The organism is Campylobacter sp. RKI_CA19_01116, assembly GCF_025771405.1.
Taxonomy (GTDB): Bacteria; Campylobacterota; Campylobacteria; order Campylobacterales; family Campylobacteraceae; genus Campylobacter_D.
The window spans coordinates 1-115,343 of sequence record NZ_JAKMQF010000002.1 but is presented as its reverse complement, the minus strand read 5'-3'; the positions used below and the strand labels follow the sequence as shown (position 1 = coordinate 115,343).

119 protein-coding genes (1 of these 119 running past the window's edge) are annotated in these 115,343 nt (G+C 30.7%); 22 read left to right on the top strand and 97 right to left on the bottom strand.

The genetic code is table 11. The features are described from left to right. Together flhB and L8U41_RS02005 are read right to left on the bottom strand one after the other, a co-directional pair. Positions 1 to 571, bottom strand: the 5' portion of a protein-coding gene (gene flhB, locus L8U41_RS02010; RefSeq protein WP_263727667.1) for a flagellar biosynthesis protein FlhB. It extends 506 nt beyond the left edge of the window; only the first 571 of its 1,077 coding nucleotides appear in the window; it begins with the start codon at positions 569 to 571; the stop codon falls past the left edge of the window. A 172-nt stretch (positions 572 to 743) separates the two neighbouring features. Next, entirely contained in the window at positions 744 to 1,340 is a 597-nt protein-coding gene (locus L8U41_RS02005) for a peroxiredoxin (protein ID WP_263708424.1), read from the bottom strand. Between the two features lie 183 nt (positions 1,341 to 1,523). On the opposite strand from L8U41_RS02005, the gene L8U41_RS02000 reads away from it, so the two are divergent. From L8U41_RS02000 to L8U41_RS01975, 6 genes are all read left to right on the top strand, one after another. Further along, positions 1,524 to 1,808, top strand: a complete 285-nt coding sequence (locus L8U41_RS02000; RefSeq protein ID WP_173786825.1) for a DUF362 domain-containing protein — start codon at positions 1,524 to 1,526, stop codon at positions 1,806 to 1,808. Between the two features lie 140 nt (positions 1,809 to 1,948). After that, complete coding sequence (gene ndk / locus L8U41_RS01995) at positions 1,949 to 2,362, top strand: nucleoside-diphosphate kinase (RefSeq protein ID WP_173786824.1); 414 nt, start codon at positions 1,949 to 1,951, stop codon at positions 2,360 to 2,362. Next, positions 2,362 to 2,715 carry a hypothetical protein gene (locus L8U41_RS01990; protein WP_173786823.1) on the top strand — a complete coding sequence of 118 codons (354 nt, stop codon included), beginning with the start codon at positions 2,362 to 2,364 and terminating at the stop codon, positions 2,713 to 2,715. Before ndk ends, L8U41_RS01990 begins: the two co-directional genes overlap by 1 nt. 14 nt (positions 2,716 to 2,729) lie before the next feature. Next, entirely contained in the window at positions 2,730 to 2,876 is a 147-nt protein-coding gene (gene rpmF, locus L8U41_RS01985; protein ID WP_012662034.1) for a 50S ribosomal protein L32, read from the top strand. A gap of 5 nt (positions 2,877 to 2,881) precedes the next feature. Further along, entirely contained in the window at positions 2,882 to 3,871 is a 990-nt protein-coding gene (plsX, locus tag L8U41_RS01980) for a phosphate acyltransferase PlsX (RefSeq protein WP_263727666.1), read from the top strand. Beyond that, entirely contained in the window at positions 3,858 to 4,841 is a 984-nt protein-coding gene (locus L8U41_RS01975) for a beta-ketoacyl-ACP synthase III (protein WP_263727665.1), read from the top strand. The genes plsX and L8U41_RS01975 overlap by 14 nt, the downstream gene beginning before the upstream one ends. A gap of 8 nt (positions 4,842 to 4,849) precedes the next feature. Here the strand turns inward: L8U41_RS01975 and motB are convergent, their stop codons facing one another. Genes motB through polA form a run of 3 tightly spaced genes read right to left on the bottom strand, consistent with a single transcriptional unit; the run spans position 4,850 to position 9,026 of the window. Next, a complete protein-coding gene (gene motB, locus L8U41_RS01970; protein WP_263727664.1) occupies positions 4,850 to 5,590 on the bottom strand; it encodes a flagellar motor protein MotB in 741 nt (246 codons plus the stop codon). 10 nt (positions 5,591 to 5,600) lie between these two features. Then, positions 5,601 to 6,374 (bottom strand): flagellar motor stator protein MotA, encoded by a 774-nt coding sequence (motA, locus tag L8U41_RS01965; RefSeq protein ID WP_039619177.1) that lies wholly within the window; start codon positions 6,372 to 6,374, stop codon positions 5,601 to 5,603. 12 nt (positions 6,375 to 6,386) lie between these two features. After that, on the bottom strand, positions 6,387 to 9,026 hold the full coding sequence (gene polA / locus L8U41_RS01960) for a DNA polymerase I (protein ID WP_263727663.1): 2,640 nt from the start codon (positions 9,024 to 9,026) through the stop codon (positions 6,387 to 6,389). Between the two features lie 132 nt (positions 9,027 to 9,158). Here polA and L8U41_RS01955 point away from each other — a divergent pair, with 132 nt between their 5' ends. Then, positions 9,159 to 10,511: an MFS transporter gene (locus L8U41_RS01955; RefSeq protein ID WP_243705651.1), complete on the top strand. Its 1,353-nt coding sequence runs from the start codon at positions 9,159 to 9,161 to the stop codon at positions 10,509 to 10,511. Beyond that, positions 10,511 to 11,515: a nucleoside hydrolase gene (locus tag L8U41_RS01950; RefSeq protein WP_263727751.1), complete on the top strand. Its 1,005-nt coding sequence runs from the start codon at positions 10,511 to 10,513 to the stop codon at positions 11,513 to 11,515. The genes L8U41_RS01955 and L8U41_RS01950 overlap by 1 nt, the downstream gene beginning before the upstream one ends. Here L8U41_RS01950 and L8U41_RS01945 read toward each other — a convergent pair. Continuing rightward, positions 11,471 to 11,914: a YqaA family protein gene (locus L8U41_RS01945; protein ID WP_263727662.1), complete on the bottom strand. Its 444-nt coding sequence runs from the start codon at positions 11,912 to 11,914 to the stop codon at positions 11,471 to 11,473. The two genes, L8U41_RS01950 and L8U41_RS01945, sit on opposite strands and share 45 nt — an antisense overlap. A gap of 275 nt (positions 11,915 to 12,189) precedes the next feature. Between L8U41_RS01945 and trpB the strand changes: the two genes are divergently transcribed. After that, positions 12,190 to 13,365 (top strand): tryptophan synthase subunit beta, encoded by a 1,176-nt coding sequence (gene trpB, locus L8U41_RS01940; RefSeq protein ID WP_263727661.1) that lies wholly within the window; start codon positions 12,190 to 12,192, stop codon positions 13,363 to 13,365. Positions 13,366 to 13,383: 18 nt separating this feature from the next. On the opposite strand, the gene uvrA is transcribed toward trpB, so the two are convergent. The 28 genes from uvrA to L8U41_RS01800 all read right to left on the bottom strand — a co-directional run bounded on the left by uvrA (position 13,384) and on the right by L8U41_RS01800 (position 42,550). Continuing rightward, entirely contained in the window at positions 13,384 to 16,209 is a 2,826-nt protein-coding gene (gene uvrA, locus L8U41_RS01935) for an excinuclease ABC subunit UvrA (protein ID WP_263727660.1), read from the bottom strand. Positions 16,210 to 16,230: 21 nt separating this feature from the next. After that, positions 16,231 to 17,307: a phosphoserine transaminase gene (serC, locus tag L8U41_RS01930; protein WP_263727659.1), complete on the bottom strand. Its 1,077-nt coding sequence runs from the start codon at positions 17,305 to 17,307 to the stop codon at positions 16,231 to 16,233. Between the two features lie 12 nt (positions 17,308 to 17,319). Then, positions 17,320 to 18,483, bottom strand: a complete 1,164-nt coding sequence (gene xseA / locus L8U41_RS01925; protein ID WP_263727658.1) for an exodeoxyribonuclease VII large subunit — start codon at positions 18,481 to 18,483, stop codon at positions 17,320 to 17,322. After that, complete coding sequence (gene ubiE / locus L8U41_RS01920; protein ID WP_263727657.1) at positions 18,480 to 19,181, bottom strand: bifunctional demethylmenaquinone methyltransferase/2-methoxy-6-polyprenyl-1,4-benzoquinol methylase UbiE; 702 nt, start codon at positions 19,179 to 19,181, stop codon at positions 18,480 to 18,482. The genes xseA and ubiE overlap by 4 nt, the downstream gene beginning before the upstream one ends. Positions 19,182 to 19,188: 7 nt before the next feature. Further along, positions 19,189 to 20,373, bottom strand: a complete 1,185-nt coding sequence (locus L8U41_RS01915) for a hypothetical protein (protein WP_263727656.1) — start codon at positions 20,371 to 20,373, stop codon at positions 19,189 to 19,191. Between the two features lies 1 nt (position 20,374). After that, positions 20,375 to 20,785 carry a peroxide-responsive transcriptional repressor PerR gene (gene perR, locus L8U41_RS01910; RefSeq protein WP_263663926.1) on the bottom strand — a complete coding sequence of 137 codons (411 nt, stop codon included), beginning with the start codon at positions 20,783 to 20,785 and terminating at the stop codon, positions 20,375 to 20,377. 83 nt (positions 20,786 to 20,868) lie between these two features. Next, positions 20,869 to 22,698 (bottom strand): 1-deoxy-D-xylulose-5-phosphate synthase, encoded by a 1,830-nt coding sequence (gene dxs / locus L8U41_RS01905; RefSeq protein WP_263727655.1) that lies wholly within the window; start codon positions 22,696 to 22,698, stop codon positions 20,869 to 20,871. Beyond that, positions 22,695 to 23,513, bottom strand: coding sequence for a flagellar assembly protein FliH (gene fliH / locus L8U41_RS01900; protein WP_263727654.1), 819 nt, complete (start codon positions 23,511 to 23,513; stop codon positions 22,695 to 22,697). The genes dxs and fliH overlap by 4 nt, the downstream gene beginning before the upstream one ends. Before the next feature lie 4 nt (positions 23,514 to 23,517). Beyond that, positions 23,518 to 24,546, bottom strand: coding sequence for a flagellar motor switch protein FliG (fliG, locus tag L8U41_RS01895; RefSeq protein WP_012662055.1), 1,029 nt, complete (start codon positions 24,544 to 24,546; stop codon positions 23,518 to 23,520). Continuing rightward, positions 24,546 to 26,231: a flagellar basal-body MS-ring/collar protein FliF gene (fliF, locus tag L8U41_RS01890; protein ID WP_257396547.1), complete on the bottom strand. Its 1,686-nt coding sequence runs from the start codon at positions 26,229 to 26,231 to the stop codon at positions 24,546 to 24,548. The genes fliG and fliF overlap by 1 nt, the downstream gene beginning before the upstream one ends. A 14-nt stretch (positions 26,232 to 26,245) precedes the next feature. Then, positions 26,246 to 27,337, bottom strand: coding sequence for a histidinol-phosphate transaminase (hisC, locus tag L8U41_RS01885; protein ID WP_263727653.1), 1,092 nt, complete (start codon positions 27,335 to 27,337; stop codon positions 26,246 to 26,248). Beyond that, positions 27,327 to 28,400 carry a prephenate dehydratase gene (gene pheA / locus L8U41_RS01880; protein ID WP_070255253.1) on the bottom strand — a complete coding sequence of 358 codons (1,074 nt, stop codon included), beginning with the start codon at positions 28,398 to 28,400 and terminating at the stop codon, positions 27,327 to 27,329. Before pheA ends, hisC begins: the two co-directional genes overlap by 11 nt. Then, on the bottom strand, positions 28,397 to 29,158 hold the full coding sequence (locus L8U41_RS01875) for an HAD-IIA family hydrolase (RefSeq protein WP_214126660.1): 762 nt from the start codon (positions 29,156 to 29,158) through the stop codon (positions 28,397 to 28,399). The genes pheA and L8U41_RS01875 overlap by 4 nt, the downstream gene beginning before the upstream one ends. Position 29,159: 1 nt before the next feature. Further along, positions 29,160 to 30,365, bottom strand: coding sequence for a diaminopimelate decarboxylase (gene lysA / locus L8U41_RS01870; RefSeq protein ID WP_263727652.1), 1,206 nt, complete (start codon positions 30,363 to 30,365; stop codon positions 29,160 to 29,162). Positions 30,366 to 30,382: 17 nt separating this feature from the next. Beyond that, on the bottom strand, positions 30,383 to 31,444 hold the full coding sequence (locus L8U41_RS01865) for an LptF/LptG family permease (protein ID WP_263702333.1): 1,062 nt from the start codon (positions 31,442 to 31,444) through the stop codon (positions 30,383 to 30,385). 3 nt (positions 31,445 to 31,447) lie between these two features. Continuing rightward, positions 31,448 to 31,987 carry an aminoacyl-tRNA hydrolase gene (gene pth, locus L8U41_RS01860; RefSeq protein WP_263663917.1) on the bottom strand — a complete coding sequence of 180 codons (540 nt, stop codon included), beginning with the start codon at positions 31,985 to 31,987 and terminating at the stop codon, positions 31,448 to 31,450. Position 31,988: 1 nt separating this feature from the next. Next, positions 31,989 to 32,525 carry a 50S ribosomal protein L25/general stress protein Ctc gene (locus L8U41_RS01855; RefSeq protein ID WP_133319540.1) on the bottom strand — a complete coding sequence of 179 codons (537 nt, stop codon included), beginning with the start codon at positions 32,523 to 32,525 and terminating at the stop codon, positions 31,989 to 31,991. Between the two features lie 46 nt (positions 32,526 to 32,571). Beyond that, positions 32,572 to 33,543: a transaldolase gene (locus tag L8U41_RS01850; protein WP_263727651.1), complete on the bottom strand. Its 972-nt coding sequence runs from the start codon at positions 33,541 to 33,543 to the stop codon at positions 32,572 to 32,574. Continuing rightward, positions 33,540 to 34,166 carry a phosphoserine phosphatase SerB gene (gene serB, locus L8U41_RS01845; protein WP_263706718.1) on the bottom strand — a complete coding sequence of 209 codons (627 nt, stop codon included), beginning with the start codon at positions 34,164 to 34,166 and terminating at the stop codon, positions 33,540 to 33,542. Before serB ends, L8U41_RS01850 begins: the two co-directional genes overlap by 4 nt. Continuing rightward, entirely contained in the window at positions 34,166 to 34,684 is a 519-nt protein-coding gene (locus tag L8U41_RS01840) for a chemotaxis protein CheW (protein ID WP_039668837.1), read from the bottom strand. The genes serB and L8U41_RS01840 overlap by 1 nt, the downstream gene beginning before the upstream one ends. A 4-nt stretch (positions 34,685 to 34,688) precedes the next feature. After that, positions 34,689 to 36,995: a chemotaxis protein CheW gene (locus tag L8U41_RS01835; RefSeq protein ID WP_263663914.1), complete on the bottom strand. Its 2,307-nt coding sequence runs from the start codon at positions 36,993 to 36,995 to the stop codon at positions 34,689 to 34,691. Positions 36,996 to 36,997: 2 nt separating this feature from the next. Further along, positions 36,998 to 37,951, bottom strand: a complete 954-nt coding sequence (locus tag L8U41_RS01830; RefSeq protein ID WP_263663913.1) for a chemotaxis protein — start codon at positions 37,949 to 37,951, stop codon at positions 36,998 to 37,000. Further along, complete coding sequence (locus L8U41_RS01825) at positions 37,951 to 38,679, bottom strand: UDP-2,3-diacylglucosamine diphosphatase (protein ID WP_412175018.1); 729 nt, start codon at positions 38,677 to 38,679, stop codon at positions 37,951 to 37,953. The genes L8U41_RS01830 and L8U41_RS01825 overlap by 1 nt, the downstream gene beginning before the upstream one ends. 3 nt (positions 38,680 to 38,682) lie before the next feature. Then, a complete protein-coding gene (gene greA / locus L8U41_RS01820; protein ID WP_039619215.1) occupies positions 38,683 to 39,168 on the bottom strand; it encodes a transcription elongation factor GreA in 486 nt (161 codons plus the stop codon). Between the two features lie 9 nt (positions 39,169 to 39,177). Next, the gene (gene lpxB / locus L8U41_RS01815; protein WP_263727650.1) at positions 39,178 to 40,275 is read right to left on the bottom strand and encodes a lipid-A-disaccharide synthase; all 1,098 of its coding nucleotides are present in this window, start codon (positions 40,273 to 40,275) and stop codon (positions 39,178 to 39,180) included. Between the two features lie 77 nt (positions 40,276 to 40,352). Then, positions 40,353 to 40,925: a cytolethal distending toxin subunit A gene (locus L8U41_RS01810; RefSeq protein ID WP_263727649.1), complete on the bottom strand. Its 573-nt coding sequence runs from the start codon at positions 40,923 to 40,925 to the stop codon at positions 40,353 to 40,355. 9 nt (positions 40,926 to 40,934) lie between these two features. Then, positions 40,935 to 41,738 (bottom strand): cytolethal distending toxin subunit B family protein, encoded by an 804-nt coding sequence (locus L8U41_RS01805; protein WP_263663909.1) that lies wholly within the window; start codon positions 41,736 to 41,738, stop codon positions 40,935 to 40,937. Positions 41,739 to 41,740: 2 nt separating this feature from the next. Further along, positions 41,741 to 42,550 (bottom strand): RICIN domain-containing protein, encoded by an 810-nt coding sequence (locus L8U41_RS01800; RefSeq protein ID WP_263727648.1) that lies wholly within the window; start codon positions 42,548 to 42,550, stop codon positions 41,741 to 41,743. Between the two features lie 137 nt (positions 42,551 to 42,687). Between L8U41_RS01800 and surE the strand changes: the two genes are divergently transcribed. From surE to blaOXA, 4 genes are read left to right on the top strand one after another with little or no spacing between them, the layout of a single operon-like run. Beyond that, positions 42,688 to 43,461, top strand: a complete 774-nt coding sequence (gene surE, locus L8U41_RS01795; protein WP_263727647.1) for a 5'/3'-nucleotidase SurE — start codon at positions 42,688 to 42,690, stop codon at positions 43,459 to 43,461. Further along, positions 43,454 to 44,107, top strand: a complete 654-nt coding sequence (locus L8U41_RS01790) for a ThiF family adenylyltransferase (RefSeq protein WP_263706727.1) — start codon at positions 43,454 to 43,456, stop codon at positions 44,105 to 44,107. The genes surE and L8U41_RS01790 overlap by 8 nt, the downstream gene beginning before the upstream one ends. Continuing rightward, positions 44,091 to 44,540, top strand: coding sequence for a GNAT family N-acetyltransferase (locus L8U41_RS01785; RefSeq protein WP_263727646.1), 450 nt, complete (start codon positions 44,091 to 44,093; stop codon positions 44,538 to 44,540). The genes L8U41_RS01790 and L8U41_RS01785 overlap by 17 nt, the downstream gene beginning before the upstream one ends. Beyond that, positions 44,537 to 45,304 carry an OXA-493 family class D beta-lactamase gene (gene blaOXA, locus L8U41_RS01780; protein WP_263727645.1) on the top strand — a complete coding sequence of 256 codons (768 nt, stop codon included), beginning with the start codon at positions 44,537 to 44,539 and terminating at the stop codon, positions 45,302 to 45,304. Before L8U41_RS01785 ends, blaOXA begins: the two co-directional genes overlap by 4 nt. On the opposite strand, the gene bioC is transcribed toward blaOXA, so the two are convergent. Genes bioC through L8U41_RS01760 form a run of 4 tightly spaced genes read right to left on the bottom strand, consistent with a single transcriptional unit; the run spans position 45,278 to position 48,262 of the window. After that, positions 45,278 to 45,976, bottom strand: coding sequence for a malonyl-ACP O-methyltransferase BioC (gene bioC, locus L8U41_RS01775; protein ID WP_263727644.1), 699 nt, complete (start codon positions 45,974 to 45,976; stop codon positions 45,278 to 45,280). The two genes, blaOXA and bioC, sit on opposite strands and share 27 nt — an antisense overlap. Beyond that, positions 45,961 to 46,587: a pimeloyl-ACP methyl esterase BioG family protein gene (locus tag L8U41_RS01770; protein WP_263727643.1), complete on the bottom strand. Its 627-nt coding sequence runs from the start codon at positions 46,585 to 46,587 to the stop codon at positions 45,961 to 45,963. Before L8U41_RS01770 ends, bioC begins: the two co-directional genes overlap by 16 nt. Further along, the gene (locus L8U41_RS01765; protein WP_263727642.1) at positions 46,584 to 47,708 is read right to left on the bottom strand and encodes an aminotransferase class I/II-fold pyridoxal phosphate-dependent enzyme; all 1,125 of its coding nucleotides are present in this window, start codon (positions 47,706 to 47,708) and stop codon (positions 46,584 to 46,586) included. The genes L8U41_RS01770 and L8U41_RS01765 overlap by 4 nt, the downstream gene beginning before the upstream one ends. After that, on the bottom strand, positions 47,708 to 48,262 hold the full coding sequence (locus tag L8U41_RS01760; protein WP_263727641.1) for a tetratricopeptide repeat protein: 555 nt from the start codon (positions 48,260 to 48,262) through the stop codon (positions 47,708 to 47,710). The genes L8U41_RS01765 and L8U41_RS01760 overlap by 1 nt, the downstream gene beginning before the upstream one ends. A 129-nt stretch (positions 48,263 to 48,391) precedes the next feature. On the opposite strand from L8U41_RS01760, the gene L8U41_RS01755 reads away from it, so the two are divergent. Then, a complete protein-coding gene (locus L8U41_RS01755; protein WP_263727749.1) occupies positions 48,392 to 49,660 on the top strand; it encodes an adenosylmethionine--8-amino-7-oxononanoate transaminase in 1,269 nt (422 codons plus the stop codon). Here the strand turns inward: L8U41_RS01755 and bioD are convergent. Genes bioD through L8U41_RS01740 form a run of 3 tightly spaced genes read right to left on the bottom strand, consistent with a single transcriptional unit; the run spans position 49,634 to position 50,875 of the window. Beyond that, positions 49,634 to 50,206, bottom strand: coding sequence for a dethiobiotin synthase (bioD, locus tag L8U41_RS01750; RefSeq protein WP_263727640.1), 573 nt, complete (start codon positions 50,204 to 50,206; stop codon positions 49,634 to 49,636). The two genes, L8U41_RS01755 and bioD, sit on opposite strands and share 27 nt — an antisense overlap. A 7-nt stretch (positions 50,207 to 50,213) precedes the next feature. After that, entirely contained in the window at positions 50,214 to 50,528 is a 315-nt protein-coding gene (locus L8U41_RS01745; RefSeq protein ID WP_039619256.1) for a DMT family transporter, read from the bottom strand. After that, complete coding sequence (locus L8U41_RS01740; protein ID WP_087699708.1) at positions 50,528 to 50,875, bottom strand: DMT family transporter; 348 nt, start codon at positions 50,873 to 50,875, stop codon at positions 50,528 to 50,530. The genes L8U41_RS01745 and L8U41_RS01740 overlap by 1 nt, the downstream gene beginning before the upstream one ends. 175 nt (positions 50,876 to 51,050) lie before the next feature. Between L8U41_RS01740 and L8U41_RS01735 the strand changes: the two genes are divergently transcribed. Further along, positions 51,051 to 52,085 carry an isoaspartyl peptidase/L-asparaginase family protein gene (locus L8U41_RS01735; RefSeq protein WP_263727639.1) on the top strand — a complete coding sequence of 345 codons (1,035 nt, stop codon included), beginning with the start codon at positions 51,051 to 51,053 and terminating at the stop codon, positions 52,083 to 52,085. Here the strand turns inward: L8U41_RS01735 and L8U41_RS01730 are convergent, their stop codons facing one another. The 11 genes from L8U41_RS01730 to L8U41_RS01680 all read right to left on the bottom strand — a co-directional run bounded on the left by L8U41_RS01730 (position 52,086) and on the right by L8U41_RS01680 (position 62,950). Continuing rightward, complete coding sequence (locus tag L8U41_RS01730) at positions 52,086 to 52,508, bottom strand: Sua5 YciO YrdC YwlC family protein (protein ID WP_263663898.1); 423 nt, start codon at positions 52,506 to 52,508, stop codon at positions 52,086 to 52,088. After that, a complete protein-coding gene (carB, locus tag L8U41_RS01725; protein ID WP_263727638.1) occupies positions 52,505 to 55,768 on the bottom strand; it encodes a carbamoyl-phosphate synthase large subunit in 3,264 nt (1,087 codons plus the stop codon). Before carB ends, L8U41_RS01730 begins: the two co-directional genes overlap by 4 nt. Positions 55,769 to 55,865: 97 nt before the next feature. Continuing rightward, complete coding sequence (locus tag L8U41_RS01720; protein ID WP_263727637.1) at positions 55,866 to 56,837, bottom strand: catalase; 972 nt, start codon at positions 56,835 to 56,837, stop codon at positions 55,866 to 55,868. An 86-nt stretch (positions 56,838 to 56,923) separates the two neighbouring features. Beyond that, positions 56,924 to 57,667: a rod shape-determining protein MreC gene (mreC, locus tag L8U41_RS01715; protein ID WP_263702313.1), complete on the bottom strand. Its 744-nt coding sequence runs from the start codon at positions 57,665 to 57,667 to the stop codon at positions 56,924 to 56,926. Then, on the bottom strand, positions 57,657 to 58,694 hold the full coding sequence (locus L8U41_RS01710; RefSeq protein WP_012662095.1) for a rod shape-determining protein: 1,038 nt from the start codon (positions 58,692 to 58,694) through the stop codon (positions 57,657 to 57,659). The genes mreC and L8U41_RS01710 overlap by 11 nt, the downstream gene beginning before the upstream one ends. A gap of 2 nt (positions 58,695 to 58,696) precedes the next feature. Next, positions 58,697 to 59,926 carry an ATP-dependent Clp protease ATP-binding subunit ClpX gene (gene clpX / locus L8U41_RS01705; protein ID WP_263727636.1) on the bottom strand — a complete coding sequence of 410 codons (1,230 nt, stop codon included), beginning with the start codon at positions 59,924 to 59,926 and terminating at the stop codon, positions 58,697 to 58,699. Further along, entirely contained in the window at positions 59,919 to 60,710 is a 792-nt protein-coding gene (gene lpxA / locus L8U41_RS01700; protein ID WP_263663942.1) for an acyl-ACP--UDP-N-acetylglucosamine O-acyltransferase, read from the bottom strand. Before lpxA ends, clpX begins: the two co-directional genes overlap by 8 nt. Then, positions 60,710 to 61,150 (bottom strand): 3-hydroxyacyl-ACP dehydratase FabZ, encoded by a 441-nt coding sequence (fabZ, locus tag L8U41_RS01695; RefSeq protein ID WP_039619275.1) that lies wholly within the window; start codon positions 61,148 to 61,150, stop codon positions 60,710 to 60,712. The genes lpxA and fabZ overlap by 1 nt, the downstream gene beginning before the upstream one ends. A 68-nt stretch (positions 61,151 to 61,218) precedes the next feature. Further along, entirely contained in the window at positions 61,219 to 62,292 is a 1,074-nt protein-coding gene (locus tag L8U41_RS01690; protein ID WP_263682465.1) for an epoxyqueuosine reductase QueH, read from the bottom strand. Further along, entirely contained in the window at positions 62,286 to 62,747 is a 462-nt protein-coding gene (gene bcp, locus L8U41_RS01685; protein ID WP_263679502.1) for a thioredoxin-dependent thiol peroxidase, read from the bottom strand. Before bcp ends, L8U41_RS01690 begins: the two co-directional genes overlap by 7 nt. Continuing rightward, positions 62,744 to 62,950: a tautomerase family protein gene (locus tag L8U41_RS01680; RefSeq protein WP_263727635.1), complete on the bottom strand. Its 207-nt coding sequence runs from the start codon at positions 62,948 to 62,950 to the stop codon at positions 62,744 to 62,746. The genes bcp and L8U41_RS01680 overlap by 4 nt, the downstream gene beginning before the upstream one ends. A 97-nt stretch (positions 62,951 to 63,047) precedes the next feature. Here L8U41_RS01680 and ilvE point away from each other — a divergent pair, with 97 nt between their 5' ends. From ilvE to L8U41_RS01660, 4 genes are read left to right on the top strand one after another with little or no spacing between them, the layout of a single operon-like run. Beyond that, positions 63,048 to 63,962: a branched-chain-amino-acid transaminase gene (gene ilvE, locus L8U41_RS01675; RefSeq protein WP_012662102.1), complete on the top strand. Its 915-nt coding sequence runs from the start codon at positions 63,048 to 63,050 to the stop codon at positions 63,960 to 63,962. Between the two features lie 12 nt (positions 63,963 to 63,974). After that, positions 63,975 to 65,045, top strand: a complete 1,071-nt coding sequence (locus tag L8U41_RS01670) for a prohibitin family protein (protein WP_263727634.1) — start codon at positions 63,975 to 63,977, stop codon at positions 65,043 to 65,045. Positions 65,046 to 65,062: 17 nt separating this feature from the next. Then, positions 65,063 to 65,599 carry a DUF2393 domain-containing protein gene (locus L8U41_RS01665; RefSeq protein ID WP_263682469.1) on the top strand — a complete coding sequence of 179 codons (537 nt, stop codon included), beginning with the start codon at positions 65,063 to 65,065 and terminating at the stop codon, positions 65,597 to 65,599. After that, on the top strand, positions 65,599 to 66,129 hold the full coding sequence (locus L8U41_RS01660) for a DUF2393 domain-containing protein (protein WP_263663889.1): 531 nt from the start codon (positions 65,599 to 65,601) through the stop codon (positions 66,127 to 66,129). The genes L8U41_RS01665 and L8U41_RS01660 overlap by 1 nt, the downstream gene beginning before the upstream one ends. A 3-nt stretch (positions 66,130 to 66,132) precedes the next feature. Here the strand turns inward: L8U41_RS01660 and purF are convergent, their stop codons facing one another. The 22 genes from purF to mqnP form a co-directional block, all read right to left on the bottom strand. After that, positions 66,133 to 67,473 (bottom strand): amidophosphoribosyltransferase, encoded by a 1,341-nt coding sequence (purF, locus tag L8U41_RS01655; protein WP_263663888.1) that lies wholly within the window; start codon positions 67,471 to 67,473, stop codon positions 66,133 to 66,135. Further along, complete coding sequence (dapB, locus tag L8U41_RS01650; RefSeq protein WP_263663887.1) at positions 67,474 to 68,202, bottom strand: 4-hydroxy-tetrahydrodipicolinate reductase; 729 nt, start codon at positions 68,200 to 68,202, stop codon at positions 67,474 to 67,476. It abuts the gene before it with no gap. Positions 68,203 to 68,272: 70 nt separating this feature from the next. After that, positions 68,273 to 68,572, bottom strand: a complete 300-nt coding sequence (locus tag L8U41_RS01645) for a PepSY-like domain-containing protein (RefSeq protein WP_070255351.1) — start codon at positions 68,570 to 68,572, stop codon at positions 68,273 to 68,275. A 64-nt stretch (positions 68,573 to 68,636) separates the two neighbouring features. Next, positions 68,637 to 69,575 (bottom strand): thioredoxin-disulfide reductase, encoded by a 939-nt coding sequence (gene trxB, locus L8U41_RS01640; RefSeq protein WP_263663941.1) that lies wholly within the window; start codon positions 69,573 to 69,575, stop codon positions 68,637 to 68,639. A gap of 118 nt (positions 69,576 to 69,693) precedes the next feature. Next, complete coding sequence (trxA, locus tag L8U41_RS01635) at positions 69,694 to 70,008, bottom strand: thioredoxin (protein WP_012662110.1); 315 nt, start codon at positions 70,006 to 70,008, stop codon at positions 69,694 to 69,696. A 51-nt stretch (positions 70,009 to 70,059) separates the two neighbouring features. After that, a complete protein-coding gene (locus L8U41_RS01630; RefSeq protein WP_220555475.1) occupies positions 70,060 to 70,398 on the bottom strand; it encodes a YraN family protein in 339 nt (112 codons plus the stop codon). After that, positions 70,399 to 71,652, bottom strand: a complete 1,254-nt coding sequence (locus L8U41_RS01625; protein ID WP_263727633.1) for a homoserine dehydrogenase — start codon at positions 71,650 to 71,652, stop codon at positions 70,399 to 70,401. It abuts the gene before it with no gap. Between the two features lies 1 nt (position 71,653). Next, positions 71,654 to 72,856 (bottom strand): LL-diaminopimelate aminotransferase, encoded by a 1,203-nt coding sequence (locus L8U41_RS01620; RefSeq protein ID WP_263663885.1) that lies wholly within the window; start codon positions 72,854 to 72,856, stop codon positions 71,654 to 71,656. Between the two features lie 12 nt (positions 72,857 to 72,868). Continuing rightward, positions 72,869 to 73,675, bottom strand: coding sequence for a hypothetical protein (locus L8U41_RS01615; RefSeq protein ID WP_263663884.1), 807 nt, complete (start codon positions 73,673 to 73,675; stop codon positions 72,869 to 72,871). Further along, on the bottom strand, positions 73,669 to 74,547 hold the full coding sequence (locus tag L8U41_RS01610; protein ID WP_263727632.1) for a hypothetical protein: 879 nt from the start codon (positions 74,545 to 74,547) through the stop codon (positions 73,669 to 73,671). The genes L8U41_RS01615 and L8U41_RS01610 overlap by 7 nt, the downstream gene beginning before the upstream one ends. After that, positions 74,540 to 75,220 carry a 23S rRNA (guanosine(2251)-2'-O)-methyltransferase RlmB gene (gene rlmB / locus L8U41_RS01605; RefSeq protein WP_263727631.1) on the bottom strand — a complete coding sequence of 227 codons (681 nt, stop codon included), beginning with the start codon at positions 75,218 to 75,220 and terminating at the stop codon, positions 74,540 to 74,542. The genes L8U41_RS01610 and rlmB overlap by 8 nt, the downstream gene beginning before the upstream one ends. A 19-nt stretch (positions 75,221 to 75,239) precedes the next feature. After that, positions 75,240 to 76,058, bottom strand: coding sequence for a 16S rRNA (cytidine(1402)-2'-O)-methyltransferase (rsmI, locus tag L8U41_RS01600; protein WP_263727630.1), 819 nt, complete (start codon positions 76,056 to 76,058; stop codon positions 75,240 to 75,242). Continuing rightward, positions 76,058 to 76,258: a 50S ribosomal protein L31 gene (rpmE, locus tag L8U41_RS01595; RefSeq protein ID WP_263682475.1), complete on the bottom strand. Its 201-nt coding sequence runs from the start codon at positions 76,256 to 76,258 to the stop codon at positions 76,058 to 76,060. Before rpmE ends, rsmI begins: the two co-directional genes overlap by 1 nt. Positions 76,259 to 76,335: 77 nt before the next feature. Then, positions 76,336 to 76,998: a 16S rRNA (uracil(1498)-N(3))-methyltransferase gene (locus L8U41_RS01590; protein ID WP_263682476.1), complete on the bottom strand. Its 663-nt coding sequence runs from the start codon at positions 76,996 to 76,998 to the stop codon at positions 76,336 to 76,338. Next, positions 76,998 to 77,408: a hypothetical protein gene (locus L8U41_RS01585; protein ID WP_263679516.1), complete on the bottom strand. Its 411-nt coding sequence runs from the start codon at positions 77,406 to 77,408 to the stop codon at positions 76,998 to 77,000. Before L8U41_RS01585 ends, L8U41_RS01590 begins: the two co-directional genes overlap by 1 nt. After that, positions 77,408 to 77,608 carry a cytochrome C gene (locus tag L8U41_RS01580; RefSeq protein WP_263682477.1) on the bottom strand — a complete coding sequence of 67 codons (201 nt, stop codon included), beginning with the start codon at positions 77,606 to 77,608 and terminating at the stop codon, positions 77,408 to 77,410. Before L8U41_RS01580 ends, L8U41_RS01585 begins: the two co-directional genes overlap by 1 nt. Further along, positions 77,608 to 78,192, bottom strand: a complete 585-nt coding sequence (locus L8U41_RS01575; protein ID WP_263682478.1) for a 6-pyruvoyl trahydropterin synthase family protein — start codon at positions 78,190 to 78,192, stop codon at positions 77,608 to 77,610. Before L8U41_RS01575 ends, L8U41_RS01580 begins: the two co-directional genes overlap by 1 nt. Then, positions 78,189 to 78,938 carry a 7-carboxy-7-deazaguanine synthase QueE gene (locus L8U41_RS01570; RefSeq protein ID WP_263727629.1) on the bottom strand — a complete coding sequence of 250 codons (750 nt, stop codon included), beginning with the start codon at positions 78,936 to 78,938 and terminating at the stop codon, positions 78,189 to 78,191. The genes L8U41_RS01575 and L8U41_RS01570 overlap by 4 nt, the downstream gene beginning before the upstream one ends. Beyond that, positions 78,938 to 79,906: a GTP 3',8-cyclase MoaA gene (gene moaA / locus L8U41_RS01565; protein ID WP_263702297.1), complete on the bottom strand. Its 969-nt coding sequence runs from the start codon at positions 79,904 to 79,906 to the stop codon at positions 78,938 to 78,940. The genes L8U41_RS01570 and moaA overlap by 1 nt, the downstream gene beginning before the upstream one ends. A gap of 9 nt (positions 79,907 to 79,915) precedes the next feature. Next, positions 79,916 to 80,437 carry a hypothetical protein gene (locus tag L8U41_RS01560; RefSeq protein WP_263679519.1) on the bottom strand — a complete coding sequence of 174 codons (522 nt, stop codon included), beginning with the start codon at positions 80,435 to 80,437 and terminating at the stop codon, positions 79,916 to 79,918. Then, positions 80,430 to 80,933 carry a hypothetical protein gene (locus L8U41_RS01555; RefSeq protein ID WP_263702296.1) on the bottom strand — a complete coding sequence of 168 codons (504 nt, stop codon included), beginning with the start codon at positions 80,931 to 80,933 and terminating at the stop codon, positions 80,430 to 80,432. Before L8U41_RS01555 ends, L8U41_RS01560 begins: the two co-directional genes overlap by 8 nt. Beyond that, positions 80,924 to 81,799, bottom strand: a complete 876-nt coding sequence (mqnP, locus tag L8U41_RS01550) for a menaquinone biosynthesis prenyltransferase MqnP (protein WP_263727628.1) — start codon at positions 81,797 to 81,799, stop codon at positions 80,924 to 80,926. Before mqnP ends, L8U41_RS01555 begins: the two co-directional genes overlap by 10 nt. Before the next feature lie 69 nt (positions 81,800 to 81,868). On the opposite strand from mqnP, the gene miaA reads away from it, so the two are divergent. After that, positions 81,869 to 82,744, top strand: a complete 876-nt coding sequence (miaA, locus tag L8U41_RS01545; protein WP_263679521.1) for a tRNA (adenosine(37)-N6)-dimethylallyltransferase MiaA — start codon at positions 81,869 to 81,871, stop codon at positions 82,742 to 82,744. Here the strand turns inward: miaA and L8U41_RS01540 are convergent. The 23 genes from L8U41_RS01540 to L8U41_RS01430 form a co-directional block, all read right to left on the bottom strand. Continuing rightward, complete coding sequence (locus L8U41_RS01540) at positions 82,735 to 85,098, bottom strand: tetratricopeptide repeat protein (protein WP_263679523.1); 2,364 nt, start codon at positions 85,096 to 85,098, stop codon at positions 82,735 to 82,737. The genes miaA and L8U41_RS01540 overlap by 10 nt on opposite strands. A 24-nt stretch (positions 85,099 to 85,122) precedes the next feature. Beyond that, entirely contained in the window at positions 85,123 to 86,520 is a 1,398-nt protein-coding gene (locus L8U41_RS01535; protein WP_263682484.1) for an NADH-quinone oxidoreductase subunit N, read from the bottom strand. Continuing rightward, positions 86,520 to 87,989, bottom strand: coding sequence for a complex I subunit 4 family protein (locus tag L8U41_RS01530; protein WP_263727627.1), 1,470 nt, complete (start codon positions 87,987 to 87,989; stop codon positions 86,520 to 86,522). Before L8U41_RS01530 ends, L8U41_RS01535 begins: the two co-directional genes overlap by 1 nt. 1 nt (position 87,990) lies before the next feature. After that, the gene (gene nuoL, locus L8U41_RS01525; protein WP_263727626.1) at positions 87,991 to 89,793 is read right to left on the bottom strand and encodes an NADH-quinone oxidoreductase subunit L; all 1,803 of its coding nucleotides are present in this window, start codon (positions 89,791 to 89,793) and stop codon (positions 87,991 to 87,993) included. Next, positions 89,781 to 90,092 (bottom strand): NADH-quinone oxidoreductase subunit NuoK, encoded by a 312-nt coding sequence (nuoK, locus tag L8U41_RS01520; RefSeq protein WP_087699810.1) that lies wholly within the window; start codon positions 90,090 to 90,092, stop codon positions 89,781 to 89,783. The genes nuoL and nuoK overlap by 13 nt, the downstream gene beginning before the upstream one ends. Further along, complete coding sequence (locus tag L8U41_RS01515) at positions 90,092 to 90,598, bottom strand: NADH-quinone oxidoreductase subunit J (protein WP_263727625.1); 507 nt, start codon at positions 90,596 to 90,598, stop codon at positions 90,092 to 90,094. The genes nuoK and L8U41_RS01515 overlap by 1 nt, the downstream gene beginning before the upstream one ends. Then, positions 90,591 to 91,223: an NADH-quinone oxidoreductase subunit NuoI gene (gene nuoI / locus L8U41_RS01510; protein ID WP_039668894.1), complete on the bottom strand. Its 633-nt coding sequence runs from the start codon at positions 91,221 to 91,223 to the stop codon at positions 90,591 to 90,593. Before nuoI ends, L8U41_RS01515 begins: the two co-directional genes overlap by 8 nt. A gap of 8 nt (positions 91,224 to 91,231) precedes the next feature. Beyond that, complete coding sequence (gene nuoH / locus L8U41_RS01505) at positions 91,232 to 92,230, bottom strand: NADH-quinone oxidoreductase subunit NuoH (RefSeq protein WP_039619340.1); 999 nt, start codon at positions 92,228 to 92,230, stop codon at positions 91,232 to 91,234. Beyond that, positions 92,227 to 94,680 (bottom strand): NADH-quinone oxidoreductase subunit G, encoded by a 2,454-nt coding sequence (locus L8U41_RS01500; RefSeq protein ID WP_263727624.1) that lies wholly within the window; start codon positions 94,678 to 94,680, stop codon positions 92,227 to 92,229. The genes nuoH and L8U41_RS01500 overlap by 4 nt, the downstream gene beginning before the upstream one ends. Continuing rightward, positions 94,677 to 95,393 (bottom strand): hypothetical protein, encoded by a 717-nt coding sequence (locus L8U41_RS01495; protein WP_263727623.1) that lies wholly within the window; start codon positions 95,391 to 95,393, stop codon positions 94,677 to 94,679. The genes L8U41_RS01500 and L8U41_RS01495 overlap by 4 nt, the downstream gene beginning before the upstream one ends. After that, positions 95,390 to 95,617 (bottom strand): NADH-ubiquinone oxidoreductase subunit E family protein, encoded by a 228-nt coding sequence (locus tag L8U41_RS01490; protein ID WP_039619346.1) that lies wholly within the window; start codon positions 95,615 to 95,617, stop codon positions 95,390 to 95,392. Before L8U41_RS01490 ends, L8U41_RS01495 begins: the two co-directional genes overlap by 4 nt. Continuing rightward, positions 95,614 to 96,840 (bottom strand): NADH dehydrogenase (quinone) subunit D, encoded by a 1,227-nt coding sequence (gene nuoD, locus L8U41_RS01485; protein ID WP_263727622.1) that lies wholly within the window; start codon positions 96,838 to 96,840, stop codon positions 95,614 to 95,616. The genes L8U41_RS01490 and nuoD overlap by 4 nt, the downstream gene beginning before the upstream one ends. A 1-nt stretch (position 96,841) precedes the next feature. Further along, on the bottom strand, positions 96,842 to 97,633 hold the full coding sequence (locus L8U41_RS01480; protein ID WP_263727621.1) for an NADH-quinone oxidoreductase subunit C: 792 nt from the start codon (positions 97,631 to 97,633) through the stop codon (positions 96,842 to 96,844). Continuing rightward, positions 97,633 to 98,112, bottom strand: coding sequence for a NuoB/complex I 20 kDa subunit family protein (locus L8U41_RS01475; protein ID WP_412175021.1), 480 nt, complete (start codon positions 98,110 to 98,112; stop codon positions 97,633 to 97,635). The genes L8U41_RS01480 and L8U41_RS01475 overlap by 1 nt, the downstream gene beginning before the upstream one ends. Then, the gene (locus tag L8U41_RS01470; protein ID WP_263679533.1) at positions 98,109 to 98,528 is read right to left on the bottom strand and encodes an NAD(P)H-quinone oxidoreductase subunit 3; all 420 of its coding nucleotides are present in this window, start codon (positions 98,526 to 98,528) and stop codon (positions 98,109 to 98,111) included. The genes L8U41_RS01475 and L8U41_RS01470 overlap by 4 nt, the downstream gene beginning before the upstream one ends. A 119-nt stretch (positions 98,529 to 98,647) precedes the next feature. After that, positions 98,648 to 99,316, bottom strand: a complete 669-nt coding sequence (locus L8U41_RS01465; protein WP_263727619.1) for an ATP-binding cassette domain-containing protein — start codon at positions 99,314 to 99,316, stop codon at positions 98,648 to 98,650. After that, a complete protein-coding gene (locus L8U41_RS01460; protein WP_263727618.1) occupies positions 99,300 to 100,073 on the bottom strand; it encodes an ATP-binding cassette domain-containing protein in 774 nt (257 codons plus the stop codon). The genes L8U41_RS01465 and L8U41_RS01460 overlap by 17 nt, the downstream gene beginning before the upstream one ends. Further along, positions 100,070 to 100,846 (bottom strand): ABC transporter permease, encoded by a 777-nt coding sequence (locus L8U41_RS01455; RefSeq protein WP_263727617.1) that lies wholly within the window; start codon positions 100,844 to 100,846, stop codon positions 100,070 to 100,072. Before L8U41_RS01455 ends, L8U41_RS01460 begins: the two co-directional genes overlap by 4 nt. Further along, on the bottom strand, positions 100,839 to 101,777 hold the full coding sequence (locus L8U41_RS01450; RefSeq protein WP_318529793.1) for an ABC transporter permease: 939 nt from the start codon (positions 101,775 to 101,777) through the stop codon (positions 100,839 to 100,841). The genes L8U41_RS01455 and L8U41_RS01450 overlap by 8 nt, the downstream gene beginning before the upstream one ends. A gap of 11 nt (positions 101,778 to 101,788) precedes the next feature. Then, positions 101,789 to 103,324: an ABC transporter substrate-binding protein gene (locus L8U41_RS01445; RefSeq protein ID WP_263727615.1), complete on the bottom strand. Its 1,536-nt coding sequence runs from the start codon at positions 103,322 to 103,324 to the stop codon at positions 101,789 to 101,791. Between the two features lie 42 nt (positions 103,325 to 103,366). Beyond that, entirely contained in the window at positions 103,367 to 105,310 is a 1,944-nt protein-coding gene (locus L8U41_RS01440; protein WP_263727614.1) for a BCCT family transporter, read from the bottom strand. 100 nt (positions 105,311 to 105,410) lie between these two features. Next, positions 105,411 to 107,639 carry a hypothetical protein gene (locus L8U41_RS01435; protein WP_263727613.1) on the bottom strand — a complete coding sequence of 743 codons (2,229 nt, stop codon included), beginning with the start codon at positions 107,637 to 107,639 and terminating at the stop codon, positions 105,411 to 105,413. After that, entirely contained in the window at positions 107,640 to 111,392 is a 3,753-nt protein-coding gene (locus tag L8U41_RS01430; protein WP_263727612.1) for an Eco57I restriction-modification methylase domain-containing protein, read from the bottom strand. 206 nt (positions 111,393 to 111,598) lie between these two features. On the opposite strand from L8U41_RS01430, the gene L8U41_RS01425 reads away from it, so the two are divergent. Both L8U41_RS01425 and L8U41_RS01420 read left to right on the top strand, forming a co-directional pair. Beyond that, a complete protein-coding gene (locus tag L8U41_RS01425; RefSeq protein ID WP_263727611.1) occupies positions 111,599 to 112,177 on the top strand; it encodes a cytochrome C in 579 nt (192 codons plus the stop codon). Between the two features lies 1 nt (position 112,178). Then, positions 112,179 to 114,698, top strand: coding sequence for a molybdopterin guanine dinucleotide-containing S/N-oxide reductase (locus L8U41_RS01420; RefSeq protein WP_263727610.1), 2,520 nt, complete (start codon positions 112,179 to 112,181; stop codon positions 114,696 to 114,698). Positions 114,699 to 115,343 lie beyond the last annotated feature (645 nt).

The following is a 115,343-nucleotide window of genomic DNA, read 5'->3' as shown; positions in this document are numbered from 1 at the left end:
GGATAATAGCTTTATCTCTAAGCCATAAAAGTTGTGGATAAATCGTATAAAGCTCCACTCTAGGAAGTTCTTTCATAAATTGTAATAAAAAAATAAAAGCTATTCCAAAAACCACTCCAACTTTAAGAGTAATTTTTAAAGCTTCAATGATTTTTTTCAAAGAAAAAAGATTTTTAAGACCATTAATAGGGTTAATTTTGTTAAAATTTGGAGTGATGGGCTTTGTGGTAAAAATAAAACCAAATTGCATTAAATTTCCAAGCACACCTGCAACCATAATCGTTAAAGTAATAGGTAAAACCATAATAAACATTTCTATCATGGTTTTTATAATAATTTTTTGCAAGATTTTTAAATCAAGTTCTATACCTATAAAGCTTTGATAAAACCTATATAAACCACTAATTCTCTCACCTATAAAAGGCAACATAAATAACACCACAACCACAGCTATAACAAGCACAGCCACAGCAGATGCATCTTGGCTTTTTGGGACATTGCCCTCTTTACGAGCATCTTCTATTTTCTTGGACGTGGGTTCTTCTGTTTTTTCTTGATCATCAGCAGCCATAAAAAACCTTTAAATTTTTAAAGCAAAATTATAGCATTTAATCCAAGTATCAACAAATTTAAACTATTTTATTTGTTAAAAATTTTGATTTTAAATTTTAAAAGTATTAAGTATAAAAATAAATGAGTAGAATAAATAAAATATTAAAAGCCTACATAAGTAGGCTTTTAGTTTATAGTTTACCTTCGTTTTTGCTTAGATAATCAGCAACACCTTTAGGGTCAGCTTTCATACCTTCATCACCTTTGTTCCAGCCAGCTGGGCAAACTTCACCATGTTCATTAGTAAATAACATAGTATCAACCATTCTAATCATCTCATCAATGTTTCTTCCAAGTGGTAAGTCATTGATCACTGCATGACGAATCGTTCCATCAGCATCAAGTAAGAAAGAACCTCTTAAAGCAACTGCCTCTTCAAATAAAACATCAAAATTTCTAGCAATTTGTTTAGTTAAATCAGCTACTAAAGGAAATTTAACTTGACCTATACCACCTTGATTTACTGGCATATTTTTCCATGCAAAGTGAGAAAATTCATTATCGCAAGATACGCCGATTACTTCAATACCTCTATCTTTAAAATCTTGATATCTTTTATCAAAAGCAATGATTTCAGATGGGCAAACAAAAGTAAAGTCTTTTGGATAGAAAAATACTACCGCGCCTTTTGATCCTATATTTTTATAAAGATTAAAATCTTCAACTATTTGGTTATTTCCTAATACAGCTGGTGCTGTAAAATCAATAGCTTTTTTAGTAACTATCATTTTTATCTCCTAATTAATAAATTTTATTTGTAACAAAATAATATCATTTGTAAATTTAAAAATTTATTAATTGTGTAAAATTATCCATAATTTAATTTTATTATCAAAATTAATAGATTTTAAGAATAAAATTAACACAATTTTGATAATCTTGCATTCAACATTAATATTAAGGAGTAAAAAATGGCAGTTAAAATTACTGATATTTGTATAGCATGTGGTTCTTGTATAGATGAATGCCCAGTAAGTGCTATCGTAGATGATGCAAATAATCCTGAGGGCGAAGACAGATATTATGTTTATGCAGATAAATGTGTTGAGTGTGTAGGACACAATGATCAACCAGCCTGTGCAAGTGCTTGCCCAACTGATGGCTGTATTGTATGGAGTGATGTAGTAGGTGGTCAACCAAGTCGTGATAACATCGGTAGTGATTTAAGAGACGGTTCAACTCCAGTATTTGCTTAATAAATTTAATGTAAGTATCTTGATTTCAAGTTACTTACAAACCCTTCAATAACTCTAAACTTTTATATAAATTTAAAGCATTTTTTGGTATAATTAGCTCTTTTATAAATATAAAACTTATTTAAATTAAGGGGACGATTTTGGAAAAAACACTTTCTATTATTAAACCTGATGCAGTAAAAAAAGGTGTTATTGGTCAAATTTTAACACGCTTTGAAAACAATGGTCTAAGAATAGCAGCAACAAAAAAAATACAGCTTTCAGAAAAAGAAGCGCAAGAATTTTATGCTGTACACAAAGACAGACCTTTTTTTAAAGATTTAGTTGAATTTATGATCAGCGGTCCGGTTGTGGTTTCTGTTTTAGAAGGCGAAAATGCAGTATTAAAAAACAGAGAATTAATGGGTGCTACAAATCCAAAAGAAGCAGCTCCTGGTACTATTAGAGCAGATTTTGCAGATAGTATTGATGCAAATGCAGTTCATGGAAGTGATAGCTTAGAAAATGCAAAAATTGAAATAGAATTTTTCTTTTCAAAAACTGAAATTTTATAATGAAAATTGCCTTTGCAAAACTTAGCTCTGTGGCTTATCCTTTTAAGCTAGATCTTGATAATATAGTTTTTGAAGGAACTATTACAAAAGTTAATCCAAAATTAGCAAAAATAAAAGCTAATTTCAAAGGATTTACTTATAGAAACTGTGATCGATGTGGCGATGAAATGGAGCTTGAAATCGATCAAAATATAGAGCTTTTTGCAAGCGATGGAATTTTTAAAGATGAAAATAATACTTTAAGTGATACTATGGAGTTTTTTGACTCTCATATAGATTTAATAGAACTTGCCACAAGTGAGTTACAATCTTATTTAAGTGATTATTTTTATTGTAATAAATGTTTAAATTAATAAAGGAGTAAAAAATGGCAGTACCTAAGAGAAGAGTGAGTAAAACTCGTGCAGCAAAACGCAGAACTCATTATAAAGTTACCTTACCTATGCCTATAAAAGACAAAGATGGTAGCTATAAAATGCCTCACCGTGTAAATCCAGTAACTAAGGAATATTAATAACGATGACAAGCATTGCTATTGATGCAATGGGTGGTGATTTTGGGGAAAAACCTATTATAGAAGGTGTGATTCAGGCTTTAAAAGAGCGTGAATTTAAAGCTATCTTGGTAGGGGATCCTCAAAAACTAAAAACCTTGATTCCTCAAGAATTAAACTCATACATAGAATACGAAGAAGCTTTTGATGTGTTTGCTATGGATGAAAATTCCACAGATGCACTAAAAAGAAAAGATAGTACTATTTACAAAGCCATTGATTTAGTAAGAAATCAAAAAGCAAAAGCTGTTGTTTCTGCTGGGCATAGTGGAGCTACTATGAGTTTAGCTACATTAAGGCTTGGAAGATTAGCAAATATTGCTAGACCTGCAATTGCTACTTTAATGCCAAATATCCATTCAAGAACACTTGTACTAGATGTTGGAGCAAATGTTGATTGTAAAAGTGAGCATTTATTTCAATTTGCTATTATGGGTGAAACCTATGCTAAAGAGATTTTAAAAATTGCCAAACCTAGAGTTGCTTTACTATCAAATGGAGAAGAAGAATGTAAGGGAAATGAGCTTACCAAAGAAACTCATCAACTCTTAAAGCAACTTCCAAATTTTGTCGGAAATGCCGAAGGTAGAGATATCTTTAATGGTACTATAGATGTATTAGTATGTGATGGATTTAATGGGAATATTTTACTTAAAACCGGCGAAGGTGTAGCAAGTGTTATCACAAAGCTTCTAAAACAAGAAATTCAAAAATCTTTTTTAGCAAAACTAGGCTATCTTTTAGCAAAACCAGCTTTTAATGAACTAAAAATTCATATTGACTATGAAGAATACGGTGGAGCTCCGCTTTTGGGTGTAAAAGAATGTGTCATTATAAGTCATGGAAAAAGTGGTCCAAAAGCTATAAAAAATGCTATTTTTCAAGCATTAAATTTCACACAATCAAATATAAATCAAACTATAGAAAAAGAACTTTCTAATTATGAAATCAACTAAAGCTTCCTTAAAAAGTATAGCTTCTTATATCCCTACAAAAACTCTGAGTAATTTTGACTTAGAAAAAATGGTTCAAACTAGTAATGAATGGATATTAAGAAGAACTGGTATAGAACAAAGACACATAGCAAATGATGATGAGAATACAAGCGATCTTGGTACTAAAGCAGCTATTAAAGCCATACAAAGAGCTAATTTAAATCCTCAAGATATAGATGCGATCATCGTAGCTACTTTAAGCCCTGATTATTTTACCATGCCATCAACTGCATGTAAAATCGCTCATAATTTGGGCTTAAAAAATATCACCGCTTTTGATATTTCTGCCGCATGCTCAGGATTTATTTATCTTTTAGAGCTTGCAAAATCTATGGTTGAAAGTGGTGCTAAAAAAAATGTATTAATCATAGGGGCTGAAAAAATTAGTTCTATTATGGATTATACTGATAGAAGCATTTGTGTGTTATTTGGTGATGGAGCTGGGGCTGGAGTTGTGTCATTAGATGATAATTTTCCTATTATAGATACTCATACTGCAAGTGATGGGGAATTTGGAGATTTATTAATGACTCAAAGAGCTCAAAAAAGTAGTATCTGCTCTCCACTTTCCATGCAAATGAAAGGAAATGAAGTATTTAAAATCGCAGTGAATACCCTAAGTAATGATGTTGTTGAAATTCTTACCAAAAATGATATAAAAAGCGAAGAAATTGATCTTTTTATACCTCATCAAGCTAATTTAAGAATTATCAAGGCCGTACAAGAAAAATTAAACTTCAAAGACGAACAATGCGTAGTTACTGTTCAAAAATATGGCAACACCTCAGCTGCTTCAATTCCTATGGCAATGAATGATGCTTACGAGCAAGGTCGTTTAAAACAAGGCTCATTAATATTGCTTGATGCTTTTGGCGGAGGCTTTACTTGGGGTTCAGCATTGCTTCGTTTTGGTGGAGAAAATAACAAATAAGTAAAAACTTATTTGTTATTAAAAGCTCCAATTTGATCTAATACTGACTTTCTAGTTTGATTATCTGAAGAATCTACGCGGATATAAAATTCAACTCTATTGTTTATTTCATCTTCTTTGTTTGCACTCAAAGGATAATTTTCACCAAAACTAACCACTATAAGTTGAGCTGGATTAATCCCTCTAGCAATCAAATAATCAGCCACAACTTGAGCTCTTTTACTTGCTAAATCAAAATTTCTTTTAGGATCTTTATCACTTGCATCAGTATAACCTCTAAGTTCTATTTGAGCTTGTTTTGGCATTCTTTTTAAAACTTCACTAATACGTTTTAGAAAATCTTGCACATCAGCTGAATCAATTTGTATACTACCCCTAGCAAATTCAACCCTTGCAGGCAAATTTAAAACGATATTATTTTCTCTTTGATCTAACGCTGCTTTTAATTTTTCTATATTTTCTTGTTGGGTGATACTTAATTTTTTAAGCTTTTCAAGCTCTTCAACATTTGCATTAGATGGTGCACTGTATTTATTATGCACTTCACTTTCTTTTTCTAAAGGATTTGAAGCAGTAAATTCAAAAATTTTAACAAATTCAGTTTTTAAAGCCTCAGTTTTAGCGGGGTTACTTTCAGAAATCGCCCAAAGAGCAATAAACAGGGCCAAAAGCAAACTTAAAAAGTCTGCATAAGGCACAGCCCATTTTTCACCTGCTGGACATTCTGGACATTTATGTTTTTTTCCCATTTTTTAACTCTTACTTATCAAATTGAGAAATTCTAGGCTCACCTTGTCCAAGGTAATTAAACAATTTAGCCTCTAAATCTCTAGGGTTAGCTCCCTCTGCAATACTTACTATAGCATGCGAGATAACTATCCTTTCTTTAATGAGCTCATGAGCATTAGCTTTGATTTTATGACCCCAAGGTCCAAATAAAGCATAAGCACCAAAAATTCCAGTTACCGTTGCAGTAAATGCTCCTGCAATACCTGCTGCCATAGCTTGAGGATCATCTAAAAGTTGCAAAGCAAGCATAAGCCCCATAACCGCACCAACAAGACCCATAGTAGGACAAGTCTCACCAAAGCGTATCCAATATTCAGCAGTTTCTTTATAGTATTCTTCCATTTCTTCTATTTGGATTTCCATACTTTCTTTAATCTCTTCTACGCTCTTACCATCAACCATCATCATCATGGTTTCTTTTAAAAACTCATTATCAATTTCATTAGTTTTTGATTCTAAAGCCAAAAGCCCATCTCTTCTTGCTATGATAGAGTATTCTACAAGCTCAGCTATCCTTTGACTTAAATTTACCCCTGCACCTTTAAAGGCAAGTTTTAATTCTTTATAAGCTGCTTTAACAAATTTTTTATGCGTTGCTGTCATCGCACAAAAAGCCGCAGTTGGAACCACGATTAAAAATGAACTTAAATGCAAAACATGTAAAGGGTTACCACCCTCTAAAATATCCCCCACAGAAATACTAACAACAGCTAATACCATCCCAAGTATGGTTGAAAGATCCATTAATTATTCTCCTTATTTTAATGCGCCCCAATTTTTGGCAATACTTGATGAAGTTTTTAATTTAACTTTTAATTTTACAATATTTTCCATAATATCACTAGCATTTTTTGCAAATTCCTCACAAAGTTCATCTTTTACTTCAAAAATAAGCTCATCATGGATTTGTAAAATCAAGCGTTTATTTTCATCTAAATCTTTTGCAATTTCTATCATTGCAAGTTTTATTATATCGGCAGCAGAACCTTGAAGTGTAGAGTTAATGCTCTCTCTTTCATACATTGCCACATGCATAGGCTTTGCATTTTCAAAGTCAAAATAACGCTTACGGCCTAGTAAAGTCTTTATAAAACCATTTTGCTTAGCTTCATTTTTTACCTTTTCAAAATAAGTTTTTATACTAGTAAAATTCTCAAAATATTTTTCAATATATTCTTTAGCTAACTTTGCTTCTATTTTTAAATTTTGACTCAAAGTCTTATAACCCATACCATAAATAAGACCAAAATTTATGCTTTTAGCAATACTTCTTGTCTCATAATCACTACGGTTAAAAATCATAATAGCAGTTTTTGCATGAATATCCTCATTGTTTGAAAACGCTTCTAATAATTTCTCATCTTCACTAAAATGCGCTAGCATTCTAAGCTCAATTTGTGAATAATCAAGCGAGATAAAACTAAATCCTTCTTTTGCTACAAAACAGGATTTATAATCTTTAGCATATTGACCATGTGCAGGGATATTTTGCAAATTTGGATCTTTTGATGAAAGGCGTCCCGTGGCTGTTCCTGTTTGTAAAAAGCTAGAATAAATTCTTGAGTTTTCATCTTTTTTAGCTAATTTTAACAAAGGTTCGCAATAAGTAGAAACTAATTTTGCAAGCTCTCTATAAGCTAAAATTTCTTTCACAATCGGATGTTCATCTAAAATAGCATTTAAAACCTTTTCATCAGTAGAATAACCTGTTTTACTTTTTTTACCACTTGGTAGCTTTAGTTTTTCAAATAAAATATCCCCTACTTGTTTAGGAGAGTTAATATTAAATTTTTCACCCGCTAAATCATATATTTTTTCACTAAGTATTTTTATATCTTGATTAAAACTTTGCATTAGGCTTTCAAGCTTTTGAGTATCAAGTATAATGCCATTATTTTCCATCATAATAAGCACTTTGATAAATTCAAACTCACTTTTTTGCGCAAGCTCAAACAAAGGCTTTTCTAAATTTTTTAAAAAATACAAATAAAATCTTAAAGTAACATAAGCATCCTCGGCTGCATATTTACAAGCTTTTTCTACATCCACTCCTGCAAAGCTTTCTCCTTTTTTTACCAAGTCTTCAAAATGCAAAGTCTCATAATCAAACAATCTTTTTGCTAAATCATCCATATTTACACGCAAACTTGGCTCTTTAAGCCATGCAAGTATCATAGTATCAGCATAGTTTTTTGGAGGAAGTAAATTAAAATTGTTTTTTATAATCTCAAAATCATATTTAAGATTATGTCCTATAACCGTGCTTTGATAGATTTTTTCTATACCCTTTTTAGCCACTTGCATAGAAATTTGCTTACAAACTCCTAAATAATCATGCGCAAGTGGCACATAAAAGGCTTCACTTTCATGAAAACAAAAACTAAACCCTACTATCTTAGCTTCTTTAGTATCTAAGCCCGTAGTTTCAGTGTCAAAAGCAACAATGCTTTGATCATCAATTTTTTCTAAAATGTCAAATAATTCTTTCTCATCTAAGATTAATCTTGCATTAAATCCTAAATTTTTATCTTTATTAGTAGGATTGGTGCGTAGTTTTTTTAACAAAGCATTTAATTCATAATGCTCCAAAATATCCATAATCTTAAGCAAGGGCTCATCTTTTGGATACTCACAATTTAAAAGCATATCTTTTACATCTAAATTTTCATACAAAGAAGCAAGTTTTTTACTCAAAAAGGCATTTTCTTTGCCCTCAAGCAACAAATTACGACTTCTTTCATTACGCACTAGTGTTAAATTTTCATAAATTCCCTCAATGCTTCCAAACTCATCAAGTAAATTTTTAGCACCCTTAGCACCAATTCCTTTTACCCCTGGGATATTATCTGAACTATCTCCACATAGAGCTAAAAAATCTCTTATCTGGCTAGGTTTTACCCCGTATTTTTCCAAACATCCTGCTTCATTATAATCATTTTTTGAAATAGGACTATAAATACTAACTTTATCATCTTTTATAAGTTGATACAAATCTTTATCTTGAGTAATAATTCTTATAAAAATATCCTTATTTTCACACTCTTTAACCAAAGATGCGATGATATCATCAGCCTCATATCCTTCGCAAGAAAAACTTGAAAAACCCATTTTTTCTATCATTTGAATGCAAATTGGAATTTGAGCTAATAAATCAGGTGGAGGTGGAGTGCGGTTGATTTTATAATTTGGATCAATTTCACTTCTAAAAGTTTTTCCTTTACTATCAAGAGCAAAAATAATCATATCACTAGGATGATCATTTTTCAAACTATAAATAAAATTAGCAAAACCGCTTATCATATTACTAGCTTCGCCTTTTGAATTTTTCAAACCCTTTAAAGCATAAAAAAGCCTAAAGAAAAAGCCAAAAGTATCAATTATGGTTAAAGTTTTCATTTTTTTCCTATATTAAAAAATAATAATAATTATCGCCCAAAATTATTTAAAAGTCGGTAAAAAGTATTAAATTTCCATTTTAAGCATTTTAGATAAAATTATCATTTTGAAATTTCAAATAAAGGTTTAATCTTGCAAACAAAATCAATCGCGGATGAAAATTTTCAAACTCCACAAGGAAAAAAGGCTTTTAAAAAGGCTGTGTTTTCATGTTGGCTAGGAACTGCCATGGAATATGCAGATTTTGCACTTTATGGCTTAGCTGCAGCTACTGTTTTTTCAGAAGTTTTCTTTCCTGAGCAAACTCCTGTTATAGCATTATTGCTTAGTTTTGTTACTTATGGTATAGGTTTTATTGCTAGACCTATTGGAGCTTTATTTTTTGGATATTTAGGAGATAAATACGGAAGAAAAAATGTATTGATGAGCACCATTGCATTAATGGGTATTTCAACTACTTTAATTGGTTTTATACCAAGTTATGCAGTAATTGGAATTTGGGCTCCTATATGTTTGGTTATTTTGCGTTTTATGCAAGGCTTTGGAGCAGGTGCTGAGCTTTCAGGTGGGACTGTCATGCTTGGAGAATATGCTCCTAGCAAACATAGAGGTTTAATCTCTTCTGTTATAGCACTTGGATCAAACAGTGGAACCTTGCTTGCGGCTTTTGTATGGCTTTTAGTTACAAGTATGGATGATGCTAGTTTTAAAGAATGGGGATGGAGAATTCCTTTTATAGGAAGTATTTTTATAGCACTTTTTGCTGTTTATATGCGTTTAAATGTAAAAGAAACTCCTGTTTTTGAAAAACAAAAAGAATTAATGCTAAAAATTCGTCATGAAAATGAAGCACATATGAAAAAAGATGAAAGAACTTTTTGGCAGAAAAGTCGTGCATTTTGGACTATGGTGGGCATAAGAATAGGAGAAAATGGGCCATCTTATCTCGCACAAGGCTTTATAGTAGGCTATGTAACTAAAATTTTACTTCTTGATAAATCAGTAGCCACAACTGCTGTTGTTATCGCTTCTTTGGTGGGATTTTTAGTTATACCTTTAGCAGGATATTTAAGTGATAAATTTGGAAGACGTATTACTTATAGAACCTTTTGCTTACTTTTAATGCTTTATGCCTTCCCTGCTTTTATGCTACTTGATAGTAAAAATGAAATTATTGTAATTTTAACTATCATCGTAGGTATGTCTTTGGCATCTTTAGGGATTTTTGGTGTGCAAGCTGCGTGGGGTGTAGAACTTTTTGGAGCAAAAAATCGTTATACCAAAATGGCGCTAGCAAAAGAATTTGGCTCTATACTTTCAGGGGGTACTGCTCCTATGATAGCTTCAGCTTTGCTTGCTTATTATGGCACTTGGTGGCCAATAGCCTTGTATTTTGTTATCACCGCAGGAATTGGTTTTATCACAACTTTCTTTGCACCAGAAACTAGAGGTAGGGATTTAAATTTAATAGAAGATGCGATATGATACGCCTTATTTTAGATACTGATATAGGTAATGGAATAGCAGGGGCTAATACCGATGATGGTTTAGCCCTTGGGCTTATTTTAGCCTCTAAAGAAATCAAACTTGAAATGATTAGCACTTTAAGTGGTAATGTACAAGCTTTAACCGCTTATAGCGTTGCTAAAGATTTATTAAATAAGCTTAATCTAGATATACCTTTGTATTTAGGTGCCCATGAGGCTTTATGTGAAGATAGTCATTTTTGGAGACAAAGGCTAGATAAAAGCGTAGAAGAGTTTAAGCTTACTCATCTTTGGGATCATATAAAACCTATAAAAATCTTAGAAAACATAAGCCCAAATGCTTGTATGAAAATGGGCGAACTTGTTATGCAAAACCCAGGTGAAATTTCAATTTGCGCTATAGGACCTTTAACAAATATAGCCATAGCTATGAAACTTTTTAAAGACTTTGATAAAAATGTAAAAGAAATTTTTATCATGGGTGGAAGTTTTGATATGCCTTATCATATCAAAGATACAAATTTTGGTTTTGATCCTGAAGCTGCTAGTATAGTTTTAAACTCAAGAGCTAAAATCACACTTGTTCCTTACAATGCAACAATGCAAACTATGCTCACACATGAAGATTTAAATACTTTAGAAAATCAAAATCCACTTTGTGATTTTTTAATACAGACTTTAAGAGTTTGGATTGATTATGCAAGCAAAACAAGAGGTACAAATGGCACATGGATACATGATGCATTAACTATTGCTTATATGCTTGATCCTAATTTAGCAAATTTTGATGAGTATTTAGTAGATGTCATTTGTGATAGTACTTTTGCTAGAGGAAGCACGATAAGGTGTTTTAAAGATGCTAAAATGCCTATGAAAAATCATGAATTAAAAAACACTATAAAAGTTTTAAAAGATATTGATAATGCTAGACTTTTAAATCTTTTAAAATCAAGACTTTTAAATGGAATTTGCTATGAAAATTACAAAAGCATAACGGCTTAATTTACCCAAGGCTATAAAAATACTTGCTTTTAAAAAAGAATACTTAGCAAATCCAAGCCCTAGCGCAAAAATATCTCCTGCTATGGGTAAAAAAGTAAAAAAAGCATACAAAGAGCCAAATTTTTTAAAGTTTGCATTGATTTTTTCTAATTTACGCAAAGAGCCTTTAAAATATTTTTCTAAAATTTGACTCTCTCCAAAATAAGCTAATGCATAAGTACTTAAACTACCCAAAGTATTTCCCAAACTTGCGACAAATAAAACCATATAAGCATTAAAATCTAATTTCACAAAAGCAAGCACAAAAGCCTCACTTGCCATAGGCAAAAGTGTGCTAGAGAGAAAACATACTATAAAAAGTCCTATATAGCTTATGTCATTATATAAAAAATCAAACATTACAAATTTTCTTAGTATTTATTTTCCAAATTATCATTTTAAAGAATTTTTAATAATAATTATCTTAGAATGTAAAGTCATTTGGCAATTTTTTAAAAGGAAAAACTATGGAAAGGAAAAAATTTTCTAAACTAAATTTAGAATACTCATTTAACAAAGCTTCTTTTTCTTGGCGTTAAGCCTACTACTACATTTTCAATCATTTTTTATTTTACATTTTTAGTTTTAGTTGATCATTTTTGATTTTATATTATTAATCATTTTAAGGAAATACTATGAAAAAATATTATGGAAAATTTGGTGGGCAATTTGTACCAAATGAAGTAAAAATAGCATTAGATGAAGTAGAAAAAGCTTTTTTAAAACTCAAAAAAGATAAAGATTTTAACACAGAATTAAAAGAACTCTTAGTTAATTATGTAGGAAGACCTACACCTTTATACCATGCTAAAAATTTAAGCAAGCTTTATAATCATGAAATTTATTTAAAAAGAGAAGACTTAACTCACACAGGAGCTCATAAGATCAACAATGCCATAGCTCAAGCCTTAATGGCAAAGAAAATGAATAAGAAAAAAATTATTGCAGAAACCGGAGCAGGACAACACGGGCTTGCAACCGCCACTGCAGCAGCACTTTTAGGACTTGAATGTGAGATATTTATGGGAGCTATTGATGTAAAAAGACAAGCCTTAAATGTCTATAAAATGGAGCTTTTAGGAGCAAAAGTTCATGCGGTAGAAAGTGGAAGTAAAACTTTAAGTGATGCGGTGGATGAGGCTTTAAATTTTTGGATTAAAAATACCAAAGAAGTATTTTATGTAGTAGGAAGTGCAGTAGGACCTTATCCTTATCCGCAAATTGTTACGCATTTTCAAAGCATTATAGGTAAAGAATGCAAAATGCAACTTAGAAAATTAAATAAAAAAGTAGATTACATTATAGCAGCAGCTGGAGGTGGTAGCAATGCTGCTGGAATTTTTCATGCATTTTTAAAAGATGAAAAAGTTAAACTCATAGGCGTTGAAGCAGCAGGTTTAGGCAAAGATACACCTTATCATGCAGCTACACTTACTAAAGGTAAAGAAGGTATTATCCATGGTATGAAAACTAAGGTTTTACAAGATGATAAAGGCAATATTGCTCATACTTTTAGCATCTCTGCTGGGCTTGATTACCCTGGCATAGGTCCTTTGCACGCATATTTACAAGAAAGTAAAAGAGCAAGTTATCATGCTATTAGCGATGATGAGTGTATTAATGCTTTAAAATTATTATGTAAAGAAGAAGGTATTATACCCGCTATTGAAAGCTCACATGCATTAGCTTATCTAGAAAAACTTTGCCCTGCTTTAAAGAAAAAAAGTGTGATAGTTGTAAATCTTTCAGGAAGAGGCGATAAAGATATGCAAAGTATTTATGAGTATAAAAAAGGTGAAATTTATGGTTGAAGGATAACTTCAACCAATTTATTTTTTTGTGCTTTTTAGCTCTAAATTTAGATAATACCCCGTATAAGAACCACTTTTTTCATGATTCTTAGCAAGCTCTTCAACGCTACCTTTAGCTATAACCTTACCACCTTTAACTCCACCCTCAGGTCCCATATCGATGATATAATCAGCATTTTTAATCACATCTAAATTATGCTCTATCACAAACACACTATTTCCAAGATCAACTAAATGTTGCAAAACTACAATAAGTTTATTAACATCTTCAAAATGAAGTCCTGTTGTAGGCTCATCTAAAATATAAAGAGTTTTTCCTGTATCGCTTCTGCTTAATTCTTTAGCTAGTTTAATACGCTGAGCCTCCCCACCACTTAAAGTAGTTGCATTTTGTCCCAAGGTAAGATAACCAAGCCCAACTTTTACCAATGTATCCAGTTTTTGTTTTATTTTTGGTACAGAAGTAAAAAACTCGCTTGCTTCAATAATACTCATATTTAAAACATCAGCTATGCTTTTACCTTTATATTTAATCTCTAAAGTTGCATCATTATATCTTTTACCATTACAAACATCACAAGTTACCATCACATCAGGCAAAAAGTGCATTTCTATTTTAATTTCACCATCTCCACTACACTTTTCACATCTTCCACCTTTAACATTAAAAGAAAAACGCCCTGCTTTATATCCTCGCATTTTAGCTTCTTTGGTAGCTGCAAAAAGATTACGAATTTCATCCATAGCACCTGTGTAAGTAGCAGGATTTGAACGTGGAGTCCTTCCTATAGGACTTTGATCAAGATAAATCACCTTATCAAGTTTTTCTAAACCTTCTATTTTAGCCCCACTTAGTTTTTTAACTTTTTTAGCGCGGTTAAGCTCTTCTTTTGCAAATGGAAGTAAAGTTTGCAAGACTAGTGAGCTTTTACCACTTCCTGAAACACCTGTAATTGCTACAAGATTGCGTAATGGAAAATCTACACTTAAATTTTGAATATTATTAATGCTCACATCTTTTAAACTAATAAAATCTTTTTGTTCTCTATTTTTTTGATGAGCAATTTGCTTTTTGCCACTCATATAAAGGGCAGTTTGGCTTTTGCTTTTTAACAATTCTTTATAAGTTCCACTAAATACAACCTCACCACCAAATTTACCAGCATTTGGACCAATATCTACGATAAAATCTGCCTCTTCTATAGTCATTTTATCATGCTCAACTACGATTAAAGTATTACCCTTTTGCTGAAGATTTCTTAAAGTTTTAATGAGTTTTGCTGTATCTCGTTCATGTAAACCAATGCTAGGCTCATCTAAAACATACATCACTCCACTTAAACCACTACCAATTTGAGATGCTATACGAATTCTTTGAGCCTCACCCCCGCTAATGGTTCTTGCATCACGCCCTAAAGATAAATACCCAAGTCCTACATCATAAAGAAAAAACAATCTTTCATTAATTTCTTTAAAAATAGGCTTAGCTATCAATCTTTCTTGTTCACTTAAATACGCAAAATTAGCTTCTTTTGAAAAAAATGCAGTGGTATTTTCTATGCTCATATCTAAAATTTCACCCAAATTTTTCTCAGCTACTTTTACAGCTAAACTTTCAGCTCTTAAACGATGACCATTGCAATCTTTGCAAGTTTTTTCACTCATATACTCGCTTAAATCTTTTTCATCTTTTAACATTTCATAGGCATATTTAACAGCACCTTCAAATTTACGACTTAAGCGATGTCTTTTCCATAAAAAGTTAATTTCCTTAGCATTACCATAAAGCACTAGACGCTTTTCTTCTTCACTTAACTCATTATATGGAATTTTTACCCTGATATCATTTTGCTCACAAAAGGCCATTAAAAACTTATAATAATAACTTTTATTAAACCCATATAAAAGCTTTATAGCTCCTGCTTCTAAGCTTAATTCTTCATTGATAAGTTTTTTCATATCTAGCGTATATCTTATACCAAGACCATCACAACTTGGACAAGCGCCTTTTGGAGAATTAAAAGAAAAACTCAAAGGTTCAAGCAAAGGAAAAGAAATTTTACAATCAAAACAAGCATTATGCTCACTATAATGAAAATGCCTAGGTATATTTAATTCTTCATTATTTAAAACTTCAATTTCCACTTCACCAAAGCTCTCGCTAAGCCCTTTTTCTATATCGCTTGCAAGTCTTGCTAGCATATCATCTTGCACTTGGAGTCTATCTATTACAAGTTTTATTGTATGTTTTTTGGTTTTAGCAAGTTCAATATCCTCATCAAGACGCGTTAAAACCCCATCAATTTGTGCTCTAACATAGCCTTTTGCGACTAAATTTTCCAAAAGATCTGCAAAAGTTCCCTTTTTTTCTTTAATCAACGGCGCATAAATGATGATTTTTGCCCCTTTTGGAAGCTTTAAGATTTCACCTACGATATCTGCTGCACTCATAGATGAAATTTTTTGACCACATTGATGACAATGTTGTGAGCCAATCCTTGCGTATAAAAGTCTTAGATAATCATAAATTTCAGTAATAGTTCCAACGGTTGATCGAGGATTTTTAGAAGTTGTTTTTTGATCAATAGCAATAGCAGGAGTTAAACCTTCTATTTTATCAACATTTGGCTTACCCACTTTATCTAAAAACTGCCTTGCATAAGCACTTAAACTTTCAATATAGCGACGTTGTCCTTCTGCATAAAGCGTACCAAAAGCTAAAGTGGATTTACCACTTCCACTAAGTCCTGTAAAAACTATGAGTTTATTTTTAGGAATTTCTAGGTTGATATTTTTAAGGTTATTCTCTTTAGCACCAATGATACTTATTTTGTCATTATTCATAAAAATCCTCTTTTTATCAAATCAAGCATGTTTTTTAGCAAAATCTTTCATAAATTCACTTAACTTTTGAACCTTTTCAATGCTGATAGAATTATAAATACTAGCGCGAATTCCACCTAAAATTTTATGCCCTTTAAGACCTATCATACCATTTTCTTCAGCTTCTTTTACAAAAACTGGCTCTAAGTTTTTATCACAAGCTATGTTAAAACTAACATTCATTAGCGATCTATCTTCTTTTTTGGCATGACCTTTATAAAAACCATTACTCTCATCAATCACATCGTATAAAATTTTAGCCTTTTGTATGTTTTGCTCATTGATTTTATCTAAGCCGCCTTGATTTAAAAGCCATTTCATTTCAAGATTAAACATATATATAGCAAAGGTTGCTGGAGTATTAAATAAAGAATTATTTTCAGCATAAACACTGTATTTTAACATACTAGGTATATTTTTGTTTTTACTACGCTCTACCATATCTTTGCGGATAAATGCACAAGCAAGCCCTGAAATTCCTGCATTTTTTTGCACTCCACCAAAAAGCATAGCAACATTAGAAAAATCTATCTTTTTAGAGAAAAAATCACTAGAAGCATCAATTATCAAAGGGCTTTTAGTTTTTGGATAGTTTTTATATTGGGTTCCATAAATGGTATTATTAGAGCATATATAAGCATAATCTGCATTATCACTAAATTCAAATTGTGGGATATGATCAAACTCACTTTCTTGGCTACTTGCTACTATTTTTGTATTTACTCCTAAAATTTCAGCCTCTTTAATAGCCTTTTTAGTCCAAACACCAGTATTAGCAAATTCACAAACTCCACCCATATATAAATTCATAGGTATCATAGCAAATTGCAAACTAGCCCCACCTTGCATTAAAAGCACTTCATAATCATCATTTACATCATAAAGTTCTTTTGCCATTTTAATAGCTTCAAAATGCACTTCTTCAAAAACCTTTCCACGATGAGAAACTTCCATAATAGAAAAGCCTTTACCATGATAATCAAACAAATGCTCCTGTGCCTCTTTTAAAACCTCATCAGGCAGATTTGAAGGACCTGCACTAAAATTCATTACTCTCATTTTGTCTCCTTTTTATAGTATTTGGGCTTCTTTACTCTCATTTATTGAGCAAAGTTTTATAATATCTCCTTTTTTTAGTTTTTCAAGAGAGATATTTTTGCCATCTTTTTGTAAATTTATCAAATTTTTACTTTTATCAAAGAAATTTTTATGCTGAGTTAAAAGCTCTTCAAAATTATTAAGTTTGTTTTCATAATTTAATAATTTTAAATTTAAAACGCTCTTTAGTTGACTTTGTAAAAAACCAAGCTTTTGTTTTCTAAGAAAAAAAGCATTTTCTAAAGATTTCGCTTTGGCTAAATTTTGTAAATGATCGATTTTATTTTGATAAAACTTAAGATGATTTAACATTTGGTTTTTAAAACGCATAGCAAGCTCATCAAGTCCTTGTTCTAAGCTGAGTTTATTTGGAAAAATCATATCAATAGCCGCACTTGGAGTTGGTGCTCTTAAATCTGCTACAAAATCACTAATAACATAATCAATCTCATGTCCAATAGCAGAAACAACAGGCGTTTTTAAAGAAAAAATACATCTTGCAAGTTCTTCATCATTAAAACAAAACAAATCTTCTCTACTTCCGCCACCTCTTGCTAAAATAATCGCATCTAAATTAAACTCATCAGCTTTTTTTAAAGCATTTATCAAAGAATTTGGAGCGCTTTGTCCTTGAGTGAGGGCATTAAAAATAGTTATTTTGCAAAGATTATATTCTTTTTGTGAAATTAACTTTAACATATCTTGCAAAGCAGCTGAAGTAAAAGAAGTGATTATGCCTATTTTTTTAGGAAATTTAACAATGCTTTTTTTAGCATTTGTATCAAACAAACCTTCTTTTTCAAGCTTTTCTTTTAGGGCTAAAAATTTAGCTTCTAAATCCCCAAGGCTTGTTTTTTGCATACTTTTAGCGATAAATTGATACCTACCACTTGCTTCATATAAACTCACATAACCTCTTAGATCAAGCATATCGCCAACTTTAGGTTTAGCTTGAACAAATTGATTAAAGCCTTTAAACATCACACAAGCTATACTTGATTTTTCATCTTTTAAGTCAAAATACCAATGTCCTGAACTATGAATGGTAATTTTAGAAATTTCTCCACTAAGCTCTATATCATCAAGATGAAATTCTAATAAACTTTTAGCTTTTAAATTAAGTTCTGAAACTTTCATTTTTTTCTTGCAATAAACATAGAACAAACACCAAAACTAAAGCTTTTATACTCTAGCATTTCAAAATACTCACTCAATTCTTTAATAAATTCTTCTTTGCTTAAAAAATCTTCTATCGAATTTGGTAAATACTCATAAGCACTATAATTTTTACTGATAAATCCACCCACTTTTGGTAAAATATTTTTTAAGTAAAAATCTCTACAAGCAGCTATAAAACCACCCTGCTCTCTTTTAGTAAATTCAAGCACAAGTAAAATCCCATCCTTTTTTAACACTCTTGCAAATTCTTTTATAGCTTCTTTCCTATCTACCACATTGCGTATGCCATAACTTATACTTATGATGTCTGCACTTTCATTTTCGAGTGGAAGTTCTTGTGCTTTTGCTTGTACAAAAGTCGCATCAGGAATTTTTTTCCTAGCCACTTCAAGCATGCCCGCACTTGGATCAACCCCTTTTATACTAATGATATTTTTATTTGCTCTTAAGGCTTGATTTTGCCATTCTACAATCATATCGCCCGTACCACAAGCTACATCGATAATATCAAGTTCATCATTGGAAAATTTAAAAACATCCAAACAAGCTTTTTTTCTCCAACTCACATCACTTCCAAAACTTAAAATTCTATTAGCCTTATCATAAGTTGGTGCTATATCATCAAACATTTTAACTATTTTTTCTTGTTTTTGCATGTTTTTCCTAACTATATATTTTTAATTTTTTGATGCTTTTTTCAATTTGTTTTATTATATTTTCATCATAAGAATTTTGATCTAAATGCTTATACTTAAAATAATTTTTCAACTTTTTAATGCTTTTTTCTTCAAACATAGTTGCAAAATAGCATAATAAAAATTTTATTTTTTCTAATTCTTCTTCAAGATTTGTTTGAGATTTTACAATTTTTTTCTTTAAAAAAACTAATTCTTTTCTTAGTTTAAAAGCTATTAAAGACTTTAAAATTTGATTTTTTCCTTGATAAAATTCATAATCATTTTTTAAAATAAAATCCATATCAAGAAAAATATCATTAATTTTTTCATCGCTTAAAATAAAAATATATTTTTCTAGTTCAAACTCATGGTATTTTTTCATATTAATTTGATTTATCAAAAATGAAAATTGTTGTTTTAGCTTATTTTGAATATTTTTTTCAAAAAGAGTATCAAAAACATCAAGACAAAAACAAATTTGCTTAAGGCTTATAAAACATTGTTCCAAGTTTTTTTCACTTGAATTTTTTAAAAAATTTAATCTGTCATTTTTTAAGTTTTTTAAAAGAACGAAAAGTAAAATTTTACCAGCTGAAAAACTTTGAATTTGATTTGGAAAATGCAAGTTAATATCTTTTTGTTTATCTAAAATTTTAATACATCTAGCACTATCAAAAACTTTAGAAAGATCCCCATATAATGCTAAATTTTTACTATAAAAATTCTCATCATCTGTAATTTCTTTATAATTTTTAAAAAAATGAGGTAAATCAAACCGCTTTGCTTCTTCAACGGTGGAAAAAATCACTTTTAAAATGACCAAATTTTTTAAATTGTTTTTAAATTTATAAAGGAAAAATTGGGTATTATCAAGCTCAAAACTAATTCTTGTTTTTTTTATTATATTGGTTATAGCATTTTTACTTTTTTGATGTTTAAATTCTTTTTTAGATATTTTATGAGTTTTTTTATCTAAAATATCATGTAATTTATAAAATGTAAATTGATAATAATCTTGATTGATTTTTTTATATTTGATATCACAAAAAGGATTTATACGTGTAAAAAATACACGTATTTTATCCTTAGAATAAGCAAGTTTTTCTTCTTTTAAAATTTTGATATAATCATCATTTTCAATTAAAAAGCGTCTTTGTATTTCACAAATCATTTTACTTGCAAAATTTACAACCATTCACATAAGCAAACACGCCAAGATAGTCAATAATATTACCAATCTTTTTCTCAAGATCTTCTTGGTATTTATTAATCCCACTATCTTCATAGCGCACATCTTCTATGTGATTGCATTTACTACAAATTACATGAATATGTGGATATTCATAAATGTCATAACAAGTTTTTTGATTTGGAGTATTAATTTCTACTACCAAGCCTTGTTCTTTTAAGGTATTTAAATTTTTATATACCGTAGCTAATGAGATAGAAGGATATTCTTCTTTAATACTTTCATACAAAGATTCTATATTAGGATGCTCGTGGCGTTTTAAAATTTTTAAAATACAAAGTCTTTGTGGAGTAGCTTTTAAATCACAGTTTTTAAGCATTTGAATAAGTTCCATAGTCTATTCTCCAAATATTTTTACTTATAGTATAACTCTTTTTTTATAAAAAAATGATTATATTAAAAGATATTTTTTATCTTTTAATAAAATTTAATTTTTTGACACAATGAATCAATATCAAGCTCTAAAAATTTTTCCACTTCACTTGTTTTGCCATGGGCTATAAATTGATCTTCAAATTCAAAACTTACTAGTTTTATATGATAAAGATTTTCTTTTTGTAAAAAATTTGCAATCAAACTTCCCACTCCACCTATTTTAGCACTATCTGAAAAAACAAACCAAGTTTTTGTATCTTTTGCCAACTCTTTTAAAAGCTCTTCATCTAAAGGCTTTGCAAAAATCAAATCTATTAAGCTCGCATAATCTAATCCAAGTTTATCTAAAGCTAATTTTGCCTTAGCCACACCTTGACCAAAACCTAAAAATACTTTATCGCTTTGTACTTTAGATAAAATTTGAGCTTTAGCAAGTTTTATCTCACATGGATTAAAATCATCATTTAATAAAAAATTACCCCTAGGATAGCGAAAAGCAAAAACACCTTGATGAAAATATGCATATTCCATAATATTTTCCATCATAGCCTCATCTCTTGGAGCTGCTAGAGTAATATTTGGTATAGCACTTAAAAAGCTAATATCAAAAACACCCTGATGAGTTTCTCCATCTTCTCCTACAATTCCTGCTCTATCCATAGCTATAACTACATTTAAATTCATAATAGCACAATCATGAATTACTTGATCATAAGCTCTTTGCATAAAAGTACTATAAATTGCTATAAAAGGTTTAAAACCTTCTTTTGCCATAGCCGCCATAGAAGTAACTGCATGTTGTTCTGCAATTGCGACATCCCAAAAACGTTCAGGATATTTTTCTATTAATTTATCAAGTCCAGTACCACTTGGCATAGCAGCAGTTACACCCACTATATTTTCATATTTTTGAGCTAAATTCAATAGGGTATTTGAAAAAATTTCCGTGGCGCTTTTTTTACTTATATTTGCCTTTAAACTCTCCCCGCTACTTCTATCAAAAGCACCTACTCCATGCCATTTAGCATTTTTTCCCTCGGCTAATGCATAACCCTTGCCTTTGATAGTTTGCGCATGCACAACGCAAGGTTTTTTCATAGCTTTTGCTTGATTGAGCGCATTAATAACCTCATTTAAATTATGTCCATCAATGGGACCAATATACTCAAGCCCTAATTCTTCAAACAAAAGTCCAGGTGTGATAAGTCTTAAGCCCTCTTCAAAACGCTTTGCCATATAAGAAGCGCCTTGAGGAAAGTATTCTAAAAGATTTTCTATGCGTTTTTTAAATTTTTGATAAAACTGCGTTGCCATTGCCTGAGAAAGGTATTTTGAAATAGCTCCAATTGGCCTTGATATACTCATTTCATTATCATTTAAAATGATCACACAAGGGTATTCTCTATCACCAAGCTCATTTAAAGCTTCATAAGCCATACCCGCACTTAGCGCTCCATCACCTATTAATACAACAGGCAAACGATCTTCATTTTTTAATCTTATAGCCTTGCAAGCTCCAACTGCTAAAGATATAGAAGTGCTTGAATGTCCTGCTACAAAATAATCTCCCTCATCAGGCTTTGTATAACCACTTAAACCATTAAATTGCCTTAGAGTTTGAAAATTATTTATTTTACCACTTAAAAGCTTGTGTGGATAAGATTGGTGTGAAACATCAAAAATAAAAGGATCTTTTTTTACATCAAAAACATAATGCATGGCTATACTAAGTTCAACTACACCTAAATTTGAACTTAAATGTCCACCATTTTTACTCACTGTGTCTATAATAACTTCACGCAAATTGTTAGCTAAATTTTCTAACTCTTTAATTTGCATATTTTTAATATTTAAGTTATTTAAATCTGTCATTCATTAACCATATTTTTGATTTTTTGCAAACGATTATTAAGGTTTGATTCTATATTGCCTGCATCACTTAATATTAAAATACTCCCCTTATTAATCGCATCATCAAGGCTAAATTTGATATTACTTTGCTCTTGTTCTAAATGTGATTTTACATATTCAAAATCATCAGGGCTAAGTTTTAATTCTATTTTAGTAGCATTTTTAAGCTCATTCATAAGCTCTTTTGCTAAATTTAATGCTATAAGTGAGGAATTTTCCTCAAGTTCTTTTGCAATCACTTCTTTTGCGATAATTACAGCTGTATCGGCTAATTCTTTTTCATTTTTAGATAAAAACTCATTTAAATTTTGCACTGTATTTTCAAGTTTTTCTACACTTTTTAAGTATTTTTCTTTTAAAGCTTCTAATTCACTTTCAAAATTTTTTTGAGCTTGTTCATAACCTTCTTTGGTAAATTTTTCTTTTGCATGTTCTAATTCTGTATTTAAGCGATTGTTAAATTCAGCCTCTTGGCTTTCTATTTGCATTTGTAATTTAATAATATTTCCTGACATTTCATCAGTTTTTTTAAGCAAATCTTCTACAAAATCAGGTTGGATTTGTGGTTGTGGGACTTGTGGGGTAGTTTCTACTGTTTGATTTTCCACTGCTTGCTGAGTAGTATTTTGAGCCAGAGGAACTTGATTTATAGTTTGAGTTTCTTCTTGTTTTTGCTCTTCATTAGAAGACATTTCACTCATAACTTTAAAATGATATCCTTCAACTACATGAGCAGAAATATTTTCAGGTGAAATTACATTAGTTAATTTAGCCATAATCTTACTCTATCATCTCATCGGCCTCACCCACTTGGATAAGACCTTGTTCTGCAAGTTTTTGCACCACTTCTACAACTTTTCTTTGTGCTTCTTCTACATCTTTTACACGTACAGCACCCAAAAAGCCCATTTCTTCTACAAAAGCTTCAGCAGCACGCGTTGACATATTTGCCATAAATTTTTGCTTTAAATCCTCACTTGCACCCTTTAAACCTATCATCAAATCACGTTTATCAGCAGCTTTTAAAACTTCTCTAATCGCATTAGTACTAAGCTGAGAAATATCATCAAAAGTAAACATTAAATCTTTAATGGTTGTAGCAAGTTTTTCATCACTTTGCTCAATATAAGAAAGTGTTGTTTTGGATGCTTTTTGACCCAAGCGATTAAGCACTTCAGCAACCGCTCTTGGACCACCCACTTCAACTTTATAAGAAGTAAGACTTTCAAGTTTACTTTCAAGTACAGCAGATACTCTTTTGATAATTGAAGGTGAAATATCCCCAAGATTTGCCATTCTTATTACAACCTCAGCCCTTAATTCATCACTAAAATACTCCAAAGTTTCAGCAGCTTGAGTAGTATCCATATGAGCTAAAATCAAAGCTATAGTTTGAGGGTGCTCTTTAATAATAAAGTCAGCAAGCTGTTGTGGTTTAATTTGAGAAAGATAAGCAAAATTTTGGTTATTTTCCATACTTTTGGTAAGTTTTTCCAAAATTTTATTGGCAATTTCAGGACCAAAAGTTCTAAATAAAATTTCTTTTGCATATTCCAAACCGCCACTTTTTAGATATTGGTTTGATTGTAATAAAGTATAAAATTCTTCTAAAACTGCAGTAGCAACTGGTTTGTCAACATTTTTTGCTAAAGCGATATAGCGAGAAATTTCAGTGATGACATTAATATCCATATGAGAAAATAAAACTGTCGTTACATCTTCTCCAAGTTGAATTAAAAAAATTGCGACCTTTTCGGGCATAGAAAGGTCATCATAGACCATTTTTTGTTCTTCACTAAGCTTTATCATCAGATATCCTTCTCACCAAATTCAGCTTCATTTTCAACAAGTTTTTGTAACAATAATGCTACTTCTTCACCTTTTTCATTAGCCACTGCTCTTAATTTTTCGAGCAAGACATCGTATTGAAGTGCATCTTCATCAAAATTATCCCCAAAGCCAAGTTGTTCTTCAACTTTCTTACGTGCTGCGTTGAATTTTTCAATAGCATCTTCAGCCTCGTCAATGATTTGCCCGTCTTTTCCTTCCATCTCTTCTTCAAGCTTGATATCTGCAAGCATTTTTTGTGAAAATGGCACAATAACTTTTTTATAAAAGATGAAAAGTAAAATCGCAGCAAAGACATACTTAACAGGCGGGATAAATGGCTCAACAAATCTTGAATAGAAAGTTTGAACCTTATTTTCAACTTTAGCTGTTCTATGAAATTCCAAATTATTTACTTCAACCGCATCACCTCTAGCAAGATTAAAACCTATAGCGCCTTTAGTGAGATTTTCAATAGCTTGAATTTCTTTATCGCTCAAAGGAATATATTCATTAGTAATATTTCCCTGATCATCAGTAATTACTTTGTATTTTCCATCTACTACAACGGCCGCAGAAATTCTTTTAACGGTTGCAAATTGCTTAGTGGTATTGGTAATTTTTTTAGAAATTTCATTATTAGTTGTAGTTTGATTTTTAGTATAAACCTCGCGTGCACCTTTATCATCTAAACCTTCTACAGGACCGATATTTGAAACAGCACCTGGCACACCTTGAATTTCTTTATCTTTATAGCCTTCTCTATGTTCTTCTAAAGTTTGCTCGCTACGCACGACTGTGTTTGGATCATATACTTCACTTTGTGATTCTTCTTTAGAAAAATCATAATCAATACTAACCTTTGCCACTACTCTATCATAACCACCCGCAAATGGAGCAATAGAAGCAACAATTTTTTGCTCTAATTCATATTCTTGATCTCTTTTATATTTAATTTGAGCAGCAATTAAATCACTCTCAAAAGCACCCTCATCATCTAAAGGAATACCTTTTTGATCCATGATTTTTACATTTTCAGGGGTAAGTTTTGTCACTGAAGAAGCAATTAAGTTTTTAATCCCCATAATTTGCTTTTTATTAAGCTTTAAGCCTTCTTTTATCGTCAAAGCTACTGAAGCAGTTGGTGGGACTTGTTGTTGAGTAAAAAGTGTATCTTTAGCAAAAGCAATATGCACTGTGGCACTATGGATAGGCTCTAAACTTTCAATCGTTCTAGCAAGTTCACCTTCTAATGCTCTTTGGTATTTTACCTTTTGCTCAGCTTCTGTTGCGCCAAATTCTTGTTTATCAAAAAGCTCAAAACCTACTTTATTATCTTTTGGCAATAACCCTGCAGAAGCAATAGCCAAACGCTGTTTATACACTTGTTCATTAGGTACTAAAATAGTTCCCTCATCACGCAAAATATAAGGAACCCCACTTTTTTCAAGCTGCGTTACTATCATCGCTGAATCACTAGTATTAGCATTTTCGAATAATACTGAATATCCAGCCTCACTAGCTACTGTAGAGCCGCTTCTAAAAAGAGTTAAAAATACTAAAAATCCAACTACAACAACAATAGAAGCAGCAATGATAATACGCTGTCTTAAACTTAAATTTTGATAAAGCTGACCTACTTGGTGCAGTATAGTTTTATAATCCATTTATTTCCTACAAACTAAAAATTTTTAGAAAACTCTTCAAAAAACCTTGAATTTTCATACTCTGTACCTATACTTATACGCACAGCATTTAAACCATAACTTTGTAAATTTCTTATTATTATACCGTTTTTAAGCAGTTTTTCAGATAAATCTGTGCTATTTTTTTCATCAAAAAAATAAGTAATAAAATTTGTGTAGCTTGGAATGTATCGAATTTTATAATTTTTAGCAAAATCTTCATAAAGTTTCATTTGCGAAAAATTATTTTCCAAAGTTTTTTGCACAAACTCATCATCATCTAACGCAGCAACAGCAGCTTTTAAACTCAAATTAGTCACATTAAAAGGTGCTCTTAATTTATAAAACGCATTAATAATTTCCTTGCAAGCTATACCATAACCCACTCTCATACCACCCAAACCATAAAGCTTAGAAAAGGTTCCTAGATATACTGCATTTTGAAATTTATGGATTAATTCTTTAGGATTAATATGCTTTTTACTATCTTTAAATGAAGCAAATTCATTATAAGCTCCATCAATGGCTACCAAACAATCCTCATCAATTTTTTCTAAAAACTCAAAAACCTCACTTGCGTCTAAACACTCACCTAAAGGATTATTTGGCAAGCATAAAAAAATTACTTTGATTTCATTTTTATGCTTTTGATATAACTCATACAACTCATTTAAATCATGGGTTAAACTTGGAGTTTTATAAACCTTAACTCCTAGTTGTTTTGCATAAATTTCATACATAGCAAAGCTAACCCCACATTGTAAATAAGCCTTAGAATGATCAAGTTTTGCATGTACTATATATTCTATGATTTGATCACTCCCGCTACCTATGATGAGATTTTCTTTTAAAATATCATATTTTTGCGCTAAAGCTTGTTTTAAATCACTCATAGTATCATCAGGATACAAATGAGCTAAATGTGCATTATTTATAATGGCTTCTTTAGCTTTTTTACTTGTGCCATAAGGATTTTCATTACTCGCTAGTTTAATAACTTCTTTTAAACCATATTTTTTAGCAATTAAATCCATATCCTTGCCACTTTCATAAGTTTTAATAGCTTCTAAAAAAGGATTAAATTTCATTGCTTTCTCCTGATAAATATGATCCAAGCCATTTTATATGCTCAGCTTTTTTTAATACTCTTTGGACATTTTCATCATCAATATGTCCTTCAAAATCTATATAAAAACTATGCACAAATTCTCTTGTTTTTATAGGGCGTGATTCAAGTTTTGTTAAATTTATCCCCTCTTTTTTAAACTCATATAATAAATCACTAAGCCCACCTGGTTTGTGTGCAGCAAGTGCTAAGATAGAAGTTTTACAATGAGGCATTTGAGGTATTTTTATATCACTTAAAATCAAAAACCTAGTACGATTTGCCAAATTATCCTCAATCGTTTCAAATAATATAGGTACATTATAAAGTTTTGCTGCAATCTTAGAGCAAATCGCAGCTGAAGTAACATCTTGCGAAGCTAAGTAAGCCGCATGAGCTGTGGATTTGCTTGCTACAAATTCTACTTCACTTAAATCATGACTTTCTAAAAAATTTCTACATTGATTATAGCCTTGTGGATGAGAATATATGCGTTTAATATCTTTTAAATTTTCACTCATGCTTACAAAAGAATGATGAATATCCATATAAATTTCAGCAAAAATTTTTACATCTTCATATTTTCCAAGACAATCAAGCGTCACACCCACTGCACCTGCTGTATTATTTTCTATAGGTACTACTCCATATTTTGCTTCTTTGTGAGCTAATTCTTTAAAAACATCTTCTATATTTGCAAGTGGAGTATAACGACTCATAGCACCAAAACGCGTTCTTGCTACTTGATGTGTATAGCTTCCCTCAGGGCCTAAATAAGCTATACTTTGAGGCATTTCTAAATTTCTTGATACAGCAAAAATTTCTTGATAAATTGCTTCGATTGCATTTTGATCTAATAAACCATGATTATAATTTTTAAGTCTATTTATAATAGCTCTTTCACGCTCAGGTCTATAAATACTCCCACCTAAATTTTGCTTAATAACTCCTATATCTTTAACATGAAGCATTCTTTCATTAAGTAAAGCCAAAATTTTATCATCGATAGTATCGATTTTATTGCGTAATTTTTCTATCTCTTTCATTTAAACCTCGATATGTAGTAATCCTTAATACTATCATATACAAAATTAAGTTTAGTTGTATCAAGACCTTGAATGTTAGAAATTTTACCGCTTAAAACTAAGGCTGTTTGCATGCCAAGCTCATAAGCACCAAGCAAATCACCTTTAAAATCATCACTAATGATTAAAGTATTTTCAAAACTCACATTACAATCTTGCTGTTTTAATAAATTTAAAGCACTTTCATAAAAAGCCTTACTAGGTTTTCCTATCACTTTATAATCAAACTCGCATGCATTTTTAAGCATAGACATAATACTTCCAACGCCTGGATAAAGCCTTGAGTTTTTCTTATAAATACTACTTTCATGCATTGCTATAGCTTGCACACCATTTTTAAGATACTCTATCATACTAGCAAAATCTTGAAATTTAAAATCATCATAACTTGCCACCAAGAATGCTTTTGGATCTTTATAATCAAGCTCATAACCTAACTCTTGAAGTGAATCTAAAAATTCTTTTGCTCCAAAAGCTGCTATTTTACAAGGTTTTAAATGATCTTTTAAAACACAAAAAGGATCGATATAAACTTTTTCATTAATTTCAAAACCCAAATTTTGCAAATAATTTAAAAAATCTAATTTTTTGGTATTATTGGTAATAATCACATAAGGAATTTTTTCTTTATTTAAAGATTTAATGAGTTCTAAAGCACCATTTATAGGACTTTTATCATAATCTGAAATCAAAGTTCCTTGCACATCTAAAAACAACATTTCAATCCTTTAAAAAATCAAGCTCTAAAGCAATTTGATCCTCATAACTTTCTCTTTTTCTAATCATTCTTACCGTGCCATTTTCACAAGCTAGCTCACATACTCTATTGCGAGTATTATAATTACTACTCATGCTAAAACCATATGCACCTGCACTTTTAACTATGATCAAATCTCCTGCTTTTGTCTTAGCTAGTTTTCTATCTTTAGCTAAAAAATCTCCACTCTCACAAACCCCACCAACAATATCACAAAGACTCTCTTCTTTATTTTCACCCAAAAGCTTAATTTCATGATAAGCACTATATAAACTTGGACGTAATAAATCATTCATCGCCCCATCAACAATCACAAAACGCTTTTTATCATTAAATTTTTCATATAAAACTTTAGTAACAAACTCACCTGCATTTGCCACTAAAAATCTACCAGGTTCCATACCTATACACACATCAAGACCTTGTAAACTTGCTAAAATTCCTTGAGCATAATCATATAAATTTGGTTCTTGCTCATCTTTATAACAAACCCCTAAACCCCCACCTATATCAAAGAATTTAATATTAATTTTTAAAGCCAAAAGTTCTTTTACTAATTTTGCAACAATCGCAGAAGCTTCATGAATACTGCTTATATCAAGAATTTGCGAGCCTATGTGAAAATGCACACCAACTGGCTCTAAAAATTGTGAGTTTTTAGCATAAAGATACATTTTTTTGGCACTTTCTATATCTACGCCAAATTTATTTTCATGCAAACCTGTAGAAATATAAGGATGTGTTTTAGCATCTACATTTGGATTTACTCTTATGCTTATACGGGCTGTCTTTTGATTTTCTTTAGCAATTTGTTCTAAAAGAAGCATTTCTTCATAGCTTTCTAAATTTACATAAAGTATGTTTTGCTCTAAAGCATATTTTAACTCATCAGCACTTTTACCTACCCCACTAAAAATAATTTTATAATTTTTAGCCCCTGCTTTTAAAGCTCTATAAATCTCACCCGCACTAACACAATCAAACCCACTATCTAAAGAAGCTAAAAGTTTTAAAACACTTAAATTAGAATTCGCTTTAACTGCATAAAAAATTTGTGATTTTCTTGCTTTAAAAGCATCTTTTAACATTATAAAGCGTTCTTTGATTTTATCAAAATCATAAATATAAAATGGTGTGTTATATTCTTTTGCTAGTTTTAAATAATCCATAAAAACCTCACTTGTAGTTATTTGTGTTTAAAATAATAAAAACTTCCTATACTCATTAAAATAAATACTGGTAGCATTATACCAAGCTCTGGAAGTAAAATTTCATTTTCACTCAATCTTGTTAATAAAAACAACAAACCCCAAACCAAAAGTATGCACACAAAAAATACAAAAGCTAAAAGTGCGAGATTAAAAAATCTTGCTGTTAAAGGAAAATAATAATACACAATAAGCATTAAAAATGGCGCAAAAAATGGTGTAAGAACCAAAGAATACAAGCTTGTTCTAAGTGTATTAGTAGAAATATTTTGTTTTGCAAAAATTGCCATACTTTCTAGCGCGTCTAAAATAGAATAAGAAGGATTACTCTCTACTAAAGAAATTCTTTCTAAAATTTTTGGAGAAAAGTCTTCTAAACCTTTAATATTTTTAAATTCTTCTATACTTAAACCCTCTTTTGAAACAATCAAATTTTGTGGTACATTAGTAGCTTTAGCATCATTTAAATCCCAAGAATCTCCATTAAATTTAGCAGTTTTTGCATGGATTATGCTTTGAATGTCTAAATTTTTTACATCAAAGATTTTTACATTATATAGGGTTTGAGAACTTGTTTTTTGTATATAAATAAATTTATCATTATATTTAATCAAAACTTCCCCACCCTCTCTATCTACAACGCCACGCTTAAGAATATTACTTTTATATTCATCTGCATAAGCAAAAGAGCTAAAATTAAGTCCTACATAAACACAACAAAAAAACATAGCCCATAAAAAAGGATAAAAAATCACTTGATTTTTACTTAAACCCAAAGCATATAAGCTAACAAATTCATTCGAGCGTATCATATTAAAAATACACAAAACCAAAGCAAGGACTATAGCTAAAGGTAGTATATAAGAAGCTGCTGAGCATGTTAAGAAAAATATATATAAAAGCTCTAAATTTGCACTTTTTGGCAGTCTATTGAAATTGAGCAAAAAATCAATCGCTACAAAGAAAAAAGTCAAAGAAAAAAATAAAATAAAAAATGATTTTAAATACAAAGATGAAATATAGCGAAAAAATATACTCATCGTTTAACTTTTTAAAGAATATTTTGAAGCGATTTTTTCTATATCAGAATTTAAAAGCTCAAGTAAGGCTTTTTTGCTATGTTCTAAAACCTTAGTTAAGCTTTCTTGTTCTTCTTGTTTAAATTTCCCCAAAACGTGAGAAATTACATCTTGTCCTTTTCCTACTCCTATGCGTACTCTCTCATAAGCATTACCACAAAGATTATCTATACTTTTAAGTCCATTATGCCCACCACTTGATCCACCTATTTTAAATTTCAAAGCACCTAAATTTAAATCTATATCATCATGGATTACAATAATTCTATCGCATTTATAGTATTCACTAACAGCTTTTACGCTTTCTCCGGATAAATTCATATAAGTGGAAGGTTTTAAAAAAAGAGTAGAAGAGCTTTTAAAAAGCTCTCCTTTAAATTTAGCATTTGAAAGCTTTGTTGTTTGCAAGTCTTTCAAAATTAAGTCAATTAGCATAAACCCTACATTATGACGGGTTTGGGCATATTGTTCTCCTATATTACCAAGTCCTACGACTAAGGTCATTTTATCTTGCTTTTTCTACGCCAACTACAGCTACTCTATCAGCATCAACCATAGTTACACCCTCAGGTACAACTACATCGCGGATTAAAAGTGCATCACCAACATCAAGTTTGGTTACATCTAATTCAAAATAATTTGGTAAGTTTTCAGCTGCACATTTTACTTTTAATCTTCTTTTTGATTGGATTAAAACACCTTTATTTTTAAGACCCATAGCTGTTCCTACGATTTTTACAGGAACCATATATTTAGAAATAACACCTTTTTGTGCTACCTTTAAGTCTACGTGTTTTAATTCTGCAGTTACAGGATCTTTTTGATAATCAACTACCACAACATTTAATACTTTATCTGCTACTTTTACATCAAAAGCTAAAGTAGTTTTTTTGCGTACTTCTTTAATAAATTCATTTACTTTAAAAGCAGCATTGATGTTTTCTAATCCTTTTCCGTAGATGTTTGCGATTAGATAACCATCTCTTTTTAAAGCTTTAGCAGCTTTTCTACCGATACTCTCTCTAACGATACCTTCTAACATCTGTTTCCTTTCTAAAAAAATAAACGCTAATTATAGCTAAATAAGTTTATAAAGATTTTAAAATATCTTCATAAGCTATGCAAAATTGCTCTAAACCATCATCAAGCAAATCTTTACAAGCTTTACTTAAAGCATCTTTTGAAATATTTGCATTCAGTTTTTTCTCTATACACTCATCTTTTAAAGGCTCTTTAAATACGATTTGCTTACCTTTAAAAGCCTTAATAGCATCTAGTGGTGCAGTATTAATAGCTTTATCATAGAGTAATTCTTTAATATAATAATCTTTTTCTAAATCATCACCCTTAACACCCGTACTTGCAAATAAAGCTCTAATATTTGCTTCATTTTGTTTAATGATATAATTATAAGCCTTTGTTGCAGTAAGAATTCCTATATAATTTTTATCTAAAACTTGATTATTTAATAATCTATCAAAACGGCTTACAAAAATACTAATAACGGCTTGAGGTTCTTTTTTGGCTGCGGTATTATTTTTTCTAAATTCTTTTAAACCTAAATTTAAAGCTTCAAAGCATTTTTTAGTTTGCTCAAAATCAAAAATCAAAGTAGCATTTACACTAATACCATTTTTCATTAATTCTTGCATTACTTCATAAGAAGCTTCTGTGGCAGGAATTTTCATCATCACATTTTCTTTTGCAATTTGCGTGTATAATCTTTTTGCCTCAGCCAAAGATAAGCTAGTATTATCTTTTAATCTTGGATCAATTTCAATACTAATAAAACCATCATTATTTTCATAATAATTAATAGCTAATTTATCTGCGGCCTTAGCTATATCTTCTATCGCAAGATACTCATATAAGGCTTTTTTATCTTTGAGATTTGATTTTTTGATTTTTTCTTTATAAATGGCCGAGTTTAAAATCACATTTTTAAAAATAGCAGGATTTGAAGTAGCACCATTGATTGTTCTTGAGTATATTAAATCCAAAAATTCATGATCTAAAAATTCATTTTCTATAAAATCACACCATAGTGAAAATTTTTTCATTGTATTACCTTTATTATTTCTTTTAAATCTTTTTTATCTACACAAATATCTGCATGAGATCTTAAAATTTCTTTGGCACAAAAAGCTATTTTTAATCCACATTCTTTAAACATAGAAATATCATTAGCTCCATCGCCCACACACATAATTTCTTCTGTTTTTAAATTTAAAAATTTCTTAAGTCTTTGTAGTATAATACCTTTTGAGTTGTTAAACATAATTTCTCCGCCAACTTTTCCCGTTAAAACACCGTTTTTACTATGCAAAAAGTTAGCAAAACCGAAATCAAAATGAAGTTTATTTTGTATTAAGTCAATTCCCTCATGAAATCCACCGCTAAAAACAATAATTTTTATATTTTTATTTTTTAAATACTCACATAATTCTTTAGCGCCATTCATCAAAGGTAAATTTTCACAGCACTTTCTTACTTGATCAACTGGCATTCCCTCAAGCAAGGCTACTCTAGCACTTAAGCTTTCAAAAAAATCAAGCTCACCATTCATTGCTTTATCGGTGATACTTTTAACAGCATCACCGACATTATACTCTTGTGCTAAAATGTCGATGGTTTCTCCATCCATGAGCGTAGAGTCAAAGTCAAAGGCACAAAGCTTTATCATTAAAACTCACGCTTTAATAAAGCTTCGGCTTTTAATATAGTTAAAATATTTTCTTCTCTTTTACCTATACCAAAAATCATACCTTTTTCTTTTAGTAAAGTTTCAGGTGGCGGATCAATTCTGCTTCTGTGAATTTTGATAGCCTCTGTTAATCTATCTATCACAAAACCCGCATTACCCGCAGGAGTTTGATTTCCATTTGCTACGCCTTTTAAAACAATATATCTAGTTTGAGGTGTCATTTTAGAACTACCTTGATTAAATCTTTTTGCAAGATCTATCAAAGGCATAACATTACCCCTCATATTAAACACACCTAAAACATAATCAGGTACACTTGGAACCCTAGTATATTCTATAGGTTTAATAATTTCTTGAATATTAAGAATAGGAATAGCATATTCCTCATCTCCTACCACAAAACCAACAAGCTGAATAATATCCTCTTCTTTATCCACATCTGGTTCTGCAATTTGCGCTTGTTGTTTTTGCAAAACCTGGCTTAATTTATCATTCATCTTCTTATCCTAGTTTTAAATTTTTTCTAACTACATTTTCTAAGTACTCTGGAGAGTAAGGCTTAGTAATATACTCAGTCATTCCTACTTCCACACCTCTTAGACGGTCTGATTTACTAGTTCTTGAAGTTACCGCAACAAGTGGAAGGTTTTTGTATTTAGAATATTTTCTAATTTCACCTGCTAAGGTATAACCATCCATTCTTGGCATTTCAATATCAATCAGCACTGCATCAATATCATGCTCACCTGATTTAATTGTATTTAATGCCTCAACGCCGTTAGTTGCTTCTATAATACTCACACCTAGTGGTTCTAGTGATTTTTGCATGATATTTCTATCCATCTTAGAATCATCCACTATAAGTACTGTATAATCACTTGGTTTTTCTTTCACAACTTTTTTAGCTTGCGCTTCAATTTGTGCTTTAATATCTACTTTGATCTCTTTAGCTATATCCATCATAGCAGCAACATCAATAATCAAAGTAACTCTACCATCGCCACGAATCGTCGCTCCTGCTATACCTTGGATGTTTTGTAAATATTCACCCATAGATTTAATAACGATTTCTTCTTGACCTACTAAAGTATCTACTATAATACCAAGCTTACTTTCTGCTACACCTATAACAACTACATAAGTTTGATCAGTATTTTCAAGCACTTGTTTTACACCAAATACATCTGAAAGTCTTACTAAAGATAAAACCTCATCTCTTAAGCGAAGTACGTTTTTACCTTCAATGGTATAAATATCATCAATTGGCACTCTAACTGTCTCAAGAACACTTGCAAGAGGAATAGCATAAAACTCTTCTTGTGTACCTACAAGCAATGATTGAATAATTGCTAAAGTAAGTGGGATTTTAAGCTTCATCACAGTGCCTTTACCAAGTTCACTGTCAATTTCAATCACACCATTTAGCTTTTCAATATTAGTTTTAACAACGTCCATTCCAACACCACGACCTGAAACATTAGTGATTTTAGCAGCAGTTGAAAAACCTGGTTTAAAAATCAATGCAAATGCTTCTTTATCACTCATTTGATCAGCTTCGCGCTCTGTGATTAAGTTTTTCTCTATAGCTTTTGATTTTAAAGCATCCGCATCAAGCCCTTTACCATCATCAGCAATTTCCACTACAATGTGGTTTCCTTCATTGTATGCTTTAAGATTAACGGTTCCTTTTTCTGGTTTGCCATTAGCCACACGTGTTGCTGGATCTTCTATACCATGATCACACGAGTTTCTAATCATATGCATAATAGGATCGCCAATTTCTTCTACAATAGACTTATCGAGTTCAGTTTCTTCCCCTGAAATTTCAAGCTCCATTTGCTTGCCAAGTTCACGACCCAAATCACGTACAACTCTTGGGAATTTGTTGAAAACTTTTGCAATAGGTTGCATTCTTGTTTTCATAACTGCTAATTGAATATCTGTAGTAACAATGCTAAGTTGCGATACTACTTGGTTTAATTCTTCTAAGAATTTTTCCCCATCATATCTTTCTTCAACATCATCATAAATTTTTAATAAGCGGTTTTTACCAAGAACAAGCTCACCAATTAAATTCATCAAATGATCAAGTCTTTTTACTTCAACCCTGATGGTTTGATCCATATTTGCACCACTACTTCCACCACCTGCTGCAGGAACTTTTTTCTCAGCAGTTGCATTTTGTGCTTGAGCGGCTGGTTTGCTTGGAGCTGGATTAGCTTCTTGTGTTTTTTTCTTTTCAGCACGTCTTGCTTGGTCTTCAGCTTTTCTTACTTTTAAAAGTCTTTCAATTTCAGCCTCAACCTCATCATCGCTGAGTTTATTTACATCAACTTCAGGTTCTTCAGCCTTTGGCTCTTCTTTTACTTCTTCTTTCGGCTCTTCAGTTTTAGCCGGTGCAACAGACTCTAAACTTTCACCCTCTGAAATAGCGGTTAATCTTGTACAAATTGGAGCTATATCAAGCCCTATTGCTGTATCATTTCCATTATCTCTAATAGAATTTAATAATGTTTTCATCATATCAATAGACTCTAAAACCACATCCATTACTTCAGGAGTAATTTTAAGCTCATTGTGTCTTGCTTTATTTAAAACATCTTCCATGTGATGAGTAAGTTTTGTTAAAACATCAAAATTTAAAAAGCTTGATGAACCTTTAACAGTATGTGCAACACGGAAAATTCTATTTAATAGTTCTAAGTCTTCAGGATTTGCTTCTAATTCAACCAAATCATGGTCAATTTGCTCAACTAGTTCAAAGGCTTCAACTAAAAAATCCTCAAGTATTTCTTGAATATCTTCCATTTTTACTCCTCACCTTTTTCATGTTTTTTAATAACACGAGAAATTTCAGCAAAGAAATCACTTGCGTTAAATTTAACCAAATATCCCTCGCCACCTGCTTCTTTAACACCTTTATCACTCATAAACTCATTTGATAAAGAAGAGTTAAACACGATAGGAATATTTTTAAATCTCTCATCTTCTCTTACTTTAGCTGCAAAGTGGAAACCATCCATTTGAGGCATTTCAACATCACTTACTATGATTTTTAGATGTTTATTTAAATCATCACCATATGCTCCATATAGTTCTTGAAGTTTTTGTAAACCTTCAACACCATCTTTTGCTTCTACAACTTTTAAGCCGATTTTATTAAGTAAATCTTTAACAAGTTTTCTTGCAGTAGAACTATCATCAAGTGCTAAAGCTATACCCTCGATTTTTTGAATCTTATCATCTTCAATATCAGTTTGTGGAGTATAAATTCCAAGCTCTTGCACTATACTTTCTAAATCTAGGATAAGTAAAACCTCATCACCCTCGATTCTAGTTACACCTGTTATTTTGCTTTTATCCAAACTACCTGCACTTGTAGCAAAATTAGCTGGCTCGATATTTTTCCAATTAATTCTACGAATTCTTTTTGCCTCATGTACGATAAAACCGATTAATACATTACTAAATTCAGTAATAATAACTCTAGGTTTTATATTTGTCATTTCTGGCTCTTGAATTTGCATCCATTTAGCTAGATTAATCACAGGAATCACCACACCACGAAGATCAAAAATACCTTCAACATACTCAGGCACCCCTGGAATTTCAGTCAAAAAAGGAATTTTTATGATTTCTCTAACCTTAGAAACATTTACACCATAAATTCCCTCATAGACTTTATCTTGGCCTTGCTTAAAGATGCGAAAATCAACAAGCTCCATTTCATTTGAACCTGTTTTAACGACATTCTCATCAAACATTATGCCTCCTTAAGTTCTATTTTGTGAAATCTGATTTCTGGTTCATATTTTACTACAAAAAAACTTTCCTTGTATGCAAAAGTAGGTAAATTTAAATATTTTATATTCTCAAATTCTAAAAATACATCTTGATGATAATGTCCTTCTATTATAAATTTTACATTGTAGTGTTTTATACGCTCTTTTACTAAAGTAGCAAATTGAGGAATTTTTCTAATAAGTTGTTTTTTATTTTGATTTTTTAAAATTTTTTGAGTAATTTTTTCTTTACTAGTAACATTTAAAAAATTTAAAAAAAGTAGTAGATAATGATTTCTCAAACTTTTTAAGCAAAATTGCAAAAAAGGTTTTAAAAAAATATCCCCATGGGCTAATTCTACTAAGGTTTTATCTTTAAATTCGCAAAGCAAAGGCTGTTGTTTTATACTAAAAACCTTCACTTTTTTAAAAAATTTAACCAAATTAAAATCGTGATTACCTTCTAAATAAATAATTTCAATCTCATCAGCAAGCTCTTCAAGTAAGTTTATATAAGCTTTTGCAAAATCATGCGTGGCTTTTACTTCATAAATTAAAAGATCAAAAATATCACCCATTAAAAAAAGCTGTGGAGTTTGAATTTTTTTATCTTTTAAGGCTTGTAAAAAATCCCAAAAACCACGCCTATTTTCATTTTCATGTGCATCAGCAATGAAAACAGCATTTTCTTTTATAATTATTTTTTGCAAAAATTAAAATTCCAAAGCTTTATATTCTATAGAAATGATTTCAAATTCACTCTCGCCTTTTGGCAAGCGCACTTTAAAATCATCGCCTTCTTTTTTGCCAAGCATTGCTTTTGCAATAGGCGAACTAATGGAAATATAACCTTTTTCTAAATTTCCCTCATTTACCCCTACTAAAGTATAAGTGCTTTGCTTTTCACTTTCTAAATCTTCCACCACAACAGTTGAGCCAAATTTCACACTATCATGCTCATAAGAAGATGGATCGATGATTTGCGCTCTTGAGATCAAATCCCCAAGTTCAGCTATCTTTCCTTCTATAAAAGCTTGTTTTTCTCTAGCTGCGTGATATTCTGCATTTTCTTTTAAATCTCCATGACTTCTTGCTATGTCTATTTCTTCTACTACTTTTGGGCGTTCAACTTTTTTTAAATGTTCTAATTCTTTTTCTAATTTCTCATAGCCATATTTACTCATAGGTTCTTTTTGCATGATTTATCCTTATTTGATTTCATAAAGTATTTTAGCTAAATTTTTTGCACTTGCAAATTGCAAATATTCTTTTAAAAAATCTACTTTATCAAAAAATGCCTTATAATCGTATTTAAGATAAGCTTGATATAAATTTTCCACATTCACTTGCTCTTGTAAAAATTCAGGATTAAGCTCACTTTTTCCTGCAAAATCCAAAAAGATATTTGCAAGGCCTATGTGTTTGAGTTTTACAAAACATCTTGCGATAAATACATCAATAGCTTTAGCCTTATAAGCAAGTACAAAAGGCGTGCCGACCAAAGCTGCTTCAAGTGTAGCTGTGCCACTACAAATAAAAGCAAAATCAGCATTTTTTAGCACTTTTGGGGTATTGCTTTGAATTTCAAAATTACTCACATCTCCATAAAAATCTAATCTTTTTAGATTAAACTCAGGTACGCAAAGGATTTTTTTACCTTTAAATTTGGTACTTAACTCTCTAAAAATAGGCATTAAACGCTTTATTTCACTTTTTCTTGAGCCTGGCAAGAAAGCGATGATTTTTTCATCATCTTTTTTTGAAAGTATATTTTTTATATCTTCTTGGTTTTTAAACTCTTTTATCTCATCTAAAAGCGGATGTCCTACATAAGTGCTTTTGCCAAAAAACTCACTATCAAAAGGCAAGATAGAAGCTAGCACATCAAAATGACTTTCTATGATGGGTATGCGATCTTTTTTCCACGCCCAAACTTGAGGTAAGATATAATAAATTCTTTTTACTTTAGAATTTACTTTTTTTAAAGCTTTTGCAAAAGGTATGTTAAAAGCGGGAGAATCTATACATAAAATCGCATCTATTTTTTGAGTAAGACTTAAATTTACTAGCTCTTTTATAGCTCTTTTGGCTTTTAAAATGAGAGGCAAAACCTCTATAAAACCCATAGCGCTAAACTCATGTGAACTATAAAGTGGCTTGGAATTTAAACCAATTTCCTTACACAAACTCTCATCATAAATTCCTACTAAATCAAATTCTTTATATTCATTTTTATAAGCTTTTAAAACTTCTTTTAAATGCAAATTTGCTGAAGGCTCTAAGGCACAAACTAAAAAGGTTTTCATTAACCTACCTTATATCAATTTTAAAGATATTTTAACAAATTTTAACTTAGAGTTTAAACCCGCAAAGCGGGTTTAGTTTAATAAAGTGGAGTTGCTTCAACGATAGCAGGAGCAAAGAAAAATAATTCTTTTAATTCTATAGGTACAGAAGGATTTACGGTACAATCATCTAAACCAAAGCGATTTTCTATAGGTATATATGCATCATAAAAAGTACTCATACATTTTACCCCACCATGCGTTAAAGACCTAATTTGCACAGCAGAACTTGTAGTAGGCATGATAGAAAAAACCGTTTGCATTTGTCCATCTTGTAAATCTTGCTTGCAAGATTTTGTTCCAAAAGTTTTTTCATCTAAAACAGCCAAACATACATCAGCACCTCTAGGATTTATAAACTGCACATAACCAAAAGGGCGTTGCACAGCATACCTGTCTTTTTCTTTTAACTCATCACTAAGTATTATTTCTTTTAAAAACCAATTTTGCTCTTCTAATATTTCAGAGCTGTATCTAAAAGGACTTAGCGAAATTCCTGTTTCTAAAGATCTTATGGCAAACATAGGTGTAAAATCTTCTAATTCATCTAAACTAACCTCAGCTCTTAAAAAACTCAAAACCATAAAAAATAAAATACAAATTTTTTTCATCATTTACTCCTAAGGTCTTCTAAAATTCACAGGAAAATGATCAGAAGCTAAAAAAGTCCTAAGTCCTGCTACAGCTAAAAGAGCAATGATTGGCGGTGGATTATACAAAGAAGCTGTATTGGAATTTCCTGTGATAGCATAGTCAATAATCCTTCCGCTAGTTTGAGTATTAGTATTTGGAGGGATCACTCGTGTACGCGCTCTTAAATCTGGATCAAGTAAAGAAACCAAAGATCCTGCTTCTCTATTAAAATCACCCAAAATCATCCAATTAATCTCTGGTCTATTTCTAAAAAAACTATCCACAGCACTCACAATAGCTCCACCATCATTACCTCCACTTGCTAAAGCATGTATGCTAAAAAACGCATCATTTCCTATGCGAATTCCTATAATAGGTCTTGAAGCAACGGTTGGAGGTGGTAAAACAAAAACCTCATCAGCTTGCACTCTACTTACTATAGCCATATTCACACGATTTGCCCCAACATCAACTCTTGAATAATATATAAAAACAGAATTTGGACGGCTTGATGAGCCCAAATTCCACTCATACTCATGAATTGGAATTCCAACTCCCACAGGCTGAACTTGTCTTGGAGTCATTATAGCCGTGCTTGGTAAAACTCCTGCTTCTTGAACAGCTAATATATCCATAGGATTAGCACCCGTTACAAGCTGTCTTATGCTAATATTCCATTTGCTTTCAGTAGAAGCTGATGAGCCTTGTAAATTCCAAGTGCCACTATTATAATTTTCTAAAGCTCCAAATAATAAATTAAAACTAAAAATTAAAAATATTATCTTTCTCATTATTACTCTCCCGTATAAGCATAAGGTGATCTTGTTTGAAAAGCAGGTGCACTTATACTCCATTGTCTATCTAAATTTTTTTCTTTTGATTTCAAACAAGGCGTCAAATAAATACTATAATAATTAAAATCAAACTCCTCCATTACATTTGAAACTGTTGTTTGTATGCATTGTTGAGTAGCATAATTTTGAATTTGATAAGCACCATTGCTCATAGGAAAGAGTCTCCAAAATTGTGCAAAATTGCTTTGATCACAAGGATAATGCACAATGCCATTTCCATAAGCACTCAAGCAAGTTAAAGTTTTAGCATTTTTAATCATGACAGTATTGTTTGGAAATTCAATGAGCTGCCACACTCTTGCATCGCCAAAAGGCTTACTATCAAATAAATTATAACCCCATATCCAATTCCCTGGATTTAATGCCCAAACCGTTAGTGCAGCACCGTTTGGATTCATAATGGTTACAAAATCACTTGCAATACCTGAATTTTCATACAAAGCATTTGAAGTAAATTTATTATCCGAAGTTAACCTTGGCAAGGGTCCTTTTATAGGATTATCCCCTTTAAAAGTATTGGTAGTAATTACTGGTGGCACAAGTGGTATAGCAGGAAAATGTTTCCCTTCTACTAAAGCTGGTGTTTTTTGCTTAGCAGGTGGTGTTGGATTTTTACCTATTTTTAAAGGATCAATATCATTTACATCACCTAAAGAACGTCCTAAAGGATTAAATTGCTCTTTAGAAGAACATCCGATAAAAAAAGCTACAAATACACTAAATATCATTATGAATTTAATTTTTTGCATTTTTCCTCCTTGAATATTTAAATTTAAATATATTATCATAATTATAAATAAATTGTAATACAAAACACCACTAATAATTTTTCTTTATTTTAAAAAATATTTTATCACTTATGTTAAAATTTAAAAAAAGGAAAAATATGAAAGAAATTTTAATAACAAACGATGATGGCTATGAAAGTGAAGGCTTAAAAAAGCTTATTAAAATGCTAAGAAAGCATTTTAAAGCTAAAATTACCATAGTAGCTCCTGCTAGTGAAAAATCAGCATGCTCACACTCTATAACACTAACCAAACCTTTAAGATTTCACAAGGTTGGTAAAAGATTTTACAAGCTTGATGATGGCACGCCTGCGGATTGTGTTTATCTAGCTTTACATGCTTTATATAAAAAGCGTTTGCCTGATCTTGTCATAAGTGGGATTAACAAAGGTGCTAATGTAGGCGAGGATATAACTTACTCAGGAACTTGCGCAGGAGCAATGGAAGCTGTACTTCATGGAATTCCTGCCATTGCTTTATCACAATTTTACAAAGATAGTCAAAAAGAGCTTGATTATAAACTTGCTTTAAAACTTACTAAAAAAATAGTCAAAAATATCTTTAAAAAGGGCTTTCCTTTAGATAAAAAAGAATTTTTAAATATCAACTTTCCTTCTAGCAAAACAGCCTTTCAGGGCTTAAAAATTTGCAAAGCAGGTAAAAGAATTTATAGTTATGAAGCACACTCAAATACAAATCCAAGAGGTGTAGAATACTACTGGCTAGCTGCTGCTAATCTTGATCATGAAAATGAAAAAGATTCAGACATAGCACTTTTAAAACAAGGCTATGCCACAATAACCCCTATAATGCTTGATCTAACAGCGTATAAACAAATGAAAAATCTCAAAAAATGGATGAAAAATGGATAGATACACGCGTATAAAATGGCTTGTTAATGAAGAAAATTTTATTAAATTTCAAAATACCAAAGTTTTAGTTTGCGGACTTGGTGGAGTTGGTGGAATTTGCGTTGATGCGCTTTTTAGAAGTGGCTTTAATAATCTAACTTTAATCGATGCAGATAAATTTGAAACTACTAATCAAAACCGCCAACTTCATAGTGAAAATATAGGCGAGGAAAAAGCTAAGGTTTTTGAACGCATTTACAATGCCAAAGGTATAGTTAGTAAAATCGATGATGAGTTTTTGAAAAGTTTTGATTTAAGTGAGTTTGATTTAATCATTGATGCGATTGATGATATACCAGCTAAGGTTGCTTTGGCTAATTTAGTTGATTTAAAAAAGCAAATTTTTATCTCATCAACCGGTGGAGCTAGAAAGCTTGACCCAACGCGTATTAAAACGACAAGCATATTTAAAACACATGGCGATGCTTTAGCTAAAAAATTCCGCTATGAGCTTAGAAAATCAGGCTTTAAAGGAGACTTTGATGTGGTATTTTCAGATGAAGAAGCTCATTGTAAAGATCTTGGCTCATTTATGGGTGTGACAGCCTCTTTTGGACTTGCTTTAGCTTCTTTGGCTTTAAGGAAAGTGCTTGATAAGAAAGCTTGATATAAAAGATTTAGCTTCTTGTATCAAGCTTTTTAAGCAAAGCGTATCTACTCTTTGCAAAAATGATTACACAAAAGAACAAATTCATGCATGGATTAATATAGATCAAAAAGCTTGGGAAGAAAAATTTCAAAATCAACTAGGCTTTGTTTATGAAGAAAAAGGCCAAATCATATCTTTTATAAGTATAAATTTAGAAGAAAAAACTCTCGATCTTTGCTTTACTCATGAAAACTATGCTCATCAAGGTTATGGCAAAGCTTTATTAGAATTTGCTCTTAAAAACTACCCTTATAGTGAAATTTATACTTTTGCTAGCCTTAGTGCTAAAAATTTCTTTTTAAAAGCAGGATTTAAAATCATCAAAGAAAACATTGTTATAAGAGATCAACAAGAATTGAAAAATTTTTTAATGAAAAAGGAAATAAATTGAAAAAATTACTTTTACTTTTTAGCCTTTTTTGCTCTTTTGCTTTAGCAAATGAAAATTTAAAAGATCTTTTTAAAGATTACAATGAAAGTGGAGTTTTTATAGCTTATGATGGCAAAAATTATTATAGTAATGATTTTACAAAAGCAAACAAACGCATTTTACCTGCCTCTACTTTTAAAATTTTCAATGCTCTAATCGCGCTTAATGAAGGCGTTGTGAAAGATACTAATGAGATTTTTTATCATTACAAAGGTGAAAAAGTATTTTTACCCTCTTGGAAAAACAATGCAAACTTAGCCCTAGCTATGCAAAGATCACAACTACCTGCTTATAAAGAACTAGCTAGAAAAATAGGCTTAGAAAAAATGCAAAAAAACCTAAATAAACTTAATTATGGTAATCAAAAAATAAGCAAAATCGATGAATTTTGGCTTGATGATTCTTTGCAAATTAGTCTTAAAGAACAAGCAAACTTACTTTTTGAACTAGCAAATCTAAAATTAGATTATCCTAAAAATATACAAAAAGAAGTTATAAATATAATAAAACTTAGTGAAAATAACTATTATGAGTTTTTTGCAAAAACAGGCTGGGGAAAAGAAAAATACGGACAAATCGTAGGTTTTATAAAAGATAAAAAAACTCATCAAATTTATGCTTTTGCTTTATGTATGGATATAAGTGATTTTAACAAGCTTTATCTAAGAGAAGAATTAGCAAAAAAATATCTATCAAATTTAATAAACTTGACACATAAAAAATAAAGGATGATAAGTCAAGGTATTTTGAAATTCTTTTTCATAGTTTTTTAAAAATGCCTTGCTTATGAAAAATTTTTCACTCAAAGCATTTACCCCGCTTAATTTCAAATGTCTAAAAAGCTCTAAAGTATCATCAAATTTTAGCTCTTTTAGTTCTTCTTTTGCCTTGATAATCTTAAATTTTTTAGAAAGCTTTTGTGCAATTTGCTCTAAAGTTAAATATTCAAGTGATAAATTAGTGCTTTGCTTTATTTGAGTGAAATTTTTTTCTCCAAAAGTAGAAAAAAGCAAAATCCCATTTTTATTTAACATATTTGCAAAATTTTCTAAAAGCTCATCTATCTTTAGCCACTGCATACAAGCATTGGAAGCTATAAGATCAAATTTTTTCGTATAAAAATGATGATTTTTAAGATCATTCATATCAAAAATACCAAATTCATCAAACTTACAAGGATTTTCAAAAGCATAAATGTCATTTAAAAAATAATGCTTAAATTTAATACACCCTTGCAAAGCCTTGCTAAAAACCCCTACCCCACAGCCAAATTCAAACACCGCTTCAAAATCGCTCAAATCATCCTCACTAAGCATTTTACAAAGCTCTTTAGCCATGGCTTTTTGCACAGGTGTATTTGCACTATAAGTGTCTTTTGCTCTTATGAAAGTTTGCAAAGCTCTTCCCAAGCGTGGTATTTAAAAAATGCAAAATGTGGCTCATCAACAAATATTGCCTTTTCTTTGAAAAAATTTAAAACATGCTTTGGTGGAAAGATTTTATCATCTTTGCTAATTATGGCTTTATCCCAAGTGAAATTTTCATTTAAATCCTTAGTGCAAAACTCATACAAGCTTAAAAGTTCTGCTTTTAAATGCTCGTTTTTTTCAAAATAAAATCCATCACTTAAATTCATTCTTTTTTCAAGCAAATTTACTTTAAAATCTTCCAAAGCAAATCTTTTCATAGTAAGTTTAAAAATGGCTTTTTTAATCCCAAATTCATCATCTATAGGTAAATTTGTGCCATTTATGGCTATTTTTTTATCAAATTTCATATCTTTTAAAATTTTACTCGCCACGCAAACTCCCATAGAAAAGCCAACAAGGGTGATTTTTTCAAATTTATTAAGATCAAATTCCCAATCAAAACTCGTATAATCATACACCATTAAAACATTTACATCACTTTTTAAATGCGTAAAATGGCTAAAATGTGAGCAAAACCCTGAAAAAAATAAAATCAACTCACGCGAATTTGCATTTTCATGTAAAAAATGAGTTTTCAAAGTACCTCCAAAACCTTTTCTAAGTCTTTTTTCACTAGCCCAGCATGCAAAGAAAAGCGAATTCTAGCTGTATTTTTAGCCACGGTTGGCTCTTTAATAGCAGGTGCGAAAATACCATTTTCTAAAAGCTTTTGAGAAATTTCACTAGCTAGTGCATTTTGCCCTAAAATAAAAGATATCACATAAGCCTCACCTAAAACTGCACCTTTACTTGCCAAAGCATTTTTAAACCAAGCGCTTAACTCTAAAAGCTCTTTTCTTTGAACGCTAAATTCATGCAAATGTTTAAAAACATGCAAGGTCCAAGCTACATTAATAGGTGCAATAGCAGTTGAGTATATAAAGGCTCTTGCTTTGTTGATAAAAAAATCTTTTTCATCACTTATCATGCAAGCTCCCGTAGAAGCTATAGCCTTACCAAAGGTAAAAACTAAAAAATCCACTTCCTTTTCTAAGCCCAAAAATCTCACATAACCCAAACCATCATCTCCAAAACACCCTATGCTATGAGCTTCGTCAATATAAATTTTGATATTTTTAAACTCTTTTTTTAAATTTATGAATTCTTTTATAGGTGCAAAATCTCCATCCATACTAAATAACGCTTCACTTATGATGATGATATTTTCAAATTCTTTATAATGCTTTTGCACTAAGCTTTGTAAATGCTTTATATCATTGTGCTTAAATCTTATAAATTTAGCCCCGCCAAGCCTTAAACCATCGATGATACTTGCATGCACTTGTTTATCTGCTAAAAACAAAGTATTTTTAATGCTTGCTAAAGCTTGCAAACAGCTAACATTTAAGGCATAGCCGTTGTTAAAATGCAAAATTTTTTTGCCTAATTTAGCTTCTAAAAAGCTTTCAAATTCATCAAAAATCGCATAATTTCCACTCAAGCTTCTTGAACTTGAACTAGAAAATTCAAATTCTTTTAAATGTGTTAAAAAATCTTTCTTTAATGCTTTTTCATTGCTTAAATTTAAATAATCATTGCTTGCTAAATTTAGTAATTTTTGCCCATTATAAATAACATATTTTCCCTCATGCTCTAATGAGCGTAGAATTCTAAAATTATCTTGTTGTTTTAATGCATTTAAAATTTGTGCAATTTGCATTATTGTTTAAGCCTTGCGTAGTTTTGACAACCCTCATCGCTTTTTAAATCACAAGCCTTGCCAAAATATTCTAAAGCTTTAGAGATATCTTTTCTAACACCTTTGCCATTTTCATACATAAAACCAAGACTATTACATCCTTCTTCATAGTTCATATCACAAGCTTTTCTATAAAGCTCTACGGCTTTAAAATTATTTTTACTGACAATTTGTCCTTTCTTATATAAAGCTCCAAGGTGAGCGCAAGCATAAAAATTATCCAAAGAACAAGCTTTACTATAAAATTTTTCAGCCATTAAGCCATTCATTTTAACACCTTCTCCAGTTTCATATAAAATTGCAAGCCCAAAACAACCATTATCGTCATTTAACTCACAAGATCTTTTATAAAATTCCGCTGCTTTAAGGTAATTTTCATACATTTTATATCGAAAACCAAGTCTAAAACAACTTTTTCCTTTTTTATTTTCTATACAATCTTTTTCGAGCATATCCTCTTGTGAGTATGCAAAATTTGAAAATAAAATCGCTAAGATAATCAAAACTTTTTTCATACTTTACCTTTAAGTTTAAGATAAAAAGCTAATTATATAAATATTTTCTAAATAATCCTTTTTCATTTTAAAGCATAAATTTGAGTGAAAATTGTAGTATCATTAGTAATAAAAATCAAAGAAGTAAAAATGAATTTAAAAGAACTAGACTTAAAACACATTTGGCACCCTTGCACGCAAATGAGCGATCATGAGTTTTTACCTTTAATACCTATAAAAAAGGCTAAGGGGGTATATTTGTATGATTTTGATGAAAAATCCTACATAGACTGCATTAGCTCTTGGTGGGTAAATATCTTTGGTCATTGTAATGAATATATCAATGAAAAAATCAAAGATCAACTTCAAAATTTAGAGCATGTCTTGCTTGCTGGTTTTTCACATAAGCCTATCATAAAGCTTTCGCAAAGACTTTGTGAGCTTTTACCTTTTAATAAATGCTTTTTTGCAGATAATGGTAGTTCAGCCATAGAAGTGGCTTTAAAAATGAGCTTTCAATACCACTTAAACAATGGCTCTAAAAAGGATAAATTCTTATCACTTAGCAATTCTTACCATGGAGAAACCTTAGGTGCATTAAGCGTTGGCGATGTAGCACTTTATAAAAAAACCTATGAGCCTTTACTTTTAAAAAGTATCACAACACCTGTGCCAACAAGCAAGGACTATACAAAAGAACTTGAAATTTTAGAAAGTATTTTAAAAAATCATCATCATGAAATTTGTGCTTTTATACTTGAGCCTTTACTTCAATGTGCAGGCAATATGCACATGTATGAGCTTGGGTATTTAGATGAGGCGATTAAACTTGCTAAAGATTATGATGTGCAAGTGATATTTGATGAGATAGCCACAGGTTTTGGACGCACAGGGGAAATGTTTGCGCTTGATTATTGCTCACAAAGTATTGATTATATATGCCTTTCTAAAGCTATCACGGGCGGGTATTTACCCCTTTCAGTGGTGCTTACTAAAGATGAAATTTATGAGAAATTTTATGATAGTTATGAGAGTCAAAAGGCCTTTTTACACTCTCACTCTTATACGGGTAATGCCCTAGCTTGTGCGGCGGCTAATGCGACTTTGGATATTTTTGAAAAAGAAAATATCATCGCAAAAAATAAAATCAAAAGTGCTTTTATAAAAACTCAATGGGAAAGTTTAAAAGAATTTGATTTTTTAGGAAATTTTAGAAATTTAGGCATGGTAAGTGCATTTGATATACAAAAAAGCAAATACCAAAGAGCAGGACTTGAAGTCTTTCAAAGAGCCTTAGAAAAAGGCTTACTTTTAAGACCACTTGGAAATACAATTTATTTCATGCCACCATATGTTATAAATGAAGATGAGATTGCTTATGTCGTGCAGTCTTTAAGAGAAATTTTCAAGGATTTTTGAAAGTTTTTCACACACTTTATCCTCAAATTCTATGATAGGAATTTTAGCATAATTACTTATAAAATCCTTGCTAAAAGTATCTTGAGTTTTTAAGATTAAAGCAAGGATTTTAATATCTCTTTGTTTTAGTGCTTCTATGCTTAAAAGTGTGTGATTGATACTTCCTAGATAGTCTTTTGCCACTAAAATCGTAGGGTGCTTAAACGCACTCATATAATCAATCATCGTTTTTTCATCATCAAGGGGCGAAAAAAGCCCACCAGCTAGCTCGATGATGAGTTTTTCACTTTGTGGAATTTGTATATCAAAAGCTTTATAGCTTAAATTCTCTAAAATCCTGCCTTTGTGCGGGGAAGCAGGAGTTTGTAAAAACACACCTTCTTTAAAAATCTTAGTTTTTGGACTAAACTCAGCTACTACCTCACTATCTTTTGGCGTGCCTGCTTGGATAAGCTTAAAATAATCAAATCCTAATTCCTTACAAATTCTAGCACTTAGATAAGTTTTGCCAACATCTGTGTCTATGCCGCTAATGTATATTTTCATTTTAAGCCTATGAAAGTATTTTTAAACCCACAGTGCAAGCAATGATAAGAGCAATCAAAAAAAGCTTTAAAAAGCTTTTGCTTTCTTTATAAAAAAGCACTCCGATGATAACCCCGCCTGCAGTTCCAGCTCCTGTCCATATAGAATAAGCCACACTCATAGCAATACTTTGCATGCTAAGACTTAAAAACCCAAATGAAAAACCAAAACACACTATCAAAGCTAAAAGATAAAGCTTATTTTTAGTGCTTACAAGTTGCTTCATGATAATCACACCAAAAATTTCAAAAGCAGTCGCTAAAAACAAAAAGAACCATTCCATTATTTAGCTTCCTTGCTAATGATTTTAAGGCCTATGATACTTAAAAGTAAAATAGCTATTAAAGTAAGCTTGGTGATAGAACTTGGCTCATTGAAAATAAACATCTCATTAAGCACCACCCCAACCGTGCCAATACCTACAAAAACACTATAAGCAATGCTTACTTCAAGTCTTTCACAAGCTTTTAAAAAACATGTAAAAGATATGCAAACCCCAATGGCTGTTAAAGCATAATGCCAAATTTCAGTAGAGTATTTTAAACCACTCACCCAAAAACACTCAACCAAACCACCTAAAATAACCATAAACCAACCAAAATTAGAGCTTATTTTTGTTCTTTCTATCATAATTTACCTTTTTTTCAAAAGCGCAAATTATAGCTAAAATTACAAAAATAAAACTTTAATCAAAAACTAAACATATAATAATAAAAAATATCATTATTATAAATATTTTTATAATATTAATTTATATTTAATTTTTATTATTATAGAATCAAAAGCTTGTAACAAGGAGATAAAAATGAGTTTTTTAACAAATAGTAAAAAGGCTTTATTAATATTAGCTAGTTTAGCATTTTTAACAAGCAATAATGCTTTTGCAAAAGATTTTGAACCTATTATCGTTATACACGGTGGTACAAGTGGCTTAGGACTTACTAAAGAAGAATTTGCTAAAAGAGAAAAAGTAATGAAAGAATCTTTAAAAGCAGGCCAAAGCATACTTGAAAAAGGTGGAAGCTCTGTTGATGCAGTTATAGCTGCCATTAAAGTAATGGAAGATAGTCCTGAATTTAACGCTGGAAAAGGTGCTGTTTTTACTTCTGATGGATTTAACGAACTTGACGCATCTATAATGGATGGAAAAAATTTAAGAGCAGGTGCAATTGCTATGGCTAGGACGATTAAAAATCCTATAGAGGCAGCAAGACTTGTTATGGAAAAAACACCTCATACTTTAATAGCAGGGGAAGGTGCTGATAAATTAGCCAAAAAACATGGTTTAGAAATAGTAGGACAAAAATATTTTTTCACAGAGCATAGATACAAACAACTTCAAGAAGCTAAAAAAAGCAAAGAAGTATTGCTAGATAGCGATAAAGCAAAGGCTCATCTTGGTGTAAGTACTGAGCCATATTTAGGCACAGTAGGTGCGATAGCTTTAGATAAAAATGGCAATCTTGCAGCAGGCACAAGCACAGGTGGCACTACAAATAAAATGACAGGACGCATTGGAGATTCTCCTATCATAGGGGCAGGAAATTATGCAAATAATGACTCAGTTGCGATTTCTTGCACAGGAACAGGTGATATTTATATAAGAGTGGCTGTGGCTCATGAAGTTGCGTCTTTATATAAATATAAAAAACTTTCAGTACAAAAAGCAGCCGAAGAAACTATCAAACAAGTAGCTAAACTTGGTGGCACGGGTGGAATCATCTCTATAGATAAAAATGGAAAAGTTGGCTATGCTTGGACTAAAGATAAACTTGGAATGTATCATGGACAAGCAAAAATCGGAGAAGAACCAAAAGTATTTTGGCCACTTGAAAAATAATTAGCGTAACTTAACTTTTTTAACGCCTCGAAGTTTAAAAATCTTTGAGGCTCCACTTTCAAAAAACTTTTCATCTATTATTTTATCTGCATTTTGCATAGCCCAATTTAGATCAAATTTTTTTCCATGAAGATTTGCAGAAGTAGAATAAAGCCAATCAAACTCTTTTAAAAATTCCTCATGAGCACAATCTTTCACGACGCGTATTGCTTTAGAATTAGGATATAAAAAAGTAGTTTTTTTGGATTTTCTAATAGTGTTTTTAAAATGACTTGGCACTCTTGTAAGTTTTTTAAGCTCACTAAATTTAGCCGTAGTAATCAAACAATCTTGCTTTAAAGGCCTTTTTTTTAAAGTATTAAGGGCTTTTAAGTCCTTGCTTAAAAACCCTGCTGTTGTATCAGTTTGAGCAAGATAAATCATGCTTTTAAGTATTCTTGTAAGCTCTTTACTTCAAGGCATGATTTATTTTGTATAGCTTTAATCGCTTTAGCACCTGCATACGCTGCTCTTAGGTTTGTAAAATATGGAGTTTTAAAGCGTAAAATATTTGCTCTAATTTTTTTAGTATCACCTTTAAAACTATGCTCATCGCTTGTATTTATAGCAAGTTGAATTTGAGAATTTTTTAACTTATCCTCTACATTTGGGCGCCCTTCAGAAATTTTATGCACAAACTCACACTCTAAACCTGCTTCTTGTAAAATTTTATAAGTACCGCTTGTAGCAATGATTTTAAATCCTAGCTTAATGTATTCGTTAGCTAAATCTACTGCGTATTTTTTATCTTGTTCTCTTAATGATAAAAATACATTGCCACTTTCTGGTAAGAAATTTGAAGAAGCAAGTTGGCTTTTTGCGTAAGAGTTTTCAAAGTCTTTGCTTACACCCATAACTTCGCCGGTTGAGCGCATTTCAGGCCCAAGCTCAAGGTCACTTCCACTAAGTTTGGCAAAAGGAAATACTACTGATTTTACGCTAATATGTTTTGGTTTTTTAGCTCTTAAAATTCCGTTTTTTTCTTCTACCACTTTAAAGGTATCATAAAATTTCAAACTTTCTCTTAAATTTCCTTGCCACATCACGCGCGTTGCAACCTTAGCTAAAGGAATTCCTGTAGCCTTACTTACAAAAGGCACAGTTCTACTAGCTCTTGGGTTTACTTCTATCATATAAAGTTTATTATCATGGATAGCAAATTGTATATTTAAAAGCCCTACTACACCTAAATTTAAAGCAATATCTTTTGTTTTTTGCTCAATCATTTCAAGCATAGCTTCATCAATATTTACAGCAGGTAAAGAGCAAGCACTATCGCCTGAGTGAATTCCTGCTTCTTCAATATGCTCCATAATACCTGCTACATAAACTTCTTTTCCATCACTTATTGCATCTACATCAAGCTCAGTTGCATTATCTAAAAACTGGTCAATTAATACCGGAGATTTATCACTCACATCTACGGCTTCTTGCATATAAAGTCTAAGCTCGCTCTCATCATGCACCACACGCATTGCACGACCACCCAAAACATAGCTTGGTCTAACAAGCACAGGATAACCTATCTCATTTGCTTTTATAATCGCTTCTTCTACACTTATAGCTGTGCCATTTTTAGGTTGATTTATGCCTAAATCTTCGATAAATTTAGCAAATTTCTTTCTATCTTCAGCTAAATCTATTACCCTTGCACTCGTTCCTATAATCTTTGCTCCAAAAGCACTAAGACGTTTTGCAAATTTAAGCGGAGTTTGACCACCAAAATGCACTATCACTCCATCTGGTCTTTCTCTATCAATAACCGCTCTTAAATGCTCAAAATCAATTGGCTCAAAATACAAAATATCGCTTGTATCATAATCTGTTGAAACCGTTTCTGGATTACAATTATACATTATAGTTTTTACGCCCATATCTTTTAGAGCAAAAGAAGCGTGCACGCAAGCATAATCAAACTCAATGCCTTGTCCTATGCGGTTTGGTCCACCACCTATAATCATCACTTTTTTATCTTTTTTATCTTTACTTTCTTTTACTTGCGTAGCTTCATTTGTATTAATACTTGAGTATAAATAAGGGGTCAGTGCTTCAAATTCTCCCGCACAAGTATCTACTTCACTATATTGAGCGATGATTTTGTGTTTAATTCTTGCATAATAAATATCATTTTGGCTTAACTCAAGATTATCTTTTTGATTAATCAAACTAGCGATTTTTTTATCTGAAAAACCTAAGGTTTTAGCTTTTCTTAATAGTTGTTTGTTGCTTAAAATATCCATATCAATTTGATTTTCAAATTCCACTATTTCTTTGATTTGATTTAAAAACCAAGGATCTATTTTGCAAAACTCAAAAAGCTCTTGTGTGCTAAAACCTTCTCTAAAAGCTTGTGCTATATAAAGTAAGCGTTTTTCATTAGCTTGGCGAATTTTTGTCAAAAGCTCATTTTTATCACATTCTATAGTATCAAACCCACTTAAATTTCTCTCAAGTGAGCAAAGTGCTTTTTGAATGCTTTCTTTAAAAGTTCTCCCTATAGCCATAACCTCACCCACGCTTTTCATAGCAGTGCCAAGTTCTGTGCTTGCATTTGGGAATTTTTCAAAAGTAAAACGAGGAATTTTAGTTACAATATAATCAATTACCGGTTCAAATGAAGCAGGAGTTCCTGTGATATCATTTTTAATCTCATCTAAACTAAATCCAACTGCTAAAAGCGTAGCTACCTTAGCTATAGGATAACCCGTAGCTTTACTAGCTAGGGCTGAAGATCTTGAAACCCTAGGATTCATTTCAATAACTATCATTCTACCATTAGTTGGATTGATAGCAAATTGCACATTTGATCCGCCTGTATCCACTCCAATTTCTCTTAAAATAGCAAAAGAGGCATTACGCATTGCTTGATATTCTTTATCAGTCAAAGTTAAAGCAGGAGCTATAGTAATAGAATCACCCGTATGAACCCCCATAGGATCAACATTTTCAATAGAGCAAACGATAATACAATTATCATTTTTATCTCTAATGACTTCCATTTCGTATTCTTTCCAACCAAGTAAACTTTCTTCGATTAAAATTTCATGGATAGGACTTAACGCCAAAGCAGTATTTGCAAGTTCTGCAAACTCATCCATATTATACACCACGCCACTTCCTGCACCACCTAAGGTAAAAGAAGCTCTAATCATCAAAGGAAAACCAATCTCATCAACAGCTTTTAAAGCCTCTTCATAATTATACGCATACATAGATTTTGGCAAATCCATGCCAATTTTTTTCATACATTCTTTAAAAACTTGTCTATCTTCGCCTTTTTTTATCGCTTCAGGATTTGCACCTAAAAATTTTACATCTGCAAGCTCGCCACTTTCATAAACTTCCATAGCAACATTCAAAGCAACTTGGCCACCCATAGTAGGTAAAATCGCATCGATTTTTTCTTTTTTGATTATACTTAGAATACTTTCTTTGGTAATTGGTTCTATATAAGTTGCATCAGCAAATTCAGGATCTGTCATAATAGTAGCTGGATTAGAATTGATCAAAACTACTCTATAACCTAGCTCTTTTAAGGTTTTTGCTGCTTGAGTTCCTGAGTAATCAAACTCGCAAGCTTGACCTATAACGATAGGCCCACTGCCTATTAATAATATATTTTTTATATCTGTTCTTTTTGGCATGTATTTTCCTAAGCTGAATTTTTAGCCAAATTATAACAAATATAAGTTTTTTAGAAGTTGAAATTAATAAAGAATTTAGCTCTTAAAGAGCTAAATTTTATTGACGCTTACCAAAAGTTATAGCATAAGCTTCATTTCTTACATCAAATAAAGGATCTTGTGGTGGATTAACCCCTTGAGGTACATCTGAAGGAAAATATACATCAAAATTACAATCTTCCTTGCTCAAAGCATTAACTTTAAAAGTCCCAACTAAACTTTCTTTGTGTTTACCACTCCACAAGGCCGTTGTATCATTAGTAATATCATTTTTATTTGCATATACCAAATACATCTTATACTCAACTGACTTATTAGTCTTTATACGATTTTGAAAATCTTCTTTTAAAAAATCACTACTTGCACTTTTCATTTGTGCCTCATTTAAATACGCCACACCTTCGCTTGGAACTAATTTCCATCTTGCTGGTAGATAATTTTCTCCATTTGCTTGTTTAAAATAAAAAGTATGGATACTAAAAAATGGAGTATTTGCTACGCTTTTACTGATACCAATTTTATCCGTATATGCAGCAAAATTTCTATAAGAATCAACCTCTTTCAACATCTTGCTTATTTTTTCTTGATCGACTTTACCATTTACAGGAAGTCTCATTTCAAAAAACTGACCAAACTCTTTAGGATTTTTTGCAAAATTTATTTCTGTATTTAGCATAACCATAGTCCAAGAGGCAGAATCTTTAGGATCAGTAATTCTAATAGCCATACCCCTTGTTTTACTTTTATCATCTTTAAAAGCGCCACCCAAAGAATATCTTACTTGAATCGGTAAGCTTTTTTGTGTTAATAAAGGCACATCAACTTCTTTATTGATAGACAAAGCTGGCTCAAAAGTTCCCATAGCACAAAAGCCCTTTGCATGATTAACTTTTGCTTTTGGATTTTTAGGGTCTGCATTAAGTTGATAAAAAATATCTGCTATTTTTTGCGCATCATATTCTACTTCGTTTGCATAAATAGCACCACTTAAACAACAAATAGCCAAACAACTGCTGATATATTTTTTCATTAAAGCTCCTAGTTTTAAACTTAGAAGCTATTGTAATATTTAATTCTAAATAATAATTTATATTAATTAAAATAAATAATTTTTTACTATAAATTTTCCACCATATAAAAATAGTTTGGCACTTTCATCTTAGCATAAGGTTTAACATAAGCATTTTGATAAGCACCTTCTTCTTCTATTTTAAAAATTTCTCCTACTGGAATTCCTGAAAAGAAAATTTCATCCAAACCACTTGTATAAACCTTATCGCCCATTTTAAGCTCAAGCCATTTAGGAATATACTTAACTAAAATATAATCATTTCTTCCATGAGCTATACCTGGTGCTTGTTCTTTACCTATGTAAACAGAAAAAATACATTCTTCATCACCTTGCAAAAGACCCAAAGCTCTACCATTTTTTTCTATGACTATGCCTGCTGTATAGCCATTATAAATTAAGCCTTTGATTTTTCCTTTATAATCAACATCAAGCCAAACCTTATGATAATCACTAATTTGCGCATAAGAAGTTGCTTTAACTAAACTCACATTAGGATAATAAAAACTTGAGTTTTTATCACTTAAAATATTATTTAGCTCATTAGCAAAGTTTTTCATGTAGATATTATTTTTTTCAAGCTCAGCATTTCTTTCTCTTAAAGTTCTAATTTCTTCAGCTTGGTTAAAATGCTCGTTGAATTTGTTTTTTAAAAGATCAATACTTTGAGAAAATTGATTAACAATAGCAATATTTAAATCTAAAACATTTCGTTTTATTACATCTCCATAATAAAACGAAATAAATACTAAAAAAGATAATATTAAAACGCTAAGAATTTTACTCTTCATTCGTTAGCTGGTGTAATAATGAAATTTCTTCTAAAGCTTTACCTGTACCTTTTGCAACTGCTAAAAGTGGCTCATCAGCTACATATACTGGAAGTTTTACAATTTCAGATAAATATTTATCAAGCCCGCGTATTAAAGCTCCACCTCCTGTTAAAACAACACCATTTTCAACAATATCAGCTGCAAGATCAGGTGGCATCATTTCAAGAACGATTTTTAAAGCATCAGCGATTTCTTTTAAATGTTCGCGCATAGCTTCTCTTACATCTTCACTTGTTAGTTCGATTCTATTTAACAAGCCTGTTACTTGATCGCGTCCTTTAACTACCATAGAAAGCTCTTTTGGAAGCTGAACTGCTGAACCAATAGCGATTTTAATCTCCTCACCCGTTCTTTCACCTATGACAAGATTGTATTTTTCTTTTACATAATTTACTATACTAGTATCAAGCTTATCACCGGCTGTGCGGATAGATTTTGAAATCACAAGCCCGCCCAAAGAAGTAACGCCAATCTCAGTTGTACCACCACCAATATCTACCACCAAGCTCCCTTGAGGCTCTCTAATAGGTAAATTTGCACCAATAGCTGCTGCCATAGGTTCTTCTATCAAAAATACTTCTCTAGCGCCCGCACTTAAAGCACTTTCTCTAACTGCTTTTCTTTCAACTTGGGTTAAACCATAAGGTACTGAAATGATAATTCTAGGTCTTAAAAAAGATTTTCTTCTATGAGTTTTTTCTATAAAATAACGGATCATTTTTTCAGTCATATCAAAATCAGCAATCACACCATCTTTCATAGGACGGATTGCTTCGATATTACCTGGGGTTTTTCCTACCATTTCCTTAGCTTCTTTTCCAACAGCTAAAATTTTAACCCTACCATATCTTTCACGCTCTACTGCAACAACTGAAGGTTCATCAATCACTATACCTTTATCTTTTACCAAAACTAAAGTATTTGCGGTACCTAAGTCAATCCCCATATCACTTGAAAAAAATCCAATTATTTGATCTAAAATCATTCTCAGCCTTTAACTTTTTTATTTTTTATAAATAAAGGTTTTGCACCTTCTTTGATTACCTCTTTGGTAATTACTATACTATATCCATTATACTCTGGCAAATCAAACATCAAATCTACCATCATCTCTTCAATAATACTTCTTAAACCTCTAGCCCCTGTTTTACGCTCCAATGAAAGCTTAGCAATCTCTCTTAGTGCTTCATCTTCAAATTTTAATTCCACATTATCAATAGCAAAAAGTTTTTGATATTGTTTAATAATGGCATTTTTTGGCTCTGTTAAAATACGCACCATGCTTTCTTCATCAAGCTCTTCTAAAGAAGCAAGCACATGCAATCTTCCTATAAGTTCAGGGATAATCCCAAAATGCACTAAATCATCAGGTTCTAATCTTTGAAGTAAAGCTTCTTTTTCATCTTTTTTATCATCAGTAAAAAAGCCCATGACATTATCGCCTAGTTTTCTTTTAATGATATCACTAATACCATCAAAAGCTCCACCACACACAAATAAAATATTAGTCGTATCTATTTGTATAAAATCTTGATTTGGGTGTTTTCTACCACCTTTTGGTGGGATATTTACCAAAGATCCTTCGATGATTTTAAGCAAAGCTTGTTGCACACCCTCACCGCTCACATCTCTTGTAATGGAGCGATTTTCACCCATCCTTGCGATTTTATCTATCTCATCAATAAATATAATCCCTTTTTGAGCTCTTTGCACATCTCCATCAGCAGCTTGCAAAAGACGAGTAAGGATATTTTCAACATCTTCTCCTACATAACCTGCTTCAGTTAAAGAAGTCGCATCGCAAATTGCAATAGGCACATCTAAAAATCTAGCTAAAGTTTGCGCCAACAAAGTTTTTCCACTTCCTGTTGGACCTACTAATAAAATATTTGATTTTGCTAATTCTGTATCATCATCTTCTAAGTCAGATCTAAAAAGTCTTTTGTAGTGATTATACACCCCTACACTAAAGATTTTTTTAGCCCTATCTTGCCCGATGACATATTTATCTAAATATGCTTTTAATTCTTTAGGGGTTATGTCTTTAAAATTTTCTTTATCAACTTCTTTATTTTTTAGCTCTTTTTCCTCTCCAAAGAAAATATTGCAAGCACTTTCAGCACAATACTCACATATAAAGGCATTATTATAATCATTTACTAAAATTCTTCTTTCGCTTGTTTCTATTTCGTTACAAAAACTACATCTTTTAACCATGGTTTTTTTCCTTATATATAGGAATTCCTCTTTTTGTTTCTAAGATAAAATTACACATTTTTTTAACATTTTCACTAGAAGCACTTTCTAATAAATTCAAAGCATTATCTTTTAAATTTCCTTGTCTGAATAAAAATTTAAAAGCTTTGCTTAAAACATCCACTTCTTCTTTATCAAAGCGTCTTCTAATGCCTACTAAATTCAAACTTCTAATGCTTGCACGATTTCCCTCAGCCAAGCAAAATGGCACCACATCTTGAGAAAGTGCGCTAGCACCTGCTATCATACACCCTTCTCCTACTTTTACAAATTGATGTATTGGAGTAAGCCCACCTACTACAGTATAATCTCCAAGTTCTACATGGCCTGCTAAAGTAGCATTGTTTGCTAAAATGATGTGATCTCCTAAAGTACAATCATGTGCAATATGAGAATAAGCCATGATAAAAGCATTATCGCCTATCCTTGTGAAGCCATCGCCTTTAGCTGTACCTGAGTTAATAGTAACAAATTCTCTAATAACCGCATTCTTTCCTATGATAACACCTGAGTTTATCTCATCTTTATAAGATATATCTTGCGGGATATCTCCAACTATAGCATAAGAAAACACTTTCGAATTCTCACCTATAGTTACATTAGGTAAAATTCTTGCACCTTGTTTGATGATGGTATTTGCGCCTATGTTAGCATTTTTACCAATATAAGCATAAGCTTCTACTACAACATCATCTGCTATAATAGCTCCATCTTCTATAACTGCACTTGGATGAATTTTGCTCATCATTTATCTACTATCATGGCTTTAAGTTCAGCTTCTGCAACTAATTGCCCATCTACAAAAGCTTTTCCTTGGAAAATCCACATATTTCCACGATTTTTTACTACACTCATTTCATAATCAAGTCTATCACCAGGACGCACTGGATTTCTAAATTTAGCATTATCAATACCTGTAAAATATACTACTTTGGTACTTGGATCTACTTTATCATCCATACTTTCAAATGCTAAAACCCCTCCAGTTTGCGCCATGCCTTCTAAAATTAACACACCCGGATAAATTGGATGATCTGGAAAATGTCCCATAAAAACATGATCGCTTATACTAATATTTTTATAACCTCTAACAACTTCTTTGTTTTTTAATTCTACGATTTTATCTACAAGTAAAAATGGATACCTATGTGGTAAAATTTTTTGAATTTGCATTACATCTATCATAAATTTAGCCTTAAAATATATTCAAAATTCAGATTTTACAAAAAAAATATTAATAAATTAATTAAGTTTTATAACTTCACAATCTTTTCTTTGCTATCAAAATAAATTTCACTTTTTGCCATAAATTCATAAGCACCTTTAATAATATTTTCAACAATAATCACCGGTGAAAGATCATAAGCACCAAAATGCTTTTGTCTTATTTTGATTTCTTGCTCTATTTTTAAAGGATTTTGTAAAAAATCTTCGTAATTTTTAAATCGCATTTTACATAAGCTATTAAAATAATCAAAACTCCATAAATTAATCTCATCCTTTGCACTTTTATAATGCTTTAAACCCTCATCTAAAACACTAAATTTAGTGTAAGAATTTTTAAAATGTGAGTAAAATAAAACATGAGTTCTTATAGCTTGCTTGTTTTGTTTTATCAAAGCCCTTAACAAGCGATAATTTAAAAATTTCTCTCTTTGAATTTCAAATTTAATGCCCTTTTTTTCTAAATTTTTTACTTGGTTGTAGAATTTAATTTTCTCTTCTATACTTGAAGGCAATATTTGTTTATTAATAGGACTCATCAGCTCATCTATAAAGGCTTTTTGACCTTTTTGTTTAGAAAGTGCATAAATACAACCACAATAATTTTGATGATAAAGCATATCTTGCTTTGCTAGGGCAAATTGTCTTTGCGTACCTCCATTTTTTCTAAAATCGGGCGCTAAAAACTCTATGCCAAATTTATCACATTCTTTTTGCAAAGCTAATTTTAGTTGCTCTAGGTCTTTTTTAGGAGATGTTAAAAGAGTTGTTGTAAGTTTTTTTTCTCCTATTTTTTGAGCAAATTCAACACTTTTGTGCATTCTAAAATCAAAACAAATTTGACATCTTGCACCTTTTTCAGGCTCATCCTCATAGCCCTTTACACTCTCAAGCCATTTTTCATACTCATATTCACCCTTATAAAGTTTAATACCCAGCTTATCACAACTGCGTTTAACATCTAAAAATCTAAGTTCATGCTCACTATATGGATGAATATTTGGGTCATAAAAATACCCGATGATTTTTTCTTCAGGATAGGCTTTGCTTAATTCTTGTATAAAATAATGACTATCCACACTACAACAAATATGTACTAGCATAATTCTTTTAACACCTTAAAAGCATGATCTTTAGCTTTTACATTTTTATAAATTTTTGCGATATTTCCTTCCTCATCAACTACAAAAGTAGATCTTATAAGCCCTTCATACTCTTTTCCATAATTTTTCTTTAAACCCCAAGCGCCATAAAGTTTGCAAATTTCTTTTTCACTATCACTTAATAAAGTGTGTTTCAAATCATATTTTTTAATGAAATTTTCATGTGATTTCACACTATCTGGACTAATACCTATAATCACAGCATTTTGCCCTAAAAAATCTTCATAATTTTGACTAAATTCACAAGCTTGTGTAGTACAACCTGGGGTATTATCTTTTGGATAAAAATACAAAATAATTTTTTTACCTAAAAAATCACTTAGAGAAATTTTAACCCCATCTTGATTTAAAAGTTCAAAAACTGGGGCTTTATCGCCAATTTGCAATTCTTTCATTTTTTACCTTTCAATCTTAATTTTTCTACACTTTCACCACCAAAAGCAATATTATATGGCTCAATATCTTCTAGCATTATGACTATATTTTGCTTTGGTTTATTATATTTTATATGCAAAAGCTCTGTAATATCTGCTATTAACTCTTCTTTTTGTACTTTGCTAAATTCTGGTTTAGCGAGTTTGATACTAATAATAGGCATTGTTTTTCCTTACTTTAAATAAAGAATTTTACTATATTCTAGCAATTATTAGTATATTTTTGATAAAATTAGTTTTATTTTCAATAAAGGCTTATTTATGATTAGGGCAAAAAAAATTTGGATGGATGGAAAAATCATTGATTTTGATGATGCAAAAATTCATGTTTTAACACATTCATTACATTATGCAAATGCAGTTTTTGAAGGAACAAGAGCTTATAAAACACAAAATGGTTTAGCAATTTTTAGATTAAAAGAACATACCAAAAGACTTTTAGAGTCTGCAAAAATCACTTTAATCAACTCACCTTTTTCTCAAGAAGAACTTGAAAATGCACAAGTTGAACTTTTAAGAGCAAATGATTTTCAAAATAACACTTATTTGCGCCCATTGATCTTTTTGGGTGATGGAACTATGGGAGTTTATCATGCTAAAGCTCCTGTTAGAGTAGCTATTGCTGCTTGGGAATGGGGTGCTTATTTGGGCGAAGAAGGCTTAGAAAAAGGTATTAAGGTTAAAATTTCTTCTTTTGCTAGAAATAGCGTAAAATCTAGCCTAGGTAAAGCCAAAGCAAGTGCAAATTATTTAAATTCTCAAATGGCTAAATATGAAGCTATAGAAGCAGGATATGAAGAAGCTTTAATGCTTGATGAAGAAGGTTTTGTAGCAGAAGGAACAGGCGAGTGCTTTTTTATGGTTAAAGATGGGAAATTAATCACCCCGCCAAATGATTTTTCATTAAAAAGTATTACCCAAGATACTGTTTTAAAAATTGCACATGATTTGGGCATAAGCGTAGTGCGCCAAAGAATTTCAAGAGATGAAGTTTATGTGGCTGATGAAGCATTTTTCACAGGAACTGCAGCAGAAATAACTCCAATAAATAATATTGATGCAAGAATTATAGGAAATGGAAAAAGAGGCGAGCTAACAACAAAGCTCCAAAATGCGTATTTTGATATAGTTTATGGACGCAATGAAAAATACGCTTCTATGCTAACTTATATTTAACAAAGGAACTAAATGCCAGCTGATTTGAATGATTATTTTAATAAAAAAAACAATCAAAAGAACAATAAGCAAAATTTAAATTTCAAAGCCCCAGAATTTAATTTCAAAGGTTTTGGAAAATTTTCTCCATTAATTTATAGCGCGATTGCAATTGTTTTAGTCTTTGCGCTTTTTAAACCTTTTGCAATAGTTAATTCAGGGGAAATGGGAATCAAGTCTACCACGGGTAAATACAGCCCTACTCCGCTTGAACCAGGACTTCATTTTTTTATGCCAGTATTACAAAAAATCACTATAGTAGATACTAGAGTAAGACAAATTAATTATGCTTCTATTGAAGGCGTAAATGAAAATTTACAAATAGGTTCAGGGGTTGTAAATAAAAATAGTATTTCGGTGCTTGATTCAAGAGGTTTGCCTGTGTCTATTGATGTAACTGTTCAATATAGATTAAATCCTTTACAGGTTCCTCAAACCATAGCTACTTGGGGGCTTAATTGGGAAAATAAAATCATTGACCCAGTTGTAAGAGATGTAGTAAGAAATGTGGTAGGTCAATATACTGCAGAAGAGCTTCCAACCAATCGTAACACCATAGCAGTGCAAATTGATCAAGGCATTAGAAAAACCATAGAAAGTCAACCAAATGAACCTGCTGAGCTTCAAGCAGTTCAACTTAGAGAGATTATCTTGCCTATAAAAGTAAAAGAGCAAATTGAAAGAGTACAAATTGCTAAACAAGAAGCTGAAAGAACCAAATACGAAGTAGAAAGAGCTAATCAAGAAGCACTTAAAAAAGCAGCTTTAGCTGAAGGGGAAGCAAATGCAACCATAATTAGTGCTAAAGGTAGAGCAAGTGCGGTTAAAATAGAAGCTGATGCACAAGCGTATTCAAATAGAGAAATAGCAAAAAGTTTAAATAACCCTTTGCTTGATTTAAAACAAATTGAAACTCAAAAGCAGTTTAACGAAGCACTTAAGGTTAATAAAGATGCCAAAATTTTCTTAACACCTGGTGGAGCTGTACCAAATATTTGGGTTGATAGCAAAGATAATAAAAGAACAAGCTCAGTAGCAAATTAAAAACTAAAGAAGTGATAATGAAAGCCCAACACATTCGAGAGCAAATGATTTTTTATACTACTCATTTGCACTTAGTAGATTTTTTATTAATGGCCTTGGTTATATTTTTTTTCATTATCACTTTATTTTTAGCTTTAATCATCAGAAACAAGCCTGCTTTTGCCTTTATGGTGATTTTTTTAGGAATTTTATGTTCAGCAGGTATCGCTTATTTAGGATATTTTTTAATTGATACTAAAGTTAGATCAAGAATAACCAGCTTAGATAATGCTCAATTTTTTGTATATGATAACTCACTCAGCGTTGATTATAGCTTAACAAATACTTCTAAAAAAAGCTTTAGATACTGCAAATTAAAAGTAGAAGTTTTTAAGAAAAGTGATGATAATAGTACTTTTAAAAATTTAATACATACTATAAAACCTCTAAGAAGCAAATCAACCATGATAGAAAAAACAATAAATCCACAACAAACTATTAATTTAAAAACCAAATTTTCCGATTTTAAAGAAGGTCAAAATTTTGACATTGAGATTAGTTCAAAGTGTTTTTAATGGGATATTTTACATTTTTTCATATTTTAATCATTGTTATTATGTTAGCTTCTACAGGTTTAACTTGGGTTTTGCTTTACTTAAAAGTTCAAAATAAAAAATATATGATTATTTTTTGCATAGTGAGTTTTATACTAGCATTAATTTTAACCATTTCATTACTATTAACTATAGATCAATATACCAAAAAAGCAAGTTTGAGTAATTTTTCAACCTACAGACGCTTAGCAACAGAAAGTATTATTGTAAAAGGTAGAGTAACTAATGATACTAATTTTAAAATTTCTGAATGCTTTTTAGAGCTTAGGATAATTGATGATAACAAAAAACATGAGGTAAGTGGTGAAATCTTTAATCAACAAAATTTTGATAGCATAAAAAGAGCAAATCAAGAACAAAGAGATGCTTCATATAATATCAATATTGCAAAAAACTTACCAGGGCATACTTATAAAGATTTTTCATTTGAAGTGGGATTACCACCTCATTTTCAAAGCTATAAGGTATTTAAACAATTAAAATGCAGATAAGGATTATTTAATAAAATAATCCCCATCAAAACTAATTAAAGAGTATTTTCTTTCATCGCCTATACTTGAAACTAGTTCATTAATATCCAAAAAAGTCAAGCTATCTGCACCTGTATACTCTCTAACCTCTTCAACGCTTTTATTAGCTGAGATTAATTCTTCAAAGGTAGGTGTATCTATACCATAAATATCAGGAAATTTAATTTCTGGACATGCAATCGCTAAATGGATTTTTCTTGCACCTGCTTGTTTTAAAAGTGCAATAATTTTTTTAGAAGTTGTTCCTCTTACCACACTATCATCAATCACCACTATATCTTTGCCTTCTAAGACTTTTTTCATAGGATTGAGTTTTAATTTTACCTTCAAATTTCTCATTTCTTGAGTTGGCTCTATGAAAGTTCTTCCAACATAGTGATTTCTCACTATTGCCATTTCAAGTGGGATTTTTAAATATTGCGCAAAACCTATAGCAGCACTTACACCACTATCTGGAACTGGCACTACAAAATCCACTTTTTCTTTAAATTTTTTAGCCAAGGCTTCACCCATTTTTTTACGCACTTCATATACGCTTTTACCTTCTATAATACTATCAGGTCTAGCAAAATAAATATACTCAAATGCACAAATTCTTGGGTCTGTCTTATCAAATACTTGAATGCTTTCAAACTCATAACTACCTTGAGTAAAAATCAACATCTCGCCTGGTTTTACATCGCGGATAAATTCAGCCTCTATCAAATCAAAAGCGCAAGTTTCACTCGCTACAATATACCCACCATCTTTTAATCTACCCAAAGATAAAGGTCTAACCCCATAAGGATCTCTTACTACAAAAAGTTGATTTTTACTAGCAAGCATAAAGCAATACGCTCCCTTGCTTTGAGTCAAGCTTTCTATAAATCTATCTTTTAAAGTTTCTTTTTTGCTTTTTGCTATTAAATGTACTACATTTTCTGTATCCATATTAGAATGAAAAATAGCCCCATTGTTAATCAATTCTTTTCTAACTTCTTCTTTATTAATCAAATTTCCATTATGCACTAAAGAAATATCACCCAAAGAACAAGTAGCTGCAACAGGTTGGGCATCATGCAAAGAAGAATTTCCTGCAGTAGAATAACGATTATGTCCTATAGCTATCTCGCCTTTTAATCCTGCTAGAATTTGTGTATTAAAAATTTGCCCTACTTCACCTTTAGCTTTGTGTGTTTTGATACTCAAACCATCACTTACGCTAATCCCACTTGCCTCTTGCCCGCGATGTTGCATAGCAAATAAAGCATAATAAGCCACTGTACTTGCATTTTTTGAATTAATTACTCCAACTACTGCACACATTTAAATTCCTAAACAATCATCTATATCATATAAGCCATTTTCTTGAGAAGCTAACCATTTTGCACATTTTATCGCACCTTTTGCAAAAGTAGCTCTTGAAGTAGCCGTATGATTTAATTCTATAAATTCACCTTCATTGTAAAAACCAACCCTATGTGAACCTACTATATCACCGCCTCTTAAACTCATCACCGCGATTTCATCTTTACTTCTTTGTCCAATAATCCCATCTCTACCGCTTACTCTGACCTTTTCTAAGTCTAAATTTCTAGCCTTAGCAACATTTTGTGCTAAAGTCATTGCGGTACCACTTGGAGCATCTTTTTTCTTATTATGGTGCATTTCAAGTATTTCTATATCAAAATCTCTCAAAGCCTCACTAGCTAAATAAGAAAGCTTTTTTAAAATCGCCACACCCAAAGACATATTAGTTGCATAAAGAATAGGCATAGTAATACTTGCACTTTGCATTAACTCATTTTGCTTAGCATCCAAACCTGTAGTACCTATCACCAAAGGCTTGGGATTACTTCTTGCATATAAAAGCAAATCCTCACAACCCTTTGGAGTAGAAAAATCAATAATTACATCACATTTATTAAAAAAATCTTCATAATTTGATCCTTGATCAAAAAACGCACTAGCCTTTGCCTGCTCATCATCTTCTAGGCAAAGTCTTATTTGAGTACCCATACGCCCATTACTTCCATGGATTCCAATATTAATCATTTTAAATCTGCCTTTTTAGAATTTGGAAAATTGTAGCGTTTATTTATTTAAAAGCAAATAACGCTTTTAATTAATCATCCCATTTTTGCCCTAAAAAATTTCCATTTCTATCAAAAAACATTTCCATATTATTACTTAGTTTAATTTCATAACCAAATTCTTCCCAATCCACATCTACAATAAAAGCTCCAGGAAAAGAACTTTGAATTTTATCCATAATAGGTTTAGAAAGCCCATAATAATTTTGCGCATAAGGATTATGCTGAGGCATATGAGGCATATTTTGTTGATATGAATTAGTATTTTGTTGTGTAATATTTGCACTAGCCATTAGTGCTAAAGTTGTACTTAGAATTAGTATTTTTTTCATTTTAGATTCTCCTTGATTTTTTATAGGAGAATCTTAATTAATTTTTGTGAAATTTATGTGAAGATTAATGCAAGTTTTCAATATATGCTAAAGCACTAAGTGCTGCGACTGCTCCATCGCCTGCTGCACATATTACTTGTTTTGGAGCATCTTTTCTTAAATCACCTGCTGCAAACAACCCTGCTATATTAGTTTGCATTTTAAGATCAACACCCACTTGACCACCTTCTTCCATAGCACATAAAAACTCACCATTTTCTTGTTTTAAGATTTCATTTCTCACGTTCAATCCAACAAAGGTAAAAATTCCAGGCACATCAAGATCTCTTTTAGATCCATCATTAAATGCTATTTTTACCTTATTAACACCCATATTATCACCACAAACCTCATCAACTACTGCATTTGTGATTAATTCTATTTTATCATTATTTCTTACTTTTTCTACCGTTGAAGGCGCTGCTCTAAACTCATCTCTTCTATGGATTAAATATACTTTTGAGCAAATATTAGCTAGATACAATGCCTCTTCTAAGGCTGTATCTCCTCCACCTAAAACAGCTACTTCTTTATTTTTATAAAAAAATCCATCGCAAGTTGCACAAGTACTTACACCTTTGCCAAAAAATTCATCCTCGCCTTTAAAACCTGCACGACGTGGAGTAGAACCTGTACAAACAATAACAGCCTTTGCTTGTTCGACTTTACCATTTTCTAATTTAATATTAAAACTACCATCAGTATTTTTGCTAATTTGTTCTACACCTATCATTTCATGTTTTAAACCAAAACGCATACATTGCTCATTCCATGGAGCCATAAAAGAAATTCCATCTAAAACTTGTGCAACTCCAGGATAATTTTCAATTTCTGAACTTGAAGTTATTTGCCCACCTGGTGTACCTTTTTCAAACATTACAACATTTTTTAATCCGCCTCTAGTAGCATATAATCCCGCACTTAAACCAGCAGGGCCACCGCCTATAATAGCTAAATCTAACATCATTGTTTTCCTTGTGATTTATTTCAGAGATATTATACAAATTTTTCTTTAATTATAAATAATAAAAATTATTAAATAGTAAAAAATATGAAGAAAAGCCACTAAAAGTGGCTTGAGATTATAAAAGTGAGTTTAGTTTATCTGCTAAAACTTGTTTTGATTGAGCACCAACCAATTGATCAACCACTTCACCATCTTTAAAGAAAAAGATAGTTGGAATAGATCTTACACCAAATTGCGCAGCTAAATCACCTTGCTCTTCTGTATTTACTTTGCAAATTTTAGCCTTGCCATCAAAATCGTTTGCAAGCTCATCAATTACCGGTGCAAGCATTCTACAAGGTCCGCACCATGGAGCCCAAAAATCTACTAAAGCTACGCCTTCTTTTGCTTGTGCAAAATTTTCTGCAGTTAAATCAATATATTTTCCCATGTTATCTCCTTTAATTTTTTAAGATTTTATTAGATTAAAATAAACATTCTCTTAATAACTAATGTTTTCTAAAAGTTTTATATCATCTTTATACACGCAAAGTAAATCTAATTGAAAATTTTCATTACTTTTGTGTTTCATAAAGTAATACTCTATGGTTTTAATAATTTTGTTAAATTTTTTGCCATCTAGTCTATAGGCTACTTCATAATTTCCTTGTGTACTTTTAACTTCAATAAAATGTAAAATTTTATCTTTTTTAGCAATAATATCAATTTCTCCAAATTTAGAATGAAAATTTCTTTCTAAAATTTCAAAATCTTTATTTTTAAGATATTCACATGCTATATCTTCACCTTTTATACCAAAAAGATACTGTGATAAAGCCATTTAATCTTCTATTCTCATCATAAAAACATCATCTTCAACAAATTCTTGTTCTTTAAGTTTTTGAGTTAAAATTTGTATATTTTTTTCATAAGTTTGATGAGTAATAAAAAATAAAGTACTACAATCTTGCTTTTCTTTTTTTGGCTTTTGCAAAAAAGTATCAATTGAAATTTGATGTTCGCTCATTAATTGTGTAATTTTTGATAAAACCCCTATTTTATCTAATACCTTTAATCTTAGATAATACCTTGTATAAATTTCATCCTTATTTAAAAGCTTATAAGAAGTATCGTTTAAATATCCAAAAATAGCACTATTTTTTTCTTTTCTTGCTATATCAATTAAATCTGCTACAACAGCACTTGCAGTTGCCTTACCACCTGCTCCTGGACCATAGTATAAACTTTCGCCCAAAATATCCCCATCTATACTGATAGCATTCATCACCCCATCAACTTTTGCTAACATTTTATCTTTATTTAACATAACAGGATGAACCCTTAATTCTATTTTTTCATCTTTTATTTTAGCAATACCTAAATGTTTTATGGTGTACTCAAATTCCTTTGCGAAATAAATATCCTCATCGCTTACCTTGCTAATACCCTCAATCAAGATATCCTCAGGTTTTACTCTTAGTCCATAAGCAATATTTGCTAAAATTAAAAGCTTGTGCGCAGCATCAAATCCTTCTATATCAAAAGTAGGATCAGCTTCAGCATATCCTAAATCTTGGGCTTTTTTTAATACCTCTTGAAATTTGGCATTATCTTCTGCCATCTTGCTTAAAATATAATTACTTGTGCCATTTAAAATGCCTTTGATAGAAACGATATTATTGGCACTCAAACCCTCTTTTAAAATTTTAATAATAGGAATTCCACCCGCTACACTTGCCTCATAACCAAAAGCTGTATCTTGTGCTAATTTTTCAAGCTCATAACGATGATAAGCAAGTAAAGCTTTATTAGCAGTTACTACTGATTTTTTTCTTTTTAAAATTTTTGAAATTATTTCAAAAGGTAAATCAATACCACCCATTAACTCCACAAATACATCAATATCTTCACACTCTAAAACCTCATCAATATCATTAACCACAGGAATCAATGCATTTGGTTTTGCACTTCTTGCTAAAGCAATTACCGGAATAATTTCTTCATCACATCTTGCTTTAATTAAATCTTGATTTTTTAACAAAGTTTCTACAACAGCACTTCCTACAGTGCCATAGCCTAAAATCGCTATTTTCATTTTATTCTCTTAAGTATTTTTTGATATTTCTTGCTGCTTGACGAATACGGTTTTCATTTTCTATTAAAGCTATTCTAACATACTCATTACCCGCTTCACCAAAGCCAACTCCAGGACTTACTGCTACATTTGCTTTTTGTAAAAGCTGCTTAGAAAATTCCATACTACCAAGATGAGCCTTGCTTTGAGGGAGTTTTGCCCAAACAAACATACTTGCATTAGGTTTTTTTAATTCCCATCCTGCTTGGTAAAATGATTCTAGTAAGACTTCCAATCTTTTTGCATAAGTTGCCTTAATCTCTTCAACACAAGTTTGATCTCCATCTAAAGCTACAGTAGCAGCAACTTGTATAGGCGTATACATACCATAATCAAACCAAGATTTGATCTTTTTCAAAGCCGCAATTAAGCGTTTATTACCTACCACAAAACCTACACGCCAACCTGCCATGTTGTAAGATTTTGAAAGTGTATAGGTTTCTACTGCTACATCTTTAGCACCTTCAACTTCAAAAATCGAAGGAGTTTTATAAGAGCCAAAAGTTAAGTCCGCATAAGCAATATCAGAAATAATATAAAATCTTTCTTTTTTTGCCATAGCAACCAATCTCTCATAAAAACTTTTTTCCACTGTAACTGTTGTAGGATTATGCGGAAAATTTACCACTACATATTTTGGACGCGGAATACTTTCATGCAGTGTTTTTTGTAAATTTTCAAAAAAAGTATTTTCGTTTAATTCATAATTTTCATTAAAATCAAAATTCATAGTTGCTACATTACCACCTGCTATGATAAAAGCTTGAGTATGTATAGGATAAGCAGGTGTAGGCACAATAGCTACATCCCCTGGGTTAATAACAGCTCTTGCTAAATTTACAAAGCCTTCTTTAGAGCCCATCGTTGCAACTACTTCACTTTCAGGATCTAAATCAACATCATATTTTCTTTTATACCAATTACAAATTGCAAGTCTTAGTTTATAAATTCCACTCGAAGCAGAATACCCTGAAGTTTTGTCTTTATTTGCACTTTCGCAAAGCTTGTCTATAATATGCTGAGGAGTTTTGCCATCAGGATTTCCCATAGAAAAATCTATTATATCCTCCCCTGCTCTTCTTGCTGCCATTTTAATCGCATTAACTTCAGCAAAAACATAATTTGGAAGTCTTTCTATGGTATTAAAATGAATTTCTTCAAACATCGTCCGTCCTTTTTAGCGTCTTAAGTAAATTTTTAAACCCCTTTTTATATTATCAAGGCTAAACATATCTCCTATAATAGCATATTTTGCGCCCAATGGTATATTTACATTTACTTCATTTTGCTTATGTGTATTTTCTACACCTTGTATAAAATTCAAGTTTTTATCTAAAAATTGAATTTTGCAAAACCAAGAATCAAGATTGTGCGCACTAAGCTCCATACTTTTTGCACCTTGCAAATCAATAATATATTCTCTTAAAGGTTTGTTTAATTGAGTAATAGTATTTAATGGAATTTGAGTATTGACTTTAGGTTTTGCTTTTGAAAAATCTAGCTCATATTCATAATTTAACTCTGAAATTTTATAAATATCCTTAATAAAAACAGAACTACCCAACAAAGCCTTATAAAAAACTCCTGGATCAAGCATGTACTGAGAATCTACAGCTAACTTATATGTGATATAGTTTTCCCTTAAAGTTAATTCAGTTGGTATAAAATAAATATAACCTAGTTCATTTAAAGTATCATTGATTGTTTTAAAAAACAAAACAGAATCAGCTTGGGCTTTAAAACTAAAAGTTAAAGTTTTTGGTTCATTTAATATAAAATTTGCCAAAGAATTGGTTTTTAAAATTTGAGAAATAGTGTAAATATCTACATTTCCACGCTCATCTTTATAATCATTTCTTGCAAACAAAAGTTCCAATTGTGCATCTTTAGAATTATCATTAACAATATGCTTAGCAACTTCTAAAGCACTTAGCGCAAAAGCATTAAGAGCAAAAAAAATGGAAAATATTAAAATCCTTACCATAATTTTCCTCTATTTTCTTTTATAAACTCAGCTTTTGTAATTTGTTTGATTTTACCATCTTTAATCATTAAAAACTTAGACACGCCATTTTTAAACTCTAAAGTATTATTATTCTCATCATTTAAACTAAAAGCAGCATGACCTGTAGTAATAAGCATATCTTTATCTAAAGATAAAATATAATCATTTTTAATAGTCAAAGAACTTTTTCTAAAAGTTTTTAAATCCACCATACCAAGCCAAAGTTCTGCACTTGGTTTTATAATACTTTCTTTAAGCAAAACCATATTTTCTTCGGACATATTTAAACTAGTATTACCCTCTAATGTTTCTTCTATAGTATTATTACTCTCATCTATTGGTTCTAAAATAGCACTTGTGTTTGTTTCATTATTTTCTGTGGTTTCATCAGCAAAAAAATTAAGAACCGGAGTTTCATTCTCATCAACTTTTTCTTCTAAGATAATTTGTTCTTGATTTAGCACATTAGTAGTATTTTCATCTAGTGTGGAACTTTGGAAAAATCTTGAAACACCCCAAGCTAAAGCCACTATCAAAAGCACTACTACTATAATTACAATATACCATACACTTGAGCTTTCTTTGGTATATGAGTTCATTCTAGGAGCAATATGCACATGATTTTTTTTCTCAATACCATTTTCTTCTAAATAGGCATGATATTCTTCTAAAAAGCTAGAAAAATCAAGCTCATATTCTCTTTGTAAAATTTTGATAAAACCATTTATATTAAAACGAGATAAAGACTTAAAATCTTTTTTAATAATATATTCAAGACAAGTTATTTCTATTTGTGTTCTTTTTTGAACTTCTAATAAATTTAAATCTTCTAATTTTTTCCAACTATCCATTTTTCATCCTATCGCAAAGTATTGCAAATGCTGCACTAACATTTAAACTATCAAAATCATTGTGCATTTTTATCCCTACACATTCATCGCATTTTTTAAGCACCTTTGGTGCTATACCAAAACCCTCACTTCCCATAATCAAAACTTTTTTATTTTTGGCCTTGATAGTATGTATATCACTACCTCCGCTTGCGCTAGCATAGATATAAAAACCTTTTTGTTTTAATTCATTTATCATGCTTAAAATATCATCATTTAAAACTATTTTCATATCTAAAGCCGCGCCACTACTTGCACGAATAACTCCATCCATAGCCACGCTTTTAGCTACCAAAATAATCCCATCAGCACCCAAAGCATAAGCACTACGCACGATAGCGCCTATATTTCCAACATCGCTAATATTATATAAAATAACTATAAAATCTTTTTCTTTTAAACCCTCAAAAGAGCTAAATTCAAACTCATCAATTTCCATTAAAAAACCTTGATGATTTCCACCTCTTGCTAAACTTTGCGCGGCCTTAAAATCAAGTTTTTTAATTTTTTTTGATGCCTTTGCTATTTTTGAAAAATCAGCTTTTTCACATTCTTTTGCTAAATAAATTTCTTTAATTTTTTCTTTGTGCTTTTCTAAGATATAAAAAAACACTTGCTTACCATAAACTATCATTTTTAAATAATAACCAAATTCAACTTAAAAGCAGTTTTTGATAATTTTCTTTTGGAGATTTTGCATTGATTTTTGAAAGAAGCTTTGCCTTTGTTTTTAAAGGCAAATCAAGTTCACGAATATCTTGCTCACACAAGGTATTTTGGTGAAATTGCTTTTCTTTAGCACTTACGACTACACACCATTCACCACGCAAGTTCATTGTTTTTAATTTTTCTAAAGCTTCTAAGGCATTTGCTCTAAATTTGGCTTCAAATTTTTTTGTTGCTTCTTTTATGATAAAAATTTCTCTTAAAGGATCAATTTTACTAATTTCTTCTACTAAATTAAGTATTCTAGTAGGTGCTTCATAGACTATACTAGGATAAGGATTAAGCATTAAATTTTCAATATCTTTTTGTCTTTGAGGATTTTTATTAGCCAAAAAACCCATAAAAATAAATTCTTTTTTACAAAATGCACTTGAAACTAATGCAAGTAAAGCAGCATTTGACCCTGCCAAGACTTCATAATCAATATTATTTTTAATGGCATATTCAATTAAAAATTGCCCCGGATCGCTAATACCTGGCATACCCGCATCACTCAAATATGCAATATCTTGTTTAAAAAAATCATCATCTATTTTTGCTAAAAAATCTTTTTCATTATGGGTATGTAAGGCTAGATATTTATCAGGTTTTATTTCTAAATTAAATTTTTCATTAAGGAGATGAACTAAGGATTTGCAAACTCTCGTATCTTCGCATAAAAAGAGTTTGCATTTTTGTAAAATTTCTAAAGAATGAAAAGAAATATCGTTTAAATTTCCTATGGGCGTAGGAATAAAATATAACATTATTGCATTGCGTATTTTTTCTTAAATTTCTCTACACGACCCGCAGCATCTACGATTTTTTCACTACCCGTAAAAAATGGATGGCAACTTGAGCAAATATCAACTTTAATTTCTGGTTTATTTGACTTAGTAGTAAAAGAATTTCCACAAGCACAATTAACTTTGCATTCTACATATTCTGGGTGAATTTCTTTTTTCATTGTTTATCCTTTTTCAAAACATTAAGGCGTAATTATATAAATTTTTATATAAAAAATAGCTAAATTTAAGCATGTTTTTAAATTATGAATTTTGAAGCAACCCCTATTAAAGCTGTTTGCGCTTTAAGTATAAAACCAGCCTGTAATTTTGCTTTTTTTACATTCTCCTCTCTTTCTTTTTGCGAAAATCCACCTTCAGCTCCAATTAAAAATACATGTTTACTAGGTTCAAATCTCATCAAATCTTCACCTTCAAAGTCTATTAAAACAATATTTTCATAAGCTTGCTGAAATTTTTTAAAATCATCAAAGCTTTCAAGCTCCATTAAAGAGGCACGACCGCATTGCTGGGATGATTCTATAAGAATCTTTTCCATTCTTTTAAAATCTAATTTAAAATTCTTTTGTGAATAATCCATATACACAAAAGAAAGCTTAGCTACTCCAAGTTCATTTAAAAAAGGTAAGGTTTTTTCTATAATCTTTGGATCAATCACCGCTAAAGCTAGGTGTAAATGCGTTTTTAATTCTTGTTTTTCTTCTTTTTTATCAAGTAAATTTAATACACATGAGCGTCTAGAAAACTCTATGCATTCATAAGTATAAGCAAAAAAATCTTTTAAATTTTTTAATATGATTTTATCGCCTACTTTAATTCTTCTAGCTTTTAAATGCAAGAAAGCTTCATTTTCTAACTCTAAATTTAAAGCACCGCTTTGTGGGTGATACAAAAATCGCATTAAAAATAAAACCTTTGAAGCAAATAAGGCACAAAAAGTAAGAATATACCTAAACACAAAATAAAAAAGCTTAAAAATCTAAATTTAGCATAACGTTTGAACAATCTTGCTTTTTTAAATAAAACAAATTGATAAATAGCCAAGGCAAAGATAAAAATCCAACAAAACCACATAGAAAGCATGTATAAATTTAGCTCAAAATGCTTTAAAGCCCAAAGCAAACTTCCTGTAAAAAGTGTAATTGCTAAAAATAAATAATAAATTGGCAAAAATAGGCGAATTCTTTTTATAAAAATAAACTCTTGCGAAAAACTACTTTGAGTTAAATACAAATAAAACAACATTAAAAAGCCATTTGCGTATAAACTATATACATGCAATGCTAAAAAAAACTCATAACTTTGATCCATCACTGTCCTTGTGTGTTATTTTCATCTTTGATATCATCATCTACAGGTATAGGAAGCGTATCATCATCTATAATCACATTAGAATCACTTTGCTCAATTTGAACTTGCTCAGTCTGCACCTCTTTTTTTACGTTTGTATCTTCTTGACTTGAGCAAGCAATAAAAAACAATAATAATACAATCAATAAAATCTTTTTCATTACACCTCCTTTTGATTAATAAAAACAAAATTTGCATCTTGAAGTTTTTTAAAAAAATCTTTATCTTTCCATTCATCGCTTATAGCTTGTGAAAATTCAATATCTGCCAAATTTATCTTTGGTAAAAACTCACTATAAGCATCTTCTCTAAAACCTTGTGCATAGCCTGTTCTTGTTTCATGCACAATAATACTTTTTAAACTAACACCTTGCTCGCCATTGACCATCTTAGTCTTTAAAAGCAAAGTATCTATCAGTACAAAAAATATGCGTACAAAATTTTCTGCACTTACATTCACAGGTAAACTTACCCATCTTTGTGAGTGTTTTTTCATATCTTCTAAATAAACTTTATCATCATCTTTAAAAAGCGTAATAGCATGGTCAAAACTATCAATAATTTGTTTTATTTCATCTTTTAACAAACCAAAATCATATACCATTCCCGCATTATCAAGGTATTTACTCTCAAGTAAAATTTCTACCTTATAAGAGTGGCCATGTATGCTTGTTTTACATCGCTTGGAGCTACAAAATCTAACAATATGAGCATTTTCAAATTCAAATATTTTTCTAATAATCATACGCCTTCTTTATCTCCCCAAATTCTAATATGCAATCTATCGGAGTAATTATATCCATTTTTTATACAAAATTCAGCAACACTTAAGGCGTTTTTGGAAATTTCTTCTTCATTTGACCCCATAGGCATACAAAAAACATCATTTTTACAAACTTGTAAAATTTCATTAATTTCGCCTAAGGCTTTATTTTCTTGTAAAAAATCCTTATCCAAAACAAATTTATAAAAACTATCTTTAGCATAACATTTAAAAGCTTTCAAAGCTTTTTCATTAATCCTTTTTTCTTTTTTAACCCCACTATTACTAAGCTTTACACCCAAAGCAAAATAACATTTTTTATACAAAGGATATTTTTCAAAATCAATTTCAATACTTGCATTGGTTTCAAAATGCACTTTAAAATCATTTTCTAAAAGCAAATTAATAAAACACAAAAAATCTTTATTTTGATAATTTAATAAAGGCTCACCACCTGTAATAACAACCATAGCTTTATGTGAATTTGCTAGTTTTAAAACCTCATCAAAAAGCTTTACTGAAGTATATGTTTTATAACAAGTTTTAAATTCTTTGGTAAAAACCGCTCTAATGGTATCACACCCTAAAAGTATTTTAGAGTTTTGTTCTTTTTTCACCCCAAAGCCAATACAATTAAAATTGCACCCGGCAAATCTAACAAAAACAGCCAAATTTCCGCTATATTTTCCCTCACCTTGCAAGCTTAAAAAAGTTTCAACAACTTCCATTATCCACCTGTTTGATAAAAGGCTCTTGTAGAACTTTGATTGGCTTCATTTTCTGCCCATCTATTTTTTTCTGATTTATTTTTTATCACGGTTTTTAAAACCTCACAAGCACCTGCTATGTCTTTATTACGTATAGCCTTTTTAATGCTTAAAGCTTCATCATAATATAAACAAGGTATTAAAAGCCCTTCAGCTGAAAGTCTTATACGGTTACAACTATCACAAAAATCATGGCTATGTGGATCAATAATGCCAAACTCATACCCATCTTCAAGCTCATAAATAGTCGCAGGCGCGTTAGGGGTTTTTTGTCCTTCTTTAAAAGAATATTTTTGAGCAATAATATTTAAAATTTCTGCTGATTTTAAGCCTTTTAAATCCCCATAAGCATGATAATTTTCCATAAATTCTATAAAGCGAATTTGGCTTTTGCGTGCTTTGGCAAATTCTAAAAGATCGATAAATTCACTATCATTAATCCCTTTAAGAGCTACGGTGTTAAATTTAATATTAAAGCCTAATTCTAAAGCCTCATTAATACCATTTAATACATCTTTAAGTATATTTTTTTGGGCTAACTTAAAAGCCACTTCTTCTTTTAAGGTATCTAAAGAGATATTAATTCTTTTTAAACCTGCCTGTCTTAAATCTTTTGCTTGTTGTTTTAACAAAGAAGCATTAGTAGTAAGTGCTAAGTCTATATCCTGCTTATACTCACTAATCATAGCAATAAATTTATGCAAATCTTTTCTTACTAAAGGCTCACCGCCTGTAATACGAATTTTCTTAATCCCTTCATCAATGCAAACTTTAACAAACATGAAAAGTTCTTCAAAAGATAAAAGGTTTTCCTTAGCACTCCATTCAAATGGAGTTTTTGGCATACAATAAAGGCAACGAAAATTACATCTTTGTGTTACTGAAATTCTTAAATAATCTATCACTCTTCCATAACTATCTACCAACATCAAAGGCCTTTATAATAATTTATTAAATTTCAAAATAAGCTCAACTCTGCCCATGCCTATACGCAAATCCTTTGCGATTTGTTCTATAGATTTTTTTTGATTAAAAAGCTCTATTACCTTTTGTTCTTCATTATCATAGCTTGGGCTTAATTTTGTAATACTTTGGGTTTTTTGTTCTAAATTTAATAAACGATTTTTTTGCTCACTTTGAAATTCTTCAATCACCTCTTCTACTTCTTTTAAAGCACTTAAAATAGGAATGATATTTTGATTAATTTTTTGTTCTAATATCTGCAAAAGTTCTTCTTTTAGCTCTTCTTTAATGGCTTCAGTATCTATTTCCTCTTTTTCTTGCTCTTGTTCATCTAAACTTTCTTTTTTTAAATAATGATATTGCTTATTTAAATCTTCTATCATCTTACCAAGCTCGTTAATCTTAGCAATACTTTCTTTTTCTTTTATCATCATATAAGCAAACATAGCAAAAATTAATAAAGCTACCACAAGCCACAATAATAAATCACTACCCATTTTCTTGCTCCTTTAAAATCTTAATCATCGCTCTTTGCATATTTGCTACAAAATTATCATACACAAGCTCATCTTCTGCTTTTATTTGTGTGATTTTTGCCTCATTTTCACTTAAAGCTTTAAAAAAAATACTAATTTTTTGACCATTTAACTCAAATCTTGCATAATATTCCTCATCTTGAGTCAAACACTTATCTTTAAATTGAATGTGTGCAAAATTTACACCTATCACAAAGGCTTTATATTTTAAATCTGTAAATAATTTTGTTTTATTGATATCATTTTTTATCAAATACAATTCTTGCTTTAAATCCATAAGCAAATCAAAAATAATTTGCTCACCCTCACTAAATTCCACTCTTGAGGCAAGCTTTTTCCATTTGCTTAAATTGACATAATTATTGCTTGAAAGATATTCTTGCAAAAACTCTTCATATCTTTCTTTACTCTCTTCAAACTCAAGCTCTAACGAACTTTTAAAAAAATTTATCTCCATAAAAGATCAACCCAAATAAATATAAAAAACACTATACTTAAATACCCATTTAAAGTAAAAAATGCTTTATCGATTTTTGCAAAATTCTTTCTAACTATGCGGTGCTCAAAAAATAAAATAATCGCACTAATTATCACCCCTAAAAAGGCAATATTTCCCGTTGGAGCCACCCAAACAAATAAAAGCCAAAAAAGTACTGCTAAAACATGACAAAACGCTGAGATAAATAAGGTTGCCTCAAGCCCAAATTTAGCAGGTATAGAGTACAAGCCTGTTTTTTTATCATATTCCATATCTTGCAAAGCATAAAGCAAATCAAAACCAGCTGTCCAAAAAGTAACACCCAAACACAAAATCACACTATAAATTTCAATACTTCCCAAAACTACAATGCTACCTGCAATAGGAGCAAGCCCTAAGCAAAATCCTAATACTAAATGTGCTAAGGATGAAAATCTTTTAAAAGCTGAATAAATAGCTAAAATAAACAATACCGGCAAAGAAAGAGCAAAGGCTAATTTATTAATAAAATAGCTTGCCAAAACAAAAATAATAGCATTTAAAACAATAAAAAGTAAAATACTAGTTTTACCTATACGTCCATCGATATTAGGTCTATTTGCACATCTTGGGTTATTTTTGTCAATATCCTCATCCATCAAACGATTAATCGCCATTGCAAAATTTCTTGCACTCACTGCACAAATAATACCCAAAAATAAAGCCTTAAAACCAAACCAAGTACTATCATTTAAAATAACAGAAGCCACAATCATTGAAGTAAATAAAAAAGGTAGGGCAAAAATAGAATGCTTAAAAACTATCAAATCTAAAATATCTTTCAATTTTTCTTTTAATATAGGCATTTTTTCTCTTTATAATATATTTTTGTTATGATTTTACTAAAATAATTTTAAATTTAGGATATTTTTACGATGTTTTTTGAATTTGCACTCATTGGAACCACTGCAAGTGGCAAAACAGAACTTGCTAATAAACTAGCTTATGAATTTAACGCAAGTATTTTAAGCCTTGATAGTCTTTGCGTGTATAAACAAATCAACATCGCTTCAGCCAAAACAGAGCAAAAAACCCTAGATGAGCTTGATTATTTTGGTATAAATTTATTAAATGTCAATGAGCATTTTAACATTGCTTTGTTTTTTGAAGAATACAAAAAAGCAAAAGCCTTTGCTCAAAAAAACAATCAAATGCTTATCATCACAGGCGGAACTAGTTTTTATCTAAAAGCCTTAATGGATGGTTTGAGTGAAAATTTTAAAGAAAGTCAAAGCACACTAAGTAATGATGAAATTTATCATTTAATGATAAAAATTGATCCGCAAGCAAAAATAGAAAAAAACGATACTTATCGTTTGAAAAAATGGCTTGGAATTTATGAACAAACTAATAAAATTCCAAGTGAAGTTTTAAAAGAAACCAAACAAGAAGCTTTGATTAAAAAACTTGATATTTTTGAAATTTCTTGGCAAAAAGATCTTTTAGAAAAACGCATTATCAAGCGCACTAAAAATATGCTAAATGAGGGCTTAATAGATGAAGCTAAAATGTTATTTGATAATTATGATCATCATTTAAAAGCACTAAATTCCATAGGTTTAAAAGAATGCAAAGAGTTTTTAGATAAAAAAATAAATTTAAATGAGCTTGAAGAGCTCATCATCATCCATACAAGACAACTTGCCAAAAGACAAAGAACTTTTAATAAAAAATTCAATAAAGAAATTTTAGATTTTCAAAGTGCTTATGAGAATTTAAAAGCTTATATTTTAAAAAAATATCAAGGCTGAGTATTTAAGACATTTAATTTATCTTTACATAAATTTTGCCAATTACTCGTTACATTAATATCTATACAATTTTGCAAACTTTGTTTTTGATTTTGCACATCTTTTAAATCTTCATAAATATTGCTTTGCACATAAAAAACTCTTGCGCGCTCATCATCTTTTAAAGGATTAGCAAGTAAGTCTTTAAACAAAGTTAAGGCTTTTTGAGCTTGATTGCTTTGTTTTAAAGCTTTGATATAGATAAATTCTAAATCGGGACTAAAAAGATTTACTCCCTTTAAGTTTTGATAATCAATAGCCTTTGGAGCATAGTTTAAAATACTTGTTAGAAAATTATTTTTTTCACAATAACGCAAAAACTCATAATATAATTCCACCATACGATAATTCATAGGAAATTGCTCTAGTTTTTGTAAAGTTCTTATCATGGCATTATAATCTTGCAATCTAAGCTCAGCAAAAAATTTAATATAATTTGCTTCAAATTTTTCATTATCACTAATAATCGTTCTTGTGTTTAAAATATCGTTAATTGTTTTTATAACAAAGTTATAGCGTTTATCTTTAAGAGCTAAATCAGCACTTTGAAGCTTATAAAAGATAATATCATCATTTTCATTTTCCACTATGTATTTTTTAGCTTCTTCTATGCGCGTTGTGCGTTTAAAACACTCAAGCATTTGTTTTTTATTTTGTATTTTGCCTCCTATATTATAGGCTTTAAAATCATCATATATTTTAATAGCAGCCAAACACTCATCATTTTTTAATCTTTGCTCTAAAACCAAAATAGCAGCTTGCTCTAAAAGATTTTTTACTTCTTTATTGGAGTATTTTTCAATGTCTTTTTGATAACTTATAACCTTTTCATAATTTTTTTCTTGAAAATATAATTTGACATTATCAAACAGCGCCTTACTAGAAATTTCTCCAGCGTATTTTTTCATAATTTCTTCATATTTTTGATGCAAAAAACTTGCATTAGCATCTTTTAAATATAAAAAGTTTTTATCTTGTGCTTCTTTAATTAAACTCACATATTCACCCAAAGGAAAATCTTCTGCATAAAGATCTAAATATTTTTGAGCTTTAATATGCTCATTTGCATTTAATAAAGACAAGGCAAGATCTTTTAATACTCTTTCATATTCTTTATCTACCTTGGTTAAATGCGTAAAAATATACTCATAAATTTTAGAACTTAAATCATAAACCCTATTATTAGCAAAAGCTTTTGCCAATAATAGAGAATTTTCCAAATCACTCATGAAAAATTCAGGGTTTGATTCTAAAATTTTATTTGCTAACTCTTTGGCTTCTTTTATATTTTTTGCCTCTAGATGATTTTTTGATAAAAATAAAGCGGCTCTACTGGCTAAATCTGCATTTGGAGTAGAATAATACACATCTTGATAAATATTATTTGCGGTATTTTTTTTACCCAAATGATACAAATAATCTGCATAATCAAGTAAAGCCATTATAGTATATTTATCGCCTTTGTGTTCAGTATTTAAAGTATCTATAATATATTCAACATTAGATCTTTGCGATAAACCCATATAAACTCTCATCATAATATACATTACTTCTGTATAATCTTTATCGTTAATATAAGTTCTTACCCATCTTTTAGCATCATCTAACATTTGCTCTAAAATTACTTGGTCTTTATCAAGTTCATAAGTGTATAGTTTATTTTGAGCTCTTAATTTATAAAGCTCAAATTCATTCATAAATACACTACCCTGATAACGCTTAATAGCGCTAGTTGCATCCCTTAAAACCTGATCATATTTTTTTGCTTCATATTCTTGTTTTATACTAAAATAAGCGTTAAAATCTGCACTTTTTGAAGTTTCCATAGGATTAGAATTTAAATCTAATGCTCCGATATAAGGCATTAATGCATCATCAAAATAAATATCAAAATCAAGCCCATCGCTAGGTTTATAATACCTTAAATCTTTGGTAAAAATAAATACAAAATGCTTAGAAGCATCTTCACTTTGACTTTGAATTTCTTTAGCATTAAAAATATCTTGAGAATAATTAAACATCTTAGCTAAAATTTTAGGATAGATTTTGATTGTCAAAAAAGTTTGGTGCTTTTCAAAATAAATCGTAAAATCATCAAATTCTTTATTTTGAAACTGCATATTGCTAACACCTAAAACATTGCACTCAAAATGGGTTTTTTCAAATTCAAAAACACTTTTGCAAGTAAAATCCTTATCATCTTTTAAATGCAAAAGCGTAAAAGGGCGTTTATGCTCTTCTCCTTTATTAACAATAATTTCAAAAGAAAATGTATAAGTTATACTTAATAAAAATAAAAATAAAACCCTTATCATAAGCGTGATTATAGCAATATTATTTTACAAAAGCAAAAACACGCAAGAAACACTTCCAATCAAACACAAGCATAAAATAATCTTTTGTTTTACATCTAAGTTTGCACTTTCTATGATTTGAGCCTTTTTGAAAAAAACATAAATTAAAATTTTTAAATAAGCATAAAGCATAATCATAGAACTTAAAGCTATAGCAAATACAAGTACATAATAGCCTGAGTTTAAAATAGAAGCTAAAATTAAAATTTTACCCCAAAAAATACCAAAAGGCGGAATACCTGCTATACACAAAATGAATATAGCTAGCATTATAGACAACACTGGTCTTTGATCAAACAAACCTGAAAAACTCTCAAATGAACTTTTTTGAAATAAACTCAATATTAAAAAAATTCCATAATTTGCAAAAGCAAAAGATATCCAATACACAAACAAAGCAAAAATTGAAAGCAAATAAGAAGTCCCATCTCCTTGAGAACTCACACTCATACTAGAAACAATAACTGCTAATATAAAAGAAGAATGAGTAATAGAACTATATGCTAGCATTTTTTTCACATCTTTTTGGATTAAAGCTACTATACTTACAACAAGCATAGAAAAAATTGCTAGTAATGCTACTATGTATTCAAATTTTACTCCACCGCCTAAAGCAGAAAAAATTCTTAAAACTACTATTATCATAGCTATTTTTGGTACTATAGATATAAATGCTATAAAATTTGTATGCACTCCACAATACACATCTTTTAACCAAAAATGAAAAGGTGCAATAGAAAGTTTTACTCCAACAATAACTAAAAACATTACCCCAGCACAAAGCAAGATAGGATCTGAAATATATTCAGAATGCAATAGATTATCTAAATCCAAAGATTTTGTTTTTAAATATACAAAAGCACAAGCAAAGACAAAAAACCCAGCGCCTACCGCAGCTAAAGTAAAATACTTTATACTAGAGCTAATAGCATTATGAGTTCCTCTTAGTGCTATTAATGTATAAAGAGCTAAAGAAGAACCTTCTAAAGCTAGGAAAATTACAATTAAATTAGTGCTTGATATCATTAATATCAAAGAAGCAATCATAAATAAAAACAAAGAAAAAAACTCTGCCTTTTGCTCATCTTTATCCATTAATAAATAAAGCATTGAAAAAACTAAAATAACTATTTGAGCAAAAATTGCATAATTATCACTTACAAATAAACCAAAAAAGGCATGAGAATTATCTAAAACAAAGCCATTATAAAGCAATAAAAAACACAAAGCGCTAAATAAAGCTATAACACTTGCTCCTATATAAAAATTTCTAGAAAGCTTTTTAAATGCATCCAACAAAAGCAAAACAATAGCCCAAAAAAGCAATGATAACACAGGAAATAACAATACAAAATTGAATTTTTCTAAACTAAAGCCACTCATTAAAAACCTCTTATATCATCTATGATTTTTTGATTTTCTATTGCAATATTTCTTGTTTGCATAACTTCAAGAATGCTATTTACATTCAAAGCAATTTCATCAAGCATAGCACTTGGAGCTATCCCTAAATAAATTACCAAGGCACTTAAAATACTCAAAACAAAAATTTCACCTTTTTTTAATATTAATTTCTCTATTTTTTCTTCACTAGTGGCAAAAAACATATTTCTATAAATATTTAACATATAAATAGCCCCTAAAATAATCACACCACCTGCAAATAATGCATACCATAAATTCACACTTGCTATGCCTTGTAAAATTAAAAACTCACCTACAAAAGAAATAGTCAAAGGTAGTGAAATAGATGAAAATAATAACACCGCAAAGAAAAAGCTAAATAATGGAGCTGTTTTAGCTAAATTTTTATAAAAGTCTAAATCAAAAGTATGATATCTTTTATAAAGCATATAAGCAGCCAAAAACAAACCACCCGTTACTATACCATGTGCAAACATGTAAAATACAGAACCACTAACCCCATTATAAGTAAAAGTCACAATACCCAAAATCACCACACCCAAATGCGAAATTGAGCTATAAGCAATTAATTCTTTTAAATCTTTGGTTTTAAAAGCAATTAAAGCTGCATATAAAATTCCAACTATACATAAAATAGCAAGTAAAGAATAATAATGATTTAAAGTATCAGGTGTTAAAGGCAAGATAAATCTTAAAAATCCAAAAGGAGCCATTTTAAAACTAACAAGCATTACAGATACTAAAGTCGGACTTTTTGCATAAACTTTTGGCGCCCAAGTGTGGAAAGGAAATAAAGGACTTTTAATCGCAAAAGCGATAAAAAATCCTATAAAGATTAAATTTTGCACACTTTCAGGTATGAAAAATTCACTCTGATACCAAGCAAGTAAATCAAAACTCCAATACCCAAAACTTTGATAATACAAAAATCCTACATAAATAATCGCTAAAAGCATGAGCATAGAACCGCAAAATGCATAAATAAAAAATTTAATCCCTGCTTTATAATTATCTGAATATCTGCCTATTAAATAAACAAGAGGTATAAGAGAAAACTCCCAAAATACATAAAATAATAAAGCATCTAATGAAGCAAAAAGTCCTATAATACAAAATTGCAATAAAAATATACTTACTACAACACTTTTATCTTGAATATCTAAACATATAAAAGATAAAAAAATCATAATAGAACAAAGCAACATCAAATAAAGCGCTATAGCATCTACACCGATATGAAAATTAACTATTAAAGAATTTAAACTAAACTCATAAGCTATGCCACCATGATAATTAAACAACAAAAAAACATTAAAAATTAAAATCAAAAAACTAACTAAAACAGCAAAAGACTTGCTATCTTCTTTTTGCAAAAACAAAGCTATAAAAGCTGCAAAAAATGGAAATAACATTAATAAACTAAGCATTTTACACCGCCAACGCTAAACAAAATAAACATACAAAAGCCAACACTGTAATTCTTAAAACCAAAGAATAATCCTTACCTATGCTAAGAGTCCTAGCAAAAGTTTTAAGGAAAAATGCAACACTATCTACCAAAGTATCTAAAATTTCTTTATCGCTTTTTCTTAAAAATTCACAAAATAAAGCATATTTACTAACAATAAATTGATGATAAAACCTTGGTATATAGTATTCATTAAACAAAATCTTATAAATACTTGTTTTAGAAAGTGATGGTTTAAACCAATTTTTCCAATAAGCCATGATAGCCAAAAGCACTCCAAGCACTGCAGCAGCACTTGCAAGCATCATAACTAAAGAATTTTGCCCATCAATAAAAGCTAAGTTTTGACTTACAAACTCCATAAAGCTATGCTCAAAAAATCCTGCAACAATAGCAAGCAAAGCCAAAGGACTCATCGCAAATAAAGCTATTTTACTAGCTTCATGAGGATGTTCTTCATGTCTTTTTGGAGTAAAAAATACAAGCATTAAAAGTCTAAAACTATAAAAAGCTGTCATAAAAGCTGCTATTAAAAGTACCAAGAAAATTCCATGATGATGACTTATAAAAGAAAATCCTAAAATTAAATCTTTAGAGAAAAATCCTGCAAAAGGATAAATTCCTGCCAAAGCCAAAGAGCCTATAAGCATTAAAATAGCGCTAAAACGCATACTTTTATAAAGCCCGCCCATCTTGCTAATATCAAGTTTATCATTCATCGCATGCATAACATTGCCCGCACCTAAGAATAGTAAAGATTTAAAAAATGCATGGGTTGCTAGATGAAATAAAGCTATAGCATAAGCCCCAAGACCTGCTGCTACAAACATATATCCAAGTTGAGAAAGCGTTGAATAAGCAATAATTCTCTTTAAGTCTTTAGCCACCATAGCCATAGAAGCGGCAAAAAGCGCTACAAAAGCTCCAAGTATAGCGATAAAATATCCTACTTCAGGAACTTGTAAATAAAGCTCTCCAGCACGAATTACTAAATAAACTCCAGCAGTAACCATAGTCGCAGCATGGATTAGCGCTGAAACTGGTGTAGGTCCTGCCATAGCATCAGCAAGCCAAGTATGGAAAGGAAATTGTGCTGATTTACCCATAGCACCCACAAAAAGTAAAAGCGCTATCAAAATCAAAATCATATCATTTTCATGCCCTAAAGATAAAAGGGTAAAAAACTCATCGTATTTTAAAGAATTGAACTCTATATAAATTAAGAAAATTCCTAAAAGCAAAGCCAAATCTGCAATTCTATTCATGATAAATGCTTCATTAGCAGCAAAGGTATATTTTTCATTATGATACCAAAAACCTATCAAAAGCCATGAGCAAAGTCCAACGCCCTCCCAGCCTATGAAAAGTCCTAAGAAATTATCACTCATAATCAAGAACATCATAGAAAAAACAAAAAGCCCTAAATAGCTAAAATAGCGATTAAACCCTTCATCATGCTCCATATAAAATATACTATATAAATGCACAAAAGTAGCAACTATGCTTACTACATTCATCATAATTAAAGTAATAGAGTCTATTTTAAAACCAAAACTAACATCTACCAAAGATATCCAAGTACCAAGTTCAAAATTAAAATGTACTCCATTATTTAATAAAACAATTGAAGCAAGAGCTGAAAAAGCTATAAATAAAGAAGCTAAATAACCTAAAATAATTTTCTTAGTACTAAAAGCAAAAATACCTAAAATAACAGCTGAAGCCAAAGGAGAAAAAAGTGCAATTAAAGCTAAATTTTGCATTTTATCTCTCCTTTTTCAGCTAAAGAACTAAGCTCTAGCGTTCCTGTTTTTCTGTACCATAAAACACAAAGCGCTATCCCAACAGCTACTTCACAAGCTGCAACCCCCATTACAAATAAAGCAAAAATTTGTCCTTCTATATCTTTATGAGAAGCTCCTGCTGTAACTAAGGCCAAATTAGCAGCGTTTAATAAAATTTCACTTGAAATAAAAAGCATAATTAAATTTTGGCGTTTTATAATACCTATTAGACCAATGATAAACATCAAAATAGCCACAATGTAGTATTTTTCTAACATCATTGCTCATCCTTTTTTATATTTTTTTGAGTAAGTGCTATAGTGCAAATTAAAGCTATTAAAAGTAAAATTGCCATAAATTCAAAAGCAAGCATGTATTTTGTAAATAAAGTAAAACCTATTTGCTGAGTTGAATCAAGATCATAAACTTCACTAGTTTCATTTAAACCAAAGTTATAGCCCATAATAATACTAATTAACAAAATAGCACTAAAAATCACAGCAAAAATAAATACTCTTTTACCTTTTAGACTTTCCTTTACTTTTATCGAAGCATCAAAAAACATCATAGCAAAACTATAAAGACCTAAAATAGCCCCGCTATAAACGATAATTTGAATCGCTCCAATAAATTCAGCATTAAGTAAAAAATAAAATCCGCTCAAAAACACCATAGCCGCAGCCAAAGAACTAATAGCATAAAGTACACTAGTACTTAAAACGCTAATTAGAAAAAATCCCAATACCAAAACACTTAACAAACAAAAAGCTATCGTTTCAAACATTTTCTTCCTTTGGGGTATCTTGCTGTCTTTGTAAATCTATCTCATAATAATTTGGAGTTTTCTTTACTAAATCATCAGCATCTTTTCTTAAACTACCACTTCCTTCAAATACTACTTGATTTTTAAGCTCATCGATAGGAGTTAAAAAATCTTCCTTTTGACCAAAATACGATCTTTGCTCTGCTGCATTTTCATACTCTTTACCATGCACAATAGCAAGTTCAGGACAAACATCAGCGCAAAAGCCACAATAAATACAACGTCCTAAATTGATACTATAATTTTCAACCTTTTTACGTCCATCTTCGCTTAAACTTGTTTCCATTCTTATGCAATTGCTAATGCAAATTTTTTCGCACAAGCCACAACCAATACAACATTCATTTTCACTTTCAATAAAACGCATCAAACGATGTACCGCACGGTAGCGATTATCTAAAGCAACTTTTTCCATAGGGTATTTAATCGTTGCGCTATTATTTTTTTTAAACATTTCTCTTAATACGACAAACAAACCTACAAAAAGTTCTGTATTTAAAGAACGCTTGATTACTTGTATAAATTTTTCATAAGCATTTTGAGGATTTTTACGCTCAAAATCTACTTTAAAATAACCTTTTTTCATTGTTTTTCCTATATCACAAGTACTAAAGCACTAATTAATAAATTTAAAACCGCTAAAGGAATTAAAATCAAATAACACATTCTCATTACTTGATCAGGACGCAGTTGCGGAAAAGCCCCTCTAGCCCAAAAATACCAAAAGAACACAAAAGACACTTTCAAAAGCATCATAATAGCCCCTGGTATAATCCAAAAATCATTAAATCCACCCAAAAATAAAAGCGATATCATAATCGCTCCTGTTATCATGGCTGTATATTCTCCGATAAAAAACATACCCCATCTAAGCCCACTATATTCAGTGCCATAACCTGAAACAAGTTCAGTTTCGTTTTCACTTAAACAAAGTGGAGTTCTATTAGTTTCTATAAAAATAGCTATCACAAACAAAATAAAAGCCAAAGGTTGTTTAAAAATAAGCCAAGAAAGTATGCCTTCACTTTGATAGTTATTAATATCTACTAAAGACAAAGAGCCAACAAGCATTACAACACATACCAAAGAAAGACCTGCAACACTCTCATAAGAAATGATAGAAACAAGCCCTCTTGCCCCGCCTAGCAGCGACCATTTATTATTACTAGCCAAGCCTCCTAAAAAAATCGCATAAAAACTAACCCCGCCCATACCTATGACAAATAATAAAGCCACATTAATATCAGCAATAATAGGACGAATCACTCTACCAAATAAAGTAAATTCAGGAAAAATAGGTATAGCTGCAATTGCCACAAAAGCACAAATTGCTGCAATCAATGGAGCGATTAAAAACACCACTTTTTGAGCATAAGTTGGCACTATATCTTCTTTAGTAAAAAGCTTAATCATATCAGCAACCACTTGAAGCAATCCAAAAGGACCTACCATATCAGGCCCTAAACGACGATGAAATAAAGCCAAAGCCTTTCTTTCAAGATAAGTTGCCAAGCCTGCTAAAGTAGCAAAAATAGCTATAACAAGCACGCATTTGATAATTGTTTCTATAATAAAAAAAGTAATATCACTCATATTTTAGCTCCTGCTTTTTCAAGCCAAACTTTTGCATATCGAGTATTATTAAACAAAGATTTAAAATCAATCTTACTATCATAATCCCCCAAATACGCACCATTTTCTAAAGATTCATCACATTTTACACTTATAGCAATTTGAGTTTTTTCATTTTTTAAAATAACACTATCATCTTGGTTTAAATCAAATTTTTGCATTAAATCAAGCGATAAAAATAAAGCTCCAACCTCATTAAAAGCTCTATTGCTAAGCTTTGAAAACTGATGAATACGATTTGCATAATATAAGGTTAAATTTCCTTCATTTTGCTCTTTGACTTCTTGAATACTTAATGTTTTTTCAAACTCAAAATGAGAAAAATCAAGCTCATAGCCTCTATGATTTGCCCCACCATTATCATAATGATTTTCCAACTCATCAAAATCAATTGCCATAAAGCCTTTATTTTGTGGTAAAAATTTAGTATAGTTGATCGTAAATTCCTCATCAAAACCTAAAGCATTTGCTAAATCATTTAAAAAATAACCTTTAAATTCTAAAGCTGCATTTGTAGGAACTAATCTTTTGTCATAATTTACAAAGCTACCTTCTTGTTGATTTAAACTAGAACTTGCAAGATCAAAATGCCCATCATAAGAAAAAGTAAAATCGCCTTTTTCGTTATAACCTAGTGTTTTTCCCGCTTGAAAATCTTGACTTAAATCACAAATTAAACTCACGCCTAAAGTATTGGTACAAGTTGGATTTAAAAAGACTTTAAAATCAGTATATTTTTGCACCAAAGCACAAAGTTTTGCTAGCTTTACGCTTTGCTCATCATAGTAAAAATCACTTCCTATAACAAGTGTAAATTTTTGCTTTTTTGCGAGCAAAGTTTCTAAAATATCCTCATCTATGCCAAGATTTTTCGCATAATTTGATCTTTGCACCTCTATGCTTTTTTTAATTTTTTTAGGCACAAGCTTTTTAACTTCTTCTATAATAGTGTCACCATTTTCATTTTGCTTTTCTATCTTTTCAATAACTTCTTCATTAATAGTTTCTTCTATTTCTTTAGTGCCTTGATAATACGCATTTTCTAATGTATTTTTAAATTCTTGTGGAAACTCTTTAGCAAATTTTTGCAAGATAAACAATAAAATATTTTCATTATCTTTAATATCATGATTAATCTGCAAGAAATTTTTAGAATATTTATCCACACCTTTATCTTTTATAGGATGAAAATATAGTCCCGCACCTTTATTCATCACTAAAGCGTTATTAACTTTATATCCTAGCGTTGGCGCATCATAGCGTAAAAATGAACCTACGATGATTAAAAAATCACTTTGAGCAATATCATCTGTATTTGCATTATACATTGCATTTGCATTTTGATAAAAACAAGCTAGGAAATCTTGGAATTTTTTAGCTTCATGGTTTATAAGGTTAAGATTAAATTTTTTACTTAAATTTTGCAAGATTAAAGCTTCTTCATTGGTAATAAAACTATTAAATAAAATATTTTTTATTTCATCATTTTTTATCATATTTACTAGTTTTTCAAAAGCTTTTTCATCTTTACCTTGAACTTCATTTTGGGTATTAAAACCATATCTTGCAGCTTTATTTAGCGTAGCAAAAGCAAAATCATTACTCACTCTATAAATTTTTTCTTTTTGATTATTAATACTAGTTTGTTTAATATCATAATACATCAACTCACAATCACTAGAATGTGGATTACTAGCTGGAATTTTCTTTAATTCCCAAGCATTAGATGTATATTGAAAAGCTGCACCTACCAAAGCTCCTGTTGGACATACGCTAGTGCATTCTCCACAAAAAGAGCAATCAAGCATGTCACCACTACTTGGCGCAATTAAACTCTTTTGAAATTTAGTCCAAATCGCTAGTGCGTCTTTACTCATACTCTCTTTAAAACTTGCATCGGGCGCGTTTGCTCCTCTTGGAGTAGTTTTTAAAGCACTTTCACCTATTTTATCTTTACAAACTGTGATACATCTTTCACACACTATACATAAAGCTGGATCATAATTAATCTCGCCCCATTTTTTATGCTCTTTATGGGTATCTTTAATCCAATAATTTTGCACATTTACTCTTGCTTTGTGTGTAAAGTTTTGAAGCTCACATTCGCCAGATTTATCACATACCCCACATTGTAAAGGGTGGTTGATGCAATATGCTTGCATGATAGCATTACGCTCATCCCATAAATTTGATAAATCACTCTCTACTACCATACCTTCTTTAACTTTAGTATTGCAAGAATAAACCTTTTTACCATCAGCTTCTACCATACACATACGACAAGCAAGTGTTGGAGAACAACCATTTAAATAACAAATTGCAGGAATGAAAATATCATTTTTTCTTGCGACATTTAAGATATACTCACCCTCATTTGCCTCACATTCTATACCATTAATGATAACTTTCATTTTATAACCTTAACTTGAGCTTTTGAAAAAGCAAAATCAGCGCTTTCATAATCAAACAAAGCCACCGTACCTTTTAAATCATGATTGATTTTTACTATAGTTGTAAATTCTTGAGTGTTTATTTTTAAATTAATTTTATCCTCATCCTTGACCTTAGCAATTAAAGCAAAAGATGAAGAACAATGCAAATTTTTGTCTCCCAAAGGTGCTTGCATGATAATAGTTCCATCAAAATTATCAAGTTCTAAAAGCTCACTAAAAGAATTTTGTATTGACAAATTTTCTTCATTTTCATTAGAGCAAATTAGCAAAAGATTAAATTTATGACAAAGTTTTTCTAAAAAATACTTAATATTTTCAAAGTCTTTATGTTGGTATAAATTTTCATCAAAAATAATACATTTTGCTTCTTTTAAAAACTCTAAAATCTCTAAAGCCTCTTCTTCGCCAAAGCAAGATTCAGCACTTAAATAACCCTCATCAAGCTCGTTAAATTCAGTATCCAAACTCATCTTACAAAGTAATGCAAGCACGAAAGGCGCACTTGCAATCTCACATTTATAAAAACTTGCTTTTAAATTTTTATCTTCTATGCAGGAAATATTGTAATTTTTACTTTTGTTAAGCTTAGCACAAAGCGAAGGATTTTTTAAAGAAAGTAAATCCACAAAACACAAAGCATTTAAGCCTTCTTGATATCTTGCTAATTTCATTGTCCTACCTTTTTAAAAACTATAGTCCAATCTACTTGATTAAATTTTAAAGAATTTAAAAGTTCACAATTTTGCTCTTTTATGAAAGCAAAACTTTTTTCTACATTAGAAAAATCTCCTATTTCAAACAAAACCACTAAAACTTCACCCATATAGGCTTTTTGAATGATTTGTTCTAAATCCTTAAATAAATCTTGACTTTTTCTTAAATCCACGCGTCTCATCGATCTATCTCACCTAAAACTATATTAATACTTCCTAAAATCGCCACCGCATCAGCCAAATATGATCCAACAAGCATTTCTTCTAAAAACGCACAATGAAAAAAGCTTGGAGTTCTAGCTCTTAATCTATATGGCCTACCGCTACCATCTGAGTGGATAAAAAATCCAAGTTCGCCTTTTGGACTTTCAGTTGGCACATACACCTCTCCTTTTGGTGGTTTTAAACCTTGGCTTACTAGGACAAAATGTTGCATAAGTGAATAATTTTGTGTCATGATTTGCTCTTTTGAAGCGCTTACATACTCAGGATGATTGCATAAAATTTCAGGCGGAGTATCTTGATAGAGCTTAGCACATTGAACTAAAATTTTCAAACTTTCTCTAAATTCTTGCATATAAACCTTATATCTTGCATAAGAATCACCCATTTTAGCCACAGGCACGCCAAAATCTACCTCATCATAAAGTAAATAAGGTTCTTCTTTTCTAACATCATAAGCAATCCCGCTTCCTCTTAGCATAACCCCGCTACAACCCCAACTTAGCGCTTGTTCTTTACTTACCACTCCTACATTTTCAGTTCTTGCACGCCAAATTCTATTATCATCAAGCAAGGCTTCATAATCTTTTATATCATTTGGAAATTTATTGCAAAATGCTAAAAGTTCATCTAAAAAACCTTCAGGTAAATCAAGCATTACTCCGCCTATTCTCATAGATGAATGTGTAAGTCTTGCCCCACAATATTTTTCTATTAAATCAAGCACATATTCACGCTCTCTAAAGCAGTATAAAAATACTGTCATCGCACCAATATCAAGAGCATGTGTAGCAAGCCACAACAAATGTGAAGCAATGCGGTTTAACTCAAGCAAAATCATCCTTATCACACTTGCCCTGCGTGGAATTTCCAAACCACAAAGTTTTTCCACAGCAGCTACATAGGCATAATTATTTGCACTAGCTGCGATATAATCCATTCTATCGGTAGTTGGGATAAACTCTTGATAGATCATATTTTCAGCCATTTTTTCCATACCACGATGCATATAGCCTATACAAGGAGCAGCCTTGGTGATTTCTTCTCCATCAAGTTCTAAAATAAGGCGTAAATTTCCATGAGCGCTAGGGTGTTGGGGACCAAGATTTACTATCATAGTACCATCTTCACGCTCAAAGCTTATATTTTCATAATAAGGTTTTAATTTAGTAGAAATTTGCATTTTATCTTCTCTTATCTAAAATTTTTACTTGCGTTCTTTTAGCTTTTTTCACAAAAGGCACGCCACCTTCTTCTTGATATTCTTGTAGGTATTTATCTTCTCTTGGGGCTTCGCCTTTGCCAACCTCATGATAAATTCTGCTAAAGTTTAGCGTGTCTTTTTCATCTACAAAACCTGGATCTCTATTTTCCTCACCTACAACCTCGCGATATTCTTTTCCAAAAATTTTATCTATCTCGTACCATTTAGCAAATTCATCACCATGCAAAGGATAGCTTTTTAAAAAAGGATGTCCATACCAATCATCAGGCATTAAAAGTCTTTTTAAATTCGGATGATTGATAATGAAAATTCCAAACATATCATATATTTCTCTCTCACACCAATTAGCACCCTTAAAAACACTCATAACACTTTGAAGTCTTTCTTTTAAACCAACGAAAGTCTTTATTCTCACTCTTAAATTTTTCTCCATATTTAAAAGCTGATAATATACTTCAAAACCTTGTTTTTGAGCGACAAAATCAATCGCACTTGCATCAGTAAAACAACTATAACCTAAATTTTTAAGCTTGCTAAGAATAGCAACATTATCATCTTTATTTATTTCAATCACCCAAAAATCAAGCTCTATAAAAGAATTTTTTAATTCAAATTCTTGGCTTAAGATTTGATGATCACTCTCAAAAGCACTACCCTCTGTGCTTAGCTTTTTAGTTGTAGGTGCATGGTAAAATCTATCTTCATAATAATTTTTTAGCTGAGCATTTTTCTTATCGCTATATTTTCTCATCATATAAGCCTTTTTGGAGCTATTTTTCTGCTTGCTTTTTCTTTACGAATTCTTTTTTGCAAAATCATCAAAGCAAATTGAAAAGTTTCAGGGCGTGGGGCACAGCCTGGTACATAAATATCAACAGGAATGATTCTATCTACCCCTTGAACAGTAGAATAAGTATTAAACATACCACCAGTATTTGCACAAGAACCCATAGAGATAACCCATTTAGGATCAGGCATTTGATCATAAAGTCTTCTTGTAAATTCAGCATGTTTTTTGCTTAAAGTACCCGCTATAATCATTACTTCAGATTGTCTTGGACTTGCTCTAAAAATCGTTCCAAATCTATCAAAATCATATCTTGCACCACCTGCTGCCATCATTTCAATAGCACAACAAGCAAGCCCATAAGATAGCGTCCATAAAGAATTACTTCTACCCCATTGCACTAACTTATCAACCGTAGTTAAAACAACTGGCGCATTGCTCATTTTTTGATACTCTGCCATGCGAATGCTCCTTTTTTATAAGCGTATAAAAAACCTATTGCAAGCAATAAAATAAAAACAAACACTTCCACTAAGGCAAACAAAGATAAGCCGTAATTTGAAAGCTCTGCGGTTAAATCTTTAAAAATCACTGCCCAAGGAAATAAAAATACTACTTCAATATCAAGCAAAATAAAAATCAAAGCAAAAACAAAGAATTGAGAATTGATTTTGTTTGCTTGCTTAGAAGCCATAGGTCCACACTCATAAATCCCAAGTCCGAGTTTTTTTCTATTATGAGAGGCGAGTTTGGATCCTATTTTAGAAGAAATGTACACCAAAGTAAAAAATATAACACTTGCAATAACAAGCATTGCAAAGATGCCAAAGTATTGATGCTCTATAGTTGCGTGCGTCATAATAAACCTTTTATTCAAGCATAATTAAAATTTATTTTACTTTAACTTAGCTATATAAAAACTTATTATCAAAAAAATAATTTTTTAAGTATTTCAAAATGAAACAATTTTTATCTTTATTATAAAAACACTTTTTTATGGCATATATCTTGCAAGATTTTTTCTTGATGAGAAATAAATATATAAGTAATATCATGCATTTTTTGAAAAGTGTGCAAGTAGTTTAAAATTTTATAAGCAGTTACTACATCAAGCGCTGCTGTGATTTCATCTAAAATAAGCAATTTTGGCCTTAAAAGCAAAGCTCTAATCAAACCTAATCTTTGGCTTTGACCACCACTTAGCTTAGAGGGTTTTAAATTTAAAATATCTTTTTCAAGTTCAAAAGCATCAAAAAGTTTAAAAAGCTCTTCAAAATCAGGCTTAAGTTTAAAATTTTCATATACATCAAGTAAAAGTCTTTTAGTGCTTTTATAAGGATTTAAAGCTAGCTTTTGATCTTGGAAAACATATTGAATTTTTTGGCGTAATTTTCTTTGAGTATTAAAATCTAAATTTAATATATTTTTATTTTCAAATAAAACTTTTCCAGTATTTGCTCGTTCAAGCATACAAAGAATTTTAGCTAGAGTGCTTTTGCCACTACCACTTTCCCCACAAAGCAATAAATTCTCATTTTGATTTAAAGAAAAACTCACATCTTTAAAAACAAAAATTTCTTCTTCTTTTAAATACCAGTGTTTTTTAATTTTATAAGATTTGCTTAAATTTTTAACTTCTAAAAACATTTTCATTCTCATAAAGTTCTAGCAATTCTTTTGCAAAAGTTCCTTTTGGATTGCTTAAAAATTCTTTCATAGGCATTTGATAAAGCAAAGTTTTATCTTCTATGATGGCCACCTCATCGCAAAGCTCTTTGGCTAAATTTATATCATGCGTGATGAAAATGAGATTTTTAAATTGTGTTTTTAACTCTTTTAAAATAGCGATGATTTTTTCTTCATTAGCTCTATCAAGAGAACTTGTAATCTCATCACACAATAAATACTTAGCACCGCTTAGTAAAGCTAGCGCTATTTGAATGCGTCTTGCCATACCACCACTTAGCTGATATATAAAAGAATGCCATAAAAGATCATGATTTTTAAGCCCTAAACACTCAAAATAATAAAAGGCCTTTTCTTTAATCTCTTTTGTGCTTAAATTAGTATGAGTTTTTAAAACTATATTAAAATAACTCCCTATATCAACAAGAGGATAAAAACTCCCATAAACGTCTTGAAAAAGCAAATTTACCTTAGCTCTTAAGGCATTTAGTTCTTTTTCTTTTAAATTTAAAATATTTTTTTGATCTATCTGAAATTTTTGCGCATTAAGTTTATAGTGTTTATCAAAAAGCTTAATCATGCTTTTTAAAAGCAAACTTTTTCCAGCTCCACTTTTACCCATGATAGCCAAAGCTTTACCATCTTCTAAATTAAGATTGATATCCTTTAGTAAGATTTTATCTTTAAAGCTAAGGTTAAGATTTGAAATTTCTATCATGCTTTAATCTCTTCTTGTAAATCATTACCCAAAGCAAGCAAAGGCAAAATAAGCATAAGTATAAAGGCTACTGGAAAAACTATCATCCACCAAAATCCTAAAAACACAGCCTTGCTTGCTTCATTTAGCATATTTCCTAAACTTGGAGTCCAAAGCTCTACGCCCAAACCAAAAAAACTCAAAGTGGCTTCGCTTGTAATAGCATGAGCAATATTTAAAACAAAAAGCACAAAAAGCAAATTCCAACAAGCAGGCAAAAGTTCACTAAATAAAGCTTTCATCTTGCTAGAACCTAAAATGATAGCATTTTGATAAAACTCAAGTTTTTGAAATTTATTCAGTTGAGTATCAAGCACTTTTGCCACAAAAGCAAAATGCCCCAAAGCGATGATAAAAATCATACTCCACAAAGATCCTGCCAAAAAGCTTTGAAAAAACATAATCACAAGCAAAGAAGGTAGTGCTAAAAGCATATCAAGCACTCTAGCGAAAAAAGCATAAGCAAAAAATCTTGTTAAAAACACATAAACACAAGCAAAAAGCACACTAAAAAATGCTGCCATTACCCCTACAAATAAAGAAACACGCAAGGCATATAAAATACGCGTAAAAACATCCCTGCCAAGTAAATCTGTGCCAAAAATATGACTTAAATTTGGGGCTATTTTAGCCTTACTTAAATCCACTAAATTTGGATCATAAGAGCTTATTAAAGGTGCAAAAAGTGCTAAAACAAAACTTAGCAAAATCATCATCACGTAAAACTTACGCATTAGCAAACCTCGGATTAATCATCTTACAAATTATTTCTACGATCAAATTTACAAGCACCACTACTAAAATGCTAAAAATCACCACAGCTAGCACCACAGGATAATCTTTAAACAATATGCTTTTAATTACCAAATTTCCCACGCCCTCATAAGAAAACACACTTTCTACTATATAAGTTCCCATTAAAAAACTCACAAAAGAAGCACCAAAGTACGCGAGTATAGAACCAAAAGCATCTTTTAACACAAAGTGCAAATAAATTCTTGTTTTACTAAGCCCTCTTGCAAAAGCACTTTCTATAAAGCTTTGATTTAAACTATCAATCAAACTTGTCCTTATAAAACGCACAAAAACAGCTAAATGCGAAAGCACTAAAGCACATACTGGTAAAAACAAATGCCACAAACGATTAAACACATCATCTTCAAAGCCAATATCAGCAATAGCCGAACTTGGAAAAAGCTTAAAAAATACAGCAAAAACTAAAATAAGCATTAATGATAAAGAAAAAGCAGGTAATGCAAAAAAACTCATCGTTAAAAAAGTGATAAATTTATCTAAAAAGCTATCTTTATAAAGAACACAAAAAAGTGCTAAAACCAAAGATAACACAAAAAGTATAAAAAAAGCTAAACTCCCTAGTATGATGGTATAGGGAAGTTTTTCTTTTAAAATTTCACTAACCTTTTCTCCGCTAATTAAAGAGTAGGAAAAGTCGCCTTTCATAGCATTAAAAAGCCAATTTTCATACTGCTCTAATAAGGGCTTGTCTAAATTTAAATTACGCTCGATTTCTTCTTTTATTTTAAGGCTAGTACCTTGAGGCACACTAGCAAAAACCACGCTTCCTTTAGCATGATAAATCATCACAAAACATAAAAAACTTGCAAAAATCATCAAGAAAAACGCCCATAAAAGGCGTTTAAAAATGAGTTTTAGCACTAATTTTTGCTCCACTCATAAGCATTCCAAGTAAAACCTACCCCATGATGACCTAAAATATGAGGTTTTATACCTTGGATATTTTTAGCAAAAACTAAAGGATAATCAATATAAGCTATAAATAAAAACGCAGGATCTTTATATAAAGCATCGATAAATTCTTTATAGTGTTTTTTTCTTTCATTTACATCAAGTGAATTTCTAGCCTTTGTTAAAGCCTCATCAACTTTAGCATTTTGATAATGGCCAAAATTCCATCCACTAGAGTTTAAAGCACTATCTTGAGAGCTTGCAAAAACTCTAAAGGTATGAAAATCAGGATCATAAGGACTACCCCAACCTACTAAAAAGCTATCAATTTTCGTATAATCAAAACTTCCACTTGGCTTAGCTACCGCTTTTGCTTTTATGCCAAGCTTTAAAAACTCACTTTGTAAGATATTTACCAAAGCCACTCTTAGCGGATCTTCACTCATAGCATACATTTCAAAGCTAAATTCTTTGCCATTTTTTTCTAAAATTCCATTTTTGTTTTTCACAAAGCCTGCTTTTGCTAAAAGCTCATTTGCTTTTTTTATATCATAAGCATAGCTTGCAAATTCTTTAGGATTTGCCCATGATTTTTCTAAAGGATGATTTGCTACTTTTCCAAAAGAATGCAAAAGTGAATTTACAATAGCTTGTTTATCAATAGCATAATTTAGCGCTAAACGCACATTTTGATCCTTTAAAAACTCATGATTAAGATTAAACATCAAAGCACGGTAATCAGCCGAAGCCTCTATAAGCATTTTAAAGTTTTTATCATTTGCAAAATTTGAAGCTAGAGCAAAATCAACCAAAGCCACATCAATAGAACCATTTTTAAGCTCAATTGCGCTAATACTTGGATCTTTAATGTGTTTTAGTATGAGTTTTGGTGTTTTTACCTTAGCTAAATGATAATTTTCATTTGCCTCTAAGATCATGTATTGACCTTTTTTCCATTGTTTTAGCTTATATGATCCTGTTCCTATAGGCATTTGATTAAATTTAGTGGTATTTAAATTTTCTTTTTCAAGTAAATGTTTTGGTAAAATTCCCACACTCAAAGCGTCTAAAAATGCAGGAAAAGGCTTTGAGAGTGTGATAGACAAATGATAATCATCGATAATTTTTACTTCTTTAACTGCGTCAAAATTTACTTTTGAAGGCGAATTTAACTTCTCATCTTTTAAAGCATTTATACTAAATTCCACATCTTTAGCGCTAAATTTAGCCCCATCATGCCACAATACATCATCTCTTAAAGTAAATTCATAAACAAGCCCATCTTTGCTAACTTTCCAAGAACTAGCAAGATCAGGCGCTAATTTCATATTCTCATCAAAGCGTGTAAGCCCTGAAAACACAAGAGCAATTGCCACATCATGATCTTCACTAAAAAGCGGATTTACACGCTCTGGTTCATTCTCCACTGCTATAACAATCGTATCTTTTGGCGTGATAGCAAAAAGATTTAAAGCACAAAAAAGCATGATAAAAAATCTCAACATAAAAAGCCTTTCTTATAAAATAAAGTGAAATTATAACGCTTTTTAATCATAAGCTTTGGTAAAAATTTCATTTTTATCATCAAATAAAAGTTGCAAATACCTCTCATACTGCTTTAGTATATCTACGATGATTTCTTGCTCGTTTAAATACTCTATATTATAACCATTACGCGAATCAGCAAAGAAAGTTTGTGGCTCAAAAATAAATTCTTTAGAATAAGTTGGCATAAATTTATCATCAATTATGCTTTGGCTTGCTTGTTTTTTTACTACTTGCACTCCATAGATAAAATCTTTTGCAAATTCTTTTTTTATAATCAAACTTATACTTGATTTTTCTTGAACAATTTGTGTTTTTAAGCCGTAATTTTTTAGACTTTGGCTGAGTGATTCCATAGCATTTTTGACTTTAGTATTTAAGAAATTTTGTATGTCTTGTTCTTTACTTTGTTTTAAAATTCTAGCTAGTCTTTCTTGCCAAAATTCCCCTGAAAAATACACACTACTTTGACTAAGCTTAGTCAAAGAGTAATTTACATCTACGATTAAACCTTTAAGCAGTGAAAAACACATCAAACAAAGCAAAAAGGCAAAAGGTAAAGCCACTATCATAGTAATACTTAAAATCGCTCCCAAACCACCTGAATACAACAAAGAAGTAGCTAAAAGTGCAAGTACAAAACCCCAAAGGATATTTTGCCATTTGTATGGCTCATGAGTCCCGCCACTGCTTAAAGAATTTAACACAAATATCCCACTATCTGCTGAAGTGATGAAAAACAAAGCCAAAACCAAAAGTGCAAGCAAAGAACTAAAATAAGAAAAAGAAAAATTTTGTAAAAAATAAAAAAGCAAACTTTCAGGTGCTGAAATAAAAGGACTTAAAATATCATTGAAATTTAAAGCACTATTGCCAAAAATGCTAAACCAAAGTATATTAAAACTAGTAGGCACTACAAGCACACCAAAGATAAATTCCCTTATCGTTCTACCGCGAGAAATTTTAGCGATGAAAAAGCCCACAAAAGGCGCCCAACTAAGCCACCAAGCCCAATAATAAATAGTCCAGTTATTAAACCACTCTATATGTTCTTTTTCATAATAATAAGTCTTAAAACTCAAAGAAATTAAATTTTGCAAATAATTGCCAATATTAGAGCTAAATTGTGAAAGAATTTGAATGGTGTTGGTTGAAAAAAGCACAAAAAGCATTAAACACACTGCAAAAACCAAATTTGCCTCGCTTAAAATTTTTAAGCCCTTTGTCAAACCACTAATCGATGAGAGCGTGGCCAAAGAAATAATGATGATTATAATCACGCTTTGTTCTAAAAAACTTTGTTCGTTTAAAATGCCTAAATTTAAAAAGCCAGCATTAAGCTGAGATGCACTATAACCAAGCGTAGTGCTAATTCCAAAAACCGTGACAATCAAAGCTAGCATATCAACTAAATTTCCCCAAAAACCATAAATTTTGTCTTTAAGCAAAGGGTAAAAAGCACTACGCAAACTAAGAGGCATTTTATATCTAAAACCAAAATACGCCATAGCCAAAGCACACACCCCATAAATAGCCCATGGGTGAATTCCCCAGTGAAAAATAGTATGTAGCATAGCTTCTTCATCGCTTGTTTGTAAGGCTTTTTTATGTATGAGAGGTTCAGCCACACCAAAATACATAAGCCCCACGCCCATACCCGTAGCAAAAAGCATAGCAAGCCATGAAGTGAATTTAAAATGAGGTTTTTCATCATCATCGCCGAGCTTGATATCGCCAAATTTTGAAAGTGCGAGTGCTAGCATAAAACACACAAAAAAACTCACGCTTAATATATAAAACCATGAAAAATTTGCAAAAATCCCACTTTTAATATGATTGATAAAATCATTTGTAAGCTTGGGTAAGAAAATACAACTAAGACTTAAGATGATTATGATACTAATGCTTGGGATAAAAACTGACTTTTTAAAACTTGTCTTTAGCATGGTGCTCCTTTTTTGGATAATTTTCATTATACCATAAGCTAAAAACGAGCAAAATTTAAAAACCAAAAAACATAAAAAAGGCTTTAATAAGCCTTTTGATTTAACTTGGCACTATGGAGTTTTTACGTGCGGTTTTTTGGAGTGAGAATATCACTAAAGCCACAAGTATAAAATACACCACAGATAAGCTAAACAGTAAAGGATAAGTAGCGTTGGTGTCTTTTTCTAAAAAGCTTCCAAACACAGGAAGCATTAAACTAGGTTTTGCAAGTAGCGCAAAAATGCAAACTATATAAGAAATACCAATGATGATTTTTCTTATAATTTCTTGCTTATCATCAAGTAAAATAAATTTCAATGCAAAAAATACAAAAAGACTTATAATAGCAATATGTGTATACAAAGCTACTAAATCTAAAAAATTAAAAATCATATAAAAAAAGCTACCAAAAATATATAAATTAGTAAAAATATTGAAAGAAAGTATCGGTAAAACTATAAATAATAAAATCAATACATAAGCAAAATTGTTTTTTATAAATTCATCTAGCTTGCCACTTTCTTTGTTTATATTTAAACCAAAGATATTATAAGTCGTTTTATTGTGTTCTTTAAAGATATAGCTTTCGTTAGTATCTACTTGAACGATGTGATATTTTGCATTATTTTCTATGCTGGGTTGTTTAAATTTATCAAGTACAAAAGAAAAAAAGCTAAAAAGCATGATGATGATAAGTAGATTATGAAACACCTTTAGCAAGTCTGTATGATGATCACAAAGTTTGCGATAAAAGAAAAGTTGATATTGTTCTATTTTTTCTTTTAAGCTTTTATTTTCTTTATGTTTTAGTTCTAATTCTCTGGCATAAAGTTCTTGTGTTCTTAGCTCTGAAGCATCAATTAGATTATGATGGGCTATGCGGTTGCTTTTTAATTTTCTAAATAAATCTCTTAAATTTAGCAAGGTATGAAATTTATCATTTTCATTTTGTATATTATTTATCTTATTTTCTATATCTTTATCACTATATTTGATATATTGATGTTCTATGTTAAACTGATTAGAAAAAGTGCAATTTATAAATTGTGGTTTGGTATTTAGCTTTGTATTGCTAAAAGCTACAATACCATTAAATAAAACATTATAAAATCCTAATCTTTCAAATTCCATTCCTTCAAAACTTAGCATATCTTTAAATACCGTATTTTGAAACACATAAGACTCTACATTAGATTCTGTATTTGTATAATCATTATGAATAAAATTTATTTTATTAAATTCTACATTATGAAATATATGATTATTTAATTTTATATCTGAAAAAAAAGTTTCATTTTTAAATTTTGAGACTCTAAAACTAACCCTTGCTTTAAATATACAACCGAAAAAAAACACCCTTCCTTGAAATACAATTCCTTCGAAATTATTTTCTGCTATTTCATTATCATTTTGTTTTGTTGTTAGGAATTGAGTTTCTATAAAACTTACATCTTTAAACTGTGAAAGTGCAAAATCAACTCTTGCTTGAAATACGGCATTAGAAAAAGATGTTCTTTCTTTAAAAATAACTTCTTTAAAATCATTTTCTATAATTTTACTATCATTATCTTGCCTTGCTTGGAATTGAGTTCCTATGAATCTTGCTTCATTTTTAAACTGTGAAATTCCAAAACAAACCCTTGCTTGAAATGTGGCTTCATCAAAGATTGCCCTTCCTGCAAAAATAACTCCTAAAAATTTATTTTCAATTGCTTCATCATTGCTTTGAATTGCTTGAAATTTGGTTTTTGCAAAACCTATCTCGTCTTTAAATTGTGAAAGTGCAAAATTAACTTTTGCTTGAAATACGGCATTAGAAAAAGATACCTTCCTTTCAAAGATAGTTTCTCCGAAATCATTTTCTGTTGTTTTACTATCGCTTTGGATCGCTTGAAACTTTGTTTCTATAAATCTTACTTCGTCTTTAAACACAGATGCTAAAAATTCAATCTTGGATCCGAATATTGTTTTAGAAAAATCTACTACAGTGTCAAATATACATTGCTGAAATATAACTTCATTTTCAAAATGTAACTCTCTAGCAATAATTTGACTTTTAAAATTACAAATTCTAAAATCTACTTTTATAGTATTTTTTTTAAAAAAATTAAGATATTTTATTTCACTTCTAAGTATACAAATTTCTTTTATATCTTTTTCTTGCAATTTTTTAAAATTTATCTCTTCTATTTCAGCATCAAGTATGGTTATTTTATTATCTTTTATATCTTGCTTACCATTTTCTGTAAAAATTCCATATTGCTTTAGCTCTTCATTAAATTCTTTCATTCACTTGCTCTCAATGGTTTTTATTTCTTCTTCGTTTAGGTTGTAAAGTTTATAAACAATAGAGTTTATTTTGTCTTCTTGGGTTTTGGTATTTGCTTTTTTGTCTTGTTCTTTTAAATTTAAAATCTCATCGACTAAGCTTATAAGCTCGTTTGCTAGTTTTTCATTTTTAGAATTTATTTTTGGTATAGGAAGTTTTTCTATTTTAGCTTTAGCTCCATAAGCATAAGAACCCGTTTGTATTAAATTTGTTTTTAAGGTAATTAGCCATTTATAACAATTAGAATTCATAAAAGCTAATATATATTTTAAACTTACTTCATCTGAAGTCATCATAAATAAAGAATTATTAAAAAACATAGGATCATTAATATATGAAAACAAATACTCTCCACTCACTGGGTTCCAAACTATTTTTTCTTTTTCAAATTCTTGATAATAAGCTATACTATCTTGGGTCTCAAACCATTTGTTACTTGTTTTCTTACGACAGCCTTTTTCTCCGCTTTGTTTTATGCGTGGTAAAAATTTAGATAGATAAGATTTTAATGATGGGTATTGTTCTATATCGATGTTTAAACTTGGAAAAGTTCCTATCACCCAAAGCCCTGCCCACTCATAACTATATCTTTTTATATCTCTACCGCGTAGCATTTTGCGTATGAGTTTGGCGGTGCGTTCTTTTTCGACTTCATCTTTGCATTTAGCTAGAATTTCATCTCTTTTTTCAGTAGTGATGATAAAGGCTTCATTATAGCCCGTTTTTATGCCATAGTTTATATTAAGCCCATGCCAGTCTTTAAGCGGAGTGCCGTGCTTTTCTATCTTTGCTTTTAGTGCGTTTGTGCTTTCATCGTTAAAAGTAAAGCTTTCTTTGCTTAAAGAGTTTTGTGCGATTTTGTTAAAATTTAAAATGCTTTCTATATTAAAGTCGTTTTCTTTTAAAAGCTCGGTGTTTGGGGCTAGGTACTTAAAGCTATTATCTTTAGTTTTTGCTTTTTCAAAGCTTAGTATAGAAGTATCTACCGTAGCACTATCAAAGACTTTTATACCATTTAGATCAATGTATTCTAAAAGTGTGGTGTTTTTGAGTAAAAATTCACGCAAAGGCTCTCCATAACCCGCTCTTGTGTATTTGTTTGAAGTGATGAAAGACAAAACACCATTTTGCTTTAGTACATTAAACCCAAGCTCATAAAAGTAAGTATAAATGTCGCTTGTGCCTTTATATACCTTATAGTTTTTGGCTAAATTTGGCTTTAGTTCTTTGATGTCTTCTTGTCTGATGTAAGGTGGATTACCGATGATGAGATCAAACCCTTTAAAATTCCCGCCCTCATCAAGCACTTCGCTAAATTCAAAACGCCATTCAAAAGGATTTGCACTTTCTAAGTCAAATATACTCTCATAAAGCTTTTTAAGCTTTTTAAATTCTTTCTTAGCAGCACTTTCATCAAAGTCAAATTCAAACATATTTTTAGAGAAAAATGCTCTAAAATTCTCATCTTTTTCATCTTGTGCTAAAAAATCGCCGTATTTTTTAGAGTATTCATTAGCGCCGTTGGTAAGTTGCTTGATCTCTTTGGCAAATTTGTCTTTTAAGCAGAAATTTTTAAAAGACTCTTTGAGGTTTTTGATCTCTTTTGCGATGAGAGTTTTATCGGTGTAAAAGCCTTCTTTGTAGTCTTTGACTATGCGTTTGTATTTATCCATGCGTTCTTTGATGTTGGGGTAGTGAGAAAGGCTTTTGTGAATTTCAAAATAACTTATAAGCGAATTCCCACATTTTATGTTGATATCGATGTTTGGTAGGGTTTTAAGATCATGATAGTTTGTATCATCAAAGCTTTCATAAAAGCTGTGTTTTAAAAGCTCTATCCAAAGCCTTAGTTTAGTGATTTCACATGAGTTTGGGTTGATATCTACTCCAAAAAGGTTGTTTTCTATGATGTCTTTTTTACGCTCAAAAAGTTCTTTTTGACAAAGGTGGGTTTTGTCTTTGTCAAAATCAGGGCGTTTATATTCTAAAAACTGGCCTTTATGATTTTGCACTAAAATTTCATCATTTTGCACGCTTAGGTAAAAGTCTTCTTCAAACAAACCAAGCTCATAATGCACCATAAGCATGACATTTAAAGCTGAAACTAAAAAATGCCCACTTCCCACCGCAGGATCGCAAATGCGTATGGAATTTAACAAGGCTAGTTTTTGCTCTTGAGGGATTTTTTCTTGACGCAACTGGGTTCTTAGCTCGTTTAGCTTGGTGGCATTTAGCTTAAAAGTATGGTTAAACTTATCAAGCACGACTTTTTCTATGCTTGCTTTACACATATATGAAGTGATAAAGCTTGGGGTATAAAAACTACCTTCTTTGTAGCCATTTAGCTTTTCAAAGACATTTCCCAAAACACTTGAGTTAATGAGTTCTTTTTGCTTGATGAGTTCTTCGCTTTGTTCATCTGCTCCAAAGTCAAAGCTGTCTAAAAACTCAAACAAATACTCAAGCAAACCTACTTTGCCTTTTTTGCTTTTGCCTTTATCATCTTTTAACTGCGTGTGTGGGTGATACTCTAGCAAGGCATCATTTTCTAAAGTGGCGATTTCTAGTATGGTTTTTTCGATGGCTTGTTTTTCAAAAAGTGATGAATTTAAATAAGGCAAATAGCTAAATTTACTCTGTGCTCTTGTGTGCTTTTCTTTAGCTAAGATATCAAAGAAAAGGTGTGAAAGGGTGGTGAAATTTGGAATTTTTTCATAGTTTAGAAATTTAAGGGTTTTATCATCGTTAAATCTAACCAAATTAGACTCAATAAGCTTTAAAAATAAAATACGATTTAACCAAAGTATGATGAATTTTAGCACCTCTTCAAAGTCATGCTTTGGAAGCTTGCTCGCTATGAGATGATAAAGCGTGCCTTGGGCTTGTTTGCTTTGCTCACTTTGTGTAATGATGAATTTAGAAAGCTGTTTGCTCTCGCTTAAACCCAAGATATATAAAAGCTCTTTATAGAATGCGTTGTTTAGTGAGTTTGCGTCATTTGGGCTAAATTCATTTAGCAAAAAGTCTTTGTGGAAGGTTTTAAAAATGCTTGCTAGGTTTTTGAAATTTGACTTTTGCTTGTCTTTTAAAAAAGCTAAATCGATGAAAAAGCCTTTTAAGCTTTCTTTGGAATTTTCTATAAGTTTGCTTGCTTCTTTGTAAAATTCATCAGTGTTGCCTTTAAAAAGTGAATTTGGGCTTTGAAATTCTTCAAAAAGCTTTTTAAAGCTTGTGTTTTTATAAAAAAGCTCTTCAAACTCACTAGCTTTGAAAATGTAAAATTTATAAAAGTCTGTGATGATGATAAATTTCAAACTAAAGCTATGTTCTCTATTTCTAAAATAATACAAAATGGCCTCATGCAAGGCTTTAGAATTTGGCTTCGTGTGGGTGATGAATTCTTTTGAGTTAGGCTTTTTAGCTTCGATGAGAACTTCTAAGTCTTTGCTAAGCTCATCTTTAGCGATAGCTAAATCGATCTCGCTTTTGCCTTTTTGTTTGGTTTTGATGTGGGTTTTGAAATTTAGCGTGGTTAAAAATGGACTAAGTGCATTGGCGACTAGGTAGTCTTCGTTTTCGCTTTGTGAGCTTTCAAGCCTTTCTATATACTGCGTTAAAGCCTTGCTAAAAGTGTCAAATTCATTTTGCATAATTTGCTTTTTGCGGTAGTAAGGATTGAAAAAATCTTTTTCATTTAACAAAGTAAAGTGCATTTTTAACCTTTATAAAGAATATTTTGTATTTTACTAAAATTTACTTTAAAGGATTGAAAAGACTTTGTGAAAATATAAAAACAAATAAACTGATAATCAATAAAAAATTATTAAATAATATTTAATTTTACATTTTTTGTACTAAGAAATTTTTAATTTTATTGATATACAATAAGTTTATATCAAAAAAATGTCAAGGAGGCAAAATGGGAAAAATTTTAGTTTTCTGCTTAGCACTTGTTTCTTTTGTTTGTGCTAAAAATGAATTTTTTACAAGTGAAGTAAGCTCACTTTACTTAAGCAAAAATGACACAAAAGCTGTTGGTAGATTGCTACCTACAAATCCTTTTGAAGTATTAAAAACTAATGGAAATAAAGTTTTAGTCAAGATCACAGGCTATGTTAATCCTGCTTCGCCTTCTGTACTTTATTACAACGATAGTCAAAGAATCATAGTTGCTGCATTTTCTAAAAATACAAAACTTGATTTTAAAACTTACACTAAAAGTAAAAATGGCAAATGGGATAAAGCTACCATAGAAGTTTGGACTGATAAGAAAGATTTTGCAAAAAGCAATAAAGAAATGTTTATAAAAGCAAAAGAACTTTATATGAATAACTGCGGAATTTGTCATAGTGTTCATAAAGAAAGTGAATTTAGCGCTAATAGTTGGCCTGCTACTTTTAGATCAATGGTAAATAGAACAGGAATTGATAAAAAAGATCATTGGTTAGTGATACAGTATTTACAAAAAAGTGCAAAAGATTTTAAGGAGGTAAAATAAAATGGGGCTTGATAGAAGAAAATTTTTAAAAATTGGTGCTGGTTTAAGTGTATTACCTCTGGTTCCTAGTTTGGTTATGGGAAAAAGCGTTGAAGCTTCAACTATAAATTCAGGTTTAGTAAAAAATGGAAGCGTGATAACAGCAGCACATTGGGGAATTTTAAAGCTTACCATTAAAGATGGCATTGTGATCAAAAGTGAGCCATGGGAAAAAGTAACACAAATTGACAATCTCTTACAACACTATACAGCAGATATGATCTATAAATCACGTGTGAAATATCCTTATGTAAGAAAAAGTTATCTTGAAAATCCTGACAATCCAAAGCCTGAGCTTAGAGGAAAAGATGAATTTGTGCGTGTAAGTTATGATGAGGCTATAAAACTTATAGCAAAAGAACTTAAAAAAACAAGAGAGCAAAAAGGAACTCAAGCTATATTTGGTGGAAGTTATGGGTGGAAATCTAGCGGAAATATGCAAAATTGTAGAATATTACTTCATAGATTTTTAAATGTCACAGGTGGGTTTGTAGGGACTACTGGAGATTACTCAACCGGAGCTTCTCAAGTGATCATGCCTTATGTTGTAGGCTCCATTGAAGTTTATGAACAACAAACTTCATGGGAAAATATTTTAGAACATTCTAAAATAGTAGTTATTTGGGGTGCTAATCCTATCACCACTTTAAGAATAGCTTGGACTTCAAACGACCAAAGGGGTTTGCAGTATTTTGAAAAATTAAAAAATAGCAAGATCAAGGTTATTTGTATAGATCCTATAAAAACTGAAACTGCTAAATTTTTAAATGCACAATGGATCTCCCCAAGACCAAATACAGATGTTGCTATGATGATAGGTATGGCTAGTCATCTGATAGAAAAAAATAAAGTCAATTATGAATTTTTAGAAAATTATACAAGTGGTTTTGATAAATTTAAAGCTTATTTAGATGGCAAGAATGATGGTATTAAAAAAGATGTAAAATGGGCAAGCAAAATTTGCGGGATTGATGAAAAAACCATTAAAACACTAGCTGAAAGCTTTTATGATAACCCTACCATGCTCATGAGTGGTTGGGGTATGCAAAGAGCTCATCATGGTGAACAACCTCATTGGATGTTAATAACCCTAGCTTCAATGATAGGACAAATTGGTACTAAAGGAGGTGGCTTTGGCTTAAGCTATCACTATAGTAATGGTGGGGTTCCATCATGCAAAGGTGGTGTTATAGGAGGTATTACAGCAGGAGCTGTAGGAATTTGGGAAAATGGAAAATTTAAGGGGCTACCAAAAGCAGGAGTTAGTCAAGGTGGTGCCGAATGGCTACAAAATGCTGCTAGTTATTCTTTTCCAGTAGCTAGAATAGCCGATGCTTTGTTAAATCCTGGAAAAGTTATAGACAATAATGGTTCTAAGATAACCTATCCTGATATTGACTTTATTTATTGGGCGGGTGGAAATCCATTAGTTCATCATCAAGATACAAACAATAATGTAAAAGCATGGCAAAAACCAAGAACTATAGTTGTAAATGAAATTTATTGGACTCCAACTGCCAAAATGGCAGATATTATAATGCCTACTACAAGTTCTTATGAACGAGATGATATTACCATGAGTGGTGATTATTCTAATATGAATATAGTTCCAATGAAGCAAGCGGTATTACCAATAGGCGAGAGCAAAGATGACTATGAAATTTTTGCTGATATTTGTAAAGTGTATGGAGATGATGTATTTAATGCTTATACTGAAAATGGTAAAAATGCAAAAGATTTTATCAAAGAATACTACAATAGCGCTTTAAAACAAACTCAAGCTTATGGGGATGTATTTGAACCAAAAATGCCAAGTTTTGAAGAATTTTGGGCGAAAAACGAGCCTATAACTTTTTCTCCAACTATAGAAAGCATGGAATGGGTTAGATTTTCTGAATTTATCGAAGATCCTATCTTAAATGCTCTAGGTACTGAATCAGGCTTGATAGAAATTTACTCAAAAACAATCGAAAAGTATAACTATAAAGACTGCAAAGCACATCCAATGTGGATGGAGCCGATAGAATGGCTAGGAAATGCTACCAAGGAAACACCTTTTCATCTACTAACCAATCACCCAACAAATAGACTCCACTCACAAATGTGCCATACTTCACTGCGTGAAAAGTATGCGGTAAATGGTAGAGAGCCTATATTGATTAACCCAATTGATGCTAAAAAACTTGGAATCAAAAATGGCGATATTGTAAGAGTTTTCAATAAAAGAGGTCAAGTTCTCGCAGGTGCTGTTGTAACAAAAGACATTATGCCAAATGTTGTAAGATTATGCGAAGGTGGGTGGTATGACCCAAATGATGAAGGAATGTGCAAATACGGAAACGTAAATGTCTTGACTATTGATATGCCAACTTCTGAATTAGCAAACGGAAACATTTCTCATACAAGCTTAGTAAATATAGAAAAATACAAAGGATTACCGCCTGAAATAACAGCATTTACAGCTCCAAAAGGTGCTGAATAAAACATTCTTTCTTAGAAGATAATTTTCTTCTAAGAAAGCTAGATTTTTCAATCCATATGTTGTATCTTATTATAGATTTTATTATAAATTAAAATCACGTATAACACTTTATAATACAACCAAAAACAAAAAAGCTAAAAATAAACCAATTCAACTAAATAACTAAATTAGTCAACTAATTTACTATTTTCATAACACATAATCCTAACCTAACTAAAATACGTAAAAACCAAATTTATCAGATTAATAAAAAAATATAAGCAATTAAAACAAATAAAAACAAAGACGTAAAAACTAAAACCTATCAACCACAATGGCTTCAAATATCAAATTAAAGTATTGCTACTAGAAAACTACTATCTCACCCAAAAATCCACCACAAACTCACTTACAAATACACTACTTATAAAACAAAATCTATACCATCCTAACACTAAAATAATTTATTTTACAAGCTGAATAATAAAAAACCTAAAACTAAATCAAACAACTAAAAATAAGAATTAAAGCCCATCTGTAGTCAATAACCAAGCTGACTAAACCACTAAATAAAAACAATAAAAAATAAAATAATAACCCCCTCCCACAACCCACCAAATAACAATTCAATAACCAACAACACAAATCTAAGCCATAAAAACAACT

Coding starts and splice junctions, on each gene's coding strand:
- L8U41_RS01440 (WP_263727614.1), bottom strand. CDS start 105,310: ATGCTAAAGACAAGTTTTAAAAAGTCAGTTTTTATCCCAAGCATTAGT.
- nuoD (WP_263727622.1), bottom strand. CDS start 96,840: ATGCAAATTTCTACTAAATTAAAACCTTATTATGAAAATATAAGCTTT.
- L8U41_RS01630 (WP_220555475.1), bottom strand. CDS start 70,398: ATGGCTTTATCACAGTATCTTTTTGGTATAAAAGGTGAAGATATAGCA.
- L8U41_RS01580 (WP_263682477.1), bottom strand. CDS start 77,608: ATGAAAAAGATTTTATTGATTGTATTATTATTGTTTTTTATTGCTTGC.
- L8U41_RS01740 (WP_087699708.1), bottom strand. CDS start 50,875: ATGATAGAAAGAACAAAAATAAGCTCTAATTTTGGTTGGTTTATGGTT.
- uvrA (WP_263727660.1), bottom strand. CDS start 16,209: ATGAATAATGACAAAATAAGTATCATTGGTGCTAAAGAGAATAACCTT.
- L8U41_RS01530 (WP_263727627.1), bottom strand. CDS start 87,989: ATGCTTAGTTTATTAATGTTATTTCCATTTTTTGCAGCTTTTATAGCT.
- L8U41_RS01540 (WP_263679523.1), bottom strand. CDS start 85,098: ATGATAAGGGTTTTATTTTTATTTTTATTAAGTATAACTTATACATTT.
- nuoL (WP_263727626.1), bottom strand. CDS start 89,793: ATGCAAAATTTAGCTTTAATTGCACTTTTTTCTCCTTTGGCTTCAGCT.
- nuoI (WP_039668894.1), bottom strand. CDS start 91,223: ATGAAAAAAGGTTATTTTAAAGTAGATTTTGAGCGTAAAAATCCTCAA.
- L8U41_RS01585 (WP_263679516.1), bottom strand. CDS start 77,408: ATGGATCAAAGTTATGAGTTTTTTTTAGCATTGCATGTATATAGTTTA.
- L8U41_RS01975 (WP_263727665.1), top strand. CDS start 3,858: ATGAAATCAACTAAAGCTTCCTTAAAAAGTATAGCTTCTTATATCCCT.
- L8U41_RS01465 (WP_263727619.1), bottom strand. CDS start 99,316: ATGTTTTTAGAAGTTAAAAATTTAAGCAAATCTTATAAAATTAAAAAA.
- mqnP (WP_263727628.1), bottom strand. CDS start 81,799: ATGCCTATATTAAAAGAAAAATTGAAAGATATTTTAGATTTGATAGTT.
- L8U41_RS01495 (WP_263727623.1), bottom strand. CDS start 95,393: ATGAAATTAGCAAGATATCAAGAAGGCTTAAATGCTTTGTGTTTTGTG.
- fliG (WP_012662055.1), bottom strand. CDS start 24,546: ATGATAAAGCTTAGTGAAGAACAAAAAATGGTCTATGATGACCTTTCT.
- pth (WP_263663917.1), bottom strand. CDS start 31,987: ATGACCTTAGTCGTAGGACTTGGTAATATAGGAGAACAATATGCCCAA.
- L8U41_RS01480 (WP_263727621.1), bottom strand. CDS start 97,633: ATGAGAAAATATAGCGATAAGAAAAATGCTCAGCTAAAAAATTATTAT.
- L8U41_RS01665 (WP_263682469.1), top strand. CDS start 65,063: ATGAAAGCCCAACACATTCGAGAGCAAATGATTTTTTATACTACTCAT.
- lysA (WP_263727652.1), bottom strand. CDS start 30,365: ATGGATTATTTAAAACTAGCAAAAGAATATAACACACCATTTTATATT.
- L8U41_RS01615 (WP_263663884.1), bottom strand. CDS start 73,675: ATGGTAAGGATTTTAATATTTTCCATTTTTTTTGCTCTTAATGCTTTT.
- rlmB (WP_263727631.1), bottom strand. CDS start 75,220: ATGATAGTTTATGGTAAGCAAGTGTTTTTTTATATCTTAGAAAAGCAC.
- L8U41_RS01765 (WP_263727642.1), bottom strand. CDS start 47,708: ATGCAAATTGCACAAATTTTAAATGCATTAAAACAACAAGATAATTTT.
- serC (WP_263727659.1), bottom strand. CDS start 17,307: ATGAGAGTAATGAATTTTAGTGCAGGTCCTTCAAATCTGCCTGATGAG.
- perR (WP_263663926.1), bottom strand. CDS start 20,785: ATGGAACTTATTCAAATGCTTAAAAACTGTGATTTAAAAGCTACTCCA.
- bcp (WP_263679502.1), bottom strand. CDS start 62,747: ATGAAAGAATTGCAAATTGGCGATAAAGCCCCAGTTTTTGAACTTTTA.
- L8U41_RS01625 (WP_263727633.1), bottom strand. CDS start 71,652: ATGAAAATAGCGATTTTAGGCTATGGCACTGTAGGAAGTGCTGTTGTA.
- lpxB (WP_263727650.1), bottom strand. CDS start 40,275: ATGAAAACCTTTTTAGTTTGTGCCTTAGAGCCTTCAGCAAATTTGCAT.
- nuoK (WP_087699810.1), bottom strand. CDS start 90,092: ATGTTAGAAAAATACTACATTGTGGCTATTTTGATGTTTATCATTGGT.
- L8U41_RS02005 (WP_263708424.1), bottom strand. CDS start 1,340: ATGATAGTTACTAAAAAAGCTATTGATTTTACAGCACCAGCTGTATTA.
- fliH (WP_263727654.1), bottom strand. CDS start 23,513: ATGGCTAAATTAACTAATGTAATTTCACCTGAAAATATTTCTGCTCAT.
- L8U41_RS01720 (WP_263727637.1), bottom strand. CDS start 56,837: ATGAAAAAATATATCAGCAGTTGTTTGGCTATTTGTTGTTTAAGTGGT.
- L8U41_RS01810 (WP_263727649.1), bottom strand. CDS start 40,925: ATGAAAAAAATTTGTATTTTATTTTTTATGGTTTTGAGTTTTTTAAGA.
- L8U41_RS01425 (WP_263727611.1), top strand. CDS start 111,599: ATGGGAAAAATTTTAGTTTTCTGCTTAGCACTTGTTTCTTTTGTTTGT.
- L8U41_RS01760 (WP_263727641.1), bottom strand. CDS start 48,262: ATGAAAAAAGTTTTGATTATCTTAGCGATTTTATTTTCAAATTTTGCA.
- L8U41_RS01805 (WP_263663909.1), bottom strand. CDS start 41,738: ATGAGAAAGATAATATTTTTAATTTTTAGTTTTAATTTATTATTTGGA.
- L8U41_RS01840 (WP_039668837.1), bottom strand. CDS start 34,684: ATGAATGATAAATTAAGCCAGGTTTTGCAAAAACAACAAGCGCAAATT.
- L8U41_RS01850 (WP_263727651.1), bottom strand. CDS start 33,543: ATGAAAAAATTTTCACTATGGTGTGATTTTATAGAAAATGAATTTTTA.
- L8U41_RS01445 (WP_263727615.1), bottom strand. CDS start 103,324: ATGTTGAGATTTTTTATCATGCTTTTTTGTGCTTTAAATCTTTTTGCT.
- moaA (WP_263702297.1), bottom strand. CDS start 79,906: ATGTTGGTAGATAGTTATGGAAGAGTGATAGATTATTTAAGAATTTCA.
- trxA (WP_012662110.1), bottom strand. CDS start 70,008: ATGGGAAAATATATTGATTTAACTGCAGAAAATTTTGCACAAGCAAAA.
- pheA (WP_070255253.1), bottom strand. CDS start 28,400: ATGAAAGAGATAGAAAAATTACGCAATAAAATCGATACTATCGATGAT.
- bioD (WP_263727640.1), bottom strand. CDS start 50,206: ATGAAAATATACATTAGCGGCATAGACACAGATGTTGGCAAAACTTAT.
- xseA (WP_263727658.1), bottom strand. CDS start 18,483: ATGAAAGTTTCAGAACTTAATTTAAAAGCTAAAAGTTTATTAGAATTT.
- dxs (WP_263727655.1), bottom strand. CDS start 22,698: ATGACAGATTTAAATAACTTAAATATTAAAAATATGCAAATTAAAGAG.
- L8U41_RS01515 (WP_263727625.1), bottom strand. CDS start 90,598: ATGTTTGAAACGATAGCTTTTTGTTTGTTAAGTGTTTTGGTATTGGGA.
- trxB (WP_263663941.1), bottom strand. CDS start 69,575: ATGTTAGATTTAGCTATTATAGGCGGTGGCCCTGCTGGTTTAAGTGCG.
- L8U41_RS01875 (WP_214126660.1), bottom strand. CDS start 29,158: ATGTTGTTTTTAGATGTGCAAGGAACTTTGATTTCAGATTATGATAAA.
- L8U41_RS02000 (WP_173786825.1), top strand. CDS start 1,524: ATGGCAGTTAAAATTACTGATATTTGTATAGCATGTGGTTCTTGTATA.
- L8U41_RS01800 (WP_263727648.1), bottom strand. CDS start 42,550: ATGCAAAAAATTAAATTCATAATGATATTTAGTGTATTTGTAGCTTTT.
- L8U41_RS01555 (WP_263702296.1), bottom strand. CDS start 80,933: ATGGAGATAAATTTTTTTAAAAGTTCGTTAGAGCTTGAGTTTGAAGAG.
- L8U41_RS01475 (WP_412175021.1), bottom strand. CDS start 98,112: ATGAGCAATGCGCCAGTTGTTTTAACTACGGTTGATAAGTTAGTGCAA.
- dapB (WP_263663887.1), bottom strand. CDS start 68,202: ATGATTAATATTGGAATCCATGGAAGTAATGGGCGTATGGGTACTCAA.
- L8U41_RS01710 (WP_012662095.1), bottom strand. CDS start 58,694: ATGATTTTAGATCAAATAATTGGATTTTTTTCAAGTGATATGGGGATT.
- L8U41_RS01575 (WP_263682478.1), bottom strand. CDS start 78,192: ATGATTATTAGAAAAATATTTGAATTTGAAAATGCTCATATTGTTAGA.
- L8U41_RS01835 (WP_263663914.1), bottom strand. CDS start 36,995: ATGGAAGATATTCAAGAAATACTTGAGGATTTTTTAGTTGAAGCCTTT.
- fliF (WP_257396547.1), bottom strand. CDS start 26,231: ATGGATTATAAAACTATACTGCACCAAGTAGGTCAGCTTTATCAAAAT.
- greA (WP_039619215.1), bottom strand. CDS start 39,168: ATGCAAAAAGAACCTATGAGTAAATATGGCTATGAGAAATTAGAAAAA.
- L8U41_RS01430 (WP_263727612.1), bottom strand. CDS start 111,392: ATGCACTTTACTTTGTTAAATGAAAAAGATTTTTTCAATCCTTACTAC.
- L8U41_RS01830 (WP_263663913.1), bottom strand. CDS start 37,951: ATGTTTGATGAGAATGTCGTTAAAACAGGTTCAAATGAAATGGAGCTT.
- L8U41_RS01670 (WP_263727634.1), top strand. CDS start 63,975: ATGCCAGCTGATTTGAATGATTATTTTAATAAAAAAAACAATCAAAAG.
- L8U41_RS01790 (WP_263706727.1), top strand. CDS start 43,454: ATGGATAGATACACGCGTATAAAATGGCTTGTTAATGAAGAAAATTTT.
- lpxA (WP_263663942.1), bottom strand. CDS start 60,710: ATGAGCAAAATTCATCCAAGTGCAGTTATAGAAGATGGAGCTATTATA.
- L8U41_RS01660 (WP_263663889.1), top strand. CDS start 65,599: ATGGGATATTTTACATTTTTTCATATTTTAATCATTGTTATTATGTTA.
- serB (WP_263706718.1), bottom strand. CDS start 34,166: ATGATAAAGCTTTGTGCCTTTGACTTTGACTCTACGCTCATGGATGGA.
- L8U41_RS01865 (WP_263702333.1), bottom strand. CDS start 31,444: ATGAGTATATTTTTTCGCTATATTTCATCTTTGTATTTAAAATCATTT.
- rpmF (WP_012662034.1), top strand. CDS start 2,730: ATGGCAGTACCTAAGAGAAGAGTGAGTAAAACTCGTGCAGCAAAACGC.
- ubiE (WP_263727657.1), bottom strand. CDS start 19,181: ATGCAAAAACAAGAAAAAATAGTTAAAATGTTTGATGATATAGCACCA.
- L8U41_RS01990 (WP_173786823.1), top strand. CDS start 2,362: ATGAAAATTGCCTTTGCAAAACTTAGCTCTGTGGCTTATCCTTTTAAG.
- L8U41_RS01610 (WP_263727632.1), bottom strand. CDS start 74,547: ATGGATAGTTGGAAAAAATTAGAAGATTTAAATTTATTAGAAGTTCAA.
- L8U41_RS01745 (WP_039619256.1), bottom strand. CDS start 50,528: ATGGAATGGTTCTTTTTGTTTTTAGCGACTGCTTTTGAAATTTTTGGT.
- miaA (WP_263679521.1), top strand. CDS start 81,869: ATGTTTTTTGAATTTGCACTCATTGGAACCACTGCAAGTGGCAAAACA.
- L8U41_RS01455 (WP_263727617.1), bottom strand. CDS start 100,846: ATGCGTAAGTTTTACGTGATGATGATTTTGCTAAGTTTTGTTTTAGCA.
- L8U41_RS01535 (WP_263682484.1), bottom strand. CDS start 86,520: ATGAGTGGCTTTAGTTTAGAAAAATTCAATTTTGTATTGTTATTTCCT.
- hisC (WP_263727653.1), bottom strand. CDS start 27,337: ATGAAATTTAATCCTTTTTTAGAAGCTATTAAAACTTATGAAAGTGGC.
- trpB (WP_263727661.1), top strand. CDS start 12,190: ATGAAAAAATATTATGGAAAATTTGGTGGGCAATTTGTACCAAATGAA.
- mreC (WP_263702313.1), bottom strand. CDS start 57,667: ATGAAGAGTAAAATTCTTAGCGTTTTAATATTATCTTTTTTAGTATTT.
- ilvE (WP_012662102.1), top strand. CDS start 63,048: ATGATTAGGGCAAAAAAAATTTGGATGGATGGAAAAATCATTGATTTT.
- L8U41_RS01855 (WP_133319540.1), bottom strand. CDS start 32,525: ATGTTAGAAGGTATCGTTAGAGAGAGTATCGGTAGAAAAGCTGCTAAA.
- fabZ (WP_039619275.1), bottom strand. CDS start 61,150: ATGATAGATGTAATGCAAATTCAAAAAATTTTACCACATAGGTATCCA.
- L8U41_RS01570 (WP_263727629.1), bottom strand. CDS start 78,938: ATGGAAGTTGTTGAAACTTTTTTAAGCTTGCAAGGTGAGGGAAAATAT.
- carB (WP_263727638.1), bottom strand. CDS start 55,768: ATGCCAAAAAGAACAGATATAAAAAATATATTATTAATAGGCAGTGGG.
- plsX (WP_263727666.1), top strand. CDS start 2,882: ATGACAAGCATTGCTATTGATGCAATGGGTGGTGATTTTGGGGAAAAA.
- L8U41_RS01945 (WP_263727662.1), bottom strand. CDS start 11,914: ATGTTTGATTTTTTATATAATGACATAAGCTATATAGGACTTTTTATA.
- rsmI (WP_263727630.1), bottom strand. CDS start 76,058: ATGTTATATTTTATTCCTACGCCCATAGGAAATTTAAACGATATTTCT.
- L8U41_RS01690 (WP_263682465.1), bottom strand. CDS start 62,292: ATGCTAGTACATATTTGTTGTAGTGTGGATAGTCATTATTTTATACAA.
- L8U41_RS01435 (WP_263727613.1), bottom strand. CDS start 107,639: ATGAAAGAATTTAATGAAGAGCTAAAGCAATATGGAATTTTTACAGAA.
- L8U41_RS01645 (WP_070255351.1), bottom strand. CDS start 68,572: ATGAAAAAAATACTAATTCTAAGTACAACTTTAGCACTAATGGCTAGT.
- L8U41_RS01915 (WP_263727656.1), bottom strand. CDS start 20,373: ATGATTTGTGAAATACAAAGACGCTTTTTAATTGAAAATGATGATTAT.
- L8U41_RS01680 (WP_263727635.1), bottom strand. CDS start 62,950: ATGCCTATTATTAGTATCAAACTCGCTAAACCAGAATTTAGCAAAGTA.
- L8U41_RS01490 (WP_039619346.1), bottom strand. CDS start 95,617: ATGAGACGCGTGGATTTAAGAAAAAGTCAAGATTTATTTAAGGATTTA.
- L8U41_RS01470 (WP_263679533.1), bottom strand. CDS start 98,528: ATGACGCACGCAACTATAGAGCATCAATACTTTGGCATCTTTGCAATG.
- purF (WP_263663888.1), bottom strand. CDS start 67,473: ATGTGTGCAGTAGTTGGAGTAATTAATTCAAAAAATGCAAGTACAGTG.
- clpX (WP_263727636.1), bottom strand. CDS start 59,926: ATGGTTAAAAGATGTAGTTTTTGTAACGAAATAGAAACAAGCGAAAGA.
- L8U41_RS01460 (WP_263727618.1), bottom strand. CDS start 100,073: ATGATAGAAATTTCAAATCTTAACCTTAGCTTTAAAGATAAAATCTTA.
- nuoH (WP_039619340.1), bottom strand. CDS start 92,230: ATGAGTGATATTACTTTTTTTATTATAGAAACAATTATCAAATGCGTG.
- motA (WP_039619177.1), bottom strand. CDS start 6,374: ATGGATCTTTCAACCATACTTGGGATGGTATTAGCTGTTGTTAGTATT.
- L8U41_RS01590 (WP_263682476.1), bottom strand. CDS start 76,998: ATGCGATTTTTGTATCACCCACAAAGCGGTGCTTTAAATTTAGAGTTA.
- polA (WP_263727663.1), bottom strand. CDS start 9,026: ATGAAAACTTTAACCATAATTGATACTTTTGGCTTTTTCTTTAGGCTT.
- L8U41_RS01735 (WP_263727639.1), top strand. CDS start 51,051: ATGAGTTTTTTAACAAATAGTAAAAAGGCTTTATTAATATTAGCTAGT.
- L8U41_RS01420 (WP_263727610.1), top strand. CDS start 112,179: ATGGGGCTTGATAGAAGAAAATTTTTAAAAATTGGTGCTGGTTTAAGT.
- L8U41_RS01755 (WP_263727749.1), top strand. CDS start 48,392: ATGAATTTAAAAGAACTAGACTTAAAACACATTTGGCACCCTTGCACG.
- L8U41_RS01500 (WP_263727624.1), bottom strand. CDS start 94,680: ATGAAAGTTATCATTAATGGTATAGAATGTGAGGCAAATGAGGGTGAG.
- motB (WP_263727664.1), bottom strand. CDS start 5,590: ATGGGAAAAAAACATAAATGTCCAGAATGTCCAGCAGGTGAAAAATGG.
- L8U41_RS01730 (WP_263663898.1), bottom strand. CDS start 52,508: ATGATTTATCTTGCTCAAACTGATACAACAGCAGGGTTTTTAAGCAAG.
- L8U41_RS01620 (WP_263663885.1), bottom strand. CDS start 72,856: ATGTTTGAAGAAATTCATTTTAATACCATAGAAAGACTTCCAAATTAT.
- L8U41_RS01560 (WP_263679519.1), bottom strand. CDS start 80,437: ATGGGTAGTGATTTATTATTGTGGCTTGTGGTAGCTTTATTAATTTTT.
- rpmE (WP_263682475.1), bottom strand. CDS start 76,258: ATGAAAAAAGAAATTCACCCAGAATATGTAGAATGCAAAGTTAATTGT.
- surE (WP_263727647.1), top strand. CDS start 42,688: ATGAAAGAAATTTTAATAACAAACGATGATGGCTATGAAAGTGAAGGC.